This window comes from Halorubellus litoreus (genome assembly GCF_037081675.1).
GTDB lineage: Archaea > Halobacteriota > Halobacteria > Halobacteriales > Natrialbaceae > Halorubellus > Halorubellus litoreus.
Genome location: NZ_JAZAQL010000002.1, coordinates 341,324 through 451,889 on the forward strand (window position 1 = coordinate 341,324; position 110,566 = coordinate 451,889).

Consider the following 110,566-nt stretch of genomic DNA (forward strand, 5'->3'; position numbering starts at 1 on the left):
TCGAGGACGACCTCGACCTGCTCGTGGTAGCCGGGCGCGAGCTTCGCGCTCGTGCCGCGGACGCTGTCGAAGACGTCGCCGTCGAGCAGGGTCGCGTCGTGGATCGTCACGAACCCGCCCTGGGGCACGAAGACGTCCTCGACGACGACGCGCTCGCCGCCGCTCGTCTGGTTCGCGAGCGTCGCCTCGGCCGTGTTCGTCTGCACGACGCTCATCGTGTCGACGACCGCGCTCCCGTCGGCGGTCGCGTACGGGCCGTCGTCGCTGCCGTCGCTCGTCGCGAAGTCGTACTCCTGGTCGCCGTCGGTGTCCATGTGCGCCATCGGAACGAGCGTGGTGTTCCGCGTCACGGCGCTCTGGAGCGTGATGCGGACGTTCTCGTGCACGCCCGCTTCGAGGTAGTCGCTCGTGCCGCGGATGCTCTCGAACACCGCGCCATCGGTGACGGAGGCGTCGTGAATCGTCACGAAGCCACCCTGGGAGAGCTCGACGCGGTCGACGACGATGACGCCGCCGTTCGTCGGGATGTCCGTCGCGGACACGGTCGCGGAGACCGTGACGTTCGCCGACGCCATCACGATGTCGCCGTCCATCGTGTACGGGCCGTCGACCTGGCCGTTCGAGGAGACGAACGTGTACGCGCGGTCGTCGTTCGTGTCCTGGTGGGCCATCGCGAACAGCGTCGAGTCGTTCGTCAGGGGTTCGTCGAGCGTCACGGTGACGTTCTCGTGCGTGCCCGCTTCGAGGTACTCGCTGGTCCCACGGACGCTCCCGAGGACGTCGCCGTCCCCGAGCGTGGAGTCGTGGATTGTCACGAACCCACCCTCGGAGAGGGTGACCTGGTCCACGGTGACTGTCGTCCCGCCACTGGTGCCACCGGAGAACTGCACCATCGCTTGCGTTTGGTCTGCTGATTCGACGGCCGCTTGGTTCCCTTCTATCGATTCATTCGTCGCGTCCACTGCCTGCGTGGTGCCAGCCGTCGCCGTCGCGACCCCGGAGATCGCGAACATGCAGACGACCAGCAACACGGTGATGCGTGACCGCATACACGGTCCCACCACGACCTACTTAAAGAGGATATTCCGAACTACGGCCCGCCTCTCACCCAATTCTAACCATAGAGTCACCACCGTGTCCGGGTTCGACGGTCGGTTCGCGGACCACCTGGTCGACGCAGCGAGATGACCGGACGTATTTAAACAGAGCGTTCGCGGCACCGTCGGCGTGCGAGGATTTAGCACACCTGCGGGCGTATCGAGCGGTATGCACGAACTCCCCGTCCCGTCGACCGTCGACCCCGCGGACCCGTCGTACGTCGAGAACCCAGTGACGACCGAGCGCTTCCACTTCCACTCGCCGCCCGACGACCCAGAGTCCGACCCGCTCGCGTTCGACTGCTGGACCGCTCCCGGCATGCGGGCGTTACCGAGCCACGTCCATCCGCGCCAGGACGAATCCTTCACGGTCGCGGACGGAACGCTCGAACTCGTCGTCGACGGCGACGCGACGCGCCACGACGCCGGCGAGACGGTCACCGTCCCACGCGGCACGCCGCACACGTGGCGCACCGGCGGCGACGACGCACTCCACGTCACCATCCGCATCGAGCCAGCACTCCAGACCGAGGGGTTCCTCCGCGACCTCGCCGCGCTCGGGCGCCGCGGCGCGCTCGACGACGCCGGGACGCCCTCATCCCTCCAGGTCGCCGCGCTCTACGACGCCTACGGCTACGACCTCCTGCACCTCGCGTCGCCGCCGCTCGCCGTCCAGAAACTCGCCTTCGGCGCGCTCGCGCCGCTCGCACGTCGACTCGGCTATCGCGCCAACCCCGTCGCCAGGGCTCGCGACGACGACGAAGGTCTCGCGGGGCTGGAGAACGAGTCCGTGTAGCGGGAGAACGAGTCCGTGTGGCGGGAGACCGGGTTCGCGTGTCGAGGGTGGGTTCGCGCGACGTCAGTCCCAGGCGGTCCACGTCAGGAACGCGAGCGCGACGGCTTCGACGACGTGGATCGCCATCTGCCACTGCCAGACGATGTCCGGCACCGCGCTCCCCCACCACGCGGAGAGCTGCGGGTCGAGCACGTAGTAGTAGACGACGCCGACGTTCTCCGCGAGCAACAGCAGCGCGAACACGAGGAGGCCGAGCGTGTGCTTCGACCGGAACTTCGCGTAGTTCCGGCCCCACACGTACGTCAGGGCCAGCAGTAGCACCACGTTCACGCCCGCCGCAACTTGTGCGACGGTCACCCAGATACTCATCTACACCACCTTACCGTGCTGTCGTGGATATACTCTTTCCCAATTTCGGCCACAGTCTCTTCCCCCTTCGGCGGTTTCGGGCCGCGAACCGGCCAGTCGATGGCCTCGCGGTGCGTCGTCCTCGTTCTCATGCTTCGACCTCCGCGGATACCTCCTCGACGACGTGCCAGTGGTCCCGCGCCTGCTGGGTCGGGAGGTAGACGGCGCCGTAGTCGTCGCCGGATTTCTTGACGACGTCGTTGTCCACGAGCACGTCGAGATGGTGTCTGACGGTCTTGTAGTCCAGGTCCAGTGCCTCCGCGAGCTGGTTCGCGTTCCGTGGGCGTTCGTCGATGGCGTCCAGCAGGCGGATGCGGTTCTCACCGCCGCGCGTGCCGGTCAAGACGTACCACAGAACGCCCTCCATTCGTTCGTCTCGACTCGCTCCCCCCACATGACTCTAACGACGGCGGGCGATTCCGGCCGGATTCGTCAACGACCAACGGTGCGACCGGTCCGGGCGTGGCAAGCCGGGGTTACCGGGACCGAAATCGCGTCGGGGCGACGGTGCGAGCGCGTTTCCGGTGCCGGCGGTATTTATTTGGAGGCGTCGCGAGAGGTGCGTGCATGGACGACCATCGATTCGAGACGCGCGAGGTACACTCCCACGAGCGCCGGGACCCGTTCGGGGCGCTCATGCCGCCGATCTACGCGAACTCGACGTACGAGTACGCGTCGCCGACGGAGACGAAGGCCGGGTTCCGGTACTCGCGGGACGCGGTGCCGACGCGCACGGCGCTGGAGGAGTCGTTCGCGAACTTCGAGGGCGGCGAGCACGCGAGCGCGTTCGCGTCCGGGATGGCGGCGATCGACGCGGTGTTCACGGCGACGCTGTCGGCTGGCGACCACGTCGTCGCCGCGGAGAACCTGTACGCGGAGACCCACGACCTCCTGACGGACGTGTACGCGGACTACGGCGTCGAGATGACGCACGTTCCCGTCACGGACACCGAGGCCATCCGGGACGCGATGCGCGAGGAGACGGCGCTCGTGTACTTCGAGTCGCCGACGAACCCCGTCCTGAACGTCGGTGACATCGCGGCGGCGGCCGACGTCGCGCACGACGGCGACGCCGCGCTCGCGATCGACAACACGTTCGCGTCCCCGTACCTCCAGCGGCCGCTCGAACTCGGCGCGGACGTCGTCGTGGAGTCACTCACGAAGTACCAGTGCGGGCACTCCGACGCTATCGCGGGCGCGGTCGCGACGAACGATACCGAGATCGCCGAGGACGTCGAGTACGTCCAGTACCGCCGCGGCGGTATCCCGAGCCCGTTCGATTGCTTCCTCGTCGTCCGCGGGATGAAGACGCTGAGTTCGCGGATGGACCGGCACTGCGAGAACGCTCGCAGGGTCGTGGACGCCCTCGTCGCGAACGAGCACGTCACCGAGGTCTACTATCCGGGCCTGGAGTCCCACGAGAATCACGACGTGGCGGCGCGTCAGATGGACGACTACGGCGCGATGATCGCGTTCGAACTCGAAGGCGACGTCGACACCGTCACCGAGTTCGCCGCGGGCCTGGACGTCATCACGCTCGCGGAGTCCCTCGGCGGCGTGGAGAGCCTCGTGGAGGTCCCGGCGACGATGACCCACCAGGACCTGTCGAGCGAGGCGCTCGCTGCGGCGGGCATCCCCGAGACGCTCGTCCGCCTCAGTATCGGGACCGAGCATCACGCGGACCTCGTCGCGGATATCGAGGGTGCCATCGCGGCGGCGTTCGAGTGACCATGCCCGGCGATGGCGGCGCGATGGGGGACGCGGACCACGGCGCTCGCTACCCGGACGACCTCGTCGCGCTGGCGCGCGAACTCGTTCGCATCCCGAGCGAGAACCCGCCGGGCGAGGAGCGCGCGGTCGCCGAGTACGTCGTCGAGTGGGCGCGAGCGCACGACCTGGACGCCGAACTCCTCGACACGCCCGGTTATCGCGAGCGTCCGAACGCGGTCGTCGTCGTCGGCGATCACGAGCGGGGCGGCGACGGGGCGGACGCGGACGCGCCGACGGTCGTCCTGAACGGGCACACCGACGTCGTCCCGGCTGGCAACCCGGCGGCGTGGACGCACGAGCCTTACGAGGCCGCGGTCGTCACCGAGCGCGACGACGACGGCTCCGAGCAGGAGCTGCTGTACGGACGTGGGAGCGCGGACATGAAGACGGGGCTGGCGCTCGCGCTCGTCACCGCGAACGCGTTCGCGGAGCGGTTCGAGGGCGACGAGCCCAGTGGCGCGCTCGACGGCGGCGCGGTCGTCGTCCACGCGGCGGCGGGCGAGGAGACCGGGATTCCGGGCACGCGGACGTGCATCGAGGAAGGATACGGCGGCGACTACGCGGTCGTCCTCGAACCCACGGACCTCCGGGTGGCGACGAGCGCGAAGGGCGTCGTCACGTACCGCGTCACGGTCCGCGGCGAGTCGACGCACGCGAGTCATCCAGACGAGGGTCGGAACGCCATCGACGCCGCGCGCCTGCTGTTCGACCGGGTCGACGAGTACGACGCCGAGCTCCGCGAGCGCGAGGACGACCTCGTCGGCCGCGGGTACGCGTCCGTGACGAGCGTCGAGGCCGGCACGACCGGGAACATGGGCGTGATACCCGACACCTGCGAGTTCCTCCTCGACCGGCGAGTGCTCCCCGGCGAGTCCATCGAGAACGTCGACGCGGAGGTCGACGACGTGCTCGCCGCCGCGGCGCGCGAGGACGACGTCGACGCCGAGCGCGAGACCGTCCAGTACTACGAGTCCGCGAGCATCCCCGCGGACCACGCGCTCGCCGACCTCGTCCGCGCGGAGACCGGCGACCGCGCGCCGAGCGACCCGTGGGGGATGACCGCCGCGACGGACGCCCGCGAGTTCGTCGCCGCCGGCATCCCCGCGGTCGTCTGGGGGCCCGGGAGCCTCTCGCAGGCTCACACCGTCGACGAGCACGTCGACCTCGCGGAGGCGCGGGACGCTCGCGGCGTCCTCGAATCGGTCGTCGAACGCGCGCTCGGCGGCGACCTCGAGAACTGACCGGACGAGCGGGCGGACGGCACTGGCGCGGGACGCGAGGCCGCGACCGCCACCTCACTCCTCGTGCCCGACCTCCGCGCGGTCCTCGACGCGCCGGCTGACGTCGAGGTGGTAGTTCTTCAGGACGTCCCGACCGAGCAGCAGGCGATGGGTCATGTGCGAGCGGTCCTCGATGTTCGCCGCGACCGTGTGCTGTTCCCCGCCGATGCCGATCACGAGGTCGACGACCGGCCGTCGCTTCGCGTCCTTGCTGCTCCCTGAACGGACGCGTGAGACGTTGTGGATGGGGCCGGCGCCGACGTCGGCGGCGAGCCGGAGGTCGATGCTCGTCCGCGTCGCCCCGGAGTCGGACTTCGCGACGACGGTCTTCGACCCGGTCGTGCCGGTGACGACGACGGTCTCGGTGAACCCGATGGTCGTCGCGCCCGCGTCCCGGACCGACTCGGGGACCGGCTTGCACGCCGGGACGGAGTCGTCGAGCGTCGACGCGAGCGTGTGCACGCGCTCGTCGTCCACGCTCCCACCGGCGTGCTCGATGGCGTGGCGCGCGATGTGCGGGGCTGGACTGTGCCCGGTGGCCTCGTAGAGGCCTTTGAAGCCCGCGGTCGGGTTCACCTCGAGGACGTACCACGCGTCGTCGTCGCCCTCGATGAGGTCGACGCCGGCGCAGTCCAGGCCGAGCGTCGTGGTCGCTCGGCGCGCGAGGTCGAACGCGGCCGGTGGCGCCGACCCGGTCGCGTCCTCGACGACGCCGCCGCGCGCGACGTTCGTCCGCCAGTCGCTCTCGGGGGCGTACCGATACATCGCGCCGACGACGTCGCCGTCGACGACGTACACGCGGAGGTCCCGCGGCGTCTCGCCGTCGCGACCGACGAGCGCCTGGAGGAACGCGCGCCGCTTCCCGACGCTCGCCGTGAGCTGTTCGGTCTCTCCGACCTTCCACGCGCCACCGCCGTGGGTCCCGATCGCGGTCTTGTACACGGCTTCCGGGCCGAACTCGCCGCGAACGCGGTTCAGTTGGTCGCCGCTGAGCGCGAACACCGTCTTCGGTATCGGGAGGCCGGCGTCGGTCAGCCACGCCGCGGTGGCGGTCTTGTGCGCGGCACGCGCCGTCGCCTCGGGCGCGTTCAGCATCGGACGGATTGCGCCGAGCGTCAGCGCGAGCCCCTGCGCCTCGGCGGGCTGGTCGGTGTTCGAGAGCAGGAGTCGGTTCACGACGACGTCGACGTCGGGCGAAAGCGTGGCGTGCTCGTCCTCGAAGCGGACGACGGTGTTCTCCGACCGCAACCACTCGGGGTGGTGGCCGAGTGCTTCCACGGCGTTCAGGATGGCTTTCGTCTCCTTGCTGTTGTGGAGACTCAGGACGCCGACGCGGACGTCGTCGTCTCCATCGGCGGGGCCGGCGGCCCGCTGTGTGCTACGTTCCAACGTCGGTCACCATCGGTCGAGTACACCGTCGACTACCGCGAGTATAGTTAGCCAACTCGTTCTCGGCGCACGGGCGAGCACGAGTCAGTAGTCGCCGCCAACTCGCCTGGAAAGGACCGCATACGTCGCCCGAGGCACGCCCGTCGTTCGGAGCGCGTCTGTCGTTCGGAGCGCGTCTGTCGTTCGGAGCGCGTCTGTCGTTCGGAGCGCGTCTGTCGTTCGGAGCGCGTTCGTTGACGGGGCGACCGCGACGACCGCGACGAGCGGAGCGACGGGCGCGACCGACGCGGTCACTGCGTGAACAGGTGGCCTTCGCGCGGGACGTCGAACAGGCCGACGCGCGCGCCGGCGTCGAGCCACGCGTGGCCGTAGGAGAACGCGGCGAGCGCGTTCACGGGGTCGTCGTTCGCGCGGAAGTGCTCGCCGTCGTCGAGGTACGACGCCGCCATCTCGAGGCACTCCAGGGCGGCCTCGCCCATCGGCGTGTCCTCGGGCGCGCACACCTCGACCTCGTCGAGCGCTTCGGCGAGGAGGTCGTGGTAGCGGTCGGTCTTCTCCTGGAGGTCCGCGGGCATACGGCGAACGTCACTCGCGGGCGACGTAAGACCGTCGTCTCGACGCCTCGAGCAGCACGTGGTTGCGTCCGGGTCGACCTAGCCGCGCCACTCGGCGACGGACTCCTCGACGGTCGCGCTCGGGACGGCGGAGGCGAGACGGTCCTCTTCGGGGAAGTCGGTGTAGACGTCGTCTGGCCGGTCGACAGTGTCGTCGTTCGGTGAGCGGGTCGCGCCGCTCACGCACCCGACGACGCGGCCGTCGAGCGTGACGAGCGGCGACCCACTGCTTCCCGAAGCGGTGGGGACGTCCGCGAGCACCCAGTCGAGGGACTCGCGGAACGTGCGGAACCGGCCGAGGCTGATGACCCAGTCACCGACCGCGCCCGGATGGCCGACGGAGACGACGGGGTCGCCTTCCGCAAGCGCGTCCACGTCCGTGGTCTCGAGTGCTGGCGGGGAGTCGACGTCGGTCCGGAGGAGGGCGAGGTCGGGGCGGAGGTCGCGCTCGTAGCCGACGCGCTCGGCCGTCCCGGTGCGGCCGTCGAACGTCTCGACGTCCATCGCCTGGAACTCGGCCGCGACGTGCGCGTTCGTGACGACGTAGCCGTCGTCGAACAGCCACCCCGTGCCGCCCGTGCGGTCCTGCGTGAGCTTCACGACGGACTGCTGGACGCGCTGGCCGACCTCGCCGGCGCGGTCCCGGGTCTCCGCGTCGAAGTCACCACCACCCGTGTTCGTCGACCCGGCGTCGTCGTTCGACGAACCGTCGCCACTGCCGAACGCGCCGTCGCCGTCCCCGAGCGCGTCGCTCGGGACCCTGACCTCGACGCAGCCAGCGAGCGAGCCGAGTGCCGGCACGCTCACCGCGGCGCTCGCTGCGCGAAGGAACTCGCGACGCGATCGACCGGATGGGTCGTCGATGGAGGGCGAGTCTGGCATCGGTGCCCGGAACTTGGTGCTCGCGGCAATGAACGCTGGGACTAACTGACACCTGACCACCATCTCTGTGCGAGTGGTGGAGACCTGACAGCCACGCGCCCGGAACTGGTCGACTCGCCGTCAGCAATTGAGGCTCCGGTCTTATCCCTCGGCGTGGCGAGAGTCCTCGTATGCGCGTCGTTCGGATCCTCGTCCCAGACGAGAACCGCTCGGACGTCCAGAAGGTACTCGAGGACGAGGGCGTCGACCACCTCCTCGTCGCACAGGACGAGGACACGGACCGGTCACTCGTCGAGTTCCCCATCCCTGCCGAAGGCGTCGACTACGCGCTCGAGCAACTCCGCGACGCCGGCGTCGACGACGAGTACGTCGTCGTCCTCGGCGCGGAGACCGTCGAGAGCACGCACTACGACGAGCTCGAGCAGCGGTTCGTCGAGAAGCAAGAGGAGGGCGACGCGATCGCGAGCGAGGAGATCCGATCGAAGGCCGTCGGGATGACGCCGAACGCCCGCACGTACCACGCGATGACGCTGCTCTCGGCGCTCGTCGCGACCGTCGGCCTCCTCCTGGACTCGCCGGCGATCGTCGTCGGGTCGATGGTCATCGCGCCCCAGGTCGGGAGCGCGATGACGGCGAGCGTCGGCGCGGTCGTCGGTGACCGCGACCTCCTCGTCTCCGGGATGAAATCCCAGGCGTACGGGCTCGGGTTCGCGATCGTGGCCGCGGCCGCGTTCGGCCTCTTCCTGAAGTCAGCGGCGTTCGTCCCACCGACACTCAACGTCGGGACCGTCAACCAGATCGCGTCGCGAATATCGCCGGGCTTCCTCTCGATCACGGTCGGGTTGTGCGCTGGTGCGGCGGGCGCGTTCGGGCTCGCGACGGCCGTCCCGGTGTCGCTCGTCGGCGTCATGATCGCGGCGGCGCTCATCCCGGCCGCGGCCGCGACCGGCATCGGCCTCGCCTGGGGGTACCCGATCGTCGCCGTCGGCGCGTTCGTGCTCCTCGTCGCGAACGCGCTCGCGGTGAACGTCGCCGCGCTCGGCACGTTCGCGTACCTCGGGTACCGTCCGGACGGCGGGCTCCGCGAGCTCCTCTCGGGGGACGTGGTCGTCACCGCGCTCATGGTCGGGATGCTCGTGTCGCTCGGCGTCCTCGGTGCACTCACCGCGCAGCACGTCGCGGTCGAGAACACGGTGAACGAAGAGGTCGGTGACGTCCTCGAGACGGAGCAGTACGAAGACCTCGGGCTCGTCTCGGTCCGCGTCGGGTTCTCGCCCGCTGCATCGATCACGGGCGAGCAGTCCGTGACGGTCGTCGTCAGTCGCCCTGCGGACGTCCCCTATCCCGACCTCGGCGGTGACCTCCAGGACGCGGTTCAGGACCACACGTCGGTTCCCTTGTCGGTGACCGTCGAGTACGTCGAGCAGGTCGAGAGTGACCGCCCGGCCGTCGCGCCGCAACCTCGGGTGGACCGGGCCGAGCCCGTCGACAGCTCCGGTGTGATTCGGGCGCGCGAGCGTCGGCCCGGGACAAGGCTTACGCGGACGGCGAAGCACGGCTGTGGTGTATGCGTCCCCCGAATCCGCGGCTCACCCTCCTCCTCGCCGGTATCGCCGTCGTGAGTCTCGTGGCCGCGGTCCCGCTCTCGGGGCCCGGCGTGCTCGGGTACGGCTGCGGTGGTGCGCAAGGCGTGGACCTCGACCGGAACGCGCAGGGCCAGTGGCTCGTCCTCCAGGGCGGCGAACTCCGCGACGGCGACACCGTCGTCGTGGCCAGGTACGACGACGACTGGCGGCGCCTCGCGCGCCTCGAACTCGAACTGCCCGCGAACGCGACCGGCGACGACGTCGTCCGCGCGACCTCGCTGACGCCCGCGCTCCCCGAGGGCGACGGGTTCTGGGTGGTGACGAGCGACGACCGCGCGTACAAGTTCTCGCGCGACGGGAGGTTTACAGGAGACGTAAACCCGGCGCGGGTCGTGCGCGAAGAGAGCGACCCCAGCGTCGACACCATCCCGGACGACGCCATCGACTGGGAGGACGAGCAGTACGGCGACGCCGTCGACGCGGAGTACGGCGCCCCGGAGTCCGGCGTCGACCGGAACTACGTGCTCGCGCGGGACGGGACGGTGCTCGCGTACACGTCGAACTGGCAGTACACGGGCGTCACGCACGAGGGCGTCGACGGGAACGACTGCTACGGGGAGCGGCCCGCGTGGCCGTCGGCGTTCGAACTCCTAGCCGCGTCGAGTGCGCTCGGGTTCGTGGGGCTCGCGCTCGCGAGCTGGGTGGCGCGCGACGACCTCGCGAGCGCCGCGGCGCTCGCCCTCGGTGGCCCCGTGGTCGCCGGGACGTTCTCGATGTACCTCCTGCCCGACGTCGCGACCGCGGTCTACCACCTCTCGGACGTCGCCATCGGCGTCGGCCTGCTCGCGCCCGTCGCGTGGGCGGCGTGGCAGACCCACGAGGACCCGGTCGCCTCGTTCCCCGCCCTCGCCTTGAGCGGCGCCGCGCTCGTCGCCGCTGGCGTCCGGTACCTGCTCGCGAGCGGGCTCCCGTGATACCTGCCCGCGAGCGACCTGCTGTGATACGCGTTGTCCTGCCGGGATTGCGGAGAGCGTACAGGATAGCACAACCGGTAAAGTAGTTCGGCGAGTACTGAACAATACATGACAGACTCGCCCCGCGTGGAGGTCTACACGAAGGAGAACTGTGGGTACTGCGACAAGGCGAAGGCGTTACTCGACGAGAAGGGCGTCGAGTACGAGGAGATCAACGTCACCGGCGACGAGGACGCCTTCGAGGAGATGGTCGAGCGAGCGAACGGCCGCCGGACCGCGCCCGAGGTGTTCATCGACGACGAACTCGTCGGCGGCTGGGACGACACGAGCGCGCTCGACCAGGAAGGCAAGCTGGACGAGAAGCTCGGAATTGCGTGCGCCGACGGCGGCGAGGAGATCGTCGAGCACCGGACGATGGTCATCGCCGGCACCGGTATCGCGGGGCTGTCCGCCGCGATCTACGCGGCGCGGTCGAACAACGACCCGCTCGTCATCGAGGGCGACGAACCCGGCGGTCAGCTCACCCTCACCACGGACGTCGAGAACTACCCGGGGTTCCCCGAGGGCATCAGCGGCCCGGACCTCATCAACAACATGAAAGAGCAGGCGACGAAGTTCGGTGCCGACACGAAGAACGGCATCATCGAGGACGTCGTCGCGGGCGACCCCGCGAACGGGACGCCCCACCGGGTCGTCATGACGAACGGCGACTGCTACACGGCCGACGTCGTCATCGCGGCGAGCGGCGCCTCCGCGCGAACGCTCGGCGTCCCCGGCGAGGACGAACTGATGGGGTACGGGCTGTCGACCTGTGCGACCTGTGACGGCGCGTTCTTCCGCGGCGAGGACATGCTCGTCGTCGGCGGCGGCGACGCCGCGATGGAGGAGGCGAACTTCCTCACGAAGTTCGCGAACAAGGTCTACGTCGCGCATCGCCGCGAGGAGTTCCGCGCGGAGGACATCTGGATCGACCGCGTCATGGACAAGGTCGACGCGGGCGAGATAGAGATCCTGAAGAACACCGAACTCACGGAGATCCACGGGAGTCAGGCCGACGGCGTCGACCACGTCACGCTCGTCGAGCACCCCGACGGACACCCGAAGGAGAAGCTCGACGCGGGCGACGAGTCCGTGGAGGAGTACGAGATGGACGTCGGCGCGGTGTTCTACGCCATCGGGCACACGCCGAACACGGACTACCTCGAGGGGACGGGCGTGGAGACGGACGCGGAGGGCTACCTCCTCACCGAGGGCGGCAAGGGCGGTGGGCAGACCGCGACGGGCGTCCCCGGTATCTACGGCGCGGGCGACGTCGTCGACCACCACTACCAGCAGGCGGTGACGGCCGCGGGCATGGGCGTGAAGGCCGCGCTCGACAGCGACGAGTTCCTCGACGACCTCAAGCGAGCGCGCACGAAGGCGGGCGCGGAGGGCGACGCGTCCGCGCAGGCCGACGACTGAGCGGTCGCGAGCCAGCACCCAACCCACAGGGGTTTTCACGTTCCTCCCCGTCTCGGGTGGTATGGCAGACGACGACGTCGAGACGATCACGATCAGTATCGAAGCAGATGGCGACGCGGACGAGGTCGAGCTCCCGACGGGGCTCGTCGACGTGCTCGCCGAACAGGGCCAGAATCCGGCGGAGGTCGTCGGCGACATCACGCTCCTCTCGTTCGCGTCCCGCGCGCACCACCTCGTCCACCACGGCGAGGGCGACGACCCGGAGCTCGACGCCATCGAGCAGGAGACGATGGCGCTCTTCGAGGAGCGCTTCGGCGTGACGTTCGGCGAGGCGACCGGCCACCAGCACTGACGCGCTGACCGAACGCCGTTCTACGTCCTCTCGACGCTTCAGCGACCGCGAGCGACCGCGCTATCGGTCTTCGGGAGTGTCGACGACGTCGTATTCGAGGAGGACGCCGTCGTCGACGCGCGTGACGTCGCGGAGCGAAAGGTCGACGAAGTCGGGCGTGGTGAAGCCGTCGCCGTCGGCGAGCGTCGGGGCGTCCCGGCCGCCGACGACCATGGAGCCGACGTAGACGGAGAGTTCGTCGACGAGGCCGGCCTCGAACAGCGAGAAGACGAGTTCGCCGCCGCCCTCGACCATCACCGAGTCGACGCCGCGGGCTTCGAGCGCGGCGAGCGCGGCGGCGAGGTCGACGCGGCCGTCGTCGCCCGCGGGGACCGCGACGACCTCGGTGGTCTCGCTCGTGAGGCGCGCGCGCCGGTCGCCCGGGGCGTCCTCGGTGGCGAGGACGTACGTCCGCGCGCGGTCGTCGACGACCGCGGCGTCCGGTGGCGTCCTGGCGCGCGAATCCACGACGACGCGCGCCGGCTGACCGGGTTCGCCGCGGCTCTCCCGGTCCGCGACGCGGTCGTCGGCCTTGACCGTGAGGCTCGGGTCGTCCGCGAGCACGGTGCCGACGCCGACCGCGACCGCGTCGCTGTCCGCGCGGAGCGCGTCCACGCGGTCGAAGTCCGCCTCGCCGCTGATGGCGACCTGCCTGCGCTCGCGCGAAGAGAGCTTCCCGTCCACGCTCGTCGCCGCGTTCACCACCACGTCCATACCAGCCGGTTCGGAGGGCGCGCGTAGGAGGGTTTCGGTGACCGACGAGGCGGTGACCCGATGGCGCGCGGTCAGAGCGCGAGCCAGACGCCGACCGCGATGGCTGCGACGCCGATGACGACGATTCCGGGGATTGCGACGCGGTACGTCGCGCGGACGCCCGGGTCGGGGAGGGTCGCCTCGCCGGGGTGACCCGGGGGAACGTCGACGCGGACGGTCGCGCCCTCCCGGTACGCCGCCGGGACCTGCGGGACTCCTTCGGCGTCCGCGAGCGACGGCGGGTGGACGACCGCGTCGCTCTCGTACCGCCCGCCCTCGTACCGGTAGCTGTAGGTGACGGCGAGTCCGCGGTCCGCGCCCGGGTTGACGGCGTCGACGACCGCGGCGTCCGTGACGGTGGCGTCGACGTCCCCGGGTTGGCCGCGGAGGACGCGGTTCCACATCGAGCCGGCAGCGGCGACGAGGACGACGCCGACCGCGATAGACGACGCAGCGAGTGTTCCGACCATGCCCGCGACGTCGGCGGACGCGATGTTATGGATTTCGGCGCTCGCGGCGACCGGAGCGACTGGGGCGAACCGCGGCACTGGTACCGGGCGCGCTCGCCCGCCACCCCGCGAACGTTTTATAAGCTGATAGGGCGAAAACGCGTCCATGAGTCTCGACGACCGCGCCGAGGAGCTCGCCTCCGACCTCGGTGTCGACAAACAGGAGGTCAAAGAGGACCTCGAGAACCTGGTGTCGTACAGCGTGCCGATGGACGAAGCCGTGCAGAGCCTCCGCCGGAAGTACGGCGACGGCTCCAGCAGCGGCGGGAGTTCGTCGCCGACGGCGAAGGACGTCGCGGACGTGACCACGGAGAGCGGGAACGTCACGCTCACGGGGCGCGTCCTGATGGTCGGTCGGCGCTCCATCCGCTACCAGGGCGAGGACCAGACCATCTACGAGGGCGAACTCGCCGATGCCACCGGGAAGATCGACTTCACCGCGTGGAACGACTTCGGCCTCGAGACGGGCGACACGCTCCAGGTCGGGAACGCGGGCGTCCGCGAGTGGGACGGCCAGCCCGAGTTGAACCTCGGGGAGTCCACGAGCGTCAGCAAGCTCGAGGACCCGCTCGAGGTACCGTACGACGTCGGCGGCGACCGCACCGTCCGGGACCTGTCGCCGGGCGACCGCGGGCGGACGGTCGAGGTCACCATCGAGGAGGTCGAGCGCCGCACCATCGACGGCCGGGACGGCGAGACGGACATCCTCAGCGGCGTGCTCGCCGACGAGACCGGACGACTGCCGTTCACGGACTGGACGGCGAACCCCGTCATCGAGAACGGCGGGAACGTCCGCGTGGAGAACGCGTACGTCCGCGAGTACCGCGGCGTCCCCGAACTGAACGTCAGCGAGTTCTCGACGGTCACGGAACTCGACCGCGACATCGAGGTCGGTGACGCGGTCGCGGCCGACAGCATCTTCGACGCGGTCGTCGGCGGCGGCGTCTACGACGTCGAGCTGTCGGGGAACGTCATCGACGTCCGGGACGGCTCCGGGCTCATCCAGCGCTGCCCCGAGTGCAATCGCGTCGTCCAGAACGGCCAGTGCCGGAGTCACGGCGAGGTCGAGGGCGAGGACGACATGCGCGTGAAGGCGATCCTCGACGACGGGACGGCGACGACGACCGTGGTGCTCGACCGCGACCTCTCCGAGCGCGTCTACGGCGGCACGCTCGAGGAGGCAAAGGACCAGGCGCGGGAGGCGATGGACCAGAAGGTCGTCGCGGACAGCATCCGCGAGGAGATCGTCGGCCCCGAGTTCCGCGTCCGCGGGCACCTCTCGGTCGACGAGTACGGCGGGAATCTCGACGCGAGCACGTTCGAGCGCGTCGAGGACGACCCGGCTGACCGTGCGCGTGCCTTCCTCGCGGAGGTGAACGCATGACGGAACTTCCCGGGAATCGCGAGACCGCGTACCGCGTGTTCGCGGCGGAGTTCGACGACGCGACCGTCGACTACCAGGAGTCCGACGAGGAGCGCGCGCCGAACTACGTCGTCACGCCGACGGGCGCTCGCGCGAACCGATTGTTCGTCGTCGGCGTCCTCACGGAGATCGAGAGCGTGAACGACGACGTCCTCAGGGCGCGCATCGTCGACCCGACGGGCGCGTTCGTCGTCTACGCCGGGCAGTATCAGCCCGACGAGATGGCGGCGCTCGAACGCCTGGAACCGCCGGCGTTCGTCGCGGTGACGGGGAAGGCCCGGACGTTCCAGCCGGAGGACTCGGACCGCGTGTTCACGAGCATCCGCCCGGAGAGCATCACCACGGTCGACGCGGCGACGCGGGACCGCTGGGTGGTGCGGACCGCAGAGCACACCGTCGAGCGCGTCGGGACGCTCGCCGCGGCCGCGGGCCTGGACGCGTCCGGCGACGACCTCCAGCAGGCGCTCGAGGGCCGCGGCGTCGCGGCGCCGACGGCGTCCGGGGCGGCGCTCGCACTGGAGGGCTACGGGACGACGCCCGCGTACCTCGCGGGCGTCCGCGAGCTCGCGGTGGACGCGGCGGAGGTCGTCGCGGGCGACCGCGACGAGGTCGAGGCGTACGACCGAACGCCGGGCGAGGAGGGCGACGGCACGCACTCGTACGCGGACCTCGCCGGCGACCTCGGCGACGCCGCCGACGCGGCGAGCACGCGCCCGGACCAGCCGGCCGCCGCCGACGCCGCGACGCCGACCGACGACGACGCGACGCCGGGGTCGACGGACGCGACCGACGCGCCGAGCGCCGGCGAAGCGGTCGACGCGGACGCGACCGCGGACGCGGAGCCGGCGACCGAAGCGAACGCCGCCGCTGACGACGACGCGACCGACGACGCGGCCGACGACGCGGAGGCACTCGACGCTGCGAGCGCTGGCGAGGACGCGACCGAATCAGAGGGCGCGAAAGCGGCCGAGGACGTCGACGCGGACGACGCGGTCGAGTCGACGGCCGGCTCGGATGCGACCGGTGCGTCCGAGCCCGACGCGGCCGAGTCGGTGGACGCGGAGACGGACGACGCGGACGCGACGGACGCTGCTGGAGACGCCGCAGACGCGGACGCGGCAGCGACGGACGCGGACGAGGACGGCGTCGGCGACTTCGAGCCGGGGTCGCTCGGCGGTGACTCCGACTCGACGAGCGACCAGATGTACGAGTTCGACGAGGAGGAACGCCAGGAGATCGAGGAGGAGTACGGGACGGAGTTCTCGTCGGGGAACGACGTCCCCGACCCCGAGGAGAGCGACCTTGACGCGCCCGACCCCGAGCCGGACGCGGCAGCGGATGACGCCGAACCAGCGGCTGAGACCACGGATGAGGCGGCCGCTGCTGACGACGGCGCGACCGAGGACGGGACCGATGACGAGACGGACGCCGGTGCCGATGCGGACGAGACGGACGACGAGCCCGCGGAAGACGTCGACGTGGACGCGTTCCTCCTCGACGCGATGCGGGACATGGACGACGGCGACGGCGTCGACCGGGACGCCCTCACCGAGCACGTCGTCGACGAGACCGGTGCGAACGCCGAGACCGTCGACGACGCGATACAGGACGCGCTGATGGGCGGACAGTGCTACGAGCCCGAGGACGACGTCCTGAAACCCATCTGAGGGATGAACCGTGACGCGGGCGACGAACCGAAGCCGGCGGGCGGCGCCGCGCAAGCCGCCTCGCCGGTGACCGCGGTCGAGCCGGTCCCGGATGCGCCGGCCGCGGTCGTCGACGCGGACGGTCGACGACTGCTCGCCATCGCGGACTTCCACGCGGGTATCGAGTCCGCACTCCGCGTCGAGCGTGGCGTGAACCTCGACTCGAACGCCGACGAGCGACGCGAGCGCCTGCAGGCGCTCCTCGCGGACACCGGCGCGACGGAACTCGTCGTCGTCGGCGACTTCATGCACTCGATCGGCGGCCCCGGCGGCGCGGAACGCGGCGAGATAGAGGTGCTCGTCGAGTCGCTCTCGGTGCCGGTGACGGTCGTGAAGGGGAACCACGACGGCGACCTCGGCGAGTGGGCGGCGGTCGACGTCACCGACGCCGCCGGCGTCCGCATCGGCGACGTCGGGTTCGCGCACGGCCACACGTGGCCCGCGCCCGAGGTCCTCCGCGCCGACGTCGTGTGCGTCGGGCACGAGCACCCGCAGGTCCGCCTCACGGACGAGGTCGGCGGGAGTCGCGTCGAGCGCGTCTGGCTCCGCGGCGGCCTCGACCCCGTGGCGTTCGCTGGGCAGTACGACGCCGGCGAGCTCCCGGACGCGGACGCGGCGGGTGACCTCGTCGTCTTCCCCGCGTTCAACGACCGCGCGGGCGGCACGTGGACGAACGTCGACGGCCGCGGGTTCCTCGCACCGTTCCTCCCCGACGCGCTCCGCGACGGCCAGGCGTACCTCCTCGACGGCACGCGCCTCGGTCGCTACGACCGAATCTGAGAACAGCTCGCCGTCGCCCGCCTCGTCCCCTAGTCGTCGTCCTCGACGCCGTCGACGGGTTCGAGGGCCTCACCGCCGTCGCCGACGGTCGGCGTGGAGTCGGCGGCGCGTTCGCGTGCGAGGTCCGAGCGGACCGCCGCCAGGTCGGATTCGAGGGTCGCGACGCGATCGCGGAGTTCGCGCATCTCGGTGCGGAGCGCTTCGAGCTCGCGCGCCGGCACCTCGACCATCTCGCCGACCGCCTCGACGTCGGCGGCCGCGGGGTCCTCGCTCGCGTCGCCCTCGACGGGGAGGTCGCCCTCCGCGTCGTGGACGTCCGCGTCGCTCGCGTCCACGAGGTCGGTAGCGTCCACGTCGTCGCTCGCGTCCACGAGGTCGGTAGCGTCCACGTCGTCGGCGTCTGCGGTCGCGTCCTCGTCCGCGTCGGCGGCGAACTCGAACGCTGCCACCTCCGCCGGGTCGGAGTCGTCCGCGTCGACGCTCGCTCCGTCGGCAGCCCCCTCGCCGTCGTCCGCGGTCACCGCGTCGTCCTCGGCGTCGTCGAACTGGAGGACGTCCTGCTGGTCGTCGTCCGTCGACGCGTCCGCGTCGAACGCGCCGTCGGCGGCGAATTCGAGTTCCGTCGCGTCCGCGCCCGCGGTGTCGTCGAACGAGAACGCGTCGTCGTCGCCGTCGACGCTCGCGGGAACGAACCCGTCGGCGTCGTCGCTGGCGTCGAACGCGTCGTCGCCCGCGACGAGGTCGTCGATGCTCGGCTCCTCGCTCGTATCCACGCCCGGCAGGTCCAGGTCGCGGAGTTCGTCCTCCAGGGCGTCCGTGTCGGTCTCCTGCTCGAACTCCGCCTGGAGCTCCGAGAACCGTTCCCCGTCCGCGTTCAGGACGACCTCGACGTCCTCCTCGTCCGGCTCGATGGACACCTCCTCGGTGCCCTCGCGGGCCGCCGCCTCGGTGTCCTCGTCGGGTTCGGCGTCGATACCGGTCGCGTCCTCGGGGTCGCCGACGAGCGGTGACACGAGCGCGTCGGTCACCTGCTCGCGGTCCGTGAGCGCGTTCAACACCGCGTCAGCGCCGAGTGGCGTTTCGACGACCGCGTCCACGGTCGCGCGCTTCGCGTCGCCCGTGATGCGTCGCGCGACCACCTGGAAGGCGTTCGCGAGCTCCTGGAGGAGGAGCGCGCCACCGCCGCCGTGATGCGTGTCCGTGAGTGCCGCACGGAGGTAGACGTGGTTCTCGCCGATGCTCTCGGCACCACGACCACTGTCGCCGTCGGAACCGTCGTCGGCGTCCGTCTCGTGGTCGAGGAGTTCGTCGAGGTCCGCGTGCGTCGGTGCGGCGACGCGGCCCGTGCCGCGTCGCTCGACGGGATACGCCCACGCGTGGTCGCCCATCGTTCCCGACGGTTCTGTGGCGTCCGCGTCGCCGTCCGCTCCGTCGGGCGCCGGGAGCGCCGTCGCCGGTTCCGCGGGTTCCGCTCGCGCCCCGGTCAGCGCCTCCTCGACGTCCGCGCGAAGGTCCTCGAGCGCGCTCGGGCCGACGCTCCGCAGCGAATCGTCCACGGTCGGTAAGCGAACCTCGTCCCCGACCGGGTCGAGCGAGGGCGCGTCGGGGTTGCTCGCGACCTTCACGTCCGGGCCCTTCAGGAGTTCGTGGACGCGACTCGGGTCGTCTATCCAGATACCGTACAACGTCACGACCGGTCGTTCCGGGTCCAGTCGCGTGGTGAACGTCACGCGGCCGTCCTCGAACGCGGTCCACTGGTCGGCGCCGAAGTCCGCGTGAACGCCGACGCGGTCCGGGTCGACCGCCGCCGGCAGGTGGTCGACGACGCGAACGCCGACCGGGTCCGCTCGGTCGCTTCGAATCTCGAACTTCAGTGCCGGCAGCGCGAGCGTGTCGAGGTCCAGTCCCTTTCGGACGGTCACCCCGTCACTGGTGGCGTCGACCGTGTGGTCGCCGTACCAGCCGGCTGACGCGTGCATGAATACTCATTCGGGGATACACTGGTATAGGACTGCCGCTCAGTTGAATACAAGCGCTGGTTGAAACCAATGGTTATCTGGTAGGGTCGAAAGCATGAACTCACATGGCGACTTGCTGGCCACGTCGCGACCTGCTTGAAACCGCGTGCCGGCACGACGGTAACGTCCCCTTGAAGCCGCCCCGCCGGTCGCCATCGCGGTTCAAGCCCCGCCTGAACCGGTCGTCGTCGGCGCGGTTCGAACTCCGCCTGAACCGGCCGTCGCCGGAGCGGTTGGAGCCCCATCAGGACCGGTCCTCGCAGCGCGGCGCTTATGCTCGCGGCGTCGCTAGAGCCGTCGATGACAGCACGCGGCGAGTCGGCGTTCGGCGTGCTCGGGGAGACGGTCCGCGAGGCCCTGGCCGAGCGCGGGTTCACGGAGCCGACGGCGACGCAGCGCCGCGCCATCCCGCCCATCGCCGCCGGCGAGCACGCGCTCGTCGTCGCCCCGACGGGGACGGGAAAGACCGAGACCGCGATGCTCCCCGTCTTCGACGCGCTGGCCAGCGAGGCGCCACGCGCCTCGGACAGCCGAGCGGGGAGCAACGCGACCCGCGAGGCAAGCGACCAGGACGTCCACGGTATCCGCGCGCTCTACGTCACGCCGCTGCGGGCGCTGAACCGCGACATGCGCGACCGCCTGGAGTGGTGGGGCGAGTACCTCGACCTCGACGTCGACGTCCGTCACGGCGACACCACGGACTACCAGCGCCGCAAGCAGGCGACGGACCCGCCGGACGTGCTCGTGACGACGCCCGAGACCGTGCAGGCGATGCTGACGGGGTCGCGCCTGCGGGAGGCCCTGTCGGACCTCGAGCACGTCGTCGTCGACGAGGTCCACGAGCTCGCCGCCTCCAAGCGCGGCGCGCAGCTCGCGGTCGCGATGGAGCGCCTGCGCGCGCTCGCCGGCGACTTCCAGCGGATCGGCCTGTCGGCGACCGTCGGCGACCCCGAGACCGTCGGCGCGTTCCTGACGGGGAATCGGCCGTGTGCAGTCCGCGAGGTCGACGTCGGCTCCCAGCTCGACCTCCGCGTGTACGAGCCCGAGATAACGGACGAGGACGCGACGCTCGCCGGGAAGCTCGCGACGACCGAGCGCGTCGCCTCCCACGTCCGCGCGATACGAGACCTCGTCGCCGATAACGAGTCGACGCTGATATTCGTCAACACCCGCCAGACTGCGGAGGCGCTCGGGTCGCGGTTCACCGAACTCGACCTCCCCATCGGCGTCCACCACGGGAGCCTCTCGAAGGACGCCCGCATCGAGGTCGAGGACGCGTTCAAGGCCGGCGAGCTCGACGGCCTGCTGTGTACGTCGTCGATGGAGCTCGGCATCGACGTCGGCCGCGTCGACCACGTCGTCCAGTACCAGAGCCCGCGGCAGGTCACCCGACTCCTCCAGCGCGTCGGGCGCGCCGGGCACCGCAGCGACCAGGTCTCCCGGGGGACCATCGTGACGACCCGGGAGGACGACACGTTCGAGGCCGCCGCCATCGCGCGGCGCGCGAAAGCGGGGGAGGTCGAGCCCGCGGGCATCCACGAGGGGAGCCTGGACGTCGTCGCGAACCAGCTCCCGGGGCTCGCGATGGACGGCGACCACGCCGACGGCGGCGCCGACGCCGCGTACGGGCCGAGCACGGTCGGCGAGGAACAGGACGGCGTCTCGGCACGTGCCGCGTACGAGCTCGTCTCGACCGCGCAGCCGTTCGCGGACCTCTCGGAGGACGCGTTCCGCGCGGTCGTCGAGGAACTGCACTCGAACCGCGTCGTGTGGCTCGACGAGGCCGCGGATCGCATCGAGACCGCGGGCGGGACGCGCCAGTACGTCTACCAGAACCTCTCGATGATACCCGACGAGGAGACCTACGACGTGAACGACGTCGCCTCCGGCCGCCAGGTCGGGACGCTCGACGAGCGGTTCGTCGTGAACTTCGCGCAGCCCGGGGAGGTGTTCGTGCAGCGCGGCGAGATGTGGCGGATCGTCGAGGTGGACGACGACGACGGCGAGGTGAACGTCGCCCCCATCGAGGACCCCGCGGGCGAGGTGCCGTCGTGGACGGGCTCGGAGATTCCGGTGCCGCCGGGCGTCGCGGGCGAGGTCGGCGAGATGCGCGCGGTCGCGGGGCCACAGTTCGAACGCGGTGCGCCCCGTGACGCGGTCGCGACCGAGTTCGCGGGCCGGTATCCGGTCGACGAGGGGACGATGGCGAGCGCGCTCGACCAACTCGAACGCCACGTCGACGCGGGCGCACCGATGCCGACGAGCGATTGCTTGGTCGTCGAACAGCACGGCCGCACCGTCGTCGTGAACGCCGTGCTCGGACACAAGGCGAACGCGACGCTCGGGCGCGTCCTCTCCTCGATGCTCGGCCAGCGCACGGGGTCGTCGGTCGCACTCGAGACGGACCCCTACCGGATAGAACTCGAACTCCCGAGCGGCCTCGGGACGCCCGAGGTCGTCGAGGTCCTCAAGTCGACCGACCCCGAGCACGTCGAGGCCATCATCGAACTCTCCTTGAAGCGCTCGGACGCGCTGAAGTTCCGGCTCAGTCAGGTCGCGGCGAAGTTCGGCGCCTTGCGGACGTGGGAGGGGTCGACCGACGTCAGCCCGCAGTACCTCGTCGCCGCGCTCGAGGACACGCCCGTCTACGACGAGGCGGTGCGCGAGGTGTTCCACGAGGACCTCGCCGTCGAGCACGCCGGACGCGTCCTCGACGCCATCCAGACCGGCGACCTCGGCATCGAGACGGTCGGCGAACGCACCCCTATCGGGACCGCCGGCCACTCGTCGGGGAAGGAGTTGCTCGCGCCCGAGAACGCGGACGCGAGCGTCGTCCAGACCGTCAAGGACCGCCTCCAGGACGACCGCGTCGTCCTGCTGTGCGTGCACTGCGGCGAGTACAAGAAACAGACGAAGGTCCGACGCGTCCGCGACCAGCCCGAGTGCGCCGAGTGCGGGTCGACGCGGGTCGCCGCCCTCTCGCCGTGGGACGACGAGACCGTGCCCGCGGTGCGCGCGAGCGAGAAGGACGACGAGCAGGACGAGTTGACGAAGAAAGCCCACCGCAGGGCGAACCTCGTCCAGTCCCACGGCAAGCAGGCGGTCGTCGCACTCTCGGCGCGCGGCGTCGGCCCCCACAACGCTGCGCGCATCATCGGCCAGCTCCGCGAGAACGAGACCGACTTCTACCGCGACATCCTCGCCCAGGAGAAACAGTTCGCCAGGACGCGCTCGTTCTGGGACTGACGCGTCGGTCGCTCCCCGCAGACCCGACGGCGTCAGCCAGTCGTCCAGCTACCGGCTACGCTTCGCCCTCCACCGGGTCGCCCTCGGCCAGCAACCCGGTCGCCATGAGTCGTCGAACGAGCGCGACCAGGCCGTTGTCGAACCCGCGGCCGAACACGCCCTGTTCGTGCTCTCGGCCCTCGCCACCGCCCGCGGTGAACGAACTCACCAGTATCGCCTCGCGGTCCGCGAGCAACAGTCGACTGATCTGGGTGTCGTCGTCGGCCACCGACGACCGCCCCAACCATTCCAGTCCCGACACGAACACCTCGACCGCCGGAAGTCGCTCCTCGATGTCGCCGCGGAGGTCCTCGTCTATCGTACCGACGACGACGTCGACGCCGCGATCCCGGGCTGCGTCCAACAACTCGGCGAGCCGGTCGGTGAAGATACTCTCGTGGCCGATCACGAGGATCAGTTCGCTCGTCGCACCGTCGATTAGCTGTTCCGTCCGACTCGAGAGTCCCTGGTCGCCCGATATCGCCCACACCTCGTGGGTCGCGTCGGTCGTCTGCGCGTCGTCGGTCGGCTCGAGGTCGTTCAGCGCCTTCCGGAGCGACTCGGTGCGTTCCATGTACTCCGACTGGAGCGTGTTGATGGCCTCGTCGATGTCGACGGCGCGGAACACCTGCGGGTTCGAATGCTGGGTCTCGACCAGTCCCTTCGACTCCAGGACGCGTATCGCGTCGTAGACGCGCGTCCGTGGCACCTCCGAGGTCTCGCTTATCTCCTTGGCCGTCCCGCTCTGTCGGCGTGCGAGCGCCACGAACGATTTCGATTCGTACTCCTTGAGTCCGAGCTGTTGAAGCAGGTCGATCGCATGTTCGTGTTCTGTGATGTCATCCATTGGTCCCAACCTTGACGTCACCATGCTATTCGCGTCGGGGGGGCTTTAGTACGTTGCACCGGGAACCCGTCCTGTTACTCATATAGTCACACAAACAACCCTGGGTATCCCTGCTCCGGGCAGTATTGCCTGGTGTCTGAGAAACCGTTCACCCGATTAATCACAATACACCTTTGTGCTAGCGGAACGGAGCAAACAATGGCAGGTAGCGACAACTCTGGTCCCAACCTAATTGTCGCTACCTGCCTGGAACCACCGTACTCGGTGGTTTTCACCATACTAGTGACACGAAGAGGTCCGACGATTCATGCGACCGCGCGCGGTCCACGGCCATCACGCAACTCAAAGCGCTCGGGCTGAGTACCTACGCCGCCCGAACGTTCGTCGCACTCGTCAGTCTCGGCGAGGGCACCGCCCAGGACGTGAGCGACGTCGCCGAGGCCCCCCGGACGCGTGTACGACGCGGCCGACGAACTCCGCGAGCGCGGGCTCGTCGACGGCAACGGCGAGTACCCGCCGGAACCGCGCGACGAGACCGCCATCTGGGGCGCCGGGGGGTCGAACAGCCTCGTGGTCGTCCTGAAGGCGCTGTTCACCTGGCAGCTCGACGAAACCCGGGAGTGACGCGGGCGACCGAACCGCGACCACCCCTCACTGTTTCAATGCCCCGTAGCCGACGCTCCGCGAGTGCAATTTCGATACGACGACGGGGCCGACTGGCGGTGTCAGGACTGGTCTCTCGATGCAGCGTCCAGGCCGTCGTCGATCGTGTCCAGCAGGGAGCGCACCGCCTCGAACGCGTGGCCGCGACGGACGACCCCCTGCGACGTGTCGTACTGGATGACGTCCGCTTGCGCCAACGCCGGCAGGTGGCGGTGGTGGAGCTGAACGCGCGGCTCCGGCCGGGGACCGTCGCTCGGGACCGCGGCGGCAGCGTCGTCGAGCGCGGTGGCGAGCCGTTCGACCGTCGTCTCCGTGCGCTCCCCCGCGAGCCGGTCGACGATGACCCGTCGCTCGTGGTCCGCAAGCACCCGGAGCGCTCGCTCGGTCGAAATCGACTCGCCGTCGCCGTTCATCGCCGATCCCTCACCTCCATTTCCCAAGCTTGCGTGAACATGTACACCACTACTCGCTACCACTGGAAACCAGTGTCCTTCACCCGAATCCTCAAACACCACGTGCCGCGTCGAGCCGCGGCCCACCTCCAACCAGTGAGACCGAAACGCCTTCCCGCACGCCGTTCCCGAATCCGAGTATGCGACTCGCGCCTGGCGCCTGGGACTACGCCGCCGTACCCGCAATCCTCGCGCTCCTCGCCCTCGTCGTGTTCCCGCCAGCCAGTCTCGTCGCGCTCGCGCTCGCCGGGTTCGTCCTCCTGTTCTTCCGGGACCCCGAGCGCGTCCCCGCCGAGGGCGTGGCGCGCGACGCCGCGGTCGCCGCCGCCGACGGCAAAGTCTCCGTCGTCCGCACCGAGACCGACGACGCGGGCCGAGAGCGCGTGCGCGTCGGCGTGTTCATGAACGTCACCGATGTCCACGTCAACCGCGCGCCGCTCCCCGGCACCGTCGACGCCGTCGAGCACGTCCCCGGCGGGCACGTGCCGGCGTTCGCGAAGTCCGCCGAACGCAACGAACGCCTGCACGTCGACGTCGTCAAACCAGACACCGTCGGCGACGGCGAGCGCGCGGGCGAGTACCGCATCACGCAGATCGCGGGCACCGTCGCGCGCCGCTGCTACAGCTACGTCGACGCCGGCGACGAACTCGACGCCGGCGAGCGGTTCGGCCACATCGCGTTCAGTTCGCGCGTCGACGTCCTCCTCCCGCCACGATTCTCGCTCGACGACGTCCTCGTCGACGAAGGCGACCGTAGCGTCGCCGGCCGCACCCTCCTCGCCCGCGACCCCGCCGCGAGAGATGCCGACGGCGACGACCCACAGTAGCGATTCCACTCGGCACTCCACCACCACTCCCGCCAGCGAACCCACAACGCCGTCGCTGTCGAGCGTAGAATCGACGGGGTAGGCCAGGCGGGTCTCGTAGCGTTGCGTGTCAAATGCACGCGGGCAGTTCACCGACTGGCCGTGCCGTCTTCCTACAGTCGAGGACGTCGATACAAGAGGGCTCCGGTCGGCGCTTGCGCGTGAGCACTCGGCGCACGCCGCCCCGGTTCAGTGGTCGAGGCGTTCCCGCGCCGCCTCGAAGTGCGCCACCGTGATCTCGAGTTCGTCGCCCATCTCGTTGGCCTCCTCGGGCGACCGCCCCTCGGCGATCTCGCGGATGGCGCGCATCGACGCGTCCCGGACGAGCGCGTCCAGTTCCGCGCCCGAGTACCCCTCGAGGTCCGCGGCGAGCGCGTCCAGGTCAACGTTCTCGGCGAGCGGCCGGCCCTTCGCGACCACCTTCAGAATCTCGCGGCGGCCCGCCTCGTCGGGCTCGGGCACCTCGATGTGCGTGTCCAGACGGCCTGGGCGGAGGAGCGCGCGGTCGATGGCCTCCTTGCGGTTCGTCGCCGCGACCACGACGAGGTTCGGGTTGTCCGCGAGCCCGTCGAGTTCGGTGAGGAGCTGGGAGACGACGCGGTCCGTGACGTCGTCGCCGCCACCGCCACCGCCGCCTTCGCGGGACTTCGCGACCGAATCGATCTCGTCGAGGAAGACGATGGAGGGCGCGGCCTGGCGGGCGCGATGGAAGAGCTCGCGCACCGCCTTCTCGGATTCTCCAACGTAGCGGTCCAGCAACTCGGGGCCTTTCACCTCGATGAAGTTCACGCCGCTCTCCCCGGCGAGCGCGCGAGCGAGCAGCGTCTTCCCCGTCCCCGGCGGCCCGTACAGGAGGACTCCGGAGGGCGGGCTGGTGTTCGCCGCCTCGAACAGCGGCCCGTAGGAGAGCGGCCACTCCACCGCCTCCTCCAGGGTCTGCTTGGCCGTCGACAGCCCGCCGACGTCCTCGAAGGTGACGCTCGGCTGCTCGGCGACGTACTCGCGCATCGCGGACGGCTCCACCTCCGCCATCGCCCCGTCGAAGTTCACGCGCGCGACGCTCGGGTCGTCGCTCCACGCCTTCCGCGCCTCGCCCTCCGCCGGCCGGTTCCGGATGGCGTGCATCGCCGCCTCGCTCACGAGCACGTCCAGGTCCGCGCCCACGAACCCGTGCGTCCGCGACGCCAACGTGTCCAGGTCCACGTCGTCCGCGAGCGGCATCCCGCGCGTGTGGACGTCCAGTATCTCCCGGCGGCCCTTCTCGCTCGGCACGCCGATCTCGATCTCGCGGTCGAACCGACCACCCCTGCGTAGCGCGGGGTCGATGTCGTCCACGCGATTCGTCGCGCCGATGACGACCACGTCACCGCGCGACTCCAGGCCGTCCATCAGACTGAGGAGTTGCGCGACGACGCGGTTCTCGACGTCGCCGTCGTCGTCGCGCTTCCCCGCCACCGAATCGATCTCGTCGAAGAAGATTATCGACGGGGCCGTCTCGCGAGCCGTCTCGAACACCTCGCGGACGCGCTCCTCGCTCTCGCCCTTGTACTTCGACATGATCTCCGGGCCGGAGACCGTGTGGAAGTCCGCGCTCACCTCGTTCGCCACCGCCTTCGCGATGAGCGTCTTCCCCGTCCCCGGCGGTCCATAGAGGAGCACGCCACGCGGCGGGTCGATGTTCAGCTTCTGGAACAACTCCGGCTCGCTGAGCGGGAGCTCTATCATCTCCCGCACGCGCTCCAACTCCTCCTCGAGGCCGCCGATGTCCTCGTAGGTCACGCCCGACTGCTCCTCGTCTGCGCCGTCGCTCTCGCCGCTCGCGGCGCCTTCGCCGCTCGACGCCCCGGCGTCCGCGCCGCCCTCCGGGTCGTTCGCGCCCGGGGTCGGGTCGCTCTCCGCGTCGAACACCTCGTTCCGGACGTTCACGTTCGTGTGGCCCTCGACGCGAACGGGGCCGCCCGGGACGGTCTCGACGACGTGGAACGGCGACTGACTGATGCGCTCCAGTCGCACGTGCTCGCCGACGGAGACCGGCCGGCCGTCGAGGTCCCGGCGGACCGCGCGCTCGACGACCCCGGACGGCACCGACCCCATCGCGCTCGGCGGGGCGAGCGTCACCGACTGCGCGTCCGATATCTCGCGCGCGGTCACCGTCACGAGGTCGCCGACCTTCGCGCCGGCGTTCGTCCGCGTGTCCGCGTCGATGCGGATGGTGCCCTCGTCCTGGTCCGCGTCCGCCGGCCAGAACTTCGCCGCCGTCACGTGCGACCCCTCGATGACGACCGTGTCACCGCTCAGGATACCGAGCTCTCGACGCGCTGCCTCCGAGAGCCGCGCCACGCCGCGGCCGGCGTCGCGCTTCTCCGCCGCCCGCACCGTCAACGTCACGCCGTCGTCGCCGTCCGTACTCATACGGCTTTTTTCTCGCCTCGATGACTTGAATCGCTCGGGACGAACGACTGATTCGGTCGAGGAGATGTTGCGGTTCGTGCGGGACAAACGACTTGTCGGAGGGCGTCGTCGCCCTATGTATGGTCAGCGAGACAGAGCGCGACGGCGAGACGTGGTACGAGTGCGACGCCTGCGGCCTCATGTTCGACGACCAGGGCGACGCGAACGCGCACGAGGCCAACTGCGACGCCGAAGACCCCTCCTACATACAGTAGCTCGCGTCGGCGCCAGCGCGACGGCGGTCAGTCCGCGCGCTCGCGGTGCTCCGCGGCCAGCTCCTCGGCCTGCTCGCGAGTCTGCGCGGTCTTCCACCGTACCTGCGTCGCACCCCGCGGCCCGTACGACAGCGCGTCCTTCAACTCGTCTGGCAGCACGCCCCAGTCCACCTCGAGAACCACGCCGTCGTCGTCGCCGAGCTCGTACACGCCGAGTCTATCCGGCGCAGCCCCGACCGCCGACCGGTCGAGCGCACGCCACTGCTTTCGGAGCGGCATCAGACGATCTCGTACGCGTGCTCGCTCATCTCGTCCTCCGCGAACACGAACACGCGCCCTCGGGCAGTCTCGGGGTCCGCCTCCACCTCGACCGCGTACGCCTCCGCGCGCACCGTCACGCCCGGGAACAACTCCTCCTCCTCGTCGTTCTCCAGCATCACGCGACCCACGCCCGTGTCCTTCAGGATGTCCTCCGCGGTGTTCCGGTCGTTCACGTACATCAGGACGCCCTCCGTCTCCGTCGGGTCCGTCACGAGCACCTGCGTCAACTTCCCCGGCGGTGCCCGCACCGACCCCTCCGCCCGCTCCGGCGGCCCGTGATAGAACACCGTGCGCCCATCGAGGTACTCGACGACCACGCCGTCCTCCGTGAGTTCCACGCCGAGCGTCGACGGCGCGACGTCAGCTCGAAAAGTCATACTGGAAGATACGACGCTCGCACCCAAAAACCACTCCGTTTCGCGACGCCGACGTCGCGGTCGCCGCGACCCACTGGCGCGAGTTCGAACGCGACCCGCGTCAGGCGGGCTTGTACGTCTTCGCGATGGCGGAGACGACCGCGTTCAGGACCGCGTCGCGCTCGCCAGCGAGGTACTCGAGGTGGCCTTCGCGACCACCGACGACCTCGATACCGGCTTCGGGCGCCGCACCCTGGGCTTGCTCGGCGACCCGGCGGACGTCCAGGGACTCCTGCGACCGAAGCCGCATGTCGTCGCGACCCATCCCGACCGTGACGACCGGTTCGTCGTACTCGTCGCGGAGCGCGCGATGGAGTTCGTCGACGAGCAGCGCCTCCGGCGGGAAGTCGAACCGATGCGAGAACGCGTCCGTGTCGACGACCGCGAACGTCACGCCTTCGGCGGTCCGCTCCGTGAGGTTCCGGCGCGCCGTCTCGACCTCCTTCTCCATCTTCTCGCGGAACTGGTCGCTCACGTGTCCCGAGAGGCCCTCGCGGCGACCGAACAGGAGGTCGTCCACGAGCTCGCGCTTGTCCTTGTAGGACTGATAGAACGCCTCCAGCGCGATCGCCTGCCGGAGTTCCGTGACGTCCGTGACGTCGTAGTCCGCGTCGCGCGCCAGGTCCACGTACCCTTCGGGGGTGTCCTCCCAGTAGCTCACCGCGGGGAGGTGCGCGAGGTCCTCGCGGACGCTCTCGTTCACGTGCGCCGCGACGTTCGCCGCGAGCGCGGTCGTCGTCACCGCGTCGTCCACGCCCGCCGTGTGCGGGTTCACGTACGCCGCGAGCCCGTCGAGCACGCCCTCGTCGGGCGTCGTCGCGTCGACCGCGACGCGCTCCACGTCGTAGACGTCGAGGAACTCGTAGCCCTCCTCGGACTCCGCGGTTGAGCCGGCGTCCGCGAGGACGACGAGCGGGAACTGCTCGCCGTGACGCTCGCGGTCGGAGAGCATCTCGGTGACGTCGTCGGTCGCTGCATCCATCCCGTAGAACGGGTCGTCGAGCGGCCGGCGCTCGAAGAAGTGGTACTCGGCGTCGTCGCGCGCGTGCTCCTCGCGGACGAGCGGGAGGACGGCGCGCTCGATGGCCGCACCGGCAGCGTAGCCGTCCGCCGTCGCCGTGTGTCGAACGACGACCGGTCGCCCGGTGAACACGGCCTGCCGGATGGTCGCCGCGACGTCACGGATCTCCTCGCCGACCGCCGCGACGGACTCGTGGTCCGCGAGCAGGTCGACCTCGCCCGGGTCCGCCTCCGCGGCGAGCGCGTCCTCGAGGCGCGTGCGGACCGCGTCCGCCTCGTCGCCCTCGAGCACGTCGAGGACTTCCGTCTCGATCTGGAGGTCGCCGTTGTGGCGTTCGACCTCGCCGTCGATGCGGACCACGTCGTCCACCTCGACGTCGGGGTACGCGCGGACGCCGGCGGACTCGAACGCCGCCGCCTCGATGACGTCGGTCTCGTCGCGGAGCTCGAACACGGTCGGGCCCGACGTCTGCCGGATGCTCACGACCTCGCCTTCGACGCGGACGACCTGCCCGACGTCGTCGGCGACGTCCTCGAGCGTCGTCCGCGACAGCTCCTCGCTCGCGGCGTCGTCGGAATCGTCGTCGTCGGCCGCGACTGCGTCGTCGGAATCGTCGTCGTCGGCCGCGACTGCGTCGTCGGAATCGTCGTCATCCTCGTGCTCGCTCTCGTCACCCTCGTCGTCCGCGGCAGCGGATGCGTCGACTGCGTCGTCGTTCTCGGCTTCGTCCGCGCTCGGTGCGTCGGCCTCCGAGGTGGGCGCTGCGCCCGCGTCAGGGTCCGCGTCGGTCGTCGGCTGGTCGTCGTTCTCGGCTTCGCCCGCGCTCGGCGCGTCGGACTCGTCGGTCGGTTCCGGCTCGGCGTCCGCCGTGGAGGGCGTGCGCGTCTCGGTGTTCCCCGAGCGCGACGCACCCTCAGAAGGGCGTTCGTCGTCCTCGTCGTCAGCGTCGGGGAGTTCGTCCCCCTGGGGCGTCTGCACGAGGTGACCGCGGAACTCGCGCTTGCGCTGCCGGATCGACCAGCCGAGGTCGACGTTCCCGTTGTCGCGAACGTCCGTGACCTGCACGTACACGGTGTCGCCGGGCTCCCAGTCGAGGGAGTCCAGTCGTCGGTCGAGCTCGCTCCGATGGAGGAGTCCGGTGACGTGGTCGCCGATATCGACGAACACGCCGAACTCGGCGTAGCCGTCGACGGTGCCTTCGTAGTAGCGTCCGGGCGTGAGCTGTTCGGGGTTGCTGCCTTCGAACTCGAAGACGGCGTCTTCCTCGTGACTCGAACAGATGTGCCCGTCCACGGGCGTACCGCAGATGATACAGTTACCCATTTGCTCTGGTAGAAGGAACCCGGCCTAAAACTGTTGTCGAAAACCGCTCGCGGTCCACGAACCCCCGTCGGGCGGTGTCGAGGCCTCGCGCGCGCTTCGTTCCCCGAGCCGTAGACCGCCCGACGGAACGGGAATTGCTCGGTCGACGGTAGTTCCTCGTCGCGAACCTTTACGGAACGTGCAGGCGTATCTCGGGACGACCATGGAAATCACCTGGTACGGTCACTCCACGTTCGGCGTCGAACTCGGCGAGACCAGCCTCCTCATCGACCCGTTCTTCGACAACCCGAAGACCGACACCGACCCGGAGGAACTCGACCCGGATTACGTCCTCCTCACGCACGGGCACGCGGACCACATCGGGGACGTCGACCGGTACAGAGGAGCGAAGCTCGTCGCGACCCCGGAGGTCGTCGAGTACTGCCGCGACGAGTTCGGCGACTACGAAGCCGTCGGCGGCATGGGGATGAACATCGGCGGGACCGTCGAGTGCGGTGACGCGTACGTCACGATGCATCGCGCGGACCACACGAACGGAATGGAGACTGGCTACGGGACGAGCGGCGGGATGCCCGCCGGGTTCGTCGTCTCGGACACGAAGCCGACGCAGGTGAGCGACGAGGAGACGGTGTCGTTCTATCACGCGGGCGACACGGGGTTGATGACGGAGATGCGCGACGTCATCGGGCCGTTCCTCGAACCGGACGTCGCCGCGGTCCCCATCGGCGACCACTTCACGATGGGCCCGTGGCAGGCCGCCATCGCCGTGGACTGGCTCGACGTCGACCACGCCATCCCCATCCACTACGACACGTTCCCGCCCATCGAGCAGGACCCCGAGGACTTCGTGAAGGAGGTGAAGGCGACTGGGAGCGGCGCCGAGGTGCAGGTGCTCGCAGGCGACGAGTCGTTCGACCTCAGCGAGAACCTGATGGACTGACCGACGCGGTTCTGTGTCGGTCGTGACAGCGCTCTCGCACGTGAACCCGGTCCCACGAGAACGAGGTCTCACGTGAACACACCCCCACGGGAACGCGTCCCCACGGGAGCGCGTGGCGAAGCCCTCCGTCGACGAAACCCTTAATTACTGGGGGCTATTGAGAAGGTGAAAACGGTGATTCTCTATGGAGCTACATGTGGACGATACGGCGGCCCAGAACGAAGCGATAAGCACCCACACCGGTCGGTCCTTCCGGCCGCTGGACCCGGCGCCCGAGCAGATCGCACTCGAAGACCTCGCGCACGGACTGTCTAACGTCTGCCGCGGCGCGGGCCAGACCGCGTTCTTCTATTCGGTCGCGCTGCACTCCATCCACGTCACCGAGGAGCTGAAGCGCGCCGGCGAGAGCGAGCAGGTCCAGTTCTACGGGCTCCTGCACGACGCCGCCGAAGCGTACGTCACGGACGTCCCCAGTCCCCTGAAGCGCCACCTCCCGGGGTACCGCGAGATCGAGGACGACATCCAGGACGCCGTCTGGGCGGCGTTCGACGTCTCCCCGCCGACGGACGAGCAGTACCGCGCCGTCAAACGGGCGGACCGCGCGCTCGGCCAGTACGAACTCCCCGAACTCTTCCCCCAGCAGACCTGGGAGGGCGAACGCCCCGACCTCGACTACGACCTCCGCGCCGACGCCCGCTTCGACGTTCCCGCCCGTTTCGAGGCGATGGCGCACGACCTCGCCGCCCGCGTCGACGCCAGCGTCCCGAACTGAGCATCAGCTTGACGGGTACGGATGCTGCTTGACGTGGCACCTCATCGCTGGCACATACCACCTGAGTGCTTAGACACCTGAACAAAACCAACATATAACTATAATAAATTTTAATGGGGGTATTGTCGGCTACCATGGTTGCGCGATAGGTACAAATCCCATAACTATCTGGAATTCTGCATTTTATAAACTGACAGAGCTGCAGATCTTTCTCTCCTTCTCTATTAGTCTGTTACGGCAGAATGATACAACCTGTAATGATATATAATTAATATTTTAAGTTCGTAATATAAATATATAATGTGGTTTTTAGAGTAAGTGCAATGGCAAATCGGCGAAAGTTCATTTCGTCCGCTGGCGCATTGGCTGCACTTGGAACGACAGGTATTGCAGCGGCAACCAAAAGACCTGACGAACTAACTGCAGAAGAAGTCAGTGAAGCATTCCAGGATGGAGTGGTGAACAATGGTGCGGCTGGTGCCCGAAAAAATTGGGAAGAGCTTGGGCTGAATCCAGTCGTTGAAGAATCACAAGATTTTGAGATCCATGACAATACCGGGTTACACACGACAGCAGGCCCCGATGAGGGTTCCGAAGTTAGTCCGCAGTACAAATACGGTGATCCAAAAAATACAGACTCGAAACTCATCTCAGGTGTAAGCGATGCAGGAGATGGGAAAGTGTGGATGTCCGTAGCGATGAAACTCACCGATCCTCAGCGATCGTGGGGTAATGCTTCCTGGGTTAAGGACGGCATTGGCATTGGTTACATCGCAAAGGACTGGGCACCCATAGGCGAACCTGTCGTGAATGCGACTGAGCCCCACTCAGCGAGGTTCAGGTCTGAGGACGTTTCACAAGACGCACGCGCAGGGACGGTGAATATAAAAAACCCCGGTGGTGATGATCTCTATCCGGATGCAAGTGCTAATATAACCGCGAAATTTGAACTCCGGCCTGATAAAATACCAACTACACTCTGGGGATCTTACTCCCATACGAAAGCACTTTCGCCAGGATCTAATATAAAATCCGTAACGGGTGGTGCTGGTGGTATCGAACTCAATCTGGATTTGGGTGCCTCAACAGCTTGGAGTATCGCTTATCCTTCAGACCCTTCAGACTTTGTCTGAACTAGATTCGAATAAAGTTACAATAGACAATTCCAATACCTTTGGTATGGACCCAAATCATAATTCACAACTGAACGCGAATCTACAAGCGATACGAACCGCAATCGTCGGTGTAGCGCTGGGAGTAGTTACTGCTGCCCTTATCGTCCATAATGAATCCTTGGCATTCCCGTTGCTCATCGTGACGTGTCTTGTTTCGGGGTACGCGTTCGTCCCGACGCTCCGGGCCTGAAGTCCTCGATTCCGAGGATTCACGCTTCAATGTGAGCGTAGACGCCGTCACTTCGTCGCGTGCGCGACCCAGTCGCCGTACGCGTCCAGCATTCCAGATTCGTCGAACCGTTCGATGCACGGGACGTCGTAGGGGTGGAGTTCGGCGACGCGTGCTTCGAGTTCGTCGTACCGGTCGTCGGTGGTCTTCGCGAGCAGTATCACTTCGTCGTCGCGCTGGATGGCGTCCTCGCCGTCGGCACTGCCTTCCTCGGCGTCGGTCCAGCGGTACGTCGACCGGCAATCGAGCTGGTTCACGCACGCGGCGAGGCGTTCCTCGACGAGCGCGGTCGCGAGGTCGCCCGCGGCCTCTGGCGGTGCGGTGACGTACGCGGTCGGCATCGCTACGCGAACACCTTCGCTGGTGCGCGGTCGGTCGCCAGCGTCGTGCGGTCGCTCGCCGGCATCGTCACTCGATGGGGCGGAACGACCCGTCGATGTCCCACTCGTGCACGCAGTGGACGTCGCCGACCGCGTCGGCGTCCACGTCCTCGTCGTCGTCGGTGGGGACGCGCCAGGTGTCGTGGTCGTCGTCCCAGACCTCCACGCGCCCGCAGCGCTCGCACTCTCGCTCCTCGGGCTTCCGTAACTTGGCCATGCTCGCTCGTCGTCGCCGCGTGAACTTGAACGTTCACCGTCGCGGCGAATCTCGTCGACGCGACTCGCCAGGTCTCCGCGGGGTCGGTTCGCGGGGAAGTCCCGCACCGGGAAAACGCTGATGTCCGTACGGAAACACGTCTGGCGTATGGGTAGTCACTGGTCCCCCATGGAGGTGCGTCACTGATGCCCGGTGCAGGGAAGTCCGACTCGCGAGCGCTCCAGGTCGTCGGCGCACTCGTCGCGGTCGTCGCTCTCGCTGGCGCCGCGTTCGGCGGCTGGAGCTTCGACGGCCTCGCCGACGGCCCCCTCCCGTTCGCCATCGCCGTCGTCGCCGTGACGCTCGCGCTCGGCGCGTCGCTGTACGCGAGATACGGCTGAGGCGGTGCTGCGGGAACGAGCGAACGACCGGTGAGAAAGAGCCGCTCGTGGCGGTAGCCGCGGCCGCGGTCAGTAGACGGCGTCGAGGACGTCGTCGTCGAGCTCGGGGAACTCGGCGAGGTACTCGCGGCGTTCCTCGCGGAGTTCGGCGGCCGCCTGCTCGTAGTCGTCGACGTGGTCGGGGACGCAGTACTCGTCGACGTCGATACCGGGGACGTGACTGGGGACGGTCATGCCGGTTCGGTCGTCCTCGCGCCACTGGACGCTGCCGCGCGCGATCTCGCGGAGGATGGTGACGGACTCGCGGACGCCGACGTCCTGCGGGTCGTCGTTCGTGCCGACGCAGCCCGTGTTGAGGACGTAGCACTCCACGTCGAGGTCGCGAACGAGTTCGCGGAACCGGTTCCCCTCCTCGCCCTTCGACCCCATGATGAAGGGGTTCGTGCCGACGACGCGGATGGCTTCGCCCGCGGCGTCCGGGTCGCCCGCGCTCGTTTGGATGGACTCGCCGAGCATGAACGCGGCCGCGGCCGCGGCCTCGTCGAGCTTCGCGACCGGCGGCATCAGCGGGTTGCGCGTGATGAAGAACACCTGGTCGACGCCGCCGAGGTCGACGTCCTCGGCCGCGCTCGCGAGGTGCTCGCGCTTCACGACCGCGCGCGAGTTCGTCGTGTACCGGTCCTCCTCGAAGTGCACGGTGCCGTCGTCGTCGACGGCGGCGTTCTCGAGGACCGCGGACTCGTGGGTCGCCGCGTCGTACAGCGCCTCCTGTTCGTCGCGGTCCAGGCCGATGGTCTTGATGTAGAGCCCGGCGCCTTCGCTACCGGCGACCTCGCCGTCGGGCGTGAGCGCACAGACGTCGTCCTGGAGCATCGTCGCGGACTCGCCGTCGGTCTCGTCGAGCCAGAGGCCGTGCGCGGTCAGCGTCGACTTCCCGGTCGCCGACAGCCCGAGGAACACCTGTCCCTTCGTCTGGAGGTCGCCCGCGTCGTCGCGCACCGTCACGCGCTTCGAGCCGGCGTGCAGGCCGAGGCCGCCCTTCCGTTTCGCGTCCCACATGAACAGGCGGAGGAAGCTCTTCTTCGCCTCGCCCGTGTAGTCGCTCCCCACGACCGCGGTCACGCCCTCCTCGGCGAGCACGCGGATGGCGACCTCGTCGGCCTCGGGCACCTGCACCGTCACGTAGTCCGGCTCGACCGTCTCGCCGTCGGGGACGTCGACTGGCTCGAAGAGCTTCCCCCACGCGAGCGCGATGCGGCCGTACTCGCGTGGCACGAACAGCCGACAGATGGACGAGGCGTCCTCGTGACGGCCCATCCGACGGTCGAGGCACACCCACTCGCCGTCGCCGATGCGGTCGACCGCGTCGGCGACGACGCGGTAGTCCGCGGGCGAGAAGTCGTCGTCGACCGTGGTCTTCGTCTGTGCGGCACTCCGCGACCGGTACTCGCTCACGTAACTCGGCGAGCCGTACTCGGTCGTCGTCTCGAGGTGGGAGGAGGCCTCGCGGAGCGCGTCGAGCGACGGGTTGTACGTCACGTTCGGCGCCGACCGCGGGTCCGGCAGGTCCGACCGTCGCGTGACGGTCGCAGGGTGTTCTATCCCCATGTCTGACATCGTGATTGATTAGATTGCGTAATGCTGTATAAATATGCTGGAAGTATCGAGCTGTTAGGCAGTGGCTTCGCGCGTCGAAACCGTTTTGGGTCCCCGTAAGGTCCCGAACGCTCCGAATCGAGCGACGGGAACGTCGGCGACCGTCACCTGTAAGTCACGCCTCTGCGTCAGTCAGCGCATGATTAAGCTGGTGAACATGCTCGTCCGCGCGGACGACCTGACCCACGAGGAGTTCGTCGAGTACTGGTACGAGGAGCACGTCCCGCTCGCGGAGGACCTGCCGCACGCGAAGAAGTACGCGACGAGCGTCCCGACCGACCCCGAGCGCAGCGAGTACGACGGCGTCGTCGAGCTCTACTTCGAGGACATGGGCGACCTGAAGGCGGCGTTCGAGTCCGAGGTCGGCCGCGAGGTCCAGGCGGACCTCGAGCACTTCGCGAAGCCCGACGAGGGCCCGACGCTGTACGTCGAGGAGACCGTCCAGTTCGACGCGACCGACGAGACGGAGAGCGACGACGGAGTCGATTCGGAGGGCGACGCGGCATGAACACGGCCGAACGCGTCGTCGAGACCCTGGACGCGCTCGACGTCGAGTACGTCTTCGGGTATCCGGGCGGGCGCGTCATCGAGCTCTTCGAGACGATCGCGCACGGCGACAGCGACGTCGAGGTGGTGCGGCCACGGGACGAACGCGAGGCGAGTCAGATGGCGGAAGCATACGGCCGGATGACGAGTACGCCCGCCGTACTCGCCGGCCAGGGCCCCTGGATCGGGAGTCTCGGGAACATGGGCCAGATGGAGGCGCGGCTCGCGTCGTCGCCGCTCGTGACGCTCACGGAGGCGTCCGAGCGCGGTGACTATTCGACACTCGCTCCCTACCAGCAGTCCCGCGGCGACTACGGCGGGCTGTCGCTCCCGAAGATCCTCGACGGCGTCACGAAGGAGTGGTGGTTCCCGCGGAGCGCGACCGAGACGGTTCGCTCCGTCCAGCTCGCGTTCAAGCACGCGACCGCCGGCCGGCCCGGGCCGACGGCGGTCATCCTGGACGGGGACGCGGTGAGCGACGAGTTCCCGGAGGACGCGACGCCGCCGGTGTGGGACGACCAGCGCCAGGTCCAGAACTGGCAGAGCCAGCCGACGGACCGCGACGTCGCCGCCGCCGTCGAGCACCTCGAAGCCGCCGAGAAGCCCGTCATCATCGCGGGGAACGGCGTGCACGCCGCCGGCGCGTACAAGGAACTGGAGGCGGTCGCGGACGCGTACGACGCCGTCGTCGCGACCTCGTACCTCGGGAAGTCCACCATCGCGGAGACGGACGACCGCGCGGCGGGCGTCATCGGGTCGTTCGGCCACGAGGGCGCGAACCAGGTCGTGAGCGAGGCCGACACGTTGCTCGTCGTCGGCTGTCGGATGAACCCGATGGACACGAACTGGCAGGCCGCGTCGTTCATCCGCCCGGACGAGCAGACCATCATCCACGCGGACATCGACACGCGGAACGCGGGCTGGGTGTACCCCGCCGACGTCGGGCTCATCGGCGACGCCGCCGAATCGCTGCGCGCGCTCGCCGCGACCGGTGACGGCGAGAGCGGCGACGACGGGAACTGGGCGCTCGACCGCGCCGCGGAAGCGCGCGAGGACTTCGCGGTCGACAAGTGCGAGAGCGACAGCGTCCCCATCAAGCCCCATCGCGCGTGCAAGGCCATCGAGCAGGTGGTCGACGAGAACACGGTCGTCACCGCGGACTCCGGGAACAACCGCTTCTGGCTCCTGAACTACCTCCAGACGGACTCGACGCAGTCGTACTACGGGTCCGGTGGCGTCGGCGGGATGGGGTGGGCTCAGCCCGCCGCCGTCACCGCCGCGCTCCTCGGGAAGGACGCCATCGCGGTCGCCGGCGACGGCGGGTTCACGATGACGATGACCGCCGTCGAGACCGCGGTCGACCACGGCGTCGCGCCGACGTTCGTCGTCCTGAACGACACGAGCCTCGGGATGGTCCGCCAGATGGACGACCAGATCCCCGGCGTCGAGTTCCACGACACCGACTTCGTGAAGGTCGCCGAGGGAATGGGTGCGCGCGGCGTCCGCGTCACCGACCCCGACGACCTCGTGCCCGCGCTCGAGAACGCGAAGGCGAGCGACGAGCCGACCGTCGTCGACGTCCGCATCGACCGCGACGAGGACATGGCCGACCAGCTCGCGTCCTCGTTCTACGACGAGGTCGGCGGCCTCCACGAGTAACGCGGGATTCGACCCGCGCGCTATCCTGGAAGCGTCAGAACGGCAGTAGTGACCGAACGATCCAGTACGGTCCCTCGAGGAGTCCTTTCATGATGGTGAGTGCGCTCATCATCGGTTCGGTCGCGGGCTCGAGGTGTGCGTAATCGTCGGGGTCGACGCGAACGAGTTCGCCCGTGCTCGCGCGCTCTCCTGCGTCGTCCGTGACGCGCAGGCAGACGAGTTCGTTCTGGGGGCGTCCGACGATGCGGTAGATTCCCTCCGGGATGCTCGCGTCCGCGTCCGCTCGCACGAAGTCGCCGACGGCGACGGAGGCCTGCGTTATCATACCCGCTCGTACTCCCGTGAGGGGGATAACGGTTCGTGACGACGCCGAACGGCGACCCGGACTCGCGGCGTCGGGGCTGCCGAGTGTGCAACCTTTTTCGCGTCGGTGCGAGAATTGCCGGACGATGAGCGACAACACAGTCCTCGTAACCGGTGGCACGGGCTTCATCGGGTCCTACGTTGCAAAGGACCTCGTCGAGCACGGGCACGACGTGGTCGCGTACGACCTGTCGACGGACGAGCGCATACTCGAGAAGGTCGGCGTAGCCGACGAGGTCGAGACGCGACGCGGCGACGTCACGGACTCGACGGACGTCGTGAACGCGGTCGCGGAGACCGGGACGACGCACATCGTCCACCTCGCCGCCCTGTTGACGAACACCGCCGAGGAGAACCCGCGCGCCGCCCTCAAGGTGAACGTCGAAGGCACCTCGAACATCTTCGAGGCCGCGCGCACGCTCGACGACCAGGTCGAGCGCGTCGCGTGGGCGTCGAGCGCAGCGATCTACGCGCCACCCAAGCACTACGACGACGGCACCGACTGGTGGGTGACCGAGGACGACCTCACCTATCCCGATACGCTCTACGGCGCGACGAAGGAGTACAACGAGCATCAGGCCCGCGTGTACCGCGAGGAGTACGGCGTGAGCGACGTCGCGCTCCGCCCGACGGTCGCGTACGGCCCGTACCGCGAGACTGGCGGGTCGGCGTTCCTCGCGAACATCGTCGAGAAGCCCGCGCTCGGCGAGCCGTTCGAGGTCGACTACGGCACCGAGGAGATCGACTGGCAGCACGTCGCCGACATCGCGCAAGCGTTCCGCCTCGGCGCGTTCGCCGACGAGGACGACCTCACGCAGCGCGTCTACAACGTCCGCGGCGAACTCGCGAGCGTCCGCGAGGCCGCCGAAACGGTCGAATCCATCATGCCAGACGCGGACATCACGGTGAACGACGACGGCGAACTCCCCTGGACCCAGCGCCTCGACATGACCGCCGCCCAGGAGGACCTCGGGTACGACCCCGAGTACGACCTCGAGACCGGGTTCCGGGACTACATCAACGTCCTCCGGCAGGAGAACGGCCTCGACCCCGTCTGAGACGTAGCTCGACGTATTCTAGAATCCTGCTTTGGCGGTCGTCCGGCAGGGGAACGCCTTAGACGACCGGCACTGAATCGCGTGCCATGGCTACGGGTTTCGACATCGGTACGCGTGGGTTCAGGGTGGCGCGCGGCGACCCCGAGGCGCCGGCGGTCTCGGAGACGTCGCCGCTCTATCTGGAGATCGACGACGCGGACTTCGCGGAGACGGACCTGTCGAAGTCGGCGCTGACGACGGTGCGCGTCGGGGACGCGACGTACGTGGTGGGGCCGGACGCGACGCGCGCGGCGGCCGCGGTCGGCGGGACGCCGGAGCGCCTCCTGGAGCACGGCGTGCTCGCGGACCGCGAGGGCGTCGCGGACGTGTTCGCGGCGCTCGCGTCGGACTTCCTCGGCGACCCCGAGGACGGCGCCGAGGACGACGCTGACGGGGGCGACGGGGACGCGCGTCTCGCGTACTCCGTCCCGGGCTCGACCGTGGACGCGTCGCTGCCGACGGCGGCCCACCGGGAGACGGTCCGGCGCGTCCTCGCGGACCTCGGGTACGAGCCGACGCCGATAGCGAGCGGGTTCGCGGTCGTGTACGACGCGCTCGCGGACGCGAACCTCACCGGGGTCGGCGTCGCGGTGGAGGCGGAGTCGACGACGGTCGCGCTCGTCTACTACGGCGTGCCGGTGCTCGCGTTCTCGGTCGCGAAGGGCGGGGACTGGGTCGCCGAGCAGGCGGCGTCCGCGACCGGCGAGCCGGTCGACCAGGTGCGGGGCGTGCAGGCGCGGACGACCATCGAATCGAGCGGTGGCGGTGACGCGGTCGAGGACGCGCTCGCGAGAGGGTACGACGCGCTCGTCGGTGACGTGGTCGCGGCGACGGTCGAGGAGGCGACGGAGGGCGACGTCCGCGAGGGCGTGTCCGTCCCGGTCGTGGTCGGCGGGGAGGCGGCGGTCCCGGGCGTGGAGGTGCTCGCGGCGGGGCGGTTCGACGAGTGCGCGCTCGACCTCCGGGTGACCGAAGCCCAGCTGGTCGACGACCCGGCGGTCAGCGTCGCGCGTGGCGCGCTCGCCGCGGCGGCGGACGACGTGGACGCGTTCGAGGACGTCACGTGGGGCGCCGACGGCGGGTTCCGCGGGAGCGGCGGCATCGCGGCGGCGACGACCGACGACGCGCCCGAGGACGACGCGGAGGACTCGTCGACGCGCGAGACGGACCGCGACCCGGAGCCGGTCCCGGAGTCGTCGGCGACGGACTCGGACGGGACGGCCACGGCGGCGGCGGACGACGCCGCCATCACGAAGCTCTTCGATCGGCTCGCGAACCGCGACGCGGAGATCGCGGACCTCACGGACCGACTGGACGACGTCGCGGACCGACTCGCCGAGATCCAGGCGGACATGGCGACCGGCGAACGCGTCGACACCGTCGAAGACGACGTGGCGTCGGTCGCGGGCGAGGTCGACCGCGTGGACGAAGACGTCGAACGCGTCGAGGACGCGGTCGACCGGGTGAACGAGGACGTGGACCGCGTGGAAGACGAGGTCGAGGAGACCCAGGTCGGCGTCGCGGACCTCCAGGGCGAGCTGTCGGCGCTCGACGACCGGCTCGCGGACGTCGGGGACGCGCTCGACGACCTGGAGGCGCGACTCGCGGCGGACGTCTCGGACCTGGAGGCGGACGTGGACGGCGTCGACGACGACGTCGCAGCGCTCGGTGACGACGTCGCGGCGCTCGACGACGACGTGACGCGCGTCGACGAGGAGATCGACGCGCTCGACTCGACGGTGTCGACGCTCGACGGCGAGGTCGACGCGCTCGATGCCCGCGCGGCGGACGCGGAGACGGTGGCGTCGCTCGCTGCGGACGTCGAGTCGACGCGCGACGCGGTGGACGCGGACCTGGAGGCGCTCGGCGAGGACCTGCACGCGGTCGAGAACGCGCTCGACGAACTGGACGCCACCGTCGAATCCGTCGCTGGCGACGTCGCAGCGGTCGACGACCGCGCTGGCTCGCTCGCCAGCACGACCGAGCGTCTCGACGACCGTCTTGCCGAGCACGAAGAGCGCGTGGACGACGTCGCCGACCGCACGGAATCGGTCGCGGACCGCACCGACGCGGTCACCGACCGTGTGGCGGGCCTCTCGGAGCGCCTCGACGACCGGGCAGACGACCTGTCGTCGCGGGTCGACGCGGTCGATTCGACGGTCGAGGACGTCCAGTCGACGGTCGAGGACGTCGACGACCGCGTGGTCGCGCTCGACGACCGGATGGGCGGCGTGACCGACGACGTCGACGCCGTCGAGACGGACGTCGCTGGCGTCGCGGAGCGAGTGGACGTGGTCGAGGGCGACGTCGAGACCGTGTCGGACGACGTCGCGAGCGTCCGCGCGGACCTGGACGCGCTCGCGGACCGCGTGGCGGAGGTGGACGCGCTCGGGGCGGCGGACGTCGACGCGGCCGATGCGGACGCGCTCGCCGCGGTCCGCGCTCGGCTCGACGACGTCGAGTCCGAGGTCGCGTCGCTGGCCGCGGACGTCGAGGACGCGACTGCGAAGGCGGCAGATGCGGAGACGGCCGCGGACGAGGCGGACGAAGCGGCGGCGAACGCGGCGTCGACTGCGAGCGAGGCGGCGGAGGCGGCCACGGCTGCGAGCGAGGACGCGACCGCGGCCCGGGAGACCGCGAGCGAGGCGACCGACGGCGTCGAGTCCGTCCGGTCGCGGGTCGACGCGCTCGCGGCGGACGCGGCGACGACGGCGGACGTCGAGGCGCTCGCGGACCGCGTCGACGCGCTGGAGGACGAGGAACCCGGCGTCGGGGTGACGTCGGCGGTCGCGGGCGCGGTCGGTGGCGGTGGTGTCGGCGCGGGCGCGCTCGGACTGGCGCTCGGCGAGGCCGCGCTCGGCGCTGGCGCGCTCGTCGTCGGTGCGCTCGTGCTCGCCGCGGTCTGGGCGCGCGAACGCTGACGAGCGCGACGCTGGGGTCGGCCGGGACTCGGGGGACGTGGTCGACTCGCAGAAGGGGCAGGGCGTTCGGCCGCCACCCACCCAGGGTCACGGCGACTGTGCGGCTGTCGTTCTCAGCGCGGGAGTGCGGCGTTCTCCATGTCGCCGCCGCACTTGCTGCATGTTCGTTCGACGTGCGGTGTCTGGCGGCCGCACGCTGTGCACTCGTACCGAGACATCACCTGTGTCATGTGGTAACAATTGACGCGGCTCGTGATAAGGGTTGTGGGGCTATCGAGTCTCGAAACGCGAGTACCGAAACCGCCCGTCGGCGACGTCCTCAATGCGCGTCGCTCCCGATGGGCGATGCCGAGGACGAGCGGCGCTAGTTCTGGGTCTGACTGTACTCCGCGACCCACTCCTTGAGCGTGATGCCCATCGCGGCGTCCGTGATGGCGTTCGACGACGCCGAGTTCGCGGACTTCACGAGCTCCGCCTCCAGCGTGCGCGTCGGCACCTCGCCGAGGAAGTGCGGGATGGCGCGCTGCACGCTGATCGGTGCGCCGACCTCGTGCGCGAGCGCGTACCCCGATATCGAGTGCGGGACCTCCTCGGTCGCGTAGTGCTCGCGGTCCGGGTCCACGAGCAACTCGGCGTCGACGTGGTCGACGTACTCGTAGCACTTCCCGACGTCGTGCAGCAGGCACGCCGCGACGACGACGTCGACGTCGACGTCCGCGCCGTGGAACTCGCGCTGGACGCGCGCCGACTCGAGCGCGACCTTCGTCACGCCGCGAACGTGCTCGACGTTCGTGACCTCGTGGATGTTCCACGCGTAGGGGATGTCGTAGACGTCCTGCCAGCCGCCGCGCTCCAGGCCGAGCGTCCACGCCTCCACGACCTGCTCGCGCAGCGTCTCGTCGTCGATCTCCGAAAGCTCGGGGAACGCCTCGCGGACCTGCGCCGCGTACTCCGGGTCCGTGGCGTCGTCGCCTGCGCCATCGTCGCTCGCGGCGTCGTCCGCCATCAGTACCCCTCGGCGTCGACCTCGTCCTTCTGCACGACCTCTCGGCCGATGAACCGCGGGCGCTTCTCGACCGCGAGGAAGTTGTCCACGTCCTCGCGCGCCGCCGCCGCGACCTCCCGGGTCGGGTCGTAGTCGCGACTCCCTTCGCTCCCGAGGGCCTCGTGGAGGTCCTCGATGGTCTCGAAGTAGAGCTCGGCGACGCCGTCGAACTCCGCGTTCTCCGGGTCCGTCGGATACACGGTCTGATAGCGGACGACGCCCTCGATGTCCTTCGCGAGCGGCGAATGCTCGTTCTCCCAGTAGTCACGGAACTCCTCGTGGGTCATGCCGTCCTTCCGGACGAGGAACGCCGAGTGCTTGTAGAGCCCGTCCGTGTCGCCGTCGACCTCGTCCTTCCAGACCTTCTCCTCGCCGATGAACCGCGGTCGCTCGTCGATAGCGAGAAAGTTGTTCACGTCCTCGCGCGCCGCCGCCGCGACCTCCCGCGTCGGGTCGTAGTCGCGACTCCCTTCGCTCCCGAGTGCCTCGTGGAGGTCGTCGAGCGTCTCGAAGTAGAGCTCGGCGAGCCCGTCGAACTCGCTGTTCTCGGGGTCGTTCGGGTACACGGTATGGTAGCGGACGACGCCCTCGATGTCCTTCGCGAGCGGCGAATGCTCGTTCTTCCAGTACTCGGTGAACTCCTCGTGCGTCATGTCGTCCTTCCGGACCAGGCAGGCGACGTGCTTGTACATACGTTCGAGTCGACGCCCGGCGAGCCGATAAAATGAGGGGAAGCGGCGCGCTCGCGGTCCCGCAATCGCGTGTCGCGTTATCGCATGGCGTCGAGCGAGTAGACGGTATCGGACATGATCCAGGCGTCGTCCTCGTCGGGTTCCTCGATGGAGATCGCGTAGAACGAGTCGCGGCCGTCGTCGACCGTGATGTGGTAGCCCTCGCTCGTGAGCGCGGGGCCGGCGACGGGAGCGGTTTCGGGTAGATTCACACCATCGTTCAGGGAGGCGCACGCATAACGACCACGATTTCGCTCGCACGTGCCCTGAAGGCACCATTGAGGAACGTCTGAGTGTTCGCAGCCTGGTGGTTCCTGGGCGGTCGGAGCCCGGTGGTCTCTGCGCGTTCGTACCGGACGAGTAACACGTCTCGGAGGGTTCTTGCGAGCGGCAGCGAGCGGGAGTAGGTGAGAGCGCTAGCTCTCACGGTGGTCGTGGACGCGTTTGACCTTCCCGACCTCGGTTCGGTCGATGGTGTCGGGTGGGACGACGTCGACCTCGTCGGGCGTGAGGCCGAGGACGTCGCTCAGTCGGTCGGTGACGTCGTTCGCGAGCGCGTTCCGGCCGGGGGCGGCGAGGTTCCGGGCGGGGTCGACCTCGACGGTCACCTCGATGGTGTCGAGGCGCTTCTGGCGGTCGACGTCGATGCGGTACTGGGGGGCGAGCGCGTCGAACTCGAGGAGGACGTGCTCTATCTCGGTCGGGTAGACGTTGACGCCGCGGACGACGAGGAGGTCGTCGCTCCGGCCGACGACCCGTATCCGCGAGTGGGTGCGGCCACACTCGCAGGTGTCGGTGACCCGTTCGACGACGTCCCCGGTCCGGTACCGGAGGACGGGGACGGCTTCCTTCTGGAGGCCGGTGAGGACGAGTTCCCCGCGGGTGCCGTCGGGGACGCGCTCGCCGGTGTCGGGGTCGACTACCTCGACGAGGAAGTGGTCCTCCCAGACGTGCATGCCGTCGCGAGCGGCCGCGCACTCGGTGGCGACCCCGGGGCCGTAGAGCTCGGTGAGGCCGTAGTTCTCGGTGACGACCGCGTCGAACGCCTCGGCGATCTCCTCGCGCATCGCTTCGGTGGATGCTTCGGCACCGACGGGGACGTACGTGATGGGGAGGTCGCGGGGGTCGCCGCCGCGGTCGCGGACGTGGTCGGCGAGGTAGAGCGCGTAACTCGGCATGCAGACGAACCCCGATACCTCGAGGTCTCGGATGAGGTCGACCTGTCGGCTCGTGTTCCCGCCGCCCGCGGGGACGACGCACGCGTCGAGCGCCTCGATGGCGTCGTGCCAGCCCAGGCCGCCCGTGAAGAGGCCGTACCCGCACGCGTTCTGGACGGTGTCACCGGGCCGGCACCCGGCGGCGTACAGCGAGCGCGAGCCGAGTTCGCGCCACTTCCGGAGGTCGCCCTCGGTGTACGCGACGACCTTCGGTTTCCCGGTGGTGCCCGAGGACGCGTGCACGCGCCGCAGGTCCTCGCGTGGGACCGCGAACAGCCCGTCGGGATACGTGTCGCGGAAGTCCGCCTTCGTGGTGAACGCGAGGTCCGGGAGCGTCTCGTGAGTGAGGTCGCCGGGTTCGAGGTCGGCGTCCGCGAACCGCTCGCGGTAGAGCGCGACGTCGCTCGCGCGCTCGCCGGCGCGCTTGAGGTGCTCGCGCTGGCGGTCCCGGAGCCGCTCGCGCGACAGCGTCTCCACGTCGTGATACGTCATACCAACACGAGCGAGTGCGGCGGGCAAAAACGTTGCCCGCGACCGACGTCGTGATGGCAGGAATCGAGGCAGCCCGCCCCCTGGACGCCAACTGTTAACCGCTCGCACGGAGAAGCGCGACGCATGCCGACCGACCCACCGACTGGCGACGCCGCCGGCGGCACCACCGGCGGCGACGACGCCGGTGCAACCGCCGACGACACCGACCACGGTGCCGGCGAGCGCGCGGACGCGGCCGTCCTCCAGGACCTCCTCGACGACCTCCTCGTGCAGGACGTCGACCGCCACGAGCGCGCGCTCGCCGAACTCGCCGACATCGGCGACGAGCGCGTCGTCGCGCACCTCGTCGACGCCGCCACGCTCCACGCGGTCGCGAGCGACTGGGAGAACCTCGGATTCCCCGAGGTGTTCAGGGACCGCGACCCGCCGTACGCGTTCCAGCACCCCGAGACGCGATTCCCGGGCGTCGTCGACGCGCTCTGCGCGATAGCCGACCCCGACTTCGACCAGCCCGGCGTCGCGTGGCTCCAGTGGGAGTCCTGGTACACCCAGACAGACCCCGAAACCCTAGAGGGCTACGTCGACTGGAAGGTCCGGTTCTACCGCACCTACCACCCGACCGTCGGCCACCTGCTGGACGCCGACCCGAAGCACCCCGACTTCGACGGCGTCCGCTGGGGGAGCACGGACCCGACCGTCCTCCATCCCCTGAACTACCCCGCGTGGACGACCGACGACGCGCACCTCGAGCCCGACGACGACGTCTACGGGTTCCGCGTCGACGGCGACGCGTACGCCGTCCCGCGCTACCTCCTCTTCCCCCACGAGTTCGCGAACTTCGACCTCGGCGGCGAACGCCTCGCGCTCAGCTACTGCACGATGTGTAACTCGCCCGTGCTCTACGACGCCACGGTCGAGAACGGGAGCGTGGGGGGCCCCCGCCAGTTCGCCTCGACGGGCTGTCTCTGGAACGGGAACAAACTGATGTACGACGAGGAGACGCTGACGCTCTGGAACCAGCAGACGGGGACGCCGGTCGCCGGCCCGGACTACGAGCGCCACCGCGACCGCCGGGACGCCGACGAGGACGGCATCGCCCTCGACTTCCGCCCGGTCACGCAGACGACGTGGCGCGACTGGCGCGACGACCACCCCGAGAGCGCGACGCTCGCACCCGACACCGGCTACGACCTCGACTACGCGTTCTACCGGGACTACGACGGCTTCGTGAAGCGTCACTACTGGGAGAACGACGACGTCTTCCACCCCGGCGTGCGCGCCGAATCGAGCGCGCTCGACGACCGCACGTACGTCTACGGCGTCGACGCCGCCGACGGCCTGCACGCGTACCCCGTCGACGCGGTCCACGAGGGCTGGCCGGTCGCGGACGAGGTCGACGGCCGGCGCGTGGTCGCGCTCCCGTTCGACGGCGACGTCGCCGTGTACGAGGCGCCCGACGCTCCCCTGTCCCGGGACGACGTCGGCGACGGCAACGGCTGGGGTGGCGAGACAGTGCTCGTCGACGGCGAGGGACGCCGGTGGACGCCGACGCACGACGCGCTCGTTCCCGAAGGCGGCCGGGACGACGAAGGTGCGTCGATCCGCGACCGCGTGCTCGGCCGCCACGGCCTCTGGCTCGCGTTCCGACCGCACTACGACACCGTCCACGTCGCCGGTACCGACTCGCCTGCACCGCCAGCGAGCGACGATGAGGTGGGCGACCGATGACTCACGGCACCCCCATCCGCGTCGAACATACCGGTATCGCCGTGGCGGACTTCGACGCCGCCGAGAGCGTCCTGCAGGTGCTCGGCGCGCGGAAGTACGTCGACGACACCGGCCCCGACGACGGGTTCCGGTGGGCAGGATACGTCATCGGTGACGCGAGCCGCCTCGAGCTCGTCACGCCGCTCAGCGACGACAACTTCATCCAGACGTTCCTCGACCGGCACGGCCCCGGCCTCCACCACGTCACGTTCGAGGTCGCGGACATGGACGCTGTCATCGACGCCTGCGAAGCGAACGACCTCGCCGTCGTCGACCGCGCCGAGTACGACACCTACGAGGAGGCGTTCCTGTCGCCAGCGAACCCGACGGGCGTCCTCTTCCAGTTCATGCGGTACCGCGACGGCTACGCCGAGAAGTACGACAGCCCCGACACGTACGTGAACGGGATGCCCGTCCGCGAGGCGTTCGCCGACGAGGACTGACGGGCTCGGGGCGTTCACGCGGCTGCGTTCCCGCGAGCGCTCCGCGCCAGCGTTCGCCGCCACGCCAACCGTTAGGTGGCCCGCGAGCGACGCCTCCCACATGACCACACCGTCCGTCTCGCTTCCGAGCGGGGACGCGCTCCCGCTCGTCGGCCAGGGCACGTACAAGCTCGAAGGCGACGCCGTCCGCGACCCCGTCCACGCGGCGCTCGACGCCGGCTACGACCACGTCGACACCGCGGAGGGCTACATGAACGAGGACGCGCTCGGCGACGCACTCGCCGCGAGCGACGTCGCCCCCGACGACTGCTTCCTCACGTCGAAGGTCCTCCCGAAGAACCTCGCGTACGAGAGCGTCATCCAATCGTGCGAGGCGACGCTCGACGCCCTCGGAACCGACTACCTCGACCTCTACCTCGTGCACTGGCCGAACCCCGCCATCTCGATGCGCGAGACCCTCGACGCCATGGCGACGCTGCACGACCGCGGGCTCGTCCGGAACGTCGGCGTCTCGAACTTCTCCACGTACCAGCTCGGCGTCGCCCTCCACATCTCGGACGTCCCCATCGCCGTCAACCAGATCGAGCACCACCCCTACCTCCAGCGGCCCGACCTCGTCGAGTACTGTCAGGACAACGACATCGTCGTCGAAGCCGCCGCCCCCGTCGCGAGAGGCAGCGTCCTCGACGACGACGTCATCGTCGACATCGCGGCCAAGCACGGGAAGACGCCCGCGCAGGTCGTCCTCCGGTGGGCGGTCGAGAAGGACGTGGTTGTCCTCCCGAAGTCCAGCAACCCGGAGCACATCCGCGAGAACCGCGACGTCTTCGACTTCGAACTCGACGCCGAAGACCGCGAGCGTATCGACGCCCTCGACCGCGACCAGGCCGAATACGACGACCGCAAGCGCGACTGGAGCCGGGACACGTTCGGCATCGCGAAGTGACGGCGCGCTCGCCGTCTCCGCCCAAAGCTTACCCCGTCATCGGTCGATGAGCGCCCATGAAGCGCCGACCAGCCCTCCGGGGACTTCTCGCGGCCGGCGTCGGGGCACTCGCTGGCTGCGTCGGCTCATTGGAGCAGACGGCGAAGCAAACGACGCAGCCCCCGAGTGACGACCTCGTCGACTGCTTCTTCCCCGAGGACGGGGTCGGCTTCCACGTTCGCAACGGGACCGACGCCTCGAAGGCGGTCTCGGTCCGAATCGAACGCCACGACGATGGCGACGTGTACGACGAAACCCTGGAGTTGGCCGCGCGAACCGACGACGGAACCGGACACGTCTGGGCGCCAGACGGCGTCTTCCCCGAGCCCGACAGGTACGTCACGACGGTCTCGACGGGCGACGAGCAAGCAACCGACGCTCGACGCGTTGCTACCCAGTGCGACCGCCCCAGTATCCTACTCAGGCCGAGCGAAGGAATCCACATCGGGTACTTCGGTCGCGACTGACGTCTGGAGTCGCGAAAGAGAGGAGGCCGATTCAGTCCGCGAACGACACGCCGAGGTAGCGTTCGACGGTGTCGTCGTCGGCGCGTAACTCCTCGGGCGTCGCTTCGTGCACGATCTCGCCGTGCGCGAGGACGTACACGCGGTCGGCGAGGTCGAGCGCGACGCGGACGTTCTGCTCGACGAGCAGGACGGTGATGCCGGCGTCGCGGACGTCCTTGACGACCTCCATCACGCGGTCGACGATCATCGGCGCGAGCCCCTCGGTGGGTTCGTCGAGCATCAGGAGGTCGGCGCCGGAGACGAGCGCGCGAGCGATGGCGAGCATCTGTTGCTCGCCGCCCGAGAGGTCGCTCCCGCGGTTCTGCCGGCGCTCCTGGAGGTTCTGGAACGTGTCGAACACCCACGGGAGATCCCGGCGGTTCTCGGTGTCTGCGCCGCCGTAGCTCGCGAGTTCGAGGTTCTCCTCGACGGAGAGCCCCGGGAAGATGCGGCGCTCCTCGGGCACGAGCCCGATACCGCGCTGCACGGTGTCCACCGGGCCGAGTTCGGTGACGTCCTCGCCCCGGTACGTGATGGTGCCAGCCCACGGTTCGACCGACCCGAGTATCGTTCGGAGCGTCGTCGTCTTCCCGACGCCGTTCCGACCGACGAGCGCGACCACCTCGCCCTCGTCGACGTGCGCGTCGACGCCCTGGAGGACGCGCGTCTCGCCGTACCCCGACTGAACGTCGTCGAGTTCCAGCATACTCATCGCTCGACACCTCCGTCGCCGAGGCCGGCCGTGCCGGCCGTTGCTGTGACGTGGGTCATGCGTGACTCCCTCCGAGGTACGCCGCCTGCACCTCCTCGTTGCTCGCGACCTCCTCGGGCGTCCCCGTCGTCACGACGCTCCCGCGGTTCAGGACCGTGATGCGGTCGGAGACGTCCATCACGAGGTCGATGTCGTGCTCGATGAGCAGGAGCGTCTGCTCGGCGAGGACGTCGTCGACGAGGTTCATCGTCGCCTCGGTCTCCTCGACGCCCATCCCCGCCGTCGGTTCGTCGAGCAGGACGACCTCCGGGTCGGTCGCGAGCACCAGCCCGATCTCGAGGCGGCGCTGGTCGCCGTACGCGAGCGTCGACGCGCGCGTCTGCGCGTGCTCCGCGAGCCCGACGTCCTCGAGGACCTGCTCGGCGTGCGCGGTGACGTCCCCGAACGCGCCCTTCTCGCGGAACAACTGCGCGCCCGTACTCATCTCGCGACTCGGGATCGCTTGCGCCGCGAGCCGGACGTTCTCGAGCGCCGTGAGGCCCCCGAAGACGTTCGTGATCTGGAACGACCGCCCGATGCCGCGACGCACGCGCTCGTAGCTCGGGAGGTCCGTGACGTCCTCGCCGTCGAAGACGACCTCGCCCTCCGACGCGCGGAGCGCGCCAGTGATGGTGTTGAACAGCGTCGTCTTCCCGGCGCCGTTCGGGCCGATGACGCTCCGGAACTCGCCCGCCTCGACCGCGAGGTTCACCTTGTCGACCGCGACCAGTTCGTCGAAGCGCTTCGTCAGGTCGTGCGTCTCGAGTTTCGCCATCAGTCACTCACCTCCAATCGTCGAGTTGCGAGCATCAGTCGCTCACCTCCACGTCCGGTTCGCTCGTGGACTCGCCGCCGCCGCCACCGCCCGCCGTGAAGCGCGCGCGGAGGGTGTCGGGGAGCGACACCAGGCCCTCGGGGACGTAGATGACGAACACGACGAATATCGTGCCGAGGATGCCCTGCCACTGTTCCAGCAGGTGGCCGACGGGGCCGCCGACCGTCTCGCCGCCGACGAGCAGTATCTCCTTCAGGCCGAGGAACGCGCCGGCACCGAGCATCGGTCCGTAGAGCGTTCCCATCCCACCGAGCAGGGTCATGACGATGACCTCCCCGGACTTCAGCCAGAACAGGAAGCTCGGGCCGACCCCGAAGCTGTTGATGGTCGCGAGCCCGCCAGCGAGCCCGGCGAGCCCGCCGCTGATCATGAACGCGCGGCGCTTGTACGCGGTCGTGTCGTACCCGAGGAACTCCGCGCGGTCCTCGCTCTCGCGGATCGCCTGCAGGACGCTCCCGAACGGCGCACGCATCATCTGGCGCGCGAGCAGGTACGACCCGACGACGAGCGCGAGCACGACGAAGTAGAACAGCTCGATGTCGCCGAGCAGGTTCACCTGCCCGACCTCGCCGATCCCGAAGCCGTACGTCGCGTCGTACCCCGTGTAGAGGCCGTCCGTGCCGCCGGTCTCCTGGAACTTCGAGATGCCCTTGAACGCGAGCTGTGCGAACCCGAGCGTGATCATCGAGAAGTACACGCCGGACACGCGGATGGAGAGGTGGCCGACGACCCACGCGATCGCGAGCGACAACAGGATGCCCGCGAGCAAGCCCACCCAGAAGACCGGCGTGACGTAGATCGCCATCATGACGGTCGCGTACGCGCCGATCCCGTAGAACAGGACGTGCCCGAGCGACACGAGCCCCGCGTACCCCATCACGAAGTCCAGCGAGAGCGCGAACAGCGCCCAGACGAGGATGTTGAGGATGAGCGAGTTCGGGAGGTAACTCGAGTAGAGGACGCCGATACCGAACGGCGCGAGGAACAACAGGGCGACGACGCCAGCGCCGACGAGCCGCCTGGTGCGGTCGTCGAGGAACCCGTCACCGCCGCCGGTGAGGAGGTCGCCACCCTCGTCGCCGTGGTTCTGCCACTCGGGGTTCCCGAACAGGCCCTGGGGCTTGAACAGGAGGACGCCGAGCATCAGGACGTACACGGTGACGCCGCTGAGCGCCGGGACGTACGTCTGCGTGACCGTCTGCACGATACCGATGAGGAGGCCGCCGAGGACGGCACCGCGGAAGCTCCCGAGGCCGCCGAGGACGACGACGACGAACGCCGCGATGATGATGTCGTTCCCCATCCCGGGCGCGACCTGTTGTTTCGCGCCGAGGACGATCCCCGCGAACGCGGCGAGCACGCACCCGAACGCGAACACGAGCGTGTAGTACCGGTCGATGTCGATGCCGAGTGCGCGCACCATCCCGCGGTCCTGCGCGCCGCCGCGGATGATGATGCCGACGCGCGTCTCCGTGAGCGCGTACCACGTCGCGAGCGCGATGACGCCGCCCGCGAGGATGACGAAGTAGTTGTACAGCGAGTACTCGAACCCGGCGACCCCGATGGTGCCCGCGAGCGACGGCGGCACGCTGAACGCCTGGGGCTGGGTGCCCCACGCCAGCTCGATGAGGTCCGCGAACACGAGCACGAGCCCGAACGTCAACAGGATGTGGTACAGCGGGTTCCGGCCGTACAGCGGCCGTATCGTGATGCGTTCGACGAACCCGCCGACGACGCCGACGATGACGGGCGCCGCGACGAGCGCAACCCAGAACCCGACCCCCGCGCCGCCGAGGACGCCGACTATCGAGACCGCGAAGTACGCGCCGAGCGCGTAGAACTCGCCGTGCGCGAAGTTGATGACGTCCATCACGCCGAAGATGATACTCAGGCCGGCGGCGAGCAGCACGTACACCATCCCGACGGTCAGCCCGTTCAGGAGTTGCGTGAGCAGGGCACCTCCCGAGACCATTATAGCGAGCAGTTCGTCGAGCTACACGAGGGGATGGCGTCCGCCCCGCTGACCTTCTCGATGAGCTCTACGTCCGCGATCTCGCCTTCGTCGGGTTCGACGTTCTGCCCGACCCAGACGGGGTTCATCGCCTGCTGGTCGCACTCGCGGAACCGGTTCGCGCCGAGGACGCTGTTGGTCTCCAGGCCAGCGAGCGCGTCCTTCACTTCGGTCGGGTCGGTCGACCCGGCCTCCTGCATGCCGAGGGCGGTCATCCGCACGGAGTCGTAGCCGACGCGCGCGAAGTTCCCTGGCGCGCCGTCGTCGGGGTACTCGCTCGTGTACGCGTCCACGAACTGAGTGTTCCATCCGGCGTCCACCTTCGCGTTGTACCGGACGCCGCTGTAGATACCGTACGCGGTCGTTCCGAGGCCAGCGCGGAGCGCCTGGAAGGACGCGGTCGTCGTGATCATCGGGAGCTGGTCTTTGAGCCCCTGGCTCTCGGCTTGCTTCGCGAACCGGATGAAGTCGCCGCCAGTGGAGCCGACGACGAGCACGTCGGCGTCGGAGTCCGCGATCTGGGAGATGTACGACTCGTAGTTCTGCGCGCCGAGTTCGGCGCGCGTCACGCCGACCTCGTTGAAATCGGCGTCCGCGGCCTCCATGCGCGACCGCCATTCGCGGAGGACGGACTGCCCGTACGCGTAGTCCGCGATGTGGAACCAGACGTCCGACCCGAGGTTCTCGAGCGTCCAGACCGCGGACCCTTGCGCGATCTGGGCGGTGTTCGTCTCGGCGCGGAACACGTACTCGTTACAGCTCTCGCCAGTGATTGGGATCGCTGCCGCGCCCGGGTTGTAGATGACCTCGTTCTCGAGCGCGAACGAGTTCAGGGCGAGCGCGACGGAACTCGAGATGGCGCCCATGATGTAGTCGGCGCCGTTCTGCTCGACGAGCTGGGAGGCCGCTTGCGTGGCGGTGGACGCGCCGGTCTCGGTGTCGCCTCGCGCGATCTCTATCTCGAACTCGAAGTCGTCGGACTCGTTGAGTTGCTGTATCGCGAGTTCCGCGCCGTGACGCTGGAACGGCCCGAGCGAGGAGTACGACCCCGAGATGGGGTTGAGGAGGCCGTACGTGACGGTTCCCCCACCGCCACCACCGATGTTCGAGAGGCAGCCCGAGAGCCCCGCGACGCCGGCGACGCCGGCGGCCTTGAGGACGTCGCGCCTGTCGACGCGCCGTTGGGGTGCTCGCCGCTCCGTGCCACCATCCGTGCGCATGGTATTTTCTGCCACATCCTGAGTGCGTTGGGAGTCCTCTAAAGCGTAGTCGTTTTTATCACGAACTTTTCCCCGAAACATCGTCGCATCCCGTGATTCACCGGCAAGATGGACGAGAACTGGACGCCGACCACTCGTCGCGCGACCCGAAACGCGCTCACCTTCCGCGGCCTGAACCTATATACTGGCGGGCGATATCGTTCCACACATGGTCTACAACGAGGTCGAGACCGCCAGTCGGGACGAGCTCCACGAGCTCCAGACCGAACGCCTCCAGGAGACGGTCGAGCGCGTCTACGAGAACGTCCCATGGTACCGCGACCATCTCGATGAAGCCGGTGTCACGCCCGAGGACATCGACGACATCGACGACCTCTCCTCGCTTCCGTTCACCAGGAAGGAGGACATCCGAGACAACTACCCGGACAAGCTGTTCGCGGTCCCGCACGAGGACCTGCGACGCATCCACGCGTCCTCGGGCACCACCGGGAAACCGAAGATCGTCGCGTACACCGAGGACGACCTCGGCGTCTGGCACGAGGTCATGGCGCGGTCGCTGTACGCCGCCGGCGTCCGCGAAGGCGACATGGTCCAGAACGGGTACGGCTACGGCCTGTTCACGGGCGGCCTCGGGTTCCACGACGGCGTCGAGGAACTCGGCGCGTGCGTCATCCCGACCGGCGGCGGGAACACCACCCGCCAGATCGACATGCTCCAGGACATGGGGTCGGACGTCCTCTCCTGTACGCCGTCGTACTGCCTGTACCTCGACGAGCGCGCCGAGGACATGGGTATCGACCTCTCCGCGCTCGACCTGGAGCGCGTCATCATCGGCGCGGAACCGTTCACCGACCCGATGCGCGAGGAGATCGAGGAGGCGCTCGGCGTCACCGCCATCGACGTGTACGGCCTCAGCGAGATCATCGGCCCCGGCGTCTCCATCGAGTGCGAGCACGCTCAGGACGGCCTCCACCTCTGGGAGGACCACTTCTACCCCGAGGTCGTCGACCCCGAGACCGGCGAGGTCCTCCCCGAAGGCGAGGAGGGCGAACTCGTCGTCACGAGCCTCACGAAGCAAGCGTTCCCCATGATCCGGTACCGGACCGGCGACATGACCCGGCTCAACTACGACACCTGCGACTGCGGCCGCACCATGGTCCGCATGGACAACGTCACCGGCCGCGCCGACGACCTCCTCATCGTCCGCGGCGTCAACGTCTACCCGAGTCAGATAGAGGAAGTCATGGTCGACATCGCCGAGGTCGCCCCGCACTACCGCATCGACCTCTACCGCGAAGGCAACCTCGACACGCTCGAACTCACCGTCGAGCACGCTCACGACTACGACGGCACCCACGAAGCGCTCGAAGACGACATCGAAGCCCGCCTCAAGGAGGTCCTCGACGTCAAACCCGACGAGGTCGAGGTCGTCGGCCCCGGCGTCATCGACCGCACCGAGGTCGGGAAGGTCAAGCGCGTCTACGACCACCGGGATGAGTGAACTCATCCCTGCTCCCGCTCGCTAGCGCTCGCGGGACCACAGAGCCGAGTAACCTCGTCTCTGCCCTCGTTCGCTCGCAAGTGCTGGCGTTCCGGGGCGAGACGGTCGCCGTCCGGTGTCGACGGGACGACCGGCGTGCGGTGACCGGGCTCCAGTCAGAGAACTAACTATCCCGATGCCTTTTTGTTTCGTCCCTGAACGCTAAGAATCATGTTTGACGGTCACGCGGATGGGAGTGCCGAAGCGGTGCGGAGCGAACAGCCCGACGTCCCACCGCTCGGGGTGAAGGTCCTGCTCGGGCTCACGGTCGTCTCGATGATACTCCTCGTCTTCAGTCGCGGCCCCGGCATCGTCGTCCTCGCCGGACTCGCGGCCGGCGTCGTCCGGATCGGACTCCTCGTCGGGCTCCTCAAGATGAAGTCGCTCGCGTGGGTCGGCTACCTCGTGCTCGAAGCCATCTTCGTCGGCCTGTTCGCGTTCCTCTTCCTCGCCGGGAGCGGCTTCGCCGCCATCGAAGTGCTCTTCGGCCTCCTCGTCATCACGTACCTCGTCAGCATCCGCGATCTGTATCGCTCGGACGCCCCGACCAGCGCCTGACTCGAGCGGACGCGGACGACCCCCGTAACGCCTTCGGGCGTCGCCGTCGAAGCACGAGGCATGACCGACGCGGACGACGGCGCCGACGGACCGACGACGTACGGCGGGCTGTCGCCCGTCGACGCCCTCGCGCTCGTCGGGAACGAGACGCGCGCCGGCATCCTCTTCGCGCTCTCGAACGCGCGCGAGAGCGAGGGCGACCCGCCAGTCCTCTCGTTCAGCGAGCTCCGCGAGCGCGTCGCACCCGACGTCCCCTCCAGCCAGTTCAACTACCACCTCCAGGAGCTCGTCGGCCAGTACGTCGAACGCCGCGACGGCGGGACGCCCACCGGCGACGTCGCGACGCTCCACGACGACCACGGCGCCGGGTACGCGCTCCGCTCCGAGGGCACGTTCCTCACGCGACTCGTTCGCGCCGGCACCTACACCGGACCGCGGACGCGCGGCCCAATCGACCTCGGCGTCGACTGCTATCACTGCGGCGACTCGCTCGCGCTCGAGTACGCGAACTGGATCGCGGAGGTCCAGTGCGACGGCTGCGAGCACGTCTACGACCACAACCTCACGCCGCCGGGCGTGCTCGCCGACGACCCCGCGGTGACGGTCGCGCAGGTCGCCGAGTTCAACCGCGCGCACCGTCTCGCGTTCGCTCGCGGCTCCTGCCCGCTGTGCGGGCATCGCGTGACCGCGTCGTTCGTCGACCCGGCGACCACGTCCTACCCGCGTCCCGACCACCGCGAGGTCCTCGTGCATCGCGGCTGCGAGGGCTGCGGGCACCTCGACTACCTCACCGTCGGCGAACTCCTGCTCGTCGACCCCGCGGTCGTCTCGTTCTGCTGGACGCACGGCGAGGACGTCACCACCGCGCGCATCTGGGACCTCGCGTTCGCGATGACCGACGACGCGGTCACCGTCCGCGGCCGCGACCCGTGGCGCGTCGCGCTCTCGCTCGACCGCGACGGCGACCGACTCGAGGCCGTCCTCGATGACGACGTGACCGTCGTCGAACGCACCCGACGCTGACCGCCGAACGCGCTCCCGTCCCCACTCCCCGAGTAGCCGGTCGCTACTCGCGGGTCCGCGTCCACTGTCCGCAACGCTTGCGGCCGTCACCGGTCGCAACCACCCATTACGGGTTCGTGTCGCCGAACCTGTCCTTGTTTCGTCCTGATGAACAAAGGCGTAGTTTTAAGCAGGCGCTGCGAGGAATCTTCATCGTATGATGGACGAGCGAACGCGGCGAGCCGGCGAACGCGCAGCGCAAGCGCGTCGCCGCGCGTTCTCGAACGGCGACGTCGCGCGGCGTCGCGCACGCCCGCTCGGCGTCGTCCCGGTCCTCCTCCTGTGCCTCGTCGGCGCGGTCGTCGACGGGTACGCCGTCGTCGCGTTCACCACCGCTGGCGCCGGGTTCGCGTTCGTGAACGTCGGGCTCGCCGCGAGCGCGCTCGTCGCCGCGTTCGCACTCACCACCGAACTCTCGTGGGCGTGGACGGTGACGTGGATGTACCTCGCACTCCACGTGTTCGTCGACTTCCTCACGGTCGACGTCGTCGGCCCCGTCGGGTTCGCTATCGCCGCGGTGTACGCGCTCGCGTTGACGTACGCCACCGCGCGCCGCATCGGCGAAGCCGCCGGTGGCACGACGACTCCACCGGCGAGTTCGTCGGTCGGTCAGGCGTCCAGCAGGTAGACGCGCCCGCGGAACGTCGCGACGCGGTCGCCCTCGGCCGTCACCTCGACCTCGTACTCGGCGGTTCGTCCGCCGACGTGCGTCTCCTCGGCGGTCGCAGTCAGTCGGTCCCCGACGTCGACCGCGTCGAGGTAGGACATGTTCGTCTCGAGCGCGACCGCGGGGTCGCCCCGGGAGTTCGACGCCGCGGCGAAGGCGGCGTCGGCGACCGAGTACACCGCGCCGCCGTGAGGCGTCCCGTGGAAGTTCAGGAGGTCCTCGGTGACGACGAGTTCGGTGACCGCGTACCCGGGTTCGACGACCGCGAGCTCGATGCCGAGCGTCTCGCAGAACGCGTCGCTCCGGATGCGCGCCGCGACCTCCTCCTCGACGCCGTCCTCGCCCGCTGCGGACGTGTCCTCTGTCATGGCCGAACGAACGACGTGCGACCGCAAAGTCGTGTCGGCGCCGCCACCGGCCGTCGAAGAGAGGGAGAGTCGTGTCGGCGCCGCCACCGGCCGTCGAAGAGAGGGAGAGTCGTGTCGGCGTCGCCGCTGGCCGCTGCTGCAAGTGTTGGCCAGGGCGGGTGTGCGTGTCGGTTCGAACGGATATCGCCGACGTCGTCAGGTACTTTGATGTACTCGTGGGGCGCGCTTTGGGACATGTACGAGCGAACGTTCATGGAGGGGACGCGCGGCACCCAGGCGGTCGACTGGGAGGAGCGCATCGACGTCAAGCGCATGCGCACCGAGCGCTACGAGAAGGCGCTCGACCGACTCCAGGACTCCGAGCTGGGGTCGATGCTCCTCGTCTCGGACCCGAACATCCGGTACGTGACGGGGCTGGCGATGACGGGCGGGAGCGGTGCGGACCACTACACGCTCCTGACGGAGGACGGCGACGTCGTCCACTGGGACACCGCGGACCACGCGTCCAATCAGCGGTTCAACTGTCCGTGGCTGACGGACATCCGGTACGCGTGCCCGGGGCTCGGGAACGTGCCGCGCGCGAGCGGTCGGGACTCGGCGCGTGACTTCCTCAAGCAGAAGATGGCGGACCTCGTCACGGAGGCGATGGAAGAGTACGGCGTCGACGACGCGCCGATGGGGCTGGACGTCGGGAACGCGGGCCTCATCTCGGCGTTCGAGCACAACGACGTCGACGTCCGCACGAAGGAGTGCGTGGACCTGATGCACGACGCGCGGAAGGTGAAGACCCGCGACGAGATCGAGTGCCTGCGGATGGTCGCCGCCATCTGCGAAGCCGGGTTCCAGCGCATCACGGAGACCGCCAAGCCCGGGATGAAGGAGAGCGAGGTCTGGGGCGAAGCCGTCCAGGAACTCTGGCGTCACGGCGCGATGGCTCAGGGCGGCTACGTCACGTCGGGGCCGAACACGTGGCCGAAGCACCAGGCGAACACGACCGACCGCCAGATGCGCCCCGGCGACATCGTGTACGCGGACTTCTACAACATCGGGTACCTCGGCTACCGCTCGTGCTACTACCGCACCTTCTCCCTCGGCGAGCCGACGCAAGCCCAGAAGGACGCGTACGAGATCGCTCGCGACAACCTCTACGACGTCCTCGAACGCATCGAGCCGGGCGCGACCACCGACGAGATCTGCAAGGGCTTCCCGGACATGGAGGGCGAGCACGCGGACTGGTACGACGCCACCGACCACTGGCAGATGACCACGAATCACTGGGCGCACGGCCTCGGCCTCCAGCTCTACGAGCAACCGCTCATCTGGCGCGGCCTGTCGCCGGAGCACCCCATCGAGATCGAGGAGGGGATGACGATGGCCGTGGAGACGATGGAGCCCGCGGAACGCCAGGGCGTCCGCGTCGAGGAGATGGTCGTCGTCCGCGAGAACGGCGTGGAGATACTCAGCCAGTGGCCCGTCGAAGAGATCACGCAGATCGACTACTGACCCGGCACGTCGCGCGCTGACCCGGCACGTCGACTCCTTCTCGCGCCGGGAGAATCAGGGCTGGCGATGATGCTCGCTGCGCGCGTCCCTCCGAACGAGCTGATCGCCGTGTCCCCGCCGTCTCCCAACCACATGTCCAGTCCCCGAATCGTTCGCCGAGCCCTCGCGGTCGCGCTCGTCGCGGTCGTCGTCGCAACGGTCGCGACCGCCGGGGTCGCGTCCGTCCTCGCGGGATCGACGGCGGGCGCGGCGACGACGGCCGAGCCGTCGGCGAACGACTGGTCGCACCCGCATCACGACGCGCGGTACTCGGGGTTCAACCCGCACGCGACCGGGCCGACGACCGAGGTCGGCCCGACGTGGGTGACCCGGGTCGGGAGCGTCGAGACGGCGGTGTCGCCGACGGTCGCGGACGGAACGGTGTACGTCGGGAACCGCGACGGGCGCGTGGTCGCGATGGACGCGGAGACCGGGCGCGTGGACTGGCGCGCGAACGTCGAGGGCGTGGTGACGACCGCTGCTGCCGTCGGTCCCGAGCGCGCGTTCGTCGTCGCGCAGACGGTCGCCGAGGGAGACGGGACCGAACCGGACTCGTTCGCGGTCGTCGCGGTCGACCGCGAGACGGGCGAGGTCGACTGGCGGTACCCGCTCGCGGTCGACGGGAAGCCGTACGTGCACGCGGAGGACGCGCTGACGTACGCCGACGGTCGCGTGTTCGTCGCGGCGTTCGCGGGCGGTCGGGACGTCGAGAGTGCGAGCGTCGCGTTCGCGGTCGACGCCGCCTCGGGCGAGGAGGTCTGGCGGCACGTCGCCGAGCGCCCCGGCGAGTACCACCTCGCCGCGCCCGTCGTCGCGGACGGCGTCGTCTACCTGCTCGACGGCGGGTACGGCGCGAACCGGAGCACGTACGTCACCGGCGTCGACGCCGCGCGCGGCGACGAGGTCTTCGAGGTGGCGCTCGACGTCCAGGGCCAGTCGTTGCTGTACGCGAACGGCACCGCGTACGTCGTCGGTGACGCGCTCGCGACAGTGGACGTCGCGGCGAACGGGACGCCGGTCGTGGGGCGCGTCGACGGCGTGAACGCGACGCCGTTCGAGCGCGTCGCGATAGCGAACGGGACGCTGTACGCCGCGGTCGGGAGCGTCGGGTCCCCGAGTGCGGTCGCCGCGTACGACCTCGCGACCGGCGCGGAACGGTGGCGCGCGCCAGCGGACTACGTCGACACCGCACCGGCGGTGACGCGCACGATGGTCGTCGTCGGGACGCTCGGCGAGGGTGTCGTCGCGTTCGACCGCGACACCGGCGAGCGCCTGTGGTCCCAGAACCCCCACGAGCACTTCGGCGTCGACCGCCCGGTCGCGGTCGTGAACGACACGGTCTACCTGTACGCGCCGTGGCACGTGTACGCGCTCGGCGACGAGGGGACCGCGGTCGCTGGCGGGTTCCTGGGCGCGCTCGGCGACCTCCTCCAGGAGAACGCGGCGCTCGGGTTGCTCGTCGGGACGCTCGCGACGGCGGCGCTCGTCGGCGTCGGCTACGGGCTGGTCGTCGTCGCCGCCGGCCGGTTCGGGCTGTCGCGGTCGCCGCCGACGTTCCTCGCGGCGCGACTCTTCCGGACCGCGCCCGCGGACGTCTCGCGCGGCAAGCGGGTCGCGGCGGGCTTGGTTGCGAGCGTCGCCGTGGCGTTCGCGTACGGCGTCCTCGGCAGCGCGGCGACCCTGCTCGCGCCGCTCCTCTCGAGCGTCGGGCTCCCGGGCGGTCTCCTGTTCGTGCTCGGGCCCGTGACCGGCGTGGTCGCGGGCGTGTTCGTCGTCGGCGGTGCGTGGTGGCTGCTCGTCAATCGCGTCCTCCCGGCGGACGAGTCGCTGCTCGACGCCCCGCTCGCGACCGTCCGCAGGGAGTGGGCGCTCGTGCACGTCGGGTACCTGCTCGCGCTCGCGGTCGTCTACCCGTTCGTGCAGTTCATCGTCCTCCTGCTCGTGTTCCGACCGATCTGAGAAACGGAGGGTTCGGCTGCGCGAGCGCTACTCGCGCCCGAAGTGCGTCCAGTCGCTCGCGGCGTCGATGGCGGGTGGGTCGCGCATCTCGACGGCGGTCGCTTCGGCCTCGACCGTCGGGTCGCCGCCTTCGGGGCCGGCTTCGCAGACGACGGTGGTCTTCGGGCCGACGTCGCCGTCGACCCACGCGCGGAGGTGGATGGGTTCGTCCATCGGCGTCGGCGCGAGGTACCGCGTCGTCAGCTCGCCGGTGACGTACATGTGCAGCGGGTCGTCGTCGAGGAGTCGGCGGCCCTCGTCGAGGTAGCGGGCGGTCAAAGCGGTCCAGATGCTGTGGCAGTCGACGAGGCTCGCGAGCAGGCCGCCGTACGCGAAGTCGGGGTAGCCCGCGGCGTGCGTGGGCTCGGGGTCGAACGTCGCGACGAGCGCGTCGCCGTCGTCGGCGAGGTAGCTCTCGAGCTGGTGGCCGTCGGGATTAGCCTGCCCGCAGCCGTAGCACGTGTTGTGCGGCCACGCGGCCTGCACGGGCTCGTCAGCGGGCCAGACGTCGGGGACCGTCTCCGCCTGCGCGTCGTTCATTCCACGCGGCGGTACGCTCGAACTCGTCTTGACGCTTGGGAAGCGCCGTCGCAATCGTCGAGGTTTCAGCCGTCGGTGCCGACTCAGAGGTACTTCAGGTAGACGCGTTCGTCGTAGCCGTCGCCGCCGATGGTGGTGGTGTCGGTGGCGACGTGTTCGAACCCGAGGCGTTCGTAGAACGCGGTCCCGGGGTCGTTGCGGGCGAGCACCATGGCTTCGGCGCGCTCGCAGCCGCGGTCGCGGAACGCGTCGAGGGCGGCGTCGACGAGCCCGCGGCCGAGGCCGTCGCCGCGGGCGTCGGGGTGAACGTACGCGCGCAGGAGCGTCCCGCAGTCGCCGTCGACGACGGCGTGCACGAACCCGACGACGGAGGCGTCGGCGTCGTCTGGAGCGCCATCGTCGTCGGCCGCGCCGTCGCCGTCGTCGGGAGCGCCGTCGCGGCGGTCTGCGACGAGGACGAGCGCGTCGCCGCGGCGGACGTCGGCGGCGAGCTGGTCGGCGCCGTACCACGATTCGACGGTGTCGGTTATCGCTTCGCGGTTCACGACGGTGGGGTAGTCGGCCTCCCACGTCGTTCGGGCGACGTCGCGGATGGCGTCGACGTCGTCCGCGGTCGCTTCCCGGTAGGTGACGCTCGCGATGCTTGCCATACGATACCATACGTCGGCGTCCGTCCAAAGCGTTGCGGACGCTGCGGCGAGGGCGCCGTCCGGCGCGGCGACCGCGAGCTACTCGGCGCGCCAGCCGCGGTCGCTGTGGTTCAGTCGCTCGCAGCCGTCCTCGGTGACGACGACGAGGTCCTCGATGCGGACGCCGAACTCGCCGTCGAGGTAGACGCCGGGTTCTATCGAGCACACCATGCCCGGTTCGAGCGTGCGGTCGTTGCCGTCCACGACGTACGGCGGTTCGTGCACGTCGAGGCCGACGCCGTGGCCGGTGCGATGCACGAACGCGTCGCCGTAGCCCGCGTCGGCGATGACCTCGCGAGCCGCGGCGTCGACCGCCTGTGCTTCCACACCTGGTTCGACCGCGTCCACGCCTGCCTGCTGGGCCTCGCGGACGACGTCGTGGACGCGCTCGAACTCCTCCGGAGGGTCGCCAGCGAACACCATCGTCCGCGTCTGGTCGCCCGGGTAGTCGTCGACGAACCCACCGAAGTCGAGCACCACGGGGTCGCCGCGCTCGACGACGCGGTCGCCGTGCGTGTGATGGGGCATCGCGCCGTTCGGCCCGCTCCCGACGATGACCGGGAACGCCAGCCCGCTCGCGCCGCGCTCGCGGAGCTCGCGCTCTATCTCGCCCGCGAGCTCGGCCTCGGTCATCCCGACGACGTCCTCGCCGCGCGCCCGCACCCACTCGCTCACGGCGTCCGCGACCCGGCCGGCCTCGCGGAGCGCCGCCAGTTCCGCGTCGTCCTTCCGGACTCGAACGGATTCGAGCGCCTCGCTCGCCAACTCCCACGACGCGCCCGGGACTACCTCGCGGAGGTCCTGCGTGAACGTCGCCCACATCGAATCGTCGACGAGCACGCGCGGCTTCCCGTCGACGCCCCACAGGACGTCGTCGAGGACGTCCTCGACGACCGCAATCTGGTCGTCGCTGTCGGCGTACCCGCGGACGTCCTCGACCCAGGACTCGCTCGCGACCTGGGTCTCGTAGAGGGCCGGTACCACGAACACGGGGTCGCCGTCGCGCGGGACGAACAGGAACAGGTGGCGTTCGGCGGGCTCCTCGTCGAACCCCGCGACGTAGTGCAGGTTCGAACTCGGGAAGAGAACGGCGAGGTCGGCGTCCGCGTCGCCGAGTGCGCGCTGCACGCGCTCGGCCCGGTCGCGGAAGGTCGTCTCGTCGACGTGCTCGGTCATACCCGAGTCCTCGACCGCACGGGGCTTCAGGGTTCCCCACCGCGATCCGTCCCGACACCTCTCGACGCGCGAGGGGGTCCGTGGTCCCCCACGGTTCAAGAGGCCCGCGGTCGGATACTCGAGTATGACCGACCGAACGCGAGCGCACGTCTTCGTCTCGGGGCGCGTCCAGGGCGTGTTCTTCCGGGACACCACCCGACAGACCGCGCAGACGGAGGGCGTCGACGGCTGGGTGCGGAACCTCGACGACGGCCGCGTTGAGGCGGTGTTCGAGGGTCCCGAGGACGCCGTCGAGGCGATGCTCTCGTTCTGCCACGATGGCTCCCCCGCGGCGCGCGTCGACGACGTCGACGTCGAGTACGGCGACCCCGAGGGCGTCGACGGATTCCGCGTGCGCCGCTAGACCCGCCCTCGCTCGTTCCCTCGCCCCCGTGCCGTTCTCGTGACCCTGTCGACGCCTCCTTTTTCACGTCGGCGAGCGAACCTCCGACCATGATTTCGAGCGACAGGATGGCGGTGGTCGACGCGAACGCGGCGGCGCTCGGCGTCCCCCGGAAGCAACTCATGGAGAGTTCGGGGAACGCCGTCGCGCGCGCCGTCCGCGAGCACGTCGACGCGGACGCCGGCGACCGCGTGGTGGTCGTCGCGGGCCGCGGGAACAACGGCGGTGACGCGTTCGTCGCCGCGCGATTCCTGGACGAGTACGACGTCACGACCGTCCTCCTCGGCGGCCCGGACGACATCGGGACGGACATCGCTCGCGAGAACTGGGACGCGCTCCAGGCCGGCGAGTACGACACGCGGACGGTCGGGGACTCCACCGGGTTCTCGCTCCCCGAGTGCGACGTCGTCGTGGACGCGATGCTCGGCACGGGCGTCACGGGCGCGCTCCGCGAACCCGAGGCGACCGCCGCTCGCACGATCAACGACGCGGACGCGACCGTCGTCGCCGTGGACGTCCCCAGTGGCGTGAACGCGGACACCGGCGAGGCCGAAGGAGTCGCAGTCAGTCCGGACCACGTCGTGACGTTCCACGACCAGAAACCCGGGCTCGTCGACGTCGACGCCGCGGTGACGGTCGCGGACATCGGCATCCCCGATGCTGCGGAGACGTTCGTCGAACGCGGCGACCTCCAGGCTATCTCGCGACCGACCGACGCGCACAAGGGCGACTTCGGACGCGTGCTCGTCGTCGGCGGCGGCCCGTACACGGGCGCGCCGGCGCTCAGCGGCCAGGCTGCGATGCGCGCCGGCGCGGACCTCGCGTTCGTCGCCACGCCCGCCCGCGTCGCGGACGTCGTCCAGGGGTACGAGGAGGGTCTCATCGTCCGCGAGCTCGCGGGCGACCTCGTGCTCGAACGGCACGTCGACCAGCTCCTCGACGAGGCGCTCGACGCGGACTGCGTCGTCCTCGGCCCCGGCCTCGGCGCGTCCGAGGGGACGCTCGACGCGGTCCGCGCGTTCCTCGAATCCTACGACGGCAGGGCGGTCGTGGACGCGGACGCGCTCCGCGTCGTCCCGGACGTGGACACGGACGCTGAACTCCTCTGTACGCCCCACCAGGGCGAGTTCGCACGGATGGGTGGTGAGCCTGCCGACGACTGGCGCGAGCGCGCCGAGCACGTCGAATCGCTCGCCGCGGACCTCGACGTGACGCTGCTCGTGAAGGGCGCGCACGACGTCGTGAGCGACGGCGATACGACGCGCGTGAACCGAACGGGGAACCCCGGGATGACCGTCGGCGGCACCGGCGACGTCCTCGCGGGCGTCTGCGGCGCGCTGTTCGCCACCCACGACGCCGTCACCGCCGGCGCAGTCGGCGCGTACGTCAACGGCGCCGCCGGCGACGCCGTCGTCGACGACCAGGGGTACGGACTGCTCGCGAGCGACCTGCTCGACGAGGTCCCGCGAGCGATGTGGGGGAGCGAGGATGCCTGAGGGCGACGACGTCGCTGACGACAGCGGCTCGGACGGCTCGCGGGACGACCTGACGCACGTGGAGGACGGCGCGGCGAGCATGGTCGACGTCGGCGACAAGCCCGAGTCGGCGCGGCGCGCGGTCGCCCGCGGCCGACTCGCACTTTCACCAGCGTCGGTCGCCGCCATCCGCGCGGACGACGTCGAGAAGGGCGACGTCCTCGCGACGGCGCGCATCGGTGCCATCCAGGCGGTCAAGCACACGTGGGAGACCATCCCGCTCTGTCACCAGATACCCATCACGAACGTCGACACCGAGTTCGCGCTCGACGACGACGCCCTATCGCTCACCGTCGCCGTCGAGACCACCGGGCAGACCGGCTGCGAGATGGAGGCGCTCGAAGGGGTGACGACCGGGCTGAACGTCGTCTTCGACATGGTGAAAGCCGTCGAGAAGGACGGCGACGGCGGGTATCCGACCGCCGCCATCGAGGACGTCCGCGTCGTCGAGAAGACCAAGCGGTCACTCGAGGACTGACCGGCGAGCGGACGACGCGTCACAGCGCAGCGGCTCCGTCGCGTCGAGTGTTCGGAGAAGCGATCGCCAGTTCGGTGGTGCTGCCGGCGCGTTCAGGGAGCGGTGTGCTCGTAGGCGCGCTCCGTGGCGTCGACGAGACGGTCGACGGGGAGCGTGAACCCGAACCGACGGGTGATGAGTGCCAGCGGGAGGAGCGCGATGCCCATCGCGATGGTGACCTGGTACAGCGCGAACAGCGTGGCAGCGAGTGCCCGTTCTATCATCGGACTTCACCCGGACGCTACGCGACTGCCTATATAAGCTTGTCGGGCGGATTGCGGGGAGGGGTGACTGGGTCTCTCTCGCAGACCCCGGCGCCGTCTGCGGGTTCAAGCGGAGTTGTCTCCGAGACGACCTGAGTGGTGCTCGGGGCGTCTCCACGGGTCTCCAACCTCGCGCCAACCACGGTCGTTCACCCCTCGTCGCCGTGGCATCGCCATAACTTACGCAATGACGAGCGCTCTGGTCGGTGGGCGTGACGCGACCGACGACCTCGCGCGTCGAGGGAGTGATCCGAATGTCCACGGCTGCGCCGACGGGAGGCCGTGGCACGCCACGCCGGCCCGTGGGGGCGGACGAACCGCAAACCTAGCCTTGCTCGAACCCACACGGGTTGGTATGAGCAATTACCTCGTTGCGATGGAAGCCGCGTGGTTGGTTCGTGACGTCGACAACGTCGAGGACGCCATCGGGGTTGCGGTCAGCGAAGCCGGGAAGCGACTGAACGACTCGGGGAAGGAGTACGTCGAAGTGAACGTCGGCGGCACGCAGTGTCCGGCGTGCGCCGAGGTCTTCGACAGCGCGTTCGTCGCCGCGGACACCGCGCTCGTCGGCCTCCTGCTGGAGATGGACGTGTTCAACGCGGACAGCGAGGAGCACGCGAAGCGCATCGCGAAGAGCGAGGTCGGCGGCGCGCTGCGGGACGTCCCGCTCTCGGTCGTGGAGACGGTCCTCACCGAGGAGGACGAGGACGACGAGTAATCGGGCGCGTGGCGTTCCGGTCGAGGCCGCGGTCTCGTCGGTCGCGAGGTGTTCGGGCGCGGTCGGAGTCGCTCGCGACCGACAACACTTTTATTACTTCGGGTAATCCCGTTCGGGTATGGAACTGCCGACGGAGGAGGAGTTGCGGGAGCGCCGGGAGGCGCTCGACCTCACGCAGAGCGAGCTCGCGGACGCCGCCGACGTCTCCCAGCCGCTCGTCGCACGCATCGAGGGCGGCGACGTCGACCCGCGGCTCTCGACGCTCCGCCGCATCGTCGAAGCGCTGAACGAGGCCGAAGGCGAGATACGGCGAGCGCGCGACATCATGCACGTCGACGTCGTCACCGTACGGATGGACGACAGCGTCGCCGGCGCGATCGACATCATGGGCGAGGCCGGGTTCAGTCAGCTCCCGGTCGTCGACGAGACGGGAACGCCGGTCGGTATCATCTCGAACAGCGACATCCGCGAGCACCGCGAGGACCGTGACGTCGAATCCCTTCCGGTCGCGGACGTCATGAACGAGGGGTTCGCGACGGTGGCGCCCGAGGCGACCGTGGACGAGGTCGACAACTACCTCGACCACCAGGACGCCGTCATCGTGAAGGACGGCGGGCAGCTCGTCGGCATCGTCACCGAGGCCGACATCGCCACGCACCTCTCGGTCTGAGCGGCCCGCCCGGCGCTTTCGACCACTCGTCGCGTCGCGCGACCGGGAGTCCATCCAGGGCGAGAACGCACACCCTAAGTATCACCGTCGGTAATCGTCGTTCATGGTCTCCGAATCGACGAGCAGGCGAGCCGCCGGTATCGTCGTCATCGTCGGCGCGTTCGTCCTGCTGTACGCGCTCGCGGCACGGAACGACCTCACGCCCGCGTTCGTCGCCTCCACGCTCCCCCTGTTCGGACTCGGCGCGGCACTGGTCGTCGGCGGCGGCCTCGTCCGACGGTACGTCCACCACCTCCACGGCCCGACGGAGTGAGCGACGGTCGCGACCGCCGACGCACGGTGACCGGCGCCATCGCATCGCGGACGTCGGCACTGCGAGGCGGTCGTCGCCGAGAAGTCACCGTCGAGCCGCAGTGACGGGCGACGTCGGGGCAGGACGTCGCCGCGTTCGCATCACCCGGTCGGGCGTCCCCGCGTTCGCATCACCCGGTCGGGCGTCGCCGCGCTCGCGTCGGTGCTGGACCCGTTGCGGGCACGACGACGCGGTGCCTCGCCCTCCCTTCGGGTGCGTCGGCGGACCTCGCTCGTAGCCGGTGCGGGCGCACGGCACCGATTCCCCCCTTCCCGGGTTCCGCGTCCTGCACCGAGACCACGGTCGACGTCCGCCGACGGTCGTATCGCAGTTCGGGACACGGGAAGTCGCCGTGCTTGTTCGATACACGTGTTTATACCCGCAGTCCGCGTTCAGGTAGCTATGGCAGTCATCGTGGAACTCACTATCGACGCGGACGCGTTCGACCTCGGACGCGTCACGAGCGTCCTCGATGGCGTGCACATCGAACTGGAGCGCGTCGTCCCGACCGGCCGCGACATCATGCCGTACTTCTGGGCGGAAGCCCCCGACTTCGAGGCGTTCGAGCACGCGGTCAGACGGAACGAACTCGTGGAGTCACTGGAGGCGCTCAGTCACGTCCACGACCGCGTGCTCTATCACGTCATCTGGCACGATACGGTCACGAACCTCACGCGCATCCTCGAGAGCTCCGGCGCCACCATCCTCCAGGCACACGGGAACGAACGATGGGTGTTCAACCTCCGGTTCCGCGACCACGTCGGCCTCCGGGACTTCCACAACAGCTGTCAAGAGGAAGGTCTCGAGTTCCACGTCGACCGCATCTACACCCTCGAGGAGGACCCCGAGGGCGCGTTCGAACTCGGGCTCACCGACGAGCAACACGACGCGCTCGTCAGCGCCGTCGAACACGGGTACTTCGAGGTGCCTCGCGGCGGGAAGCTCTCGGACGTCGCCGCCGACCTCGGCATCAGCCAGCAAGCCGCGAGCGAACGCGTTCGACGCGGCGCGAACCGCGTCCTGAAGAAGGTCCTGAACGAGCACGGCGGCGAGAACAAGCGATAGCGCGCGTTCGCACGCGTCGACCTCGACGCGACCGTCCTTCGTCGCGACGACCTCGACGCCCTAGAGTTCCATCCCGCGCACGGCGACCGCGTCTCCCTCGGCGACCTCGCCGATGACGCGCCCGTCCTCGGTCGCATCCGCGAGCGCCTCCCCGCTGCCTTCCGGGACCGCCGCGACGAACCCGGTCCCCATGTTGAACGTCTCGTACATCTCGCGGGGCGCGACGTTCCCGAGCTCCTGCACGACCGCGAACACGTCCTGCGCGGGGAACGGGTCCGTTATCTCGTAGCGATGGTCGCCCATCCGAGAGAGGTTCCGCCACCCACCGCCCGTGACGTGCGCCGCCGCCCGGACGTCGTGCTCGCGCATCGGCGCGAGGAGGTCCGTGTAGATGCGCGTCGGCTCGAGGAGTACCTCGCCGACGGTCTTCTCGGGGTCGGCGGGGAACGGGTCGTCGTACTCGTACTCCGAGCGAACGGCCTTCCGAGCGAGCGTCAACCCGTTCGAGTGGATGCCCGAGGACGGCCACGCGACGAGTTCGTCGCCGACCGCGGCCTCGCCGTCGAACACGTCGTCCTTGTCCGCGAGCCCCGCAGCGGTCCCCGCGAGGTCGAGCCCGGAGACGACCTCGGGCATCACCGCGGTCTCGCCACCGAGCAGCGAGACGTCCGCGCGCTCTGCGGCCACGCGGAGGCCTTCGCCGACCTGCTCGGCGAACCCCTCGTCGGGCTCGTCGACCGCGAGGTAGTCCACGAACGCGACCGGCTGGACGCCCGCGGCGACGAGGTCGTTCACGTTCATCGCCATGCAGTCGATACCGACCGTCGAGTAATCGCCGAGCGCCTCCGCGACGAGGAGCTTCGTGCCGACGCCGTCGGTCGCGAGCGACAGGAACTGGTCGCCGATGTCGAGGAGTCCGGCGTACTCGGTCTCGACGACGTTCCCGACCGCGTCGAGGAGCGCAGCGGTCGCGTCCTCGCTCTTCTCGACGTCGACGCCCGCGTCCGCGTACGTCATCCCCTCGCCGTCCTCGCTCGATTCGGTCGCGTCCGCGTCCTCGCCGGCCGCGTCTTCGGTCATGCGTGAACGCCCGCCCGGCCAGCACATAGGTCCGTCGGAATCCCGGACAGTCCGCGACCGAGTGCGGGCGGAATCTCGAACGGATTCTAGAGAGAACCCGGAAAACCCTCTTGACCGGGAGATGCCTTCCGTTCAGTCAGCATGACTCGCTCGTTCTCTCGCGACGACGCGCTCGTCGCCGTCGCCGCCGGCGTGCTCGCGGTCGCCGGGAACGTCGCTGCCGTCGGGTTCGCGACGAACCGGCTCGTGCTCGGTCGCGTCGACGCCGCTGTGGTGAACGCGACGCCGCCGGCGCTCGTCACGTTCAGCATCGAGACACTCGGGAGCACCGGCCACCTCCTGCATCTCGCGCTCGCGGTCGCGCTCACCGTCGGCGCGTTCGCCGCGGTCGCACTCGGCGGCCTCGCCGTCGCCCGACGCGCCGAGACGAAAGTCGCGGCCGTCACCGCGACCGGCGGCACCGTCGCCCTGCTCGCGTACGCCGTGACCGCGACGCCGCTCGCCGCCATCGGCTCCGGCGTCGGCGCGAGCGTCCCCGTCGCCATCGCCGCACTCCGGTCATCTGGGTCGACCGTCGACCTCGACCGTCGCCGCAGCATCGAACTCGTCGCGAGCGTCTCCGCGCTCGCCGCACTCGGATCCGCGGTCGGTGTCCTTCGTACGCCCGAATCCGCCGCGGACGTCGGCGGCAGCGAACCACGGGAGATGCTGGACGCCGCCGCGACCGCTTCGTTCGACGTCGACGGCCTCGGCGGCCTCGTCTCCACGCGCCGCGCGCACTACGAGGTCGACATCAACGCCATCGACCCGTCGCGCAAGGCCGCCACGCACACGGTCTCGATCACGGGCGCGGTCGACGCCGAACGCGAGTTCACGATGGCGCAACTCCGCGCGCTCCCCACCGAGAACCGGTACAACACGCTCCGGTGCGTCGGCGACGACCTGAACGGCGAGAAGATAGACACCGCCGTCTGGACGGGCACCCCCACCGACGCGCTCCTCGACCAGGTCGAACCCCAGGGCGACTGCGAGTGCGTGATGCTGCGTGCCGCCGACGGCTACCACGTCCAGTTCCCACTGGCGGCGCTCCGCGGCGGCCTGCTCGCGTACGGCATGAACGGGAAGGAACTCCCGAAAGGCCACGGGTTCCCGGTGCGCGCGCTCGTTCCCGGCCACTGGGGGGAGACGAACGCGAAGTGGCTCACCGAGATCGAGTTCCTCGACGAGGCCGTCGACGGCTACTGGGAGAAGAAAGGCTGGCAGGGCACCGGTCCCGTGGAGACGGTCGCGAAACTTCACGCGGTGGAACGTCACGGCGACGGCCGCGTCACCGTCGCCGGGCCCGCGTACGCCGGCACCCGAGGTATCGACCGCGTCGAGGTATCGACCGACGACGGCGAGACGTGGACGGACGCCGACCTCACCGAGCCACTCCCGGGCGACGACGTCTGGCGCCAGTGGAAGGCGACGCTCGACCTCGACGGCCCGACCGAGGTCGTCGTCCGCGCGACCGACGGGACCGGCCGCCTCCAGCCCCGCGAAGAGTCCCGGTCGTACCCGAGCGGGCCCACGGGGTGGGTCAGTCGAGAGGTCAGGCCGTGACCGCGCGCCGACGCCGGCGTCGACGGTGCGCGCGACCGCGGAATGCGACGGTGATTTAACCGATGTGTTCGATACCGGAAACAGACAGGAATGGAGAAGGCGCTCTGGTACCTCCTGGTCGGAACGCGAGGCGGCCAGAGCCGCGTACGGATCATTCGCGCCATCGAGGACCGACCGCGGAACGCGAACCAGCTGTCGGAGGTCGTCGACCTCGACTACAACACCGTCCGCTACCACCTCGACACCCTGCTGGAGCACGACGTCGTCGAGAAGGGCGGCGAGGACTACGGCGCGATGTACTTCCTCACCGACCGGTTCGAGCATCACCGCGAGGAATTCGAGCGGATCACGGAGGAGATGGACTAATATGGCAATGAGTACCCTGCTGGTCGTCGCGAGTGCGTTCTCCGCGCTGAACGCCGTACTGCTAGCCACCCTCACCGCAGTGTGGGTGCGTAACTACCGGACGTTCAGGACCCCGATGACGGCGGGGCTCGTCGCGTTCTCGCTCGTCATGCTCCTCGAGAACGTCACCGCGCTCTACTTCTTCTTCTCGACGAACATGCTGTACAGCGGCGACCCGGTCGTCCACCAGGCCGTCGCCGCACTCCGAGGCCTCCAGTTCGTCGCCCTCGTCTTCCTGACGTGGGTCACGCTGAAGTGACCGCCGCGTCACGTCGTCGCGCACCCGAGGTCGCCCCGTCGACGTCGAACGCTGGCGCACCTCAGTCGTCGTTCGAGCCCCGCCGTCCCCATGCCGCGAGGGACGCGCGGAACGCCTGCTTCCAGACGAGCGAACCGCCGACCGCGACCGCGAGGACCCCGAGCGCCGTCAACGCCACCGCGTCCCAGTTCGTCACGGCGAGCGCGCACGAGAGCGTCTCGCGAGCGCAGCCTGCGGCGAACAGCTCGCGGACGAACGCCCCGAGGTAGAGGAGGGTCGCGCCCACGGCCAGCGCGGCGGCCCCGGCGAGCGCCCGACCCACGAGCACCGGCCAGGCTGGCGAGTCATCCGGGCCGTCGCGGTCGCGCTCCCGGCGGCGCGCGCGCTGGGAGGTCGCGGCGGCTGCGAGGAGAGCGAGCGCCGCGGGGACGATGAACACCCCTGCCGACCAGCGGCCGACGACCACGACGGCAGCGACGGCGAGCGCGCCGAACCACGCGACCGTCGGCCGGGTCGTCCAGGCGCCGACGGCCGCGACGACGACGAGCGAGACGATTCCGAGCACCGTCGCCGCGAAGAACGCGTCCGCGAGCGGGCCGACCCCGAGCGAGACGCCCGCGGCGACGGCCGCCGCGAGGACGGCGAGCGCGCTCGCGACGCGAGCACCAGTCGCCGCCGACGCACCGACTCCCGTGCGGACCACACGAACGCCTTCGACCGTCCACGTCATTACGACACTGGCTTTCCACGACGACAGTCGCCGTCGTTCCCGTCGTCCGAGCGTCGGGCTGACCAGGCGAGTCCATCACTCCCTCCGTCCACTCCGTCGGCGTCTGCCGAAGTGACCGCGACGAGGCCATGTCATCACCCTGTCGAAACCGCCGAAGGACGCCGATGGCCGTCGCTCTGGAGTGTAGAGCGACGGGGTAGGCCGGCGAGCCGGCCCCGAGTGGCGAACCACGCGAGGTGAAAGGGGCTCCCCGTCCGTGCCGTCACCCGTTCTCTCTCCCGGGCACGGATAACCCCTCCGACTCCGCGAGGGCCGGCGTCGACCCCGTCGGGTCGACCCGCTCGTCGACGACTGAGAGGCGCGTCGAGAGCGTCCGAGACGCCCGCGTCGCGGGCGGCGCGTTCAGAACGCGATCGGGACGACGTCCGTGAACAGGACGAGCGCGGCGAGGCCGCCCATGACGGCGAACGCGACCGCGAACACGCCGAGGTTCCAGTCCTTCACCGTCTTCCCGTCGAGCGGCCCGAACGGAATCATGTTGAAGCCCGCGAGGAAGGCGTTTATCCAGACGCCGAGGCTCGCGACCGTCGACAGCAGGCCGTCGCCGGGTGCGACGACGAACAGCGCGAAGAACACGCCGGCGAGCACGAGGTTCGTGACGGGGCCGGCGATGGCGATGAGGCCGTTCTGCTTCGGCGTGATGTTCCCGCGATGGTAGACCGCGCCGGGTGCGGCGAACAGGAACCCGACCATCGCCGAGAGGATGGCGAGGCCGAGCATCTGGTAGTCCGCGCGGAACTCCGCTATCTGCCCGAAGTGCTGCGCGACGACCTTGTGCGCGAGCTCGTGCAGGAGGAAGGCGACGCCAGCGGTGAGCGCGCACATCCCGAAGAGCGTCGCGACGACCACGACCTCTCCGGAGAACAGCGCGTTCCGGAAGAGCAGGAGGACGAACGCGACGCTGAGCGCGATCCACGCGAGCCCGAGGTCGCGGAGCTCGGTACTGGAGGTCCTCACAGACCGACCACCCCGCGGACGATGTCGATGCCGTTCTCCGCGCCCTGCACGAGGAGGTCGAGGACGCCCTGGATGCCGCCGACCTCGGGCGCGAGCCACGGGAGGACGACGACCGGGAAGAGCACGCTCGCGACGAGACTCCCGATGTTCGCCGCCGCGACAACCATGATGAGGCGGAACAGCGGAACGGCGAACAGGTTCCGGACGACGTCCATGAGCGGGGACTCCTGGTCGTTCAGGATGTCGTTGAGCTTCCCGATGTCCGCGACGTTCACGGGCGTCTTCCGGAGTTCGACGTACCCCGCGAACCAGCCGGGGGCGAGCAGCGGGTTGAGGCTCGTCATCCACGCGACGGCGCCGGCGACGCTTGCACTCGACCAGTGCCCGCCGGCGAGCTTCGTGAGCACGAACGCGAACGTCCCGTTGAACAGGAACCAGGCCGCGAACAAACGGAGGAGGAACGCGTCCTCCGCGCCGCCGAGGACGAGGAGGCCGAAGAACGCGACGAACCCGAGCGTGATGAGGTACCCGAACAGTTTCGCCACCGAGAACCGCGACCCGGACTCGGTCCCGACGAGCTCGTCCATCGGCGGGAGGCGGTCGGGGTGCTCGAGGTACTCCTCGATGCCAGCGCGGTGGCCGGCGCCGACGACCGCGACGACGTCGTACCCCTTCTCGCGGAGCGCGACGAGGTTGTGCGCGATGTACGCGTCGCGCTCGTCGATGAGCGCGCTCGCACCGCCGGGGCTGAACTGGCGGAACTCCTCCATCATCACCGTGACGACGTCCGCGTCCGTCATCTGGTCGACGTCGAACTCCTCGACGTCCTCGCCGCTGCCGACGCCGAGCGCGTCGAAGAGCACGCCCAGGCCGACGCCGACGCCGATACCGCCGCCGATGCCGATGAAGCCGCCAGCGAGCAGGTTCCGGAGGGGGCCGGCGATTACGCCGCCGAGGTACGGGTCGAGGACGCCCGTGACCGCGACCGCGGCGCCGACGCCGAGGCCGACCGCGGCGGCAGCGACGAGGCTCGTCCACTCGTCGAGGTACCGGTCAGTGACGGTGAGTGAAGCGTACCCGACGACGCCAGCGGCGAGTCCTCCGGTGGCGACCGAGAGCAGGCCGGCGTCGGTGAGGACGCCCGCGAGCGGGAGCCCGAACCCGAGCAGGGGCGCGAGGAACACGCCGAGGACGAGGCCGACGGTCACGCCGACGAGTCGCGGGTCCGCGGCGCCGAACGCGAGCCCGCTCGCGGTCTGGAGCTTCTCGAAGAACGTCATCCGCTTCCAGAACCGCTGGATGGTCGTCTGGATGTCGCGGTCGACGAGCGCCACCCCGAGTCCGCGTTCCTCCGCGGACTCGACCGCGGCGAGCATGTCCGCGCCCGGCGTCACGTCGAACCGGTCGCCGAGGCGCGCCTGCACGTAGCTCAGCATCCAGTACGCGAGGAACTGGAAGACCGTATTGCCCGACAGGAGGTCCGTCGGATCCAAGTCGTCTGGCGTCTCCCCGCGGAGCTGCCGGTACCGGCCCTCGTCGAGCTCGACCGCGACGACGTCCGGATGTCGCTCGTCGATCGTCCGTTCGACCTCGTCGACGGACTCCTGGGAGACGTGCGCCGTCCCGAGGACGTGCACGCTCCCCTCGCCGTCCGCCGGGTCCGGTGCCGTCGGCCCCGGCGTCGGCGGTGCCACGTCAGTCATCACTCCACGCTACCGCGTGGCCTCATAAACACGTGTCGGACCGTGCCAGCGCCCCACGCACTCCCCGCTCGTGGTTCCGGGCTCGTTCACTCGCTCGACGTCGCAACTCCACGACCACCAGCCGCTGGTGGCGGCGCCGCGACCCGAACCGATACCACGCTGGTCGACGTACGCGAACGTATGACACTCCCCGATGGCGTCCACGACCTCGCCGTCCCCTACGAGCACGACGGCCACGCGCTCGAACTCCATCCCGTCGCCGTCGAGACCGCGAGCGGATTCGTCCTCGTCGACGTCGGGCTCCCCGGCGCCGTCCCGAAGGTCCGCGAGGCGCTCGACGCCGCCGGGTTCGCGCTCGCCGAGGTGTCGACCGTCGTCCTCACGCACCACGACGGCGACCACGCCGGGGCACTCGCCGCCCTCGAGGACGAGGTGGACGTGTTCGTCGTCGCGCACGCCGACGAGGCGCCGTACGTCGACGGCCGCGAGTTCCCCGTGAAAGCAGACCCCGAGGGCGACCGGTACCCGCCCGCGACAGTCGACCTCGAACTCGTCGGCGACGAGACCCTGAACACGACCGCCGGCCCGATGCGCGTCGTGAACACGCCCGGCCACAGCCCGGGGCACGTCTCGCTGTACCTCCCCGACCACCGACTTCTCCTCGCCGGCGACGCACTCGTCGCGGACCACGGCGACGACCGCCTCCACGGCCCGAAACCACAGTACACGCCCGACATGGAACGCGCCCACGAGTCCGTCGGCGCGCTCGCCGACCTCGACGTCGACCGCACGCTGTGCTATCACGGCGGCCTCGTGGAGGACGGCACCGACCGCATCGCCGAACTCGCAGCGCAACCGCTCGAGGACTGACGACGAAGTCACGGAATCGACGAGTTCACTATCTCGACGAGGCTGTCGCTACGCGACGCGAGAACGGGTGAAGAAGCTGGGAGCCGCTTAGATGCGGCCGACGGATTCGACGCTGACGGATTCGACGCCCTCGACGTCGATGAAGCCCTCCTCGACGGCTTCCGTCCCACCTGCGTCGTCGGGGACGATGACCGTCGGGAGGAGTGCGACGAGACCGAACGCGACGTCGTCACGCTCGACGCCGTTGATCTTCGCGCCCTCGGGGAGCGAATCCTCGAGGCGGTCCTGGAGGTCGTCCAGGTCGATCTCGGGGCTCTGCGGCATGACCTTGATCTTCGCGGCGACCTTCCCCATCGTTATGGCCCCTCGAAGCCGCAGTCGTCACACTCGTAGAGGTTACTCTGCTTCCGGCACTTCGCGCATCGGAAGATGACGTCCCCACAGTCGGGGCACTTGAAGCGCGCGGCGTTCGTGCCTGCGATGTTGAGCCCGCAGGAGATGCACCGGCGCTGCTCCGTTGATTGCGACTCGCTCATACAACACCGTGTGAGGCGTTTGGGTATAACGGTTGTCTTTCGAATCGACTCCACGAGCATCCGGCGGCCGGCAGGCCGCCGGTTCCTGGGGTGGGTGAAATCGACTCCACGAGCGTCCGGCGGCCGGCAGGCCGCCGGTTCCTGCGAGGGTAGAATCGACTCCACGAGCGTCCGGCGGCTGCTGGGCTGAGGGTTGGGTGAGGGTGGGGGTGCGGTCGGTCTCTCGGGTCGGTGCTGGGGGAGTGATTTGTGATTGGGGCGCGTATGTTTGGGGATGGACGAGTGGCGTCGGTCGGTCCGGTCGTGGTTCGAACGGGTCGACGTTCGAGTCGTCGGGGTCCTCGAGCGGCACGGGCATCGGTTGCATCGACGTTCGCTGGGTGTGTTGTTCGTCTGGCTCGGGTTGCTGAAGCCGATGGGGCACGAGACGGCGACGTCGTTGCTCGCGCACACCGTCTACTGGGGGTCGCCGGAGACGATGGTGGTGGTGTTGGGGTGGTGGGAGGTCGCGATTGGAGTCGCGATGCTGTACCGGCCGCTGGTCCGGGTCGCACTGGCGTTGCTCCTGGTTCGGATACCCGGGACGCTGCTCGCGTTCGTGCTCCTGCCGGAGGTGACGTTCATCGCGTTCCCGCTGGTACCGACGCCGGAGGGACAGTACCTCCTGAAGGACGTCGTGTTGTTCTTCGCTGCGATGGCTATCGGCGGCACCATCCGGCACGGCCGGTCCTGAGCGGCTACGGGCGGTCGATGCGGGACTGGCACGTGCGAGAGCGTCGCGGCGCCGCCGGTTGCGTCTGTGCGTCGAGCGGGCGTCAGCCGAGCGCGATGGGGAGGGTGAGGACGCTCATGAGGTGGACGCGTTTCACGCCGAGGCGCACGGGGGCGAGGCCGACGACGGTGGCGACGGCGAACAGACAGCAGCCGACGACGCCCCCGAACGTCCACGCGGCGAGCGCGAGCGCGAGGAGTGCGAGCGCGACGACGGTCCGCTGGTCGGCGGCGCCGACGACGGCGAGGTAGCGGTCGCCGACGGTGACGACGACGAGCGCGCCCGCGACGCCGGCGACGACGACCGCGGCGACGAGCACGGGGAGGACGAGCGGCGCCCCGATGTCGTCGAACGCGACGAGGACGCCGGTCCGCGGCGTTCCGAACGCGACGAGCGCGAACACGGCGAATATCGAGTTCGCGGTGTTGACGCCGGAGACCGTGGCGAGGTACCCGCGGTCGCCGGCGTCCCCGGGGACGACCGCGAGCGCGAGGACGGCGGCGACGCCACTGGAGACGCCGGGGAGGTAACCGACGGCGCCACCGCCGGCGGTGCCGGCGAGCGCCGCGCCAGCGAGCGCGACCGGCGACCCCCTGACGGCGGCGTCGCCCTGCGGTGGCACGCCGTCGCCCTCCAGCGCGTCGAGGAGAACTGGCGCGCCGAACAACCCGCCGAAGATCGCGGCGAGCGCGCTCTCGCCGAGCGGCCCCGACACGTCGACGTCGAGCGCGAGCGCACCGAACCCGCCAGCGAGCGCCGCAACCACGACCGCCGCACCGCGATGCCGCCACGACCGCTCCGTCGCCGCGAGCGCGAGCGTCGCCACCACGAGCACCACGGCGAGGTGCGCGTTCAGGACCGGGACGAGCACGCGCATCGCTTCCGTCACCGGCCACGCCGCGACGAGCGCGAACGCACACGCGCCGAGACTCCCGAGCGCCGACACCCGCAGCGCCTCCCGCCCCCGGCCCTCCAGGACGAGTCGATGCCCCGGCAACGCCGTCGCCGCCATCGCCGCATCCGGCACCCCGAGCGATATCGCCGGCACCACGTCCACGAACGAATGCGTCACGCCCGCACCCAGTACCGCCACCCCGACCGCGAGCGAACTCCCTGGCATCGACGGCGCCACGCCAGCCAGCATGAGCGCGAACGCGTTCGCGTGCACGCCCGGCGTCAACCCCGACACGCACCCGAGGCTCACACCCAGCACGAGCCCCACGGCGACGTCCACGCCCACCATCACCGACCCTGGCCGCCCACTCACGGAAGAACCCACGCACAGCTACCTGGCTCACGTCACCTCTTGCAGGCCGTTCACAGGACGGAGCTACCGCTACCCGGTCGGCACGTCAAAGAAAGGTCGAAATCGAAATCGAGCGCGCGTTCAGCCGAAGAGGTCGCCGAGGCCCTCGCCGCTGGCCTCCTCGTCCTCGTCGTCGTCGCTCGTGTCCGGGACGTCCGACGTCTCCTCGACGTCCTCGTCCTCGTCGTCGCCGCCCTCGTCGGCGGACTCGTCGCCACCGGCTGCGCCGCCCGCTGCGGCACCGCCCGCGGGGACCGCGGCCGCCTCGGCGACGGCCTCGTCGATGTCGACGTCCTCGAGCGCTGCGACGAGCGCCTTGACGCGGGATTCCTCCACGTCGACGCCGGCGGCCTCGAGCACGCCCGTGATGTTGTCTTCGTTGATCTCTTCGCCCGTCTCGTTCAGGATGAGTGCTGCGTAAACGTACTCCATTGTGAATTATCCGAACATGTTGCCGAGCGCGTCGCCACCGGCCTCCTCGTCGTCGTCATCGTCGTCGTCGGAGTCCTCGGCGTCCGCCTCGGTATCGTCTTCTTCAGTAGTCGATTCGTCCTCGGCCTCGTCAGCAGCGTCCTCGGCGGCCGCCGCAGGCGCTTCCACGTCCTGCAGGCCCTCCGGGAGCGCCTCGGGGTCGTCGACCTGCGCCGCGAGCGCACGCACCTGTGCGTCCGCCTTCGCGACGAGGTCGTCCGCGAGGTCCGGGCTCTCGATAGCTGCCTGCAGGCCGACGGACTTCGCTTCGCCCGTCGCCTTCGCGAGCAGCGTCGACGCCGTCTGCGCGGTCGGATAGACCGCGTTGACGGAGAGGTTCCGGGCACCCGCGGCAGCCGCGGCGACGTCGTCGCGGTACGCGTCGACGTCGATGTCCAGGTCCTCGGGGTCGAACATGACGCCCTCGGAGAACACGGCGCGGAGGTCGAGCCCGACTTCCTTGGGCTCGATGCCGAGTTCGCTCAGGACGTTCGCGAGGTCGTCGGAGACCTCCTCGCCGGTCGAGAGGACAGTCGAATCCTCCGTGACCTTGATGGAGCCCTCCATGATGCGCGCCTGCGCACCGACCTGCTGGAGTTCGCCGACGAACGGCCCGGGGTCGACACCAGTGTCGCCCTCGGGGATGACGATGTCGTTCGGCGCGACCTCGCCCGCGTTGATCGGGGCAGGGGTCTTCGACGCTTCGAGCGTCTTGTAGAGCGTGAACGGGTTGTCGTTCGTCCCGATGAGACCGACCTGACCGGCGATGTGCTCGGTCAGGTCCTCGACGCCCTCGTCGACCTCTTCGAGCGCGCGCACCAGCAGCGTGTTGCGGCTGACGCGCAGTTCCGTGCTCGGCCAGAGGTCAGCGCGCATCGCCTGGAGCTGTCGGCTCGGGATGCCCGCGATGTTGACGACACCGATCGAGTCGTAGGACTCGATGGTCTCGACGAGGTCAGCGACCTCCTCGCGCTTCCATTCGGGAAGGTTCTCGGTCTTGCGCTCCGCTTCGGCGCTCATGCGGGCACCTCCACGCTCGGCCCCATCGTCGTCTTCACGAAGATGGAGTCGATGTTGAGCGGGCCCTTCTCGAGGTTCGCCTCGAGCCGACGGATGATGACGTCGATGTTGTCACCGATGTCCTCGTCCGTCATGTCCTCGGCGCCGACGCGCGTGTGGAACGTGCGGCGGTCGCCGGAACGGAGCTGGACCGTGTTCTTCATGCGGTTGACGACTTCGACGACGTCGTCGTCGGGGCTGAGCGGGGTCGGCATCTTCCCGCGCGGCCCGAGGATGGTCCCGAGGTACCGACCGACGTCCTGCATCTTCGCCTCTTCGGCGATGAAGAAGTCGGTCTCCCCCGCGAGGTCCTTCGCGGCGTCGTCGTCGTCTCCGAGGTCGGCCAGGTCGTCGCCGTCGAGTACTTCGTCGGCGACGTCTTCGGCGCGGAGCCCCGTCTCGCCGTCTGCAATGACGACGATGCGGGTCTCTTGGCCTGTTCCGGCCGGCAATACCACTGACTCGTCGATACGCTTCGACGGGTCGTTGAGGTCGAGGTCGCGCAAGTTAATCGCGAGGTCCACCGTCTCCCGGAAGTTCCGGTCGGGTGCGTCCTCGAGTGCGCGAGAGACTGCATTCTCTATATCCTGGTCTGCCATCGTTCACCTCCGTAGTACGCGTAGTGCTCCTACGGGTCAGTGAAACAGGCGAAGCCTGTCTCGCTTGGAACGTGACCCAACGGACTCTTAAACCCGTCGAAGTGCTGGACCCACGGGAGAGCGACGCAGGGCCGTGCGTGGTCGACGAGCGGATGCAGGGGTGATTCGCCCGCGTGCGGACGAAGGGGTGAATCGCCCAGTGCGCTCATATGTGTGTCCCGCGTCGATTCGGTCAGATGCGACTGTCGACGACGCTCGTCGGCCTCTTGGTCGTGCTCTCGGTCGTCCTCGGGAGTACGGTCTACGCCGGGTTCGCGCTCCACACGGACGACATCGTGCAGAGCGAGCGTGCGAACGTGAACGAGACGGCGGCGACTGTCGCGCACAACCTCCACACGCAACTCGAGGCGAAAGAGCAGGTGGTTCGCGTCGGTGCGCGAGCGCACGGGCTCGCCGACCACGGGAGTGACCATCAGGAGGAGGCGTTGAGTGCGTTCCTGTCGACGTCGCGGTTCGACGGCGCGAGCGTCGTCGCGGCGAACGGGACGGTGATGGCGTTCTCCGCTGAGGGGACGAACGCGACGGAGCGCGAGCGCGTGCTCGGGACGGATCTGAGCGACCGCCGGTACGTCCGCGAGGCGCTCGACGGCAGAGTGTACGTGAGCGAGCCGTTCCGCGCGGACTCCGGGAACCTCGTGGTCGTCGTGAGCACGCCCATCCGCGACGGGACGGCGGTCGTCGGGACGCTGAACGCCGCCATCCACCTCGAGGACCCCGAGGAGGACCAGCACGGCGTGTTCTCGGACCTCAGTCACCTCGTCGACCCCGGGCAGACCGTAACCGTTCGGTCGGGCGCGCGGACGCTCTTCGAGGGCGAGGCGGTCGACGGACGGACGTTCCGTGCGACGGAACCGGTCGCGCAGACGGACTGGGTGGTCGTCGTCGAACAGGACCGGTCCTCAGTCACGACCCGGCTGCGGACGGTATCGATAGTGCAGGGCGTCGCGCTCCTGGTCGTGCTCTGTTCGGTCGGCGCGGTCGGGTACTGGACGTACCGGACGAACATCCAGCAGATAGCGGACCTCCGCGCTGGCCTGAGCGCGCTCGAGAACGGCGAGTACGACGTGGACGTGGCGCTGTCGGGGACCGAGGAGTGGGACGAGATCGGCGAGCGCTTCGACCGCGTCGGCACCCGTCTCGAGCAGCGCGAGAGTCAGCTCAGGGTCCTGAATCGCGTCCTCCGGCACAACGTCAGGAACGAGATGAACCTCGTGCTCGGGCACTCGCAGTCTCTCCGCGAGGACGACGCGGACGTGGAGACCCACGCCACCGCCATCGAGGCCGCCGTCCAGGACACGCTCGAGATAAGTGACAACGCGCGGATGATAGAGGGCCGCATCCGCGAGGCGACGGCCGGTCGGGCACCGGCACCGCTCTCGTCGGTGGTCGCGGAAGCAACCGCGGCCGCGGACGGGCCGTCCGCGGCGAACGTCACCATGGACGTCCCGGACGACGTCGTCGTCGCCGACGGGGACGCCGTCCGCACCGCGCTCGCGGAGATCGTCGAGAACGCGCGCATCCACAACGACCGACCGCCTGCGGACCGCGACGTCGCCATCACCGCACGCGACAGCGAGGACCGCGTCCGCCTCACCGTCAGCGACAACGGCCCCGGGCTCCCCGACATCGAACGCGACCTCCTCGCCGGCGGCCTCGACGCCTCACCCGTCGACCACGGCGAAGGCCTCGGCCTCTGGATCGCGCGCTGGCTCGTCGAACGTGCCGACGGCACCATCACGACGACGTGCGACGACGGGACCGTCGTCCACATCGACGTCCCGACGGTCTACGCGGAGAACTGAGACTGGATGCGGAGAGACTGGATGCACGTCGCAATCGCTGGTGGCGACGTCGAAACGAGTGAGAGAATGCCTGAAATCAGGCTTCGGCTTCGGGGAACGTGTCGTCGTACTCGCCCGCGTCGATGCGCTTCTTGAACTCGCGCGGGTTCTCGCCCTCGATCGTCACGCCCAGGGACGTGCACGTCCCGACGACTTCCTTCGCCGCTTGCTTGGAGTCGTACGCGAGCAGGTCGGTGAGCTTCTGTTCGGCGATCTGCTTGACCTGTTCGACGGTGAGGTCCGCGACGAACTCCTCGTGGGGCTCACCGCTGCCGGTGTCGAACCCGGCCTCGTCCTTGATGAGCTCCGCGGTCGGCGGAACGCCGACCTCGATGCTGAACGAGCCGTCGTCGTCGTACTCGACGGTCACGGGGACTTCCGTCCCGTCGAACGCTTCCGTCTGTTCGTTTATCTCACTGACGACAGCCTGCACGTCCACGGGTGTGGGACCGAGCTCGGGACCGAGCGGCGGGCCAGGGTTGGCCTGTCCACCCGGAACGAGCACTTCGATGGTTCCAGCCATACTCGATAGGAGCCTCGGGCGAGTTTTAACGCTTACCTTTCGCGGGCGACCTGTCGGCGTGGCTGCATCGGTCGGGTCGCGAGCGCGCCCGTTTCCGGCCCAGATGGGGCGTGATAGCGTTCCGCAACGGCAACGCTTACCCGGGTTCCGAGTGTAGCCGTGCGTGTATGTCCAAGCAAGTTCACGCCGTTTCCGAGGAAGGGTTCAGTACGACGACGAGCATCCGCGACTTCGAGCAGACGATCGACGCGACGGGCGAGGACGCGCCGGACACGCTCGAGACACTCCTCAGCACGTACGCGGCGTGTTTCGTCCCGGCGTTCCGCGTCGCCGCGGAGCAGCGCCAGGCGGGCGACCTCGGGCGCGTCGAGGTCGACGTGACCGGCGACCTGAACGACGACGACAAGCTCGCGGCCATCAGTTTCGACGTGGCCGTCGAGGGCGACGTCGGCGACAAGGCCGAGGCGGTCGTCGAGCGCGCGGAGGAACTCTGCAAGGTCCACGACGCCCTGAAGGCAGACCTCCACGCCGACATCTCGTTCACCGGCGACGCGTTCTGAGGTCGAGGTCGGCGCGCGCACTCGCGGCCGAACGACGCTTTTCTTTCGACGGATTGCAGCGGAACCCTGATAGGACGCGTGGGCGTATTCGTGGGTATGACCGAAGAGTGGACGAACCGCGTCGTCGGCGAGCGGATGGCCGTCGACCAGGAGTTCAACGACCGCGTCACGGGGTCGGAGTTCTCGAACCAGGAGTGGAGTCTCATCATGAGCGCGACCAAGTACACCATCGACGACCCCGAGAACCCCGATGGGGCGAGCATCGTCGTGGACCGCGACGCGACGAACCTCGAAGCGATCATGCCCGAGTTGGAGAACATCCAGGAGCAGATGGGCGCGCTCGGTGGCGCCGGCGGCGGGAAGTCCGACGTCGGCGGGAACAAGGGTAGCCTGTTCGATGGCGTGAAGAGCGCGCTCGGCCTCGGCGGTGGCGGGTCGAGCGACGAGGACTACGCCGCCCGTGCCGAGACCGCGCGCGAACTCGCCGGCGAGTACGGCCGCGAACTCCAGAACCACCTCGAAGCGAAGGGTCGCTGGGAGGAGGTGTGCGCGATAGCGGCGGCGGAGGACGCGAGCGGTGGCACGGCCGCGGAGTCGGCGAGTGACGACGGCGACGAGCGTCTCGACGACGCGCCCTGAGTCGCCGAACGCGTCGCCGTCAGATGGAGACCTCGTCGTTGCGCGACGGGTTGGCGGCGCGGTCGTCGTAGTGCTTGCGGCCGATGTGGTCGTCGTCGAGGTTCGCGAGCACGGTCTCGTGGAGCGCGGTGGCGGTCTCGTACGCTTCTTCGTCGGTTCGTTCGAGGACGGTCGCGACGACGACGGGGTCACCGTTGGGTGGGTCGATCTCGACGTCTCCGACGGTGTCGAGGACGTCGCTGTGAGTGGCGGGGAAGGAGAGTTCGGTCTCGAACCGGTCGTGGACGTGGTTCGGGCTGTCCGACTCGACTTGGTCGCTTGCGTGGTCCGTCATCCCGTCTGGACCGTGGCGTTCGTCACGGGAATGTGTCGTCCCGAACCTCGTTGGCTCCCGGGGGGAGCGTCCGACGGGGCGGTGTGGGGCGTCCGGAACCGTGCGCGTGTCGCGTTCGGGTCGCTTAGAGTTCGTCTAGGATGGCGTTCCCGACGTCGTCGGTGGTGGCGTCGCCGCCGAGGTCGGGCGTGCGCGGCCCGGCTTCGAGGACGGATTCGACGGCGTCGCGGACGCGCCCTGCTTCCTCGTCGTAGCCGAGGTGTTCGAGCAGCATCGCCGCTGAGAGCACGGTCGCGCTCGGGTTCGCGACGCCGTCGCCGGCGATGTCGGGCGCGCTCCCGTGTACGGGCTCGAAGAGCCCGTTCTCGCGGCCGACGTTCGCGCTCGGCAGCAGTCCGAGGCCGCCGACGAGGCCGGCGGCGAGGTCCGAGAGGACGTCGCCGGCGAGGTTCGGACAGACGACGACGCCGTAGTCGGTCGGGCGCTGCACGAGGTGCATCGCGAGCGCGTCCATGAGCGCCTCGTCGACCTCGCTCTCGTCGATATCGGGGTGTTCGCGGGCGACCTCGCGGCACCGGTCGAGGAATCGACCGTCGGTCTCGCGCATCACGTTCGCCTTGTGCGCGACCGTGACGTCGTCGTAGCCGTTCTCGACCGCGTAGTCGAACCCGAACTCGGCGATGTCCCGGGAGGCGTCGTCGGTGACGACCCGGGTGAGCGTCGACACGCCCTCGGTGATCTCGTCCTCGATACCCGCGTAGACGCCCTCGGTGTTCTCGCGGACGAACACGAGGTCCGTCTCCGGTTGGAGGGCGTCCACGCCCGGATACGCGCGCGCCGGGCGCACGTTCGCGAACGAACCCACTGCCTCGCGGAGCGGGAGCACGACGTCCGCGGCGGTGTCGCCCGCGGCTCCGAATATCGTCGCGTCAGCGTCAGCGACCGTCTCGTAGGTCGCGTCCGGGAGCGGGTCGCCGGTCTCCGCGGCGACCGCGTCGCCGGCGTTCGCGTGCACGAACTCGAAGTTCCCGACGGCGTCGAGGACGTCCACGGCGACCGGGACGACCTCCTGGCCGATGCCGTCGCCGGGGACGACCGCGATGCGGTCCGCGCTCACGCGTCCTCACCACTGGCGGCGTCGATGCGAGCGCGGGCGTTCGCGACGACGTCGTCGTCGACGTACGGGAGCGACTCGGCGGTGTCCGCGACCGCGCTCGCGTTGCTCGCCATGAGCGCGGTGGTGTCCCAGACGCCGTCGACGAGCGCCGTCCGCTGGGCGTCGTCGACGGTCACGTCCACGGTCGTCTCGCCGTACGTCACCGTCTCCGCGGCGACGTCCACGTCGATACTACCGTTCGGGTTCGCGTCCACCCAGTCCTGGAGGTCCTCGACGGTCGCCTCGTCCGCGGTGACCGTCGGGATGCCGAGCGCGAGGCAGTTCCCCGCGAAGATCTCCGCGAAGCTCTCGCCGACGAGCGCGTCGATACCCCACCGCATCAGCGCCTGGGGCGCGTGCTCGCGCGAGCTCCCGCAGCCGAAGTTCTTGTTCGTGACCATCACGCTCCCCGACCGGAACCGCTCCTCGTTCATCGGGTGCGCTTTCTCCTCGTCGTCGTCCGTGAACCGCTGGTCGAAGAACGCGAACTGCCCGAGGCCGTCGAACGTCACGACCTTCAGGAAGCGCGCGGGAATGATCTGGTCCGTGTCGATGTCGTTCCCGCGGATGGGGACGCCCGTCCCGGAGACGTGCTCGACGATCTCCGCCGGCCCGTCGCTCCCGTCGCTTTCGCCGCCGGTCATGCCTCGGTCACCTCCTCGGGGTCGACGCGGTCGACGTCGCGGACGTCAGTCACCTCGCCGTGGATGGCCGCGGCGGCGACCATCTGCGGGTTCATGAGGATCGTCTTCCCCTCTTTCGACCCCATGCGGCCGACGAAGTTCCGGTTCGACGAGCTCGCACAGGCTTCGTCGCCTTCCAGTTGGTCCTCGTTCATCCCGAGGCACATCGAGCAGCCGGCGTTCCGCCACTCGAAGCCGGCGTCGCGGAACACGTCCGCGAGCCCTTCCTCTTCGGCGGCCTTCTGGACGCGCTGGCTGCCGGGGACGACGAGCGCGCGGACGTCCTCGTGGACCTCGCGGCCCGCGACGACGCTCGCCGCTCTGCGGAGGTCCGGGAGTCGCGCGTTCGTACACGAGCCGAGGAACGTGACGTCGACCTCGTAGCCCTGCATGGTGTCGCCGGGCTCGACGTCCATGTGCTCCTGTGCGCGCCGCGCGGTGTCCTGCTTGTCCGCGGGCAGGTCCTCGGGCGCCGGGATGGGTTCGTCGACGCCGACGCCCTGTCCCGGGGTGGTGCCCCACGTCACCATCGGCGCGAGCGCGTCCCCGTCTATCTCCACGACGTCGTCGTACGTCGCGTCGTCCGCGGAGCGGATGGACTCCCAGTACGCTTTGAGGTCCTCGAAGTCCTCGCCATCCGGGACGCGGTCGCGGCCCTCCAGGAACTCGTACGTCGTCTCGTCGGGGTTCACGTAGCCGGCGCGAGCGCCGCCCTCGACGCTCATGTTGCAGATGCTCATCCGGCCCTCCATCCCGAGAGACTCGACGGCGGGCCCGCCGTACTCGTAGACGTACCCGACGCCGCCGTCCGTGCCGAGCTTGCGGATGATCTGGAGGATGACGTCCTTCGCCTCGACGCCGTCGCCGAGGTCCCCGGTGACTTCGATGCGGCGGACGTCCTGCTTCTCCATCGCGATACACCCGGTCGCGAGCACGTCCCGAATCTGGCTCGTCCCGATGCCGAACGCGAGCGCGCCGAACGCGCCGTGCGTGCTCGTGTGCGAGTCACCGCAGACGATGGTCTTCCCGGGCTGGGTGAGGCCCTGCTCGGGGCCGACGACGTGCACGATGCCCTGGTCGCCCGTGTCCGGATGCGAGAAGTCGATACCGGCCTCGCGGACGTTCGCCTCCAGTTCGGTCATCATCGTCTCCGCGGCGTCGTCGTCGAACGGCCGCGACTGGTCCGCGGTCGGGACGATGTGGTCGACCGTCGCGTGCGTCAACTCCGGATACGCGACCTCCATGTCGCGCTCCTCGAGCATCCCGAACGCCTGCGGGCTCGTCACCTCGTGCACGAGGTGCAGCCCCACGAACAGCTGGTCCTGGCCGGTCGGGAGCGTATCAACCCGGTGGCGTTCCCAGACCGCGTCGTAGAGCGTGCCCTCGCTCATTCTTCGTCGACGACGTCGGCCGTGTCGCCGACGCGCTCGAACATCCGGTTCCCGTGGCCCCCGTCCGGGGCCTCGTGCGATACGTCCTTCATCGGTGTCGCGTCGTCGTCGCGATCGTCCGCATCGCCGGCCGGAGCGTCGGCGTCCGCGTCTGCGTCGCCAGCAGCACCGTCGGCGTCCGCGTCCTCGGTCGGTGACGCCGCGTCGTCGACGGCGTCGCGTCGCCCGCCGTCGGCGACGATGGTGACGCCGTGCTCGAACACGGACCCCATCGACTCGTTCGTGTAGGGGTTCGTGTGGCTGACGTCGCGCATCGGGGTCGATTCGTCGTCGGTGTCTCGTCGGGTATCGGTCATTGAAATATGTCGTGTCGTGTGGGTTCCCGCGTCAGTCGTCCGCGGCAGCCGGCTCTGATTCCTGCTCGTCGCTCTCGTCGTCCTCGCTCCAGGAGAACAGCGCGCGGAGGTCCTCACCGACCGCCTCTATCTCGTGGTCCTCCTCGGCCTGCACGAGCTGGTCGAACTTCGGGCGGCCGGCCTGGTTCTCGAGGATCCACTCGCGAGCGAACTCGCCGTTCTGGACCTCCTCCAGGATCTCCTCCATGTTCTCGCGGACGTCCTCGTCGACCACGCGGTCGCCGCGCGTCAGGCCACCGTACTCCGCGGTGTAGCTCACGGAGTGCCACATCCCGCCGAGTCCGTCCTCGTACATCAGGTCGACGATGAGCTTGAGCTCGTTCAGGACCTCGAAGTACGCCATCTCCGGGCTGTATCCGGCGTCGACCATCGTCTCGAACCCTTGCTTGACGAGCGACGTGACGCCGCCACAGAGCACGGCTTGCTCGCCGAACAGGTCCGTCTCCGTCTCCTCGGCGAACGTCGTCTCGATGACGCCCGCTCGCGTGCACCCGATACCTTTCGCGTACGCCAGCGCTTCCTGTGCGGCTTCCCCGGTCGCGTCCTGGTAGACCGCGAGCAGGCCGGGCGTCCCCTCGTCGCGCTCGTAGTTCCGGCGCACGATGTGGCCGGGCGACTTCGGAGCGACGAGCGTCACGTCGACGTCCTCCGGCGGCCGGATCTGATTGTAGTGCACGTTGAACCCGTGCGCGAACTGGACCGTGTCGCCTTCGTCGAGCGCGGGCTCTATCTCCTCGAACACCGCGGGCTGGACGGTGTCCGGAACGAGGATACTCACCACGTCCGCTTGCGCCGCGGCCTCGCGCGGCGTCGCCACGTCCAGGCCGTCCTCTTCGGCGACCGGCCACGAGTCCGAGGACTCGCGGAGGCCGACCACGACGTCGAACCCGCTCTCGTGGAGGTTCAGCGCGTGCGCGTGCCCCTGGCTCCCGTACCCGAGTACCGCGACCGTCTTCGATTGGAGGTACGATTCGTCAGCGTCGTCGTCGTAGTACACCGTCGTACTGAAATCGTCGTCTGTCATGCTTGCTCCGTGGTTGCGTCGTCCGCCGTTCCGTCTTTCGGTTCGCCGTCGTCGCTCGCGTCGGCGCCGTCGACGGGTTCGCCGCCGTCGGTGGCTGCCGCCGCCGCCTCCGTCTGTCCGGTCGTCTCCGTCGGTGGCGTCCCGGCCGTGCTGTCCGTGCCCCGGGCCTGCGCGGCCGTTCCCGTCCGCGTTATCTCGCGGACGCCGAACTGGCCGAGCGTGTCGATCGCGCCCTCGATCTTCTGTCTGGAGCCCGTGACCTCGACGGTCACCGTCTCCCGGGACGCGTCGACCGTCCGCGCGTCGTACATGTCCGCGACCGCGGCGACCTCGCTCGGGTCCGCCGCGTCGACCTTGATGATCGCGAGCTCTCGACGCACCGCGTCGGGGTCGAGCTCGCGCACCGAGATGACGGGGATGAGCTTCCGCAGTTGCTTCTCGACCTGGTCGATGCCCGGGTCGGGCTCCTCGACGACGACCGTGATGCGCGCGCGCTCCGGGTCGTCCGTCGCACCGACGGTCAGGCTCTCGATGTTGAACTGGCGGCGACTGAAGAGGCTCGACACCTCCGACAGCACGCCGGGCTCGTGCGCGACGAGCACGCTGATGACCGCGCGCCGCGGCTCGCGCTCCGCCTCGACCTCCGGGTCGACGCGGATGCCTTGCTTGTTACGCCGGCCCTGCGGGCGCGGGCGCTCGTCGGGCGTCGGCCCGGCGAGCCCCTCGCGCTGGTGGTCGGCGCGCGCCATCGGCACCATGTCGTCGTGGTTCGTCGGCGTCGGCGTCGTCCCGTCGTCGCTCGCCGTCGCCGGGTCGGTCGATTCCTCGTCCGCTGTCGTCTCGTCGTCGCTCATAACTGATCAGCCTCCAGCGCGAACTGGCCGTTGTCGCCGCCGCTCGGAACCATCGGGTAGACGTTCTCGCCGGGGTCGACGTGGAAGTCGACGACCGCCGGGCCGTCGTACGCGATGGATTCCTCGACGGCGTCGGCGACCTCGTCGTAGTCGTCGACCGTGATGCCCTTCGCGCCGAACCCTTCGGCGAGCGTCGCGAAGTCCGGGCACCAGCCGTACTCGCTGGCGGCGTGCCGGCCGTCGAAGAACGCGTCCTGCCACTGGCGGACCATCCCGATGTACTCGTTGTTCAGGACCGCGACCGTGACGTCGAGGTTCTCGCGGACCGCGACCGCGAGCTCCTGCATCGTCATCAGGAACGACCCGTCGCCTTCGAACGAGACGACGGCCGCGTCCTCCTTCCCTTCCGCGTCGGCGGCGATGCGCGCGCCGATGGCGGCGGGCAGCCCGTACCCCATCGTGCCGAGGCCGTGACTGGAGACCCAGGTACGGGGTTCGGTGTACGTCCAGTACTGCGCCGCCCACATCTGGTGCTGGCCGACGCCGGTCGTGACGATGGCGTCGTCGCTCGTCGCGGCGTCGTACGCCTCGACGACGAACTGCGGTTTCAGGGGTTCGTCGGCGGGCGCGGCGTACTCCATCGGGTACTCGGACTGCCACTGCTTGCAGGTGGCGCGCCACTTCGTCGCCGACGGCTGCTCGTCCATCGCCGCGTCGAGTTGCGTGAGGACGGTCGCCGCGTCACCGATGAGCGGATGGTCGGCCTCGACGTTCTTGCTTATCTCCGCGGGGTCGATGTCGATGTGGACGACCTCGGCGTCGGGCGCGAACGTCTCGATACCGCCCGTCAGTCGGTCGTCGAACCGACAGCCGACCGCGACGAGGCAGTCGGTGTGCGTGAGCGCCATGTTCGCGTACCCCGTGCCGTGCATGCCGCCCATCTCGAGGCTCAGCTCGTGGTCCTCGGGGAACGACCCGAGCGCCGGCATCGTCGTGACGACCGGGATCTCGTAGTCCTTCGCGAACGCGCGGGCCTCTTCGGTCGCTTCGCCTTTGATGACGCCACCGCCGATGAGGAGCACGGGTTCGTTCGAGTCCTCGATGGTGCGCGCGGCGTCCTGCACCGCGTCCGCGGGGGCGCGCTCCTGGACGTGGTACGTGTCCGGGGGCGTCGCCGGCCCGGGCTCGCGGTCGGTCTCGCCCTGCGTGACGTCCTTCGGGAGGTCGACGAGCGTCGGCCCCGGTCGGCCGGTGCTCGCGAGCGCGAACGCCTCGCCGACGTCGTCGCCGACGCGGTCCGAGTTCGCCGCGAACGTGTTGTCCTTCGTGATGGGCGCGGTGACGCCGGTGGTGTCCGTCTCCTGGAACGCGTCGTTCCCGACGAACTCCGTCGGGACCTGGCCGGTGAGCGCGACCATCGGGTCGCTGTCCATGTTCGCGTCCGCGATGCCGGTGACGAGGTTCGTCGCCCCCGGCCCGGAGGTCGCGAGGCACACGCCGGGCGTCCCGGCGACGATACCGTACGCGTCCGCGGCGTGCGCCGCGGCCTGCTCGTGCGCCATCATGTAGTGCGTCAACTCCGAGTCGAACACCGCGTCGTAGACGGGCATGATCGCGCCGCCCTGGACGCCGAAGCAGTGCTCGACGCCGGCGTTCTCGAGCGACCGGACGACGGACTGCGCGCCCGTCGTCACCGGCGTCCGCGCGGGCGCGTCGTCGGCGGCGTGCTCGTCGCTCGCCGTGGAGGTCGCGTCGTCGGTCGCCGGCTCGGCGTCCGCCTCGGCGGCGGCCTTCGCGCGTTCGCTCACGCGCAACACCCCCGGCTGCGTGGTGTCGGCGCCGAACGGTCACGTGACTCGGCAATCCCAGTGGTGGCTGTCGAATATCGGTGCGTCGCTAACTGTGTGCGTCGTGCGTGTGTGGTGTGTGCTGCGGGCATCTGTCGTCGTGCTGTCGAACGGACTCGGTGGTGATGGTCGAACGATACGCGGGGTCGAAGGAGAGGGATGTGAGGGGCTAGTACGCCCCTACAATACCGATGGTCCGTACGACGGCACCGCCGCTCCCGGCGAGGAGCGTGCCCGCGGTCGCGACGGTCGACTGCATGTACCTCCCGCTGAAGGCGACCGGCCGTATAGCTCTTGCGGGCCGTGCAATCGTTACCGCTGTGACGGCTCGCGCGGCCGCGACACGGCCAGCTCGCGGGGGGTGCTGTCGAACGGACCGAGGTCCTCACGCGCGGACCTCCTCGTGGTCCTCTTCGCTGACGCCGACCTCGCGCGCGAACGCCTCGACGTCCTGCATCGTCACGCGCTCGTCGTCGGCGCCCTTGTCCTTCACGCGCCGCGTCACGGCGCGTACCTCCTCGTCGGTCGGCTCGAACCCGGCGTCGGTCAAGCGCTCGCGGACGCTGTGCGCGCCCGTGTGCTTGCCCATCACGAGCTCACGCGTCGCGCCGACCATCGCGGGCGTCATCACGCCCGGCTCGAACGTGTCCGAGTTCTCGATGACGCCGGCCGCGTGGATACCGGACTCGTGACTGAACGCGTTCGCGCCAGTCACCGGCTTGTTCCCCGGGACGTCCATCCCGGACTTCGCCTCGACGAGCTTCGAGAGCGCCGTGATCTCGGTCGTGTCGATACCGGTGTCGACCTGGTAGAGCGACTCCAGCGCCATCACGTACTCCTCGTACGCGGCGTTCCCGGCGCGCTCCCCGATGGAGTTCACCGACACCTGCGCCTGGTCCGCGCCCGCTTCGATGCCAGCGAGCGCGTTCGCGGTTGCGAGCCCGAAGTCGTCGTGCGTGTGCACGTCGATGTTCGCCGTCGTGTGCGCGTCCACGACCTCGATGAGGTCGGCGAAGCGCGTCGGCGTCGCCACCCCGCACGTGTCGGGGATGTTGATCCAGTCGACGCCGGCGTCGGTCACGGCCTCGACCATCTCGACGAGGTAGTCCTCGTCCGTTCGCGTCGCGTCCATCGGGGAGAACATCACGGTCGTCCCCGATTCGGCGACTCGCTCCACGGCCTCGACGGAGCGCTTCTTGACGTCCGCGCGCGTCGAGTGCATGGAGTCCTCGATCTGGACGTCGCTCGTGCTCGCGAACACGTGGACCATGTCCACGTCGGCGTCCAGTGCGGCTTCGACGTCCTTGTCCACGACGCGCGCCAGTCCACACGTCGTCGCCGTCGTGGACTTGGCGATGTCGCGGACGGCCTCGAACTCCGCGTCGGAGTTCACGGGGAACCCGGCCTCGATGACGTGGGTGCCCATGTCGTCGAGCGCCGCTGCTATCTCGCGCTTGTCTTCGTAGCTGAATGAAGTCCGCGGACTCTGTTCACCGTCGCGCAGCGTCGTGTCGAAGACGCGCGCGGCGTCGATTTCAGTCGTAGCGTCCAAAGTGCCCTTGAAGAACTCGATCGCCCTGACTGGTGTCAGAGCGGGACGTGTCGTTGGATGACATCGTACTCCGTCCCAGGGGGAAGGTGGTATTAAAGCGTTCCGCCCAGACAGTTCTTGCCGGCCCCCGCCCCGTGGGCGACCATGGTCGGACGCCACGAAACCGCAGGACGGCGGCGTGTGAATACTCCTTAAACATCCTTGGACACTGCCATGTGGTATGGTGTCGAACCGCGTTTGAACTATCGTGACGTACTTTCCTGCGAGCACAGAACTTGACAACGAACAGAATCGGTGCTGGCGCGCGCCACGAGCCCCGTCGGTTGTCAACCTCGACGCGCTCGAAGTCCACTATTGGTGACAGATAGGGTATCGGAGCATGGCCGGCAACCGCCTGCGTCGCGCTTGCACGCGGCGCACGAACCGGCACCACACGTGTCATGGACGAGTCGTTAAGGGGGATGCGACCCTACCATGAAGTATGGCAGATCAAGAAGTCGTTCGACTCCTCAAGAAGGCGTACCAGGACGAGATCGAGACCGTGATGAACTACCAGACGAACGCCATCGTCCTCGACGGCGTACGCGCCGAGGAGATCAAGGAGAGCCTCCAGACCGACGTGCAGGAGGAGCTCATGCACTCCCAGCAGCTCGGCGAGCGCCTGAAGCAACTCGACGAAGCGCCGCCCGGGAGCGTCGAGTTCGAGGCGAACCAGCACAGCCTCCAGCCGCCCGAGGACTCCACGGACGTCCTCTCGGTCATCGAGGGCGTTCTCGAAGCCGAGGAGGACGCCATCGCGACGTACCGCGCGCTCATCGACGCCGCCGAGGAGGCCGACGACCCCGTCACCGAGGACCTCGCCGTGACGCTCCTCGCCGACGAGGAAGCCCACCGGAGCGAGTTCCGCGGGTTCCGCAAGGAGTACAAGCAGGACTGACGTCGCGGCCGTCCCAGCATCGCCCCTCGATTCTCCGGTTTTTCGACGCTCGACCCCGCAGTCGCGACTGTGGCCGACTCAGAGGTCGCCGCTCGCACCGAGTTCGCGTATCTCGCTCGCGCGCTCGCGGACCGCCGCCAGGTCGTCGTTCTCGCGTTTCCGGTCGACGTGCGAGTACACGAGCCCCATCCGGTGGTTCGACCGCAGGCGGTCCTCGTGTTCGGCGAGGAAGTCCCAGTAGAGCGCGTTGAACGGGCACGCGTCCTCGCCCACCGTCTCGTCTGGGTCGTACGCGCAGTTCGCGCAGTGGTCGCTCATCTTCCCGACGTAGTTCGCCGAGGAGACGTACGGTTTCGTCGAGAGCGCGGGACTGGCGAACGTGCCCATCCCGACGACGTTCGGCGTCGTCACCCAGTGGTAGGCGTCGACGAACCCGAGGTGGAACCACCGGTTCAGTTCCTGGGGGTCCGCGCCGTACGTCGTCGCGAAGTTCGAGAGGAGCATCAGGCGCTCGATGTGGTGCGCGTACCCGCGTTCGCGGACGTGCCCGACTGCCGACGCCATGCACGCCATGTCGGTGTCGCCCGACCAGTACAGCTCGGGGAGGTCCTCGGTCGCGTCGAGCTCGTTCGCCTCGGTCATCTCCGGCATCCGGTGCCGGTAGACGTGCCGGACGAACTCGCGCCACCCCAGGAGCTGGCGGACGAACCCCTCGACGCTCGCGACGTCGACCGCGGGCGCATCCGGGTCCTCGTAGGCGTCGACGGCGGCGTCGATGCACTCGCGCGAGGACAGCAGCCCGAGGTTGACGGCGGGCGAGAGCAGCGAGTGGTTCAGGTGCCAGGAGCGCTCGACCATCGCGTCCTGGTACGGGCCGAACGCGGGCAGGCGCTCGCTCACGAACGCGGCCAGTTCCGCGAGCGCGCCCTCGCGCGTCACGGGCCAGCGGAACGGCGCGAGGCCGGCGCCGTCACCGGGCGTCTCTCCCTCCCCCTCCTCTCCGTCGACGATGACGTCGCCGTCGTCGACGTTCGGCCACGTCTCGAACTCCTGGGCGACCCAGTCCGCGACCTCGCGGACGACCGGGTCGTCGCGGACGCCGTGGTCGGGCGGCTCCGGGAACGTCTCTTCTGGCCGGGGGAACTCGCGGTTCTCGTCGTCGAAGTTCCACTCGCCGCCGACGGGGTCGCCGTCGTCGACGAGGACGCCGGTGCGCTCGCGCATCCACCGGTAGAACGTCTCGTGGCGGAACGACTCCGGCATCTCGCCGTCGTCGCCTCCCGCCCAGTCGTCGAACTCGCTGGGCGAGCACAGGAACGTCTCGTTCTCGCGGACGAGCAGGCGCGCGCTCGGGTCGGCGGTTGCGTCCGCGATGTCGTCCTCGGCGACCGCGTCGCGAGCCGTCGAGAACGTCTCCACGAGCGCCTCGCCCGACCCGTGGCTCGCGGACCGCATCGTCGCCAGGTCCTCGTCGGGGTGCTCGCGGAGGTACTCGCGGAATCCGGTCTCGAAGGAGTCGACGCGGTGGTAGTCGACGTCGAACCCGCGGTCGCGGAGGCGGTCCCGGAAGTGCCGCATCGCGGCGAACACGAGCACGAGCTTGTGCGGGTGGTAGCGCTTCCGGCGCGCGAACCCGCTCGATTCGACGAGGACGACCCGGTCCTCGCCGGGTGTCGCGTCCGCGAGCGGCCCCACCTGCGTCGTCAGCTGGTCGCCGAGGACGAGCACGTTCATGCCTCGCCGTTGGCACGCTGGGGTGTTATCCTGCGGGCCGACGCTGTTCGGTACGAGGACCCGGCCGCCGTTTGTGGATATCTCGCACGGCGAGGTAATGTTTAAAGAACGTGCGGACGACGGCTCGCGTATGCCCGACTTCGTCACCCCGCCGCCGGTCGAGCGCGGCGACCAGGTCGCCGTCGTCGCCCCAGCGTCGACGAACCCAGAATCAGCGAGTCACGTCTACGAACTCGGCCTCCAGCGGATGCGCGACGTCTTCGACCTCGAACCCGTCGAGTACCCGACCGCGACCGCCGACCCCGAGTGGCTCGCCGAGAACCCCGAGGCGCGCGCCGAGGACGTCATGGACGCGTTCCGCGACCCCGACGTCTCGGCGGTCGTCGCGAACATCGGCGGCCACGACCAGATACGCGTCCTCCCGCACATCGACCCGGACGTCCTCGGCGACAACCCGACGCGGTTCTACGGCTGGTCCGACAACACGAACCTCCACACCGTCCTCTGGAACCAGGGCGTGGTGTCGTACTACGGCGGGTCGACGCTCACCGAGTACGCGATGGACGGCGAGCTGTTCGACTACACCCGCGAGTACCTCGGTCGCGCGCTCTTCGAGGACAGCATCGGGGCGTGGACCGAAGCGGACGTCTTCACGGACGAATCCGGCGACTGGGAGGATCCAGAGGGAATCGAGACGCCCCGCGAGACGGAGGCGAGCGACGGCCGCGTCTGGCGCGGCGGCGACGACGCCGTCTCCGGACGAATCTGGGGTGGGTGCTACGAGGTGCTCGTCGAGCAGTTCCTCGCCGACCGGTACGTCCCCGACGACGACGCGCTCGACGGTGCCGTCCTCGCGCTCGAGACGAGCGAACTGATCCCCGACCCGGACGTCGTCCGCGCGAACCTGCGCGCGCTCGGCGAACGCGGCCTCCTCGCGCGCTTCGACGGCGTCCTCGTCGGCCGCCCCGCCGCCCGCAGCCACCTCGAGGACAACCCGCCCGAGTGGCGCGCCGACTACCGCGACCGCCAACGGGACGCCATCACCGACGTCTTCGAGCGGTACAACCCCGACGCCCCCGTCGTGTTCGACTGCGAGTTCGGCCACACCTACCCGACGTGCCCCATCCCCATCGGCGGCGAGGTCGAACTCGACCCCGCGAGCGAGACGATTCGGTTCCCCTAGGCGGGAACGCCTTTTTGTTCAGGTAGCCGTAGGAGGCACCAGATGAACGAGACCACGCTCGCGTCGCGGGTGATGGCGTGCGGATAGTCGTCGTCGGTGCCGGCGAGGTCGGGTCGAACATCGCCGCGAGCCTCTCGGCCGACCACGACGTCGTCGTCGTCGAACGCGACCCGGCGACCGTCGAGGAACTCACGTACTCGATGGACATCCTCGCGCTCGAAGGCGACGGGGCGTCCCGCGAGACGCTCCGCGAGGCCGGCGTCGAGGACGCGGACCTGCTCGTCGCGAGCACCGACAGCGACGAGACGAACCTCGTCGTCTGCGGGACCGCGAAGACGCTCGGCGACCCGCTCACGATCGCTCGCGTCCGCAACATCGAACTCCTCGACACCTGGCAGGCGTCCCAGGGCGCGTTCGACGTGGACGTCATGGTGTCGACCGACCTCCTCACCGCGCAGGACATCGTTCGCGTCATCGGCGTCCCGGGGGCGCTCGACGTCGACCCGTTCGCGAGCGGGCTCGTGCAGGTCGCGGAGTTCCAGGTGCCCGCGGAGAGCGACGTCGCCGGGCGGACGGTCGCGGACGCCGACCGGTTCGAGTCGCTGACGTTCGCCGCGGTCGTTCACGACGGCGAGGTCAGCATCCCGCGCGGCGACACCGTCCTCGAAGCCGGTGACAAGGTCGTCGTCATCGGGACGCCAGCGGGCGTGCAGGCGTTCTCGGGGACGGTCGCGCCCGACCAGACGCTCGACGAGGCCGACGACTTCGTCATCGTCGGCGGGAGCGCCGTCGGCGCGCACGTCGCACGCCTCCTCGCGGAGCGCGGCGTGCAGCCACGACTCGTCGAACGCGACCCCGAGCGCGCTCGCGAACTCGCCGAGGAGCTCCCGGGCGCGCTCGTCATGGAGCACGACGCGACGGACGTCGACTTCCTCGTCGCCGAGGGCCTCGACCGCGCGGACGCGCTCGTCGCGGCGACCGACAGCGACGAGAAGAACCTCCTCGTCGCGCTGCTCGCGCGGAACGTCGGCGTGAAGCGCACGGTCGCGGTCGTCGAGGACGGCGAGTACGCGCACCTCTTCGAGGCCGTCGGCGTCGACGTCGCCGTGAACCCGCGTCGCGCGACGGCCGAGGAGATCGTGCGGTTCACGCAGGAGGGCCGTGTCGAGAACCTCTCGCTCATCGAGGGGCGCGAGGCGGAGGTCGTCGAGTTCGAGGTGGACGCGGGCAGCGTCCTCACCGGTCGCCCGATACGCGAGAGCGTCGGCGACCTCCCCGACGGCGTGGTCGTGGGCGCGATCACGCGCGACCACGAGTTCGTCGTCCCGCGCGGCGAGACCGAGATCCGCGCGGGCGACCACGTCGTCCTGTTCGTCGCCGCGGACGCGCTCGAGGACGTCATGACGCTCGCATGAACGCGGTTCGTGTCCGGTGTGACGCTCCCAAGAACGCGGCGCGAGCGCGCCCGGGCACTCGAACGAGCGTGATGCGTCGATGAGGGTTCGCGTCGATTGGCGCGTCAGCGTGAGTCTCGTCGGCACCATCCTCAAGTGGCTCTGGGTGCCGCTTTCGGGCCCGCTCGCGCTCGCGGTCATCGACGGGAGCGCGCTCGCACCGTTCGTCCTCACGATGGCCGCGACCGTCGTCGGCGGCGTCGCGCTGGAGTCGCTCGCGGACGAGCGCAACCTCCGCGGCCGCGAGGCGTTCCTCATGGTGTCGCTCACGTGGCTCGCGGTCGCGGTCGTCGGCGCCATCCCGTTCGTCCTCGCCGGACAGGGGACGCTCGCGTCACCGACGAACGCGCTCTTCGAGGCGACCAGCGGCATCACGACCACGGGCGCGACCGTCGTCGTCGACTTCGAGACGCACTCGCGCGCCATCCACCTCTGGCGCGCGGTCCTCCAGTGGCTCGGCGGCCTCGGCATCCTCGTCCTCGCGACCGCCGTCCTCAGCCAGCTCGGCGTCGGGGGCGCGCACCTCATGGAGACGGAGACGCAGACGCGCGACGTCAACAAGCTCACGCCCCGGATCTCCGAGACCGCGCGCCTCCTCTACCGGCTCTACATCGGCCTCACCGCGCTCATGGTCCTCGTCCTCATGACGCTACGCTGGCTCGGGCACGCGCCCGAGATGACGCTGTTCGACGCGGTGAGTCACGCGTTCACCGCCGTGTCGACGAGCGGGTTCTCGCCGCGCGGCGAGAGCCTCGCCGCGTTCTCCCCAGCCGTCCAGTGGGCGACCATCCCGTTCATGGCGCTCGGCGCGACCAGCTTCGTCCTCATGTACTTCGTCCTCCAGGGTGACTTCGCTCGACTCCGCGAGAGCGACGAGTTCCGGTTCTACGTCGGCCTGCTCGCGTTCTTCGCCGCGACCGTCGCCGGCGTCCTCGCGCTCGACGGGACGTTCGCGACCACGGAAGCGACCGTCCGGCACGCGGTCTTTCAGGTGGTCTCGATACTGACGACGACGGGGTACGCGAGCGCGGACTTCAACCTCTGGTCGCCCGCCGCCAAGCACGTCCTGTTCGTGTCGATGTTCGTCGGCGGCATGGCCGGGTCGACGACGTGCTCCATCAAGGCGCTCCGGTGGCTCGTCGTCCTGAAGGCGTTCCGCCGGGACCTGTTCACGGCCGCGCACCCGAGCGTCGTCCGCCCCGTCCGCCTCAGCGGGAGCGTCGTCGACGAGAAGACCATCCGCGACATCTACGCGTACACGCTCGTCAGCCTCGTGTTCTTCATCCTCGCCACGGTCTACGTCGTCGTCGACGCATCCCGCGTCGGCCTCGACGTCACCGAGTTCGAAGCGATGAGCGCCGCCGCCGCGACGTTCTTCAACGTCGGCCCCGCGTTCGGCATCGCCGGCCCGCTCGAATCCTACGCGCCGTTCCCGCGGTCGACGAAGCTCGCGATGGTGTTCCTTATGTGGATCGGCCGCATCGAGATCGTGCCCGTGCTCGTCCTCCTCACGCCCTCGTACTGGCGGACCTGACGCCCTCGGTTCGTCCCGGGGCGCTCAGTTCCCGCCGTTCCCGTTGTCGCCCTCCAGAGCCTCCTGCCGGAGGCGCTCGCCCTGGTCGGACTCGACCGTGAGCTTCGGGACCTCCGCGGGGTCGCGGTCCTCGTCTATCGCGACGAACACCATGTACGACTCCGTCGTCAACTCGGTCTCGCCGGTGCGGAGGTTCTCGCGGAACACCTTCACGCGCACCTTCACGCTCGTCTTCCCGGCGTCGTACACGTACGCTTCGACGAGCGCCGCGTCGCCCTGCGGGATGGGCGCGCGGAAGTTCGTCTGGTCCATGCGCGCGGTCACGCACTGATGGCCCGCGAACCGCATCGCGCTCATCGCCCCGACCTCGTCCATCCACATCATCACGTTCCCCCCGTGCGCGGTCTCCAGGATGTTCGCGTCGTTCGGATTCACGATGTGGCGATTCCGGATGTGCGTGTCCATGAGCGTCGGCATACGTAGCACCGAGACGCGGCCGCGGTTTCAGGGTGTCGGGACCCATCACCAGTGCGTGACGACCACACGCGAACACCCAGCAAGCCCCGACGCGCTCGCGGCCGCTCGCTCGCTGTGCTCCTCGGCTCGCTCCGCTCACCTGCGGTGCTTACGTCCCGAGCGACCGCGAGCGCGCCGCCCCTTGCAGTCCCACCCGACGCACCGCGGCCGCGACCGCACCGCGCCCTGCCCTCCCCCTGCTCGCAGCACGCGCCAGCGGCGCGCGCTGCTCGCGGCCCGGTGGCTCGTCGAATCGAGCGTTCGACTGACGACTGGCGCGCGGGCCGTCGGCCGCGCCGTCCGTGGGCGGCGCGGCCGAAGACCGCGTGCGAGGGACGAGCGCGGCGGCGACCGACGGGAGCCGGTTCGCGAGTCGGCTGGGGAGGACGAGGCTGCGGTGCGGTCGCTGTCGCGGTGCAGTACTCATCTGGTTTCGGCTACAGGAGCGGTCGCGTCGGTGGCGTCGGCGGTCGCGTCGGTGGCGTCGGCGGTCGCGTCGGTGGCGTCGGCGGTCGCGTCGGTGGTGTCGGCGGTCGCGTCGGTGGTGTCGGCGGTCGTGTCGGTGGTGTCGGCGGTCGCGTCGGTGGTGTCGGCGGTCGCGTCGGTGGTGTCGGCGGTCGCGTCGGTGGTGGGTCCCGTCGATTCTCCCCGGGAGAAATCCGTAAGTCGGTCGACTTAGTCGAGCGCGTACTCCATGGCTTGCTGGAGGTCGGCTTTGAGGTCTTCGACGTGCTCGATGCCGACGCTCGCGCGAACGAGGCCGTCGGTCAACCCGGCTTCGAGGCGCTCCTCTCGGGGAATCGCGGCGTGGGTCATCGGCGCGGGCTGCTCGATGAGGCTCTCGACGCCACCGAGGCTCTCCGCGAGCGTGAACACCTGCGTCGCGCTCACGAACTCGCTCGTCTCCGCGAGCGACGCGTCCAGTTCGAAGCTCAGCATCCCGCCGAAGTCGTCCATCTGCTTCGCGGCGACGTCGTGACCGGGATGCGATTCGAGGCCGGGATAGTACACCTCGTCGACGTGGTCGTGGTCGTGGAGCCACGCGGCGAGGTCGCGCGCGTTCTCGCAGTGGCGGTCCATCCGCACCGGGAGCGACTTGGTGCCGCGGAGGACGAGGAAGCAGTCGAACGGCCCGGGGGTCGCGCCGACGGAGTTCTGGTAGAACCCGAACTGCTCGTCGAGTTCCTCGTCGTCGGTGACGAGCGCGCCGCCGACGACGTCCGAGTGGCCGCCGAGGTACTTCGTGAGCGAGTGGCTCACGATGTCCGCGCCGTGTTCGAGGGGGCGCTGGAGGTACGGCGTCGCGAACGTGTTGTCGATCGCGCAGAGCGCGTCGTGGTCGTGCGCGACGTCCGACGCTGCTTCGATGTCGACGATACTCATCAGGGGGTTCGTCGGCGACTCCAACCACAGCAACTCGGTGTTGTCCTGCATCGCCGCAGCGATCTCGTCGACGTCGGTCATGTCGACGAACGTGAACTCGACGTCGTACTTCTCGTACACCTGCGTGAAGATGCGGTGCGTGCCACCGTAGACGTCCTCGCCGGTGACGACGTGGTCGCCCGATTCGAGGAGGTTCAGGACGGTGTTGATGGCGCCCATCCCCGAGGAGAACGCGCGCCCGTACTCGCCGCCTTCGAGGCTCGCGAGGTTGTTCTCGAGGTCCGTCCGCGTCGGGTTACCCGTCCGCGAGTACTCGTACCCGCGGTGCTCGCCGGGCGCGTCCTGCTTGTACGTCGAGTTCGCGTGGATTGGCGTCATCAGCGCGCCCGTCTCCTCGTCAGGCGCTTGGCCCGCGTGGATGCTCCGCGTCTCGAACCGGAACGCGTCCGCGTCACCGTCCGCTGGGTCGTCGGTCATGAGAGACGCGTCGCGCGCCCCGCAGGTACCTCTTGCGTTCCGGGAGCGCGGTCAGGCGTCCGCCGCGGTGGCGTCGTCCTCGACGCCCTCCGCGACCGCCTGGTCCCCGGAATCGGGCGCGTCCCGCTCGTCGTCGCTCGCCGCAGTTCCGTCCGGGGCCGCAGGGGACGGTGGCTCGTCGAGGAACCGGCGCGTGCTGCGCGTCACGACGAACGGGAACAGTTCGGCGAACCGGATGCCGAGTCGCGTCTTCAGGTCGGCGTACACGACGGGTTTCGTCGACTCCACCTTTCGCGCGAGCTTCCGGCCGACGACCGCGGGGTCCTCCATCATCGACTCGGGGTACCCGAGTTCGAGCGCGCTCTCGGTGCGCGCGAGCGACGGCTGCATCACGGAACACGAGACCGCCTCGTTCTGTAATTCGAGGCGGAGCGAGTGCGTGAACGACTCCAGGGCGCCCTTCGTCGCCCCGTACCCGGTCAGGCCGGGGTTCCCGACGCGACCGACGCCCGAGCTCACGAGGTGGATTCGACCGTCGCCGCGCTCGCGCATCCCGGGCAGGACCGCGTGCACGAGCCTGATCGCGCCGAAGACGTTCACCTCGAACTCCTCGCGGGTGTCCGCGAGCGACCGGTCCCGCATCAGGCCGAAGTTGAAGATGCCGGCGTTGTGCACGAGGACGTCGACGCGCTCCCAGGCGTCGAGGACGTCCGCGACGGTGGTGTCGACGGCGTCGTCGCTCGTCACGTCGCACTCGTAGACGCGGAGTTGCTGGCCGTACTGCTCGCCGAGCGCGCCGAGGTTCGCGGTGTCGACGTCGAGCGCCGCGACCCGGTAGCCGTCCGCGAGCAGGGTCTCGAGCATCCCGTGCCCGATGCCCGCGTTCGCGCCCGAGAGGACGACCACGCGGCCCGCAGTGGTGGCGGTCATGATGCGGGAGGTACGCGCCCTCGGAGCATCACAGTGCCGCTCGTTCTCGTGACGAGAGTTCTCACCTGTCGAGAAATGAGGTTTACACTAGACGTAAACCCTCGCGCACGGAACCGGCCGGGGACCACCGACGGCGCGACCGAAGCCCGGCGCAGCCACGCCACCGACCGACCGACGCCAGCACGAGCCCGGAACCCCGGCCTCTTTGTCCCCCGCCACGTACGGCATCTCGACAATGGGGAACGCAGACCTGCGGGACCTCGCGACCATCGAGGAGGTCCCCTGGAGCGAGGTCGAGCCGGGCGTCGTCGCCGTGGACGCGCACAACTGGCTGTACCGGTACCTGACGACGACCGTGCGGTTCACGAACGAGTCCGTGTACACCACCGCGGCGGGCGACGAGGTCGCGAACCTCGTCGGTATCGTCCAGGGACTGCCGAAGTTCTTCGAGCACGACCTCACGCCCGTGTTCGTGTTCGACGGCGGCCCCAGCGAGTTGAAAGCGGACGAGATCGCGGAGCGCCGCGAGCAACGCGAGCAGCTCGAGGACCAGCTCGAGGATGCGCGCGAGGAAGGCGACGCGGCCGAGGTGGCGCGCCTCGACTCGGCGACGCAGCGACTCACGGACGTCATCCAGGAGACGAGCCGCGAACTCCTCTCCCTCCTCGACGTCCCCGTGATAGAGGCGCCCGCGGAGGGCGAGGCGCAGGCGGCGCACATGGCGGCGCGCGGCGACGTCGAGTACGTCGGCACCGAGGACTACGACGCGCTCCTGTTCGGCGCGCCCGTCACGCTCCGCCAGCTCACGAGCAAGGGCAACCCCGAGCGCATGGACCTCGAAGCGACCCTCCGCGACCTCGACCTCACGCGCGAACAGCTCGTCGACGTCGCCATCCTCTGCGGCACCGACTTCAACGACGGCGTCCGCGGCTACGGCCCGAAGACCGCCCTGAAAGCCGTCCGCGAGCACGGCGACCTCTGGGCGGTCATGGAGCACGAGGACGTCGTCGTCGAGAACGCCGACCTCGTCCGCCAGCTGTTCTTCGACCCGGACGTCACGAGCGACTACGCGTTCGACACGACCATCACGCCGGACGTCGACGCCGCGCGAGCGTACGTCACCGACGAGTGGGAGGTCCCCGGCGACGAGGTCGCGCGCGGCTTCGAACGCATCGAGGACGCACTCACGCAGACCGGGCTCGACGACTGGACCTGACCGCGAGACCGGGGACGCGACCCGGTCGCGCAGACCGCCCGCGAGGCACGCGTTTTCAAGTCCCTCCGGCGTGACGCCCGACGTATGGAGACGCTACACGAGCGCGTCCGCCTGCAGTGGTCGCTGCGCGCGCTCATCCTCGCCGCCGTCCTCGCCGCGCTCGCGTACGGCGCCACCGTCCTGCTCGACTGGCTGCCGCAGGTCCCGCTCGTCGTCGGCGCGTTCACCGTCGTCGCCGTCCTCGGCGTCGCACACGCGTTCGCGCACTACCGCCGCTGGCGGTTCGACCTCGAATCGGACGCGCTGTACCTCGTCCGCGGCGTCGTCACGCACGTCGACACCGCCGTCCCGTACGTGCGCGTCCAGCACGTCGACACCCAGCGCACGCCGCTGGACCGCGCACTCGGCATCTCCAGGGTCGTCGTCTACACCGCCGGGTCGCGGGGCGCCGACGTCACCATCCCCGGCCTCACCGTCGAACGCGCACGCACCCTCCGGAACGAACTCCGCGAACTCGCCGTCGACGCCGAACCCGACGACGCCGTCTAGCCATGTCGATGGAACGCCTCCACCCGCTCTCGGCGGTCATCCGCGTGCTCTCCTACGGCGTGAACGGGTTCCTCATCCCGACGTTCCTCGCGTTCGTCGGCGGGAACTTCCTCCCGGACCTCATCGGCGTCCAGGTGCCCGCGACCGACCTCCTCGTCGTCCTCGCACCGCTCGGGCTCGCGATCGGTGGGACGTACGGCTACCTCACGTACCGTCGGTTCTCCTACGAGCTCACGCCGGACACGTTCGACGTCGCGCAGGGCGTCATCGGCCGGACGGAACGCGAGATCCCCATCCGACGCATCCAGAACGTCGACGTCCAACAGAACGTCCTGCACCAGTTGTTCGACGTCGCGGTCGTCCGCATCGAGACCGCCGGCGGCGGGGCGACCGAAGCCACGCTCTCGGTCGTCGACATCGACGAAGCGCGCGCCATCCAGCGCGGCATCCGCGAACGCCGCGCGCGCCTCCGAGAATCCAACGGCGCGAACGCCACCGCGGCGACGACCGACGCGACCGAGACCAACGCGGCGACGACCGACGCGGACGCGACCGCTCCGGGGACGACCGACGCCGACGCCACCGGTGCGGACCCGGTCGTCGACGAACCGGGCGCGACCGGGGACGGGACGTCGACAGGCAGGCGCGAGGACGCACTCGACCGCGAGGGCGAGCACGACGACGCGCTCGCGCACGGCGCCGAGGACTGGAACGACCCCGCGGGCGTCTGGACCGACGAGGAGGACTACGACCGACTGCTCGCGCTCAAGTTCGCGGACCTCCTCGTGCTCGCCGCGACGAACTTCCAACTCGGGTCGCTCCTGTTCGTCCTCGTCGGGTTCCCGCTCGCCGGCGACGTCGCGACGAACGTCCTGCTCGCCGCCGCCGAACCGTTCGGCGGCCCCGCGAGCCTCGACCCGGACGTGATGACGCCCGACCAGTACTTCGTCCTCGGCGGCGTCGCCGGCCCGCTCGTCCTCGTCGGCGGGTACGTCCTCTCCGCGGCGCTCGCCGTCCTCGAGTACTACGAGTTCGAACTCGGTCGCCGCGGGAACGACCTCGTCTACGAGCGCGGCCTCCTCCAGCGGTACTCCGGGTCGATACCGACCGACAAGATACAGACGCTCACCGTCCGCGAGACCGCGCCGATGCGCTGGCTCGGGTACGCCGCGCTCGACGTCGAGACCGCCGGCTACGCCGGTGGCGGCGGGAACGCCGGCACGCAGGCCGCGGTCCCGGTCGCCGCGCGCGACCGCGTCCTCGACCTCGCAGGCGACCTCTTCGACTACGACGACCCCGAACTGGAGCGCCCGCCCAAGCGCGCCCGCGAACGCTACGCGGTCCGGTACTCGCTCGTCGTCCTCGCCGCCGTCGCCGTCGCGTACGGCGCCGCACAGCTCTACCCGTCGTTCACGCTCTGGTTCGTGCCCGCGGTCGCCCTCCTCGCCGTCCCACCGGCAGCGCACCTCAAGTGGACGCACCGCGGGTACGCTGTCCGCGACGACCACGTCGTCGTCCGCACCGGCTTCTGGCGGCGCCGCACGCACGTCGTCCCCTACTATCGCCTCCAGACCGTCGTCGGGACCGCGACCGTCTTCCAGCGCCGCCGTCGCCTCGCGTCGCTCGT

General features: G+C 69.5%; 110 protein-coding genes and 2 pseudogenes (2 of these 112 cut by a window edge). 55 read left to right on the forward strand and 57 right to left on the reverse strand.

What is annotated here, in order from left to right; all coding sequences use genetic code 11:
- Positions 1-1,013 (reverse strand): annotated as a pseudogene (locus tag VYJ16_RS08940) (DUF7282 domain-containing protein) (its annotated part extends 1,189 nt beyond the left edge of the window); the annotation flags it as partial.
- 253 nt (positions 1,014-1,266) lie between these two features.
- On the opposite strand from VYJ16_RS08940, the gene VYJ16_RS08945 reads away from it, so the two are divergent.
- Positions 1,267-1,893 (forward strand): cupin domain-containing protein, encoded by a 627-nt coding sequence (locus VYJ16_RS08945; protein WP_336349967.1) that lies wholly within the window; start codon positions 1,267-1,269, stop codon positions 1,891-1,893.
- 63 nt (positions 1,894-1,956) lie between these two features.
- Here the strand turns inward: VYJ16_RS08945 and VYJ16_RS08950 are convergent, their stop codons facing one another.
- Together VYJ16_RS08950 and VYJ16_RS08955 are read right to left on the reverse strand one after the other, a co-directional pair.
- A complete protein-coding gene (locus tag VYJ16_RS08950) occupies positions 1,957-2,262 on the reverse strand; it encodes a DUF8036 family membrane protein (RefSeq protein WP_336349968.1) in 306 nt (101 codons plus the stop codon).
- A gap of 127 nt (positions 2,263-2,389) precedes the next feature.
- Positions 2,390-2,668: an ArsR/SmtB family transcription factor gene (locus tag VYJ16_RS08955; RefSeq protein WP_336349969.1), complete on the reverse strand. Its 279-nt coding sequence runs from the start codon at positions 2,666-2,668 to the stop codon at positions 2,390-2,392.
- A 200-nt stretch (positions 2,669-2,868) separates the two neighbouring features.
- Here VYJ16_RS08955 and VYJ16_RS08960 point away from each other — a divergent pair, with 200 nt between their 5' ends.
- Both VYJ16_RS08960 and VYJ16_RS08965 read left to right on the forward strand, forming a co-directional pair.
- Positions 2,869-4,029 (forward strand): trans-sulfuration enzyme family protein, encoded by a 1,161-nt coding sequence (locus tag VYJ16_RS08960; RefSeq protein ID WP_336349970.1) that lies wholly within the window; start codon positions 2,869-2,871, stop codon positions 4,027-4,029.
- Positions 4,030-4,031: 2 nt separating this feature from the next.
- A complete protein-coding gene (locus VYJ16_RS08965) occupies positions 4,032-5,312 on the forward strand; it encodes a M20 family metallopeptidase (protein ID WP_336349971.1) in 1,281 nt (426 codons plus the stop codon).
- A gap of 54 nt (positions 5,313-5,366) precedes the next feature.
- Here VYJ16_RS08965 and VYJ16_RS08970 read toward each other — a convergent pair whose 3' ends face one another.
- From VYJ16_RS08970 to VYJ16_RS08980, 3 genes are all read right to left on the reverse strand, one after another.
- A complete protein-coding gene (locus VYJ16_RS08970) occupies positions 5,367-6,740 on the reverse strand; it encodes a RimK family alpha-L-glutamate ligase (RefSeq protein WP_336349972.1) in 1,374 nt (457 codons plus the stop codon).
- Positions 6,741-7,030: 290 nt separating this feature from the next.
- Positions 7,031-7,315: a DUF357 domain-containing protein gene (locus VYJ16_RS08975; RefSeq protein WP_336349973.1), complete on the reverse strand. Its 285-nt coding sequence runs from the start codon at positions 7,313-7,315 to the stop codon at positions 7,031-7,033.
- A 78-nt stretch (positions 7,316-7,393) separates the two neighbouring features.
- Positions 7,394-8,236 carry a serine protease gene (locus VYJ16_RS08980; protein ID WP_336349974.1) on the reverse strand — a complete coding sequence of 281 codons (843 nt, stop codon included), beginning with the start codon at positions 8,234-8,236 and terminating at the stop codon, positions 7,394-7,396.
- 170 nt (positions 8,237-8,406) lie between these two features.
- On the opposite strand from VYJ16_RS08980, the gene VYJ16_RS08985 reads away from it, so the two are divergent.
- From VYJ16_RS08985 to VYJ16_RS09000, 4 genes are all read left to right on the forward strand, one after another.
- Complete coding sequence (locus VYJ16_RS08985) at positions 8,407-9,858, forward strand: TIGR00341 family protein (protein ID WP_336349975.1); 1,452 nt, start codon at positions 8,407-8,409, stop codon at positions 9,856-9,858.
- The gene (locus tag VYJ16_RS08990) at positions 9,804-10,796 is read left to right on the forward strand and encodes a hypothetical protein (protein WP_336349976.1); all 993 of its coding nucleotides are present in this window, start codon (positions 9,804-9,806) and stop codon (positions 10,794-10,796) included. Before VYJ16_RS08985 ends, VYJ16_RS08990 begins: the two co-directional genes overlap by 55 nt.
- A 108-nt stretch (positions 10,797-10,904) precedes the next feature.
- Positions 10,905-12,257: a glutaredoxin 3 gene (gene grxC / locus VYJ16_RS08995; RefSeq protein ID WP_336349977.1), complete on the forward strand. Its 1,353-nt coding sequence runs from the start codon at positions 10,905-10,907 to the stop codon at positions 12,255-12,257.
- Between the two features lie 61 nt (positions 12,258-12,318).
- Positions 12,319-12,609, forward strand: a complete 291-nt coding sequence (locus tag VYJ16_RS09000) for a DUF7545 family protein (protein ID WP_336349978.1) — start codon at positions 12,319-12,321, stop codon at positions 12,607-12,609.
- 60 nt (positions 12,610-12,669) lie between these two features.
- Here the strand turns inward: VYJ16_RS09000 and VYJ16_RS09005 are convergent, their stop codons facing one another.
- Both VYJ16_RS09005 and VYJ16_RS09010 read right to left on the reverse strand, forming a co-directional pair.
- On the reverse strand, positions 12,670-13,362 hold the full coding sequence (locus VYJ16_RS09005; protein ID WP_336349979.1) for a 2,5-diamino-6-(ribosylamino)-4(3H)-pyrimidinone 5'-phosphate reductase: 693 nt from the start codon (positions 13,360-13,362) through the stop codon (positions 12,670-12,672).
- A gap of 71 nt (positions 13,363-13,433) precedes the next feature.
- Complete coding sequence (locus VYJ16_RS09010) at positions 13,434-13,871, reverse strand: DUF3592 domain-containing protein (protein ID WP_336349980.1); 438 nt, start codon at positions 13,869-13,871, stop codon at positions 13,434-13,436.
- 145 nt (positions 13,872-14,016) lie between these two features.
- Between VYJ16_RS09010 and VYJ16_RS09015 the strand changes: the two genes are divergently transcribed.
- The 3 genes from VYJ16_RS09015 (at position 14,017) to VYJ16_RS09025 (ending at position 17,819) form a co-directional block, all read left to right on the forward strand.
- Complete coding sequence (locus tag VYJ16_RS09015) at positions 14,017-15,294, forward strand: Single-stranded DNA binding protein (protein ID WP_336349981.1); 1,278 nt, start codon at positions 14,017-14,019, stop codon at positions 15,292-15,294.
- Positions 15,291-17,000: an RPA family protein gene (locus VYJ16_RS09020; RefSeq protein ID WP_336349982.1), complete on the forward strand. Its 1,710-nt coding sequence runs from the start codon at positions 15,291-15,293 to the stop codon at positions 16,998-17,000. Before VYJ16_RS09015 ends, VYJ16_RS09020 begins: the two co-directional genes overlap by 4 nt.
- Positions 17,001-17,066: 66 nt before the next feature.
- A complete protein-coding gene (locus VYJ16_RS09025; RefSeq protein WP_379762513.1) occupies positions 17,067-17,819 on the forward strand; it encodes a metallophosphoesterase in 753 nt (250 codons plus the stop codon).
- A 29-nt stretch (positions 17,820-17,848) separates the two neighbouring features.
- On the opposite strand, the gene VYJ16_RS09030 is transcribed toward VYJ16_RS09025, so the two are convergent.
- The gene (locus VYJ16_RS09030; RefSeq protein WP_336349984.1) at positions 17,849-19,798 is read right to left on the reverse strand and encodes a hypothetical protein; all 1,950 of its coding nucleotides are present in this window, start codon (positions 19,796-19,798) and stop codon (positions 17,849-17,851) included.
- Positions 19,799-20,137: 339 nt separating this feature from the next.
- Between VYJ16_RS09030 and VYJ16_RS09035 the strand changes: the two genes are divergently transcribed.
- Positions 20,138-23,083 (forward strand): DEAD/DEAH box helicase, encoded by a 2,946-nt coding sequence (locus VYJ16_RS09035; protein ID WP_336349985.1) that lies wholly within the window; start codon positions 20,138-20,140, stop codon positions 23,081-23,083.
- 55 nt (positions 23,084-23,138) lie between these two features.
- On the opposite strand, the gene VYJ16_RS09040 is transcribed toward VYJ16_RS09035, so the two are convergent.
- On the reverse strand, positions 23,139-23,969 hold the full coding sequence (locus tag VYJ16_RS09040; protein ID WP_336349986.1) for a TrmB family transcriptional regulator: 831 nt from the start codon (positions 23,967-23,969) through the stop codon (positions 23,139-23,141).
- Between the two features lie 332 nt (positions 23,970-24,301).
- Between VYJ16_RS09040 and VYJ16_RS22185 the strand changes: the two are divergent.
- Positions 24,302-24,467 (forward strand): annotated as a pseudogene (locus VYJ16_RS22185) (helix-turn-helix domain-containing protein); the annotation flags it as partial.
- 227 nt (positions 24,468-24,694) lie between these two features.
- On the opposite strand, the gene VYJ16_RS09055 reads toward VYJ16_RS22185, so the two are convergent.
- Positions 24,695-25,045 carry a DUF7344 domain-containing protein gene (locus VYJ16_RS09055; protein WP_336349988.1) on the reverse strand — a complete coding sequence of 117 codons (351 nt, stop codon included), beginning with the start codon at positions 25,043-25,045 and terminating at the stop codon, positions 24,695-24,697.
- Positions 25,046-25,224: 179 nt separating this feature from the next.
- On the opposite strand from VYJ16_RS09055, the gene VYJ16_RS09060 reads away from it, so the two are divergent.
- Positions 25,225-25,911, forward strand: coding sequence for a protein sorting system archaetidylserine decarboxylase (locus tag VYJ16_RS09060; protein ID WP_336349989.1), 687 nt, complete (start codon positions 25,225-25,227; stop codon positions 25,909-25,911).
- 228 nt (positions 25,912-26,139) lie between these two features.
- Here VYJ16_RS09060 and VYJ16_RS09065 read toward each other — a convergent pair whose 3' ends face one another.
- Positions 26,140-28,362, reverse strand: a complete 2,223-nt coding sequence (locus VYJ16_RS09065) for an AAA family ATPase (RefSeq protein WP_336349990.1) — start codon at positions 28,360-28,362, stop codon at positions 26,140-26,142.
- Between the two features lie 119 nt (positions 28,363-28,481).
- Between VYJ16_RS09065 and VYJ16_RS09070 the strand changes: the two genes are divergently transcribed.
- On the forward strand, positions 28,482-28,616 hold the full coding sequence (locus tag VYJ16_RS09070; protein WP_264475520.1) for a DUF7128 family protein: 135 nt from the start codon (positions 28,482-28,484) through the stop codon (positions 28,614-28,616).
- Between the two features lie 27 nt (positions 28,617-28,643).
- Here the strand turns inward: VYJ16_RS09070 and VYJ16_RS09075 are convergent, their stop codons facing one another.
- The 3 genes from VYJ16_RS09075 to VYJ16_RS09085 form a co-directional block, all read right to left on the reverse strand.
- Positions 28,644-28,895 (reverse strand): DUF7508 domain-containing protein, encoded by a 252-nt coding sequence (locus VYJ16_RS09075; protein ID WP_336349991.1) that lies wholly within the window; start codon positions 28,893-28,895, stop codon positions 28,644-28,646.
- On the reverse strand, positions 28,895-29,314 hold the full coding sequence (locus tag VYJ16_RS09080; RefSeq protein WP_336349992.1) for a DUF5796 family protein: 420 nt from the start codon (positions 29,312-29,314) through the stop codon (positions 28,895-28,897). The genes VYJ16_RS09075 and VYJ16_RS09080 overlap by 1 nt, the downstream gene beginning before the upstream one ends.
- A gap of 100 nt (positions 29,315-29,414) precedes the next feature.
- Positions 29,415-31,697 (reverse strand): DHH family phosphoesterase, encoded by a 2,283-nt coding sequence (locus VYJ16_RS09085; RefSeq protein WP_336349993.1) that lies wholly within the window; start codon positions 31,695-31,697, stop codon positions 29,415-29,417.
- A 202-nt stretch (positions 31,698-31,899) separates the two neighbouring features.
- Here VYJ16_RS09085 and VYJ16_RS09090 point away from each other — a divergent pair, with 202 nt between their 5' ends.
- From VYJ16_RS09090 to VYJ16_RS09100, 3 genes are all read left to right on the forward strand, one after another.
- Positions 31,900-32,637 carry a metal-dependent hydrolase gene (locus VYJ16_RS09090; protein ID WP_336349994.1) on the forward strand — a complete coding sequence of 246 codons (738 nt, stop codon included), beginning with the start codon at positions 31,900-31,902 and terminating at the stop codon, positions 32,635-32,637.
- A 184-nt stretch (positions 32,638-32,821) separates the two neighbouring features.
- Positions 32,822-33,409 carry a hypothetical protein gene (locus VYJ16_RS09095; protein ID WP_336349995.1) on the forward strand — a complete coding sequence of 196 codons (588 nt, stop codon included), beginning with the start codon at positions 32,822-32,824 and terminating at the stop codon, positions 33,407-33,409.
- A 323-nt stretch (positions 33,410-33,732) separates the two neighbouring features.
- Entirely contained in the window at positions 33,733-34,542 is an 810-nt protein-coding gene (locus tag VYJ16_RS09100; RefSeq protein WP_336349996.1) for a hypothetical protein, read from the forward strand.
- Between the two features lie 279 nt (positions 34,543-34,821).
- On the opposite strand, the gene cutA is transcribed toward VYJ16_RS09100, so the two are convergent.
- Positions 34,822-35,154, reverse strand: a complete 333-nt coding sequence (cutA, locus tag VYJ16_RS09105; RefSeq protein ID WP_336349997.1) for a divalent-cation tolerance protein CutA — start codon at positions 35,152-35,154, stop codon at positions 34,822-34,824.
- Between the two features lie 67 nt (positions 35,155-35,221).
- On the reverse strand, positions 35,222-35,410 hold the full coding sequence (locus VYJ16_RS09110) for an HEWD family protein (RefSeq protein ID WP_336349998.1): 189 nt from the start codon (positions 35,408-35,410) through the stop codon (positions 35,222-35,224).
- 185 nt (positions 35,411-35,595) lie between these two features.
- Here VYJ16_RS09110 and VYJ16_RS09115 point away from each other — a divergent pair, with 185 nt between their 5' ends.
- The gene (locus VYJ16_RS09115; RefSeq protein WP_336349999.1) at positions 35,596-35,790 is read left to right on the forward strand and encodes a hypothetical protein; all 195 of its coding nucleotides are present in this window, start codon (positions 35,596-35,598) and stop codon (positions 35,788-35,790) included.
- A 69-nt stretch (positions 35,791-35,859) separates the two neighbouring features.
- Here VYJ16_RS09115 and VYJ16_RS09120 read toward each other — a convergent pair whose 3' ends face one another.
- Entirely contained in the window at positions 35,860-37,407 is a 1,548-nt protein-coding gene (locus tag VYJ16_RS09120) for a phosphoenolpyruvate carboxykinase (ATP) (RefSeq protein ID WP_336350000.1), read from the reverse strand.
- Positions 37,408-37,603: 196 nt separating this feature from the next.
- Here VYJ16_RS09120 and VYJ16_RS09125 point away from each other — a divergent pair, with 196 nt between their 5' ends.
- Positions 37,604-37,954 carry an EthD family reductase gene (locus VYJ16_RS09125; protein WP_379762515.1) on the forward strand — a complete coding sequence of 117 codons (351 nt, stop codon included), beginning with the start codon at positions 37,604-37,606 and terminating at the stop codon, positions 37,952-37,954.
- Positions 37,951-39,651 carry a thiamine pyrophosphate-binding protein gene (locus VYJ16_RS09130; protein ID WP_336350002.1) on the forward strand — a complete coding sequence of 567 codons (1,701 nt, stop codon included), beginning with the start codon at positions 37,951-37,953 and terminating at the stop codon, positions 39,649-39,651. The genes VYJ16_RS09125 and VYJ16_RS09130 overlap by 4 nt, the downstream gene beginning before the upstream one ends.
- Before the next feature lie 34 nt (positions 39,652-39,685).
- Here the strand turns inward: VYJ16_RS09130 and VYJ16_RS09135 are convergent, their stop codons facing one another.
- The gene (locus VYJ16_RS09135; protein WP_336350003.1) at positions 39,686-39,976 is read right to left on the reverse strand and encodes a hypothetical protein; all 291 of its coding nucleotides are present in this window, start codon (positions 39,974-39,976) and stop codon (positions 39,686-39,688) included.
- A 124-nt stretch (positions 39,977-40,100) separates the two neighbouring features.
- On the opposite strand from VYJ16_RS09135, the gene VYJ16_RS09140 reads away from it, so the two are divergent.
- Entirely contained in the window at positions 40,101-41,072 is a 972-nt protein-coding gene (locus VYJ16_RS09140) for an NAD-dependent epimerase/dehydratase family protein (RefSeq protein ID WP_336350004.1), read from the forward strand.
- 86 nt (positions 41,073-41,158) lie between these two features.
- Positions 41,159-44,032 carry a disk-shape morphogenesis protein volactin gene (locus VYJ16_RS09145; RefSeq protein WP_336350005.1) on the forward strand — a complete coding sequence of 958 codons (2,874 nt, stop codon included), beginning with the start codon at positions 41,159-41,161 and terminating at the stop codon, positions 44,030-44,032.
- A 113-nt stretch (positions 44,033-44,145) separates the two neighbouring features.
- Here the strand turns inward: VYJ16_RS09145 and VYJ16_RS09150 are convergent, their stop codons facing one another.
- From VYJ16_RS09150 to VYJ16_RS09170, 5 genes are all read right to left on the reverse strand, one after another.
- Positions 44,146-44,262: a rubrerythrin-like domain-containing protein gene (locus VYJ16_RS09150; RefSeq protein ID WP_336350006.1), complete on the reverse strand. Its 117-nt coding sequence runs from the start codon at positions 44,260-44,262 to the stop codon at positions 44,146-44,148.
- A 134-nt stretch (positions 44,263-44,396) separates the two neighbouring features.
- Positions 44,397-45,038, reverse strand: a complete 642-nt coding sequence (locus tag VYJ16_RS09155; protein WP_336350007.1) for an HD domain-containing protein — start codon at positions 45,036-45,038, stop codon at positions 44,397-44,399.
- Positions 45,038-45,769 carry an EthD domain-containing protein gene (locus VYJ16_RS09160; protein ID WP_336350008.1) on the reverse strand — a complete coding sequence of 244 codons (732 nt, stop codon included), beginning with the start codon at positions 45,767-45,769 and terminating at the stop codon, positions 45,038-45,040. Before VYJ16_RS09160 ends, VYJ16_RS09155 begins: the two co-directional genes overlap by 1 nt.
- A 77-nt stretch (positions 45,770-45,846) precedes the next feature.
- Complete coding sequence (locus VYJ16_RS09165; RefSeq protein ID WP_336350009.1) at positions 45,847-46,020, reverse strand: hypothetical protein; 174 nt, start codon at positions 46,018-46,020, stop codon at positions 45,847-45,849.
- A 204-nt stretch (positions 46,021-46,224) separates the two neighbouring features.
- Positions 46,225-47,517, reverse strand: coding sequence for a phenylacetate--CoA ligase family protein (locus VYJ16_RS09170; RefSeq protein ID WP_336350010.1), 1,293 nt, complete (start codon positions 47,515-47,517; stop codon positions 46,225-46,227).
- A 123-nt stretch (positions 47,518-47,640) separates the two neighbouring features.
- Here VYJ16_RS09170 and VYJ16_RS09175 point away from each other — a divergent pair, with 123 nt between their 5' ends.
- From VYJ16_RS09175 to VYJ16_RS09190, 4 genes are all read left to right on the forward strand, one after another.
- The gene (locus VYJ16_RS09175; protein WP_336350011.1) at positions 47,641-49,245 is read left to right on the forward strand and encodes a DUF3179 domain-containing (seleno)protein; all 1,605 of its coding nucleotides are present in this window, start codon (positions 47,641-47,643) and stop codon (positions 49,243-49,245) included.
- Entirely contained in the window at positions 49,242-49,727 is a 486-nt protein-coding gene (locus tag VYJ16_RS09180; protein WP_336350012.1) for a VOC family protein, read from the forward strand. Before VYJ16_RS09175 ends, VYJ16_RS09180 begins: the two co-directional genes overlap by 4 nt.
- A gap of 100 nt (positions 49,728-49,827) precedes the next feature.
- Positions 49,828-50,673, forward strand: a complete 846-nt coding sequence (locus tag VYJ16_RS09185; RefSeq protein WP_336350013.1) for an aldo/keto reductase — start codon at positions 49,828-49,830, stop codon at positions 50,671-50,673.
- A 56-nt stretch (positions 50,674-50,729) separates the two neighbouring features.
- Complete coding sequence (locus tag VYJ16_RS09190) at positions 50,730-51,179, forward strand: hypothetical protein (RefSeq protein ID WP_336350014.1); 450 nt, start codon at positions 50,730-50,732, stop codon at positions 51,177-51,179.
- Positions 51,180-51,210: 31 nt separating this feature from the next.
- On the opposite strand, the gene VYJ16_RS09195 is transcribed toward VYJ16_RS09190, so the two are convergent.
- The 4 genes from VYJ16_RS09195 to VYJ16_RS09210 all read right to left on the reverse strand — a co-directional run bounded on the left by VYJ16_RS09195 (position 51,211) and on the right by VYJ16_RS09210 (position 56,035).
- Positions 51,211-51,924, reverse strand: a complete 714-nt coding sequence (locus VYJ16_RS09195; RefSeq protein WP_379762517.1) for an ABC transporter ATP-binding protein — start codon at positions 51,922-51,924, stop codon at positions 51,211-51,213.
- 61 nt (positions 51,925-51,985) lie between these two features.
- Positions 51,986-52,744 carry an ABC transporter ATP-binding protein gene (locus VYJ16_RS09200; protein ID WP_336350016.1) on the reverse strand — a complete coding sequence of 253 codons (759 nt, stop codon included), beginning with the start codon at positions 52,742-52,744 and terminating at the stop codon, positions 51,986-51,988.
- 34 nt (positions 52,745-52,778) lie between these two features.
- Positions 52,779-54,776: an ABC transporter permease gene (locus VYJ16_RS09205; protein WP_336350017.1), complete on the reverse strand. Its 1,998-nt coding sequence runs from the start codon at positions 54,774-54,776 to the stop codon at positions 52,779-52,781.
- Complete coding sequence (locus tag VYJ16_RS09210) at positions 54,776-56,035, reverse strand: ABC transporter substrate-binding protein (protein ID WP_379762519.1); 1,260 nt, start codon at positions 56,033-56,035, stop codon at positions 54,776-54,778. The genes VYJ16_RS09205 and VYJ16_RS09210 overlap by 1 nt, the downstream gene beginning before the upstream one ends.
- Positions 56,036-56,243: 208 nt before the next feature.
- Between VYJ16_RS09210 and paaK the strand changes: the two genes are divergently transcribed.
- The 4 genes from paaK (at position 56,244) to VYJ16_RS09230 (ending at position 59,823) form a co-directional block, all read left to right on the forward strand.
- Positions 56,244-57,536, forward strand: a complete 1,293-nt coding sequence (gene paaK / locus VYJ16_RS09215; RefSeq protein WP_336350019.1) for a phenylacetate--CoA ligase PaaK — start codon at positions 56,244-56,246, stop codon at positions 57,534-57,536.
- Between the two features lie 210 nt (positions 57,537-57,746).
- Positions 57,747-58,133: a hypothetical protein gene (locus VYJ16_RS09220; protein WP_336350020.1), complete on the forward strand. Its 387-nt coding sequence runs from the start codon at positions 57,747-57,749 to the stop codon at positions 58,131-58,133.
- Between the two features lie 60 nt (positions 58,134-58,193).
- A complete protein-coding gene (locus VYJ16_RS09225) occupies positions 58,194-59,156 on the forward strand; it encodes a DUF7351 domain-containing protein (protein ID WP_336350021.1) in 963 nt (320 codons plus the stop codon).
- 196 nt (positions 59,157-59,352) lie between these two features.
- Positions 59,353-59,823: a hypothetical protein gene (locus VYJ16_RS09230; protein ID WP_336350022.1), complete on the forward strand. Its 471-nt coding sequence runs from the start codon at positions 59,353-59,355 to the stop codon at positions 59,821-59,823.
- Here VYJ16_RS09230 and paaI read toward each other — a convergent pair.
- Positions 59,805-60,230 carry a hydroxyphenylacetyl-CoA thioesterase PaaI gene (gene paaI / locus VYJ16_RS09235; RefSeq protein WP_336350023.1) on the reverse strand — a complete coding sequence of 142 codons (426 nt, stop codon included), beginning with the start codon at positions 60,228-60,230 and terminating at the stop codon, positions 59,805-59,807. The genes VYJ16_RS09230 and paaI overlap by 19 nt on opposite strands.
- A 234-nt stretch (positions 60,231-60,464) precedes the next feature.
- Between paaI and VYJ16_RS09240 the strand changes: the two genes are divergently transcribed.
- Both VYJ16_RS09240 and VYJ16_RS09245 read left to right on the forward strand, forming a co-directional pair.
- Positions 60,465-61,733 (forward strand): M24 family metallopeptidase, encoded by a 1,269-nt coding sequence (locus tag VYJ16_RS09240; RefSeq protein ID WP_336350024.1) that lies wholly within the window; start codon positions 60,465-60,467, stop codon positions 61,731-61,733.
- 132 nt (positions 61,734-61,865) lie between these two features.
- Positions 61,866-63,731 (forward strand): outer membrane protein assembly factor BamB family protein, encoded by a 1,866-nt coding sequence (locus VYJ16_RS09245; protein WP_336350025.1) that lies wholly within the window; start codon positions 61,866-61,868, stop codon positions 63,729-63,731.
- A 27-nt stretch (positions 63,732-63,758) separates the two neighbouring features.
- On the opposite strand, the gene VYJ16_RS09250 is transcribed toward VYJ16_RS09245, so the two are convergent.
- The 3 genes from VYJ16_RS09250 to VYJ16_RS09260 all read right to left on the reverse strand — a co-directional run bounded on the left by VYJ16_RS09250 (position 63,759) and on the right by VYJ16_RS09260 (position 66,175).
- On the reverse strand, positions 63,759-64,310 hold the full coding sequence (locus VYJ16_RS09250) for a PaaI family thioesterase (protein WP_336350026.1): 552 nt from the start codon (positions 64,308-64,310) through the stop codon (positions 63,759-63,761).
- An 83-nt stretch (positions 64,311-64,393) separates the two neighbouring features.
- Positions 64,394-64,960, reverse strand: coding sequence for a GNAT family N-acetyltransferase (locus VYJ16_RS09255; protein ID WP_336350027.1), 567 nt, complete (start codon positions 64,958-64,960; stop codon positions 64,394-64,396).
- A gap of 78 nt (positions 64,961-65,038) precedes the next feature.
- Positions 65,039-66,175 carry a M24 family metallopeptidase gene (locus VYJ16_RS09260; RefSeq protein WP_336350028.1) on the reverse strand — a complete coding sequence of 379 codons (1,137 nt, stop codon included), beginning with the start codon at positions 66,173-66,175 and terminating at the stop codon, positions 65,039-65,041.
- 124 nt (positions 66,176-66,299) lie between these two features.
- On the opposite strand from VYJ16_RS09260, the gene VYJ16_RS09265 reads away from it, so the two are divergent.
- The 3 genes from VYJ16_RS09265 to moaC all read left to right on the forward strand — a co-directional run bounded on the left by VYJ16_RS09265 (position 66,300) and on the right by moaC (position 68,630).
- Positions 66,300-66,578: an acylphosphatase gene (locus tag VYJ16_RS09265; RefSeq protein ID WP_336350029.1), complete on the forward strand. Its 279-nt coding sequence runs from the start codon at positions 66,300-66,302 to the stop codon at positions 66,576-66,578.
- An 89-nt stretch (positions 66,579-66,667) separates the two neighbouring features.
- Positions 66,668-68,113, forward strand: coding sequence for an NAD(P)H-hydrate dehydratase (locus VYJ16_RS09270; protein ID WP_336350030.1), 1,446 nt, complete (start codon positions 66,668-66,670; stop codon positions 68,111-68,113).
- Positions 68,106-68,630, forward strand: a complete 525-nt coding sequence (gene moaC / locus VYJ16_RS09275) for a cyclic pyranopterin monophosphate synthase MoaC (protein ID WP_336350031.1) — start codon at positions 68,106-68,108, stop codon at positions 68,628-68,630. The genes VYJ16_RS09270 and moaC overlap by 8 nt, the downstream gene beginning before the upstream one ends.
- Before the next feature lie 92 nt (positions 68,631-68,722).
- Here moaC and VYJ16_RS09280 read toward each other — a convergent pair whose 3' ends face one another.
- On the reverse strand, positions 68,723-68,893 hold the full coding sequence (locus VYJ16_RS09280; protein ID WP_336350032.1) for a hypothetical protein: 171 nt from the start codon (positions 68,891-68,893) through the stop codon (positions 68,723-68,725).
- 394 nt (positions 68,894-69,287) lie between these two features.
- On the opposite strand from VYJ16_RS09280, the gene VYJ16_RS09285 reads away from it, so the two are divergent.
- The 4 genes from VYJ16_RS09285 to VYJ16_RS09300 all read left to right on the forward strand — a co-directional run bounded on the left by VYJ16_RS09285 (position 69,288) and on the right by VYJ16_RS09300 (position 71,737).
- Positions 69,288-69,650, forward strand: a complete 363-nt coding sequence (locus VYJ16_RS09285) for a DUF555 domain-containing protein (RefSeq protein ID WP_227131387.1) — start codon at positions 69,288-69,290, stop codon at positions 69,648-69,650.
- A gap of 118 nt (positions 69,651-69,768) precedes the next feature.
- Positions 69,769-70,320: a CBS domain-containing protein gene (locus VYJ16_RS09290; protein WP_336350033.1), complete on the forward strand. Its 552-nt coding sequence runs from the start codon at positions 69,769-69,771 to the stop codon at positions 70,318-70,320.
- A gap of 103 nt (positions 70,321-70,423) precedes the next feature.
- Positions 70,424-70,633, forward strand: a complete 210-nt coding sequence (locus tag VYJ16_RS09295) for a hypothetical protein (RefSeq protein WP_336350034.1) — start codon at positions 70,424-70,426, stop codon at positions 70,631-70,633.
- A 441-nt stretch (positions 70,634-71,074) separates the two neighbouring features.
- Positions 71,075-71,737 carry a helix-turn-helix domain-containing protein gene (locus VYJ16_RS09300; RefSeq protein WP_336350035.1) on the forward strand — a complete coding sequence of 221 codons (663 nt, stop codon included), beginning with the start codon at positions 71,075-71,077 and terminating at the stop codon, positions 71,735-71,737.
- A 60-nt stretch (positions 71,738-71,797) separates the two neighbouring features.
- Here the strand turns inward: VYJ16_RS09300 and purM are convergent, their stop codons facing one another.
- Positions 71,798-72,817, reverse strand: coding sequence for a phosphoribosylformylglycinamidine cyclo-ligase (purM, locus tag VYJ16_RS09305; RefSeq protein ID WP_336350036.1), 1,020 nt, complete (start codon positions 72,815-72,817; stop codon positions 71,798-71,800).
- A 141-nt stretch (positions 72,818-72,958) separates the two neighbouring features.
- Between purM and VYJ16_RS09310 the strand changes: the two genes are divergently transcribed.
- The 3 genes from VYJ16_RS09310 to VYJ16_RS09320 all read left to right on the forward strand — a co-directional run bounded on the left by VYJ16_RS09310 (position 72,959) and on the right by VYJ16_RS09320 (position 75,083).
- Complete coding sequence (locus VYJ16_RS09310) at positions 72,959-74,419, forward strand: molybdopterin-dependent oxidoreductase (protein ID WP_336350037.1); 1,461 nt, start codon at positions 72,959-72,961, stop codon at positions 74,417-74,419.
- 90 nt (positions 74,420-74,509) lie between these two features.
- On the forward strand, positions 74,510-74,785 hold the full coding sequence (locus VYJ16_RS09315; RefSeq protein WP_227131381.1) for a winged helix-turn-helix domain-containing protein: 276 nt from the start codon (positions 74,510-74,512) through the stop codon (positions 74,783-74,785).
- Between the two features lies 1 nt (position 74,786).
- Complete coding sequence (locus VYJ16_RS09320; protein ID WP_336350038.1) at positions 74,787-75,083, forward strand: DUF8036 family membrane protein; 297 nt, start codon at positions 74,787-74,789, stop codon at positions 75,081-75,083.
- Between the two features lie 61 nt (positions 75,084-75,144).
- Here VYJ16_RS09320 and VYJ16_RS09325 read toward each other — a convergent pair whose 3' ends face one another.
- The 3 genes from VYJ16_RS09325 to VYJ16_RS09335 form a co-directional block, all read right to left on the reverse strand.
- Positions 75,145-75,786 carry a hypothetical protein gene (locus VYJ16_RS09325; RefSeq protein WP_336350039.1) on the reverse strand — a complete coding sequence of 214 codons (642 nt, stop codon included), beginning with the start codon at positions 75,784-75,786 and terminating at the stop codon, positions 75,145-75,147.
- A gap of 429 nt (positions 75,787-76,215) precedes the next feature.
- Positions 76,216-76,830 (reverse strand): metalloprotease, encoded by a 615-nt coding sequence (locus VYJ16_RS09330; RefSeq protein ID WP_336350040.1) that lies wholly within the window; start codon positions 76,828-76,830, stop codon positions 76,216-76,218.
- Positions 76,827-78,533: a TraB/GumN family protein gene (locus VYJ16_RS09335; RefSeq protein WP_336350041.1), complete on the reverse strand. Its 1,707-nt coding sequence runs from the start codon at positions 78,531-78,533 to the stop codon at positions 76,827-76,829. Before VYJ16_RS09335 ends, VYJ16_RS09330 begins: the two co-directional genes overlap by 4 nt.
- Positions 78,534-78,713: 180 nt before the next feature.
- On the opposite strand from VYJ16_RS09335, the gene VYJ16_RS09340 reads away from it, so the two are divergent.
- Entirely contained in the window at positions 78,714-79,403 is a 690-nt protein-coding gene (locus VYJ16_RS09340; RefSeq protein WP_336350042.1) for an MBL fold metallo-hydrolase, read from the forward strand.
- An 87-nt stretch (positions 79,404-79,490) separates the two neighbouring features.
- Here VYJ16_RS09340 and VYJ16_RS09345 read toward each other — a convergent pair whose 3' ends face one another.
- Positions 79,491-79,757: an elongation factor 1-beta gene (locus tag VYJ16_RS09345; RefSeq protein ID WP_336350043.1), complete on the reverse strand. Its 267-nt coding sequence runs from the start codon at positions 79,755-79,757 to the stop codon at positions 79,491-79,493.
- Between the two features lie 2 nt (positions 79,758-79,759).
- Positions 79,760-79,939, reverse strand: coding sequence for an HVO_2753 family zinc finger protein (locus VYJ16_RS09350; RefSeq protein ID WP_336350044.1), 180 nt, complete (start codon positions 79,937-79,939; stop codon positions 79,760-79,762).
- Between the two features lie 274 nt (positions 79,940-80,213).
- Here VYJ16_RS09350 and VYJ16_RS09355 point away from each other — a divergent pair, with 274 nt between their 5' ends.
- Positions 80,214-80,672 carry a hypothetical protein gene (locus VYJ16_RS09355; RefSeq protein ID WP_336350045.1) on the forward strand — a complete coding sequence of 153 codons (459 nt, stop codon included), beginning with the start codon at positions 80,214-80,216 and terminating at the stop codon, positions 80,670-80,672.
- Between the two features lie 82 nt (positions 80,673-80,754).
- Here VYJ16_RS09355 and VYJ16_RS09360 read toward each other — a convergent pair whose 3' ends face one another.
- The 4 genes from VYJ16_RS09360 to VYJ16_RS09375 all read right to left on the reverse strand — a co-directional run bounded on the left by VYJ16_RS09360 (position 80,755) and on the right by VYJ16_RS09375 (position 84,146).
- Positions 80,755-81,978: a tripartite tricarboxylate transporter permease gene (locus VYJ16_RS09360; RefSeq protein ID WP_336350046.1), complete on the reverse strand. Its 1,224-nt coding sequence runs from the start codon at positions 81,976-81,978 to the stop codon at positions 80,755-80,757.
- Between the two features lie 120 nt (positions 81,979-82,098).
- On the reverse strand, positions 82,099-82,449 hold the full coding sequence (rpl12p, locus tag VYJ16_RS09365; protein ID WP_336350047.1) for a 50S ribosomal protein P1: 351 nt from the start codon (positions 82,447-82,449) through the stop codon (positions 82,099-82,101).
- Between the two features lie 6 nt (positions 82,450-82,455).
- Positions 82,456-83,508, reverse strand: a complete 1,053-nt coding sequence (locus VYJ16_RS09370; protein ID WP_336350048.1) for a 50S ribosomal protein L10 — start codon at positions 83,506-83,508, stop codon at positions 82,456-82,458.
- Positions 83,505-84,146 (reverse strand): 50S ribosomal protein L1, encoded by a 642-nt coding sequence (locus VYJ16_RS09375; protein WP_336350049.1) that lies wholly within the window; start codon positions 84,144-84,146, stop codon positions 83,505-83,507. Before VYJ16_RS09375 ends, VYJ16_RS09370 begins: the two co-directional genes overlap by 4 nt.
- Before the next feature lie 236 nt (positions 84,147-84,382).
- On the opposite strand from VYJ16_RS09375, the gene VYJ16_RS09380 reads away from it, so the two are divergent.
- Complete coding sequence (locus tag VYJ16_RS09380) at positions 84,383-86,008, forward strand: sensor histidine kinase (RefSeq protein WP_336350050.1); 1,626 nt, start codon at positions 84,383-84,385, stop codon at positions 86,006-86,008.
- A gap of 76 nt (positions 86,009-86,084) precedes the next feature.
- Here the strand turns inward: VYJ16_RS09380 and VYJ16_RS09385 are convergent, their stop codons facing one another.
- Positions 86,085-86,570, reverse strand: coding sequence for a 50S ribosomal protein L11 (locus VYJ16_RS09385; protein ID WP_336350051.1), 486 nt, complete (start codon positions 86,568-86,570; stop codon positions 86,085-86,087).
- 167 nt (positions 86,571-86,737) lie between these two features.
- On the opposite strand from VYJ16_RS09385, the gene VYJ16_RS09390 reads away from it, so the two are divergent.
- Positions 86,738-87,130 (forward strand): OsmC family protein, encoded by a 393-nt coding sequence (locus tag VYJ16_RS09390; RefSeq protein WP_336350052.1) that lies wholly within the window; start codon positions 86,738-86,740, stop codon positions 87,128-87,130.
- A gap of 96 nt (positions 87,131-87,226) precedes the next feature.
- Positions 87,227-87,769, forward strand: a complete 543-nt coding sequence (locus VYJ16_RS09395) for a DUF5799 family protein (RefSeq protein WP_336350053.1) — start codon at positions 87,227-87,229, stop codon at positions 87,767-87,769.
- A 19-nt stretch (positions 87,770-87,788) separates the two neighbouring features.
- Here VYJ16_RS09395 and VYJ16_RS09400 read toward each other — a convergent pair whose 3' ends face one another.
- The 9 genes from VYJ16_RS09400 to VYJ16_RS09440 form a co-directional block, all read right to left on the reverse strand.
- Complete coding sequence (locus tag VYJ16_RS09400) at positions 87,789-88,103, reverse strand: DUF5789 family protein (RefSeq protein ID WP_336350054.1); 315 nt, start codon at positions 88,101-88,103, stop codon at positions 87,789-87,791.
- A gap of 124 nt (positions 88,104-88,227) precedes the next feature.
- Positions 88,228-89,220 (reverse strand): isocitrate/isopropylmalate dehydrogenase family protein, encoded by a 993-nt coding sequence (locus VYJ16_RS09405; protein ID WP_336350055.1) that lies wholly within the window; start codon positions 89,218-89,220, stop codon positions 88,228-88,230.
- Positions 89,217-89,903 carry a 3-isopropylmalate dehydratase small subunit gene (gene leuD / locus VYJ16_RS09410; protein WP_336350056.1) on the reverse strand — a complete coding sequence of 229 codons (687 nt, stop codon included), beginning with the start codon at positions 89,901-89,903 and terminating at the stop codon, positions 89,217-89,219. Before leuD ends, VYJ16_RS09405 begins: the two co-directional genes overlap by 4 nt.
- A complete protein-coding gene (gene leuC / locus VYJ16_RS09415; protein ID WP_336350057.1) occupies positions 89,900-91,333 on the reverse strand; it encodes a 3-isopropylmalate dehydratase large subunit in 1,434 nt (477 codons plus the stop codon). The genes leuD and leuC overlap by 4 nt, the downstream gene beginning before the upstream one ends.
- The gene (locus VYJ16_RS09420) at positions 91,330-91,689 is read right to left on the reverse strand and encodes a DUF7989 family protein (protein WP_336350058.1); all 360 of its coding nucleotides are present in this window, start codon (positions 91,687-91,689) and stop codon (positions 91,330-91,332) included. The genes leuC and VYJ16_RS09420 overlap by 4 nt, the downstream gene beginning before the upstream one ends.
- A gap of 31 nt (positions 91,690-91,720) precedes the next feature.
- Positions 91,721-92,773: a ketol-acid reductoisomerase gene (gene ilvC / locus VYJ16_RS09425; RefSeq protein WP_336350059.1), complete on the reverse strand. Its 1,053-nt coding sequence runs from the start codon at positions 92,771-92,773 to the stop codon at positions 91,721-91,723.
- Entirely contained in the window at positions 92,770-93,522 is a 753-nt protein-coding gene (gene ilvN, locus VYJ16_RS09430) for an acetolactate synthase small subunit (protein WP_379762521.1), read from the reverse strand. The genes ilvC and ilvN overlap by 4 nt, the downstream gene beginning before the upstream one ends.
- 101 nt (positions 93,523-93,623) lie before the next feature.
- A complete protein-coding gene (gene ilvB, locus VYJ16_RS09435; RefSeq protein ID WP_336350060.1) occupies positions 93,624-95,435 on the reverse strand; it encodes a biosynthetic-type acetolactate synthase large subunit in 1,812 nt (603 codons plus the stop codon).
- Positions 95,436-95,859: 424 nt separating this feature from the next.
- A complete protein-coding gene (locus tag VYJ16_RS09440; protein WP_336351106.1) occupies positions 95,860-97,065 on the reverse strand; it encodes a LeuA family protein in 1,206 nt (401 codons plus the stop codon).
- 442 nt (positions 97,066-97,507) lie between these two features.
- On the opposite strand from VYJ16_RS09440, the gene VYJ16_RS09445 reads away from it, so the two are divergent.
- Complete coding sequence (locus VYJ16_RS09445) at positions 97,508-97,963, forward strand: ferritin-like domain-containing protein (protein ID WP_336350061.1); 456 nt, start codon at positions 97,508-97,510, stop codon at positions 97,961-97,963.
- Between the two features lie 78 nt (positions 97,964-98,041).
- Here the strand turns inward: VYJ16_RS09445 and VYJ16_RS09450 are convergent, their stop codons facing one another.
- Complete coding sequence (locus VYJ16_RS09450) at positions 98,042-99,697, reverse strand: cryptochrome/photolyase family protein (RefSeq protein WP_336350062.1); 1,656 nt, start codon at positions 99,695-99,697, stop codon at positions 98,042-98,044.
- Between the two features lie 130 nt (positions 99,698-99,827).
- Between VYJ16_RS09450 and VYJ16_RS09455 the strand changes: the two genes are divergently transcribed.
- The 3 genes from VYJ16_RS09455 (at position 99,828) to VYJ16_RS09465 (ending at position 103,868) form a co-directional block, all read left to right on the forward strand.
- Positions 99,828-100,880 carry a S66 family peptidase gene (locus VYJ16_RS09455; protein WP_336350063.1) on the forward strand — a complete coding sequence of 351 codons (1,053 nt, stop codon included), beginning with the start codon at positions 99,828-99,830 and terminating at the stop codon, positions 100,878-100,880.
- A 77-nt stretch (positions 100,881-100,957) separates the two neighbouring features.
- Positions 100,958-102,295 (forward strand): Trk system potassium transporter TrkA, encoded by a 1,338-nt coding sequence (gene trkA, locus VYJ16_RS09460; RefSeq protein WP_336350064.1) that lies wholly within the window; start codon positions 100,958-100,960, stop codon positions 102,293-102,295.
- Positions 102,296-102,374: 79 nt separating this feature from the next.
- Positions 102,375-103,868 (forward strand): TrkH family potassium uptake protein, encoded by a 1,494-nt coding sequence (locus VYJ16_RS09465; protein ID WP_336350065.1) that lies wholly within the window; start codon positions 102,375-102,377, stop codon positions 103,866-103,868.
- 24 nt (positions 103,869-103,892) lie between these two features.
- Here VYJ16_RS09465 and VYJ16_RS09470 read toward each other — a convergent pair whose 3' ends face one another.
- Positions 103,893-104,345: an acyl-CoA thioesterase gene (locus VYJ16_RS09470; RefSeq protein WP_336350066.1), complete on the reverse strand. Its 453-nt coding sequence runs from the start codon at positions 104,343-104,345 to the stop codon at positions 103,893-103,895.
- A gap of 496 nt (positions 104,346-104,841) precedes the next feature.
- Between VYJ16_RS09470 and VYJ16_RS09475 the strand changes: the two genes are divergently transcribed.
- The gene (locus VYJ16_RS09475) at positions 104,842-105,063 is read left to right on the forward strand and encodes a hypothetical protein (protein WP_336350067.1); all 222 of its coding nucleotides are present in this window, start codon (positions 104,842-104,844) and stop codon (positions 105,061-105,063) included.
- Here VYJ16_RS09475 and VYJ16_RS09480 read toward each other — a convergent pair.
- Both VYJ16_RS09480 and VYJ16_RS09485 read right to left on the reverse strand, forming a co-directional pair.
- Positions 105,060-106,244 (reverse strand): cystathionine gamma-synthase, encoded by a 1,185-nt coding sequence (locus tag VYJ16_RS09480; RefSeq protein ID WP_336350068.1) that lies wholly within the window; start codon positions 106,242-106,244, stop codon positions 105,060-105,062. The genes VYJ16_RS09475 and VYJ16_RS09480 overlap by 4 nt on opposite strands.
- 51 nt (positions 106,245-106,295) lie before the next feature.
- Positions 106,296-107,174, reverse strand: coding sequence for an SDR family NAD(P)-dependent oxidoreductase (locus VYJ16_RS09485; protein WP_336350069.1), 879 nt, complete (start codon positions 107,172-107,174; stop codon positions 106,296-106,298).
- Positions 107,175-107,409: 235 nt separating this feature from the next.
- Between VYJ16_RS09485 and fen the strand changes: the two genes are divergently transcribed.
- From fen to VYJ16_RS09500, 3 genes are all read left to right on the forward strand, one after another.
- On the forward strand, positions 107,410-108,390 hold the full coding sequence (fen, locus tag VYJ16_RS09490; protein ID WP_336350070.1) for a flap endonuclease-1: 981 nt from the start codon (positions 107,410-107,412) through the stop codon (positions 108,388-108,390).
- 84 nt (positions 108,391-108,474) lie between these two features.
- A complete protein-coding gene (locus VYJ16_RS09495; protein ID WP_336350071.1) occupies positions 108,475-108,939 on the forward strand; it encodes a PH domain-containing protein in 465 nt (154 codons plus the stop codon).
- A gap of 2 nt (positions 108,940-108,941) precedes the next feature.
- Positions 108,942-110,566, forward strand: the 5' portion of a protein-coding gene (locus VYJ16_RS09500; protein WP_336350072.1) for a PH domain-containing protein. It continues 232 nt past the right edge of the window; 1,625 of the gene's 1,857 nt are visible here — the first part of the coding sequence; its start codon is at positions 108,942-108,944; its stop codon lies off the right edge, out of view.

Bases quoted from the DNA above. Each gene is read 5' to 3' on its own strand.
- VYJ16_RS08945 (WP_336349967.1), top strand. From the start codon at position 1,267: ATGCACGAACTCCCCGTCCCGTCGACCGTCGACCCCGCGGACCCGTCG.
- VYJ16_RS08950 (WP_336349968.1), bottom strand. From the start codon at position 2,262: ATGAGTATCTGGGTGACCGTCGCACAAGTTGCGGCGGGCGTGAACGTG.
- VYJ16_RS08955 (WP_336349969.1), bottom strand. From the start codon at position 2,668: ATGGAGGGCGTTCTGTGGTACGTCTTGACCGGCACGCGCGGCGGTGAG.
- VYJ16_RS08960 (WP_336349970.1), top strand. From the start codon at position 2,869: ATGGACGACCATCGATTCGAGACGCGCGAGGTACACTCCCACGAGCGC.
- VYJ16_RS08965 (WP_336349971.1), top strand. From the start codon at position 4,032: ATGCCCGGCGATGGCGGCGCGATGGGGGACGCGGACCACGGCGCTCGC.
- VYJ16_RS08975 (WP_336349973.1), bottom strand. From the start codon at position 7,315: ATGCCCGCGGACCTCCAGGAGAAGACCGACCGCTACCACGACCTCCTC.
- VYJ16_RS08980 (WP_336349974.1), bottom strand. From the start codon at position 8,236: ATGCCAGACTCGCCCTCCATCGACGACCCATCCGGTCGATCGCGTCGC.
- VYJ16_RS08985 (WP_336349975.1), top strand. From the start codon at position 8,407: ATGCGCGTCGTTCGGATCCTCGTCCCAGACGAGAACCGCTCGGACGTC.
- VYJ16_RS08990 (WP_336349976.1), top strand. From the start codon at position 9,804: ATGCGTCCCCCGAATCCGCGGCTCACCCTCCTCCTCGCCGGTATCGCC.
- grxC (WP_336349977.1), top strand. From the start codon at position 10,905: ATGACAGACTCGCCCCGCGTGGAGGTCTACACGAAGGAGAACTGTGGG.
- VYJ16_RS09000 (WP_336349978.1), top strand. From the start codon at position 12,319: ATGGCAGACGACGACGTCGAGACGATCACGATCAGTATCGAAGCAGAT.
- VYJ16_RS09005 (WP_336349979.1), bottom strand. From the start codon at position 13,362: ATGGACGTGGTGGTGAACGCGGCGACGAGCGTGGACGGGAAGCTCTCT.
- VYJ16_RS09010 (WP_336349980.1), bottom strand. From the start codon at position 13,871: ATGGTCGGAACACTCGCTGCGTCGTCTATCGCGGTCGGCGTCGTCCTC.
- VYJ16_RS09015 (WP_336349981.1), top strand. From the start codon at position 14,017: ATGAGTCTCGACGACCGCGCCGAGGAGCTCGCCTCCGACCTCGGTGTC.
- VYJ16_RS09020 (WP_336349982.1), top strand. From the start codon at position 15,291: ATGACGGAACTTCCCGGGAATCGCGAGACCGCGTACCGCGTGTTCGCG.
- VYJ16_RS09030 (WP_336349984.1), bottom strand. From the start codon at position 19,798: ATGCACGCGTCAGCCGGCTGGTACGGCGACCACACGGTCGACGCCACC.
- VYJ16_RS09035 (WP_336349985.1), top strand. From the start codon at position 20,138: ATGACAGCACGCGGCGAGTCGGCGTTCGGCGTGCTCGGGGAGACGGTC.
- VYJ16_RS09040 (WP_336349986.1), bottom strand. From the start codon at position 23,969: ATGGATGACATCACAGAACACGAACATGCGATCGACCTGCTTCAACAG.
- VYJ16_RS09055 (WP_336349988.1), bottom strand. From the start codon at position 25,045: ATGAACGGCGACGGCGAGTCGATTTCGACCGAGCGAGCGCTCCGGGTG.
- VYJ16_RS09060 (WP_336349989.1), top strand. From the start codon at position 25,225: ATGCGACTCGCGCCTGGCGCCTGGGACTACGCCGCCGTACCCGCAATC.
- VYJ16_RS09065 (WP_336349990.1), bottom strand. From the start codon at position 28,362: ATGAGTACGGACGGCGACGACGGCGTGACGTTGACGGTGCGGGCGGCG.
- VYJ16_RS09070 (WP_264475520.1), top strand. From the start codon at position 28,482: ATGGTCAGCGAGACAGAGCGCGACGGCGAGACGTGGTACGAGTGCGAC.
- VYJ16_RS09075 (WP_336349991.1), bottom strand. From the start codon at position 28,895: ATGCCGCTCCGAAAGCAGTGGCGTGCGCTCGACCGGTCGGCGGTCGGG.
- VYJ16_RS09080 (WP_336349992.1), bottom strand. From the start codon at position 29,314: ATGACTTTTCGAGCTGACGTCGCGCCGTCGACGCTCGGCGTGGAACTC.
- VYJ16_RS09085 (WP_336349993.1), bottom strand. From the start codon at position 31,697: ATGGGTAACTGTATCATCTGCGGTACGCCCGTGGACGGGCACATCTGT.
- VYJ16_RS09090 (WP_336349994.1), top strand. From the start codon at position 31,900: ATGGAAATCACCTGGTACGGTCACTCCACGTTCGGCGTCGAACTCGGC.
- VYJ16_RS09095 (WP_336349995.1), top strand. From the start codon at position 32,822: ATGGAGCTACATGTGGACGATACGGCGGCCCAGAACGAAGCGATAAGC.
- VYJ16_RS09100 (WP_336349996.1), top strand. From the start codon at position 33,733: ATGGCAAATCGGCGAAAGTTCATTTCGTCCGCTGGCGCATTGGCTGCA.
- cutA (WP_336349997.1), bottom strand. From the start codon at position 35,154: ATGCCGACCGCGTACGTCACCGCACCGCCAGAGGCCGCGGGCGACCTC.
- VYJ16_RS09110 (WP_336349998.1), bottom strand. From the start codon at position 35,410: ATGGCCAAGTTACGGAAGCCCGAGGAGCGAGAGTGCGAGCGCTGCGGG.
- VYJ16_RS09115 (WP_336349999.1), top strand. From the start codon at position 35,596: ATGCCCGGTGCAGGGAAGTCCGACTCGCGAGCGCTCCAGGTCGTCGGC.
- VYJ16_RS09120 (WP_336350000.1), bottom strand. From the start codon at position 37,407: ATGTCAGACATGGGGATAGAACACCCTGCGACCGTCACGCGACGGTCG.
- VYJ16_RS09125 (WP_379762515.1), top strand. From the start codon at position 37,604: ATGCTCGTCCGCGCGGACGACCTGACCCACGAGGAGTTCGTCGAGTAC.
- VYJ16_RS09130 (WP_336350002.1), top strand. From the start codon at position 37,951: ATGAACACGGCCGAACGCGTCGTCGAGACCCTGGACGCGCTCGACGTC.
- VYJ16_RS09135 (WP_336350003.1), bottom strand. From the start codon at position 39,976: ATGATAACGCAGGCCTCCGTCGCCGTCGGCGACTTCGTGCGAGCGGAC.
- VYJ16_RS09140 (WP_336350004.1), top strand. From the start codon at position 40,101: ATGAGCGACAACACAGTCCTCGTAACCGGTGGCACGGGCTTCATCGGG.
- VYJ16_RS09145 (WP_336350005.1), top strand. From the start codon at position 41,159: ATGGCTACGGGTTTCGACATCGGTACGCGTGGGTTCAGGGTGGCGCGC.
- VYJ16_RS09150 (WP_336350006.1), bottom strand. From the start codon at position 44,262: ATGACACAGGTGATGTCTCGGTACGAGTGCACAGCGTGCGGCCGCCAG.
- VYJ16_RS09155 (WP_336350007.1), bottom strand. From the start codon at position 45,038: ATGGCGGACGACGCCGCGAGCGACGATGGCGCAGGCGACGACGCCACG.
- VYJ16_RS09160 (WP_336350008.1), bottom strand. From the start codon at position 45,769: ATGTACAAGCACGTCGCCTGCCTGGTCCGGAAGGACGACATGACGCAC.
- VYJ16_RS09170 (WP_336350010.1), bottom strand. From the start codon at position 47,517: ATGACGTATCACGACGTGGAGACGCTGTCGCGCGAGCGGCTCCGGGAC.
- VYJ16_RS09175 (WP_336350011.1), top strand. From the start codon at position 47,641: ATGCCGACCGACCCACCGACTGGCGACGCCGCCGGCGGCACCACCGGC.
- VYJ16_RS09180 (WP_336350012.1), top strand. From the start codon at position 49,242: ATGACTCACGGCACCCCCATCCGCGTCGAACATACCGGTATCGCCGTG.
- VYJ16_RS09185 (WP_336350013.1), top strand. From the start codon at position 49,828: ATGACCACACCGTCCGTCTCGCTTCCGAGCGGGGACGCGCTCCCGCTC.
- VYJ16_RS09190 (WP_336350014.1), top strand. From the start codon at position 50,730: ATGAAGCGCCGACCAGCCCTCCGGGGACTTCTCGCGGCCGGCGTCGGG.
- VYJ16_RS09195 (WP_379762517.1), bottom strand. From the start codon at position 51,924: ATGCTGGAACTCGACGACGTTCAGTCGGGGTACGGCGAGACGCGCGTC.
- VYJ16_RS09200 (WP_336350016.1), bottom strand. From the start codon at position 52,744: ATGGCGAAACTCGAGACGCACGACCTGACGAAGCGCTTCGACGAACTG.
- VYJ16_RS09205 (WP_336350017.1), bottom strand. From the start codon at position 54,776: ATGGTCTCGGGAGGTGCCCTGCTCACGCAACTCCTGAACGGGCTGACC.
- VYJ16_RS09210 (WP_379762519.1), bottom strand. From the start codon at position 56,035: ATGCGCACGGATGGTGGCACGGAGCGGCGAGCACCCCAACGGCGCGTC.
- paaK (WP_336350019.1), top strand. From the start codon at position 56,244: ATGGTCTACAACGAGGTCGAGACCGCCAGTCGGGACGAGCTCCACGAG.
- VYJ16_RS09220 (WP_336350020.1), top strand. From the start codon at position 57,747: ATGTTTGACGGTCACGCGGATGGGAGTGCCGAAGCGGTGCGGAGCGAA.
- VYJ16_RS09225 (WP_336350021.1), top strand. From the start codon at position 58,194: ATGACCGACGCGGACGACGGCGCCGACGGACCGACGACGTACGGCGGG.
- VYJ16_RS09230 (WP_336350022.1), top strand. From the start codon at position 59,353: ATGATGGACGAGCGAACGCGGCGAGCCGGCGAACGCGCAGCGCAAGCG.
- paaI (WP_336350023.1), bottom strand. From the start codon at position 60,230: ATGACAGAGGACACGTCCGCAGCGGGCGAGGACGGCGTCGAGGAGGAG.
- VYJ16_RS09240 (WP_336350024.1), top strand. From the start codon at position 60,465: ATGTACGAGCGAACGTTCATGGAGGGGACGCGCGGCACCCAGGCGGTC.
- VYJ16_RS09245 (WP_336350025.1), top strand. From the start codon at position 61,866: ATGTCCAGTCCCCGAATCGTTCGCCGAGCCCTCGCGGTCGCGCTCGTC.
- VYJ16_RS09250 (WP_336350026.1), bottom strand. From the start codon at position 64,310: ATGAACGACGCGCAGGCGGAGACGGTCCCCGACGTCTGGCCCGCTGAC.
- VYJ16_RS09255 (WP_336350027.1), bottom strand. From the start codon at position 64,960: ATGGCAAGCATCGCGAGCGTCACCTACCGGGAAGCGACCGCGGACGAC.
- VYJ16_RS09260 (WP_336350028.1), bottom strand. From the start codon at position 66,175: ATGACCGAGCACGTCGACGAGACGACCTTCCGCGACCGGGCCGAGCGC.
- VYJ16_RS09265 (WP_336350029.1), top strand. From the start codon at position 66,300: ATGACCGACCGAACGCGAGCGCACGTCTTCGTCTCGGGGCGCGTCCAG.
- VYJ16_RS09270 (WP_336350030.1), top strand. From the start codon at position 66,668: ATGATTTCGAGCGACAGGATGGCGGTGGTCGACGCGAACGCGGCGGCG.
- moaC (WP_336350031.1), top strand. From the start codon at position 68,106: ATGCCTGAGGGCGACGACGTCGCTGACGACAGCGGCTCGGACGGCTCG.
- VYJ16_RS09280 (WP_336350032.1), bottom strand. From the start codon at position 68,893: ATGATAGAACGGGCACTCGCTGCCACGCTGTTCGCGCTGTACCAGGTC.
- VYJ16_RS09285 (WP_227131387.1), top strand. From the start codon at position 69,288: ATGAGCAATTACCTCGTTGCGATGGAAGCCGCGTGGTTGGTTCGTGAC.
- VYJ16_RS09290 (WP_336350033.1), top strand. From the start codon at position 69,769: ATGGAACTGCCGACGGAGGAGGAGTTGCGGGAGCGCCGGGAGGCGCTC.
- VYJ16_RS09295 (WP_336350034.1), top strand. From the start codon at position 70,424: ATGGTCTCCGAATCGACGAGCAGGCGAGCCGCCGGTATCGTCGTCATC.
- VYJ16_RS09300 (WP_336350035.1), top strand. From the start codon at position 71,075: ATGGCAGTCATCGTGGAACTCACTATCGACGCGGACGCGTTCGACCTC.
- purM (WP_336350036.1), bottom strand. From the start codon at position 72,817: ATGACCGAAGACGCGGCCGGCGAGGACGCGGACGCGACCGAATCGAGC.
- VYJ16_RS09310 (WP_336350037.1), top strand. From the start codon at position 72,959: ATGACTCGCTCGTTCTCTCGCGACGACGCGCTCGTCGCCGTCGCCGCC.
- VYJ16_RS09315 (WP_227131381.1), top strand. From the start codon at position 74,510: ATGGAGAAGGCGCTCTGGTACCTCCTGGTCGGAACGCGAGGCGGCCAG.
- VYJ16_RS09320 (WP_336350038.1), top strand. From the start codon at position 74,787: ATGGCAATGAGTACCCTGCTGGTCGTCGCGAGTGCGTTCTCCGCGCTG.
- VYJ16_RS09335 (WP_336350041.1), bottom strand. From the start codon at position 78,533: ATGACTGACGTGGCACCGCCGACGCCGGGGCCGACGGCACCGGACCCG.
- VYJ16_RS09340 (WP_336350042.1), top strand. From the start codon at position 78,714: ATGACACTCCCCGATGGCGTCCACGACCTCGCCGTCCCCTACGAGCAC.
- VYJ16_RS09345 (WP_336350043.1), bottom strand. From the start codon at position 79,757: ATGGGGAAGGTCGCCGCGAAGATCAAGGTCATGCCGCAGAGCCCCGAG.
- VYJ16_RS09350 (WP_336350044.1), bottom strand. From the start codon at position 79,939: ATGAGCGAGTCGCAATCAACGGAGCAGCGCCGGTGCATCTCCTGCGGG.
- VYJ16_RS09355 (WP_336350045.1), top strand. From the start codon at position 80,214: ATGGACGAGTGGCGTCGGTCGGTCCGGTCGTGGTTCGAACGGGTCGAC.
- rpl12p (WP_336350047.1), bottom strand. From the start codon at position 82,449: ATGGAGTACGTTTACGCAGCACTCATCCTGAACGAGACGGGCGAAGAG.
- VYJ16_RS09370 (WP_336350048.1), bottom strand. From the start codon at position 83,508: ATGAGCGCCGAAGCGGAGCGCAAGACCGAGAACCTTCCCGAATGGAAG.
- VYJ16_RS09375 (WP_336350049.1), bottom strand. From the start codon at position 84,146: ATGGCAGACCAGGATATAGAGAATGCAGTCTCTCGCGCACTCGAGGAC.
- VYJ16_RS09380 (WP_336350050.1), top strand. From the start codon at position 84,383: ATGCGACTGTCGACGACGCTCGTCGGCCTCTTGGTCGTGCTCTCGGTC.
- VYJ16_RS09385 (WP_336350051.1), bottom strand. From the start codon at position 86,570: ATGGCTGGAACCATCGAAGTGCTCGTTCCGGGTGGACAGGCCAACCCT.
- VYJ16_RS09390 (WP_336350052.1), top strand. From the start codon at position 86,738: ATGTCCAAGCAAGTTCACGCCGTTTCCGAGGAAGGGTTCAGTACGACG.
- VYJ16_RS09395 (WP_336350053.1), top strand. From the start codon at position 87,227: ATGACCGAAGAGTGGACGAACCGCGTCGTCGGCGAGCGGATGGCCGTC.
- VYJ16_RS09400 (WP_336350054.1), bottom strand. From the start codon at position 88,103: ATGACGGACCACGCAAGCGACCAAGTCGAGTCGGACAGCCCGAACCAC.
- leuD (WP_336350056.1), bottom strand. From the start codon at position 89,903: ATGACCGGCGGCGAAAGCGACGGGAGCGACGGGCCGGCGGAGATCGTC.
- leuC (WP_336350057.1), bottom strand. From the start codon at position 91,333: ATGAGCGAGGGCACGCTCTACGACGCGGTCTGGGAACGCCACCGGGTT.
- VYJ16_RS09420 (WP_336350058.1), bottom strand. From the start codon at position 91,689: ATGACCGATACCCGACGAGACACCGACGACGAATCGACCCCGATGCGC.
- ilvC (WP_336350059.1), bottom strand. From the start codon at position 92,773: ATGACAGACGACGATTTCAGTACGACGGTGTACTACGACGACGACGCT.
- ilvN (WP_379762521.1), bottom strand. From the start codon at position 93,522: ATGGCGCGCGCCGACCACCAGCGCGAGGGGCTCGCCGGGCCGACGCCC.
- VYJ16_RS09445 (WP_336350061.1), top strand. From the start codon at position 97,508: ATGGCAGATCAAGAAGTCGTTCGACTCCTCAAGAAGGCGTACCAGGAC.
- VYJ16_RS09450 (WP_336350062.1), bottom strand. From the start codon at position 99,697: ATGAACGTGCTCGTCCTCGGCGACCAGCTGACGACGCAGGTGGGGCCG.
- VYJ16_RS09455 (WP_336350063.1), top strand. From the start codon at position 99,828: ATGCCCGACTTCGTCACCCCGCCGCCGGTCGAGCGCGGCGACCAGGTC.
- VYJ16_RS09465 (WP_336350065.1), top strand. From the start codon at position 102,375: ATGAGGGTTCGCGTCGATTGGCGCGTCAGCGTGAGTCTCGTCGGCACC.
- VYJ16_RS09470 (WP_336350066.1), bottom strand. From the start codon at position 104,345: ATGCCGACGCTCATGGACACGCACATCCGGAATCGCCACATCGTGAAT.
- VYJ16_RS09480 (WP_336350068.1), bottom strand. From the start codon at position 106,244: ATGACCGACGACCCAGCGGACGGTGACGCGGACGCGTTCCGGTTCGAG.
- VYJ16_RS09485 (WP_336350069.1), bottom strand. From the start codon at position 107,174: ATGACCGCCACCACTGCGGGCCGCGTGGTCGTCCTCTCGGGCGCGAAC.
- fen (WP_336350070.1), top strand. From the start codon at position 107,410: ATGGGGAACGCAGACCTGCGGGACCTCGCGACCATCGAGGAGGTCCCC.
- VYJ16_RS09495 (WP_336350071.1), top strand. From the start codon at position 108,475: ATGGAGACGCTACACGAGCGCGTCCGCCTGCAGTGGTCGCTGCGCGCG.